This is a genomic window from Burkholderia sp. Bp8963 (genome assembly GCF_003854275.1).
In the GTDB taxonomy this organism is placed as follows: domain Bacteria; phylum Pseudomonadota; class Gammaproteobacteria; order Burkholderiales; family Burkholderiaceae; genus Burkholderia.
Genome location: NZ_QTQP01000002.1, coordinates 230,030 through 317,099 on the forward strand (window position 1 = coordinate 230,030; position 87,070 = coordinate 317,099).

86 protein-coding genes, 1 tRNA gene, 1 other RNA gene, 2 pseudogenes and 1 riboswitch (1 of these 91 only partly in view) are annotated in these 87,070 nt (G+C 66.8%); of the genes and pseudogenes, 41 read left to right on the plus strand and 49 right to left on the minus strand.

Annotation, left to right across the window (positions count from 1 at the left end):
- From DID96_RS02895 to DID96_RS02905, 4 genes are all read right to left on the minus strand, one after another.
- Positions 1-14, minus strand: partial view of a ParA family protein gene (locus DID96_RS02895; protein ID WP_124597753.1) — the beginning only. The gene continues 637 nt to the left of window position 1, outside the view; the window shows 14 of its 651 coding nt (coding positions 1-14); it begins with the start codon at positions 12-14; its stop codon lies beyond the left edge, outside the window.
- Positions 15-151: 137 nt separating this feature from the next.
- Positions 152-565: a DoxX family protein gene (locus DID96_RS02900; protein WP_124597754.1), complete on the minus strand. Its 414-nt coding sequence runs from the start codon at positions 563-565 to the stop codon at positions 152-154.
- Between the two features lie 159 nt (positions 566-724).
- On the minus strand, positions 725-859 hold the full coding sequence (locus DID96_RS38780; protein WP_260463786.1) for a hypothetical protein: 135 nt from the start codon (positions 857-859) through the stop codon (positions 725-727).
- Between the two features lie 149 nt (positions 860-1,008).
- Complete coding sequence (locus DID96_RS02905; protein WP_124597755.1) at positions 1,009-2,538, minus strand: cobyric acid synthase; 1,530 nt, start codon at positions 2,536-2,538, stop codon at positions 1,009-1,011.
- 60 nt (positions 2,539-2,598) lie between these two features.
- On the opposite strand from DID96_RS02905, the gene cobU reads away from it, so the two are divergent.
- The 4 genes from cobU to DID96_RS02925 are packed head-to-tail and all read left to right on the plus strand — an operon-like array spanning position 2,599 to position 6,029.
- A complete protein-coding gene (gene cobU / locus DID96_RS02910; protein WP_124597756.1) occupies positions 2,599-3,153 on the plus strand; it encodes a bifunctional adenosylcobinamide kinase/adenosylcobinamide-phosphate guanylyltransferase in 555 nt (184 codons plus the stop codon).
- Positions 3,147-4,091 (plus strand): adenosylcobinamide-phosphate synthase CbiB, encoded by a 945-nt coding sequence (gene cbiB, locus DID96_RS02915; protein ID WP_124597757.1) that lies wholly within the window; start codon positions 3,147-3,149, stop codon positions 4,089-4,091. Before cobU ends, cbiB begins: the two co-directional genes overlap by 7 nt.
- Positions 4,084-5,118, plus strand: a complete 1,035-nt coding sequence (cobD, locus tag DID96_RS02920) for a threonine-phosphate decarboxylase CobD (RefSeq protein ID WP_124597758.1) — start codon at positions 4,084-4,086, stop codon at positions 5,116-5,118. Before cbiB ends, cobD begins: the two co-directional genes overlap by 8 nt.
- Positions 5,085-6,029 carry a cobalamin-binding protein gene (locus tag DID96_RS02925; protein WP_124597759.1) on the plus strand — a complete coding sequence of 315 codons (945 nt, stop codon included), beginning with the start codon at positions 5,085-5,087 and terminating at the stop codon, positions 6,027-6,029. Before cobD ends, DID96_RS02925 begins: the two co-directional genes overlap by 34 nt.
- Positions 6,030-6,062: 33 nt before the next feature.
- Here DID96_RS02925 and cobC read toward each other — a convergent pair whose 3' ends face one another.
- Genes cobC through DID96_RS02955 form a run of 6 tightly spaced genes read right to left on the minus strand, consistent with a single transcriptional unit; the run spans position 6,063 to position 12,290 of the window.
- Positions 6,063-6,647, minus strand: a complete 585-nt coding sequence (cobC, locus tag DID96_RS02930; RefSeq protein WP_124597760.1) for an alpha-ribazole phosphatase — start codon at positions 6,645-6,647, stop codon at positions 6,063-6,065.
- Entirely contained in the window at positions 6,632-7,408 is a 777-nt protein-coding gene (locus DID96_RS02935) for an adenosylcobinamide-GDP ribazoletransferase (protein ID WP_124597761.1), read from the minus strand. The genes cobC and DID96_RS02935 overlap by 16 nt, the downstream gene beginning before the upstream one ends.
- Positions 7,398-8,450 (minus strand): nicotinate-nucleotide--dimethylbenzimidazole phosphoribosyltransferase, encoded by a 1,053-nt coding sequence (cobT, locus tag DID96_RS02940; protein WP_124597762.1) that lies wholly within the window; start codon positions 8,448-8,450, stop codon positions 7,398-7,400. Before cobT ends, DID96_RS02935 begins: the two co-directional genes overlap by 11 nt.
- 52 nt (positions 8,451-8,502) lie before the next feature.
- The gene (locus tag DID96_RS02945; RefSeq protein WP_124597763.1) at positions 8,503-9,315 is read right to left on the minus strand and encodes an ABC transporter ATP-binding protein; all 813 of its coding nucleotides are present in this window, start codon (positions 9,313-9,315) and stop codon (positions 8,503-8,505) included.
- Positions 9,312-10,328 carry an iron ABC transporter permease gene (locus tag DID96_RS02950; protein ID WP_124597764.1) on the minus strand — a complete coding sequence of 339 codons (1,017 nt, stop codon included), beginning with the start codon at positions 10,326-10,328 and terminating at the stop codon, positions 9,312-9,314. Before DID96_RS02950 ends, DID96_RS02945 begins: the two co-directional genes overlap by 4 nt.
- Before the next feature lie 30 nt (positions 10,329-10,358).
- Positions 10,359-12,290: a TonB-dependent receptor domain-containing protein gene (locus tag DID96_RS02955; RefSeq protein WP_124597765.1), complete on the minus strand. Its 1,932-nt coding sequence runs from the start codon at positions 12,288-12,290 to the stop codon at positions 10,359-10,361.
- A gap of 64 nt (positions 12,291-12,354) precedes the next feature.
- Positions 12,355-12,609: riboswitch (cobalamin riboswitch) on the minus strand.
- Between the two features lie 165 nt (positions 12,610-12,774).
- Between DID96_RS02955 and DID96_RS02960 the strand changes: the two genes are divergently transcribed.
- The 5 genes from DID96_RS02960 to DID96_RS02980 all read left to right on the plus strand — a co-directional run bounded on the left by DID96_RS02960 (position 12,775) and on the right by DID96_RS02980 (position 15,158).
- Positions 12,775-13,125, plus strand: coding sequence for an ATPase (locus DID96_RS02960; protein WP_124597766.1), 351 nt, complete (start codon positions 12,775-12,777; stop codon positions 13,123-13,125).
- On the plus strand, positions 13,122-13,436 hold the full coding sequence (locus DID96_RS02965) for a cell division protein ZapA (protein WP_124597767.1): 315 nt from the start codon (positions 13,122-13,124) through the stop codon (positions 13,434-13,436). The genes DID96_RS02960 and DID96_RS02965 overlap by 4 nt, the downstream gene beginning before the upstream one ends.
- An 81-nt stretch (positions 13,437-13,517) precedes the next feature.
- A non-coding RNA gene (ssrS, locus tag DID96_RS02970) (6S RNA) lies at positions 13,518-13,699 on the plus strand.
- 78 nt (positions 13,700-13,777) lie between these two features.
- On the plus strand, positions 13,778-14,239 hold the full coding sequence (locus DID96_RS02975; protein ID WP_124597768.1) for an EVE domain-containing protein: 462 nt from the start codon (positions 13,778-13,780) through the stop codon (positions 14,237-14,239).
- 178 nt (positions 14,240-14,417) lie between these two features.
- Positions 14,418-15,158, plus strand: coding sequence for an SIMPL domain-containing protein (locus DID96_RS02980; protein ID WP_124597769.1), 741 nt, complete (start codon positions 14,418-14,420; stop codon positions 15,156-15,158).
- 95 nt (positions 15,159-15,253) lie between these two features.
- Here DID96_RS02980 and lgt read toward each other — a convergent pair whose 3' ends face one another.
- Both lgt and DID96_RS02990 read right to left on the minus strand, forming a co-directional pair.
- Positions 15,254-16,144 carry a prolipoprotein diacylglyceryl transferase gene (gene lgt / locus DID96_RS02985; protein ID WP_124597770.1) on the minus strand — a complete coding sequence of 297 codons (891 nt, stop codon included), beginning with the start codon at positions 16,142-16,144 and terminating at the stop codon, positions 15,254-15,256.
- Positions 16,145-16,229: 85 nt separating this feature from the next.
- Positions 16,230-17,147, minus strand: coding sequence for a LysR substrate-binding domain-containing protein (locus DID96_RS02990; RefSeq protein WP_124597771.1), 918 nt, complete (start codon positions 17,145-17,147; stop codon positions 16,230-16,232).
- A 142-nt stretch (positions 17,148-17,289) separates the two neighbouring features.
- On the opposite strand from DID96_RS02990, the gene ilvD reads away from it, so the two are divergent.
- Together ilvD and DID96_RS03000 are read left to right on the plus strand one after the other, a co-directional pair.
- A complete protein-coding gene (ilvD, locus tag DID96_RS02995; RefSeq protein ID WP_124597772.1) occupies positions 17,290-18,963 on the plus strand; it encodes a dihydroxy-acid dehydratase in 1,674 nt (557 codons plus the stop codon).
- 139 nt (positions 18,964-19,102) lie between these two features.
- Entirely contained in the window at positions 19,103-19,426 is a 324-nt protein-coding gene (locus tag DID96_RS03000) for a c-type cytochrome (protein ID WP_124597773.1), read from the plus strand.
- A gap of 25 nt (positions 19,427-19,451) precedes the next feature.
- Here DID96_RS03000 and DID96_RS03005 read toward each other — a convergent pair whose 3' ends face one another.
- The 3 genes from DID96_RS03005 to DID96_RS03015 are packed head-to-tail and all read right to left on the minus strand — an operon-like array spanning position 19,452 to position 22,033.
- On the minus strand, positions 19,452-20,045 hold the full coding sequence (locus DID96_RS03005; RefSeq protein WP_124597774.1) for a DUF2486 family protein: 594 nt from the start codon (positions 20,043-20,045) through the stop codon (positions 19,452-19,454).
- A 25-nt stretch (positions 20,046-20,070) separates the two neighbouring features.
- A complete protein-coding gene (locus tag DID96_RS03010) occupies positions 20,071-20,487 on the minus strand; it encodes a DNA polymerase III subunit chi (RefSeq protein WP_124597775.1) in 417 nt (138 codons plus the stop codon).
- 34 nt (positions 20,488-20,521) lie between these two features.
- The gene (locus DID96_RS03015; RefSeq protein WP_124597776.1) at positions 20,522-22,033 is read right to left on the minus strand and encodes a leucyl aminopeptidase; all 1,512 of its coding nucleotides are present in this window, start codon (positions 22,031-22,033) and stop codon (positions 20,522-20,524) included.
- Positions 22,034-22,155: 122 nt separating this feature from the next.
- On the opposite strand from DID96_RS03015, the gene lptF reads away from it, so the two are divergent.
- Genes lptF through DID96_RS03030 form a run of 3 tightly spaced genes read left to right on the plus strand, consistent with a single transcriptional unit; the run spans position 22,156 to position 24,832 of the window.
- The gene (gene lptF / locus DID96_RS03020) at positions 22,156-23,253 is read left to right on the plus strand and encodes an LPS export ABC transporter permease LptF (protein WP_124597777.1); all 1,098 of its coding nucleotides are present in this window, start codon (positions 22,156-22,158) and stop codon (positions 23,251-23,253) included.
- Between the two features lie 3 nt (positions 23,254-23,256).
- Positions 23,257-24,405, plus strand: coding sequence for an LPS export ABC transporter permease LptG (gene lptG / locus DID96_RS03025; protein WP_124597778.1), 1,149 nt, complete (start codon positions 23,257-23,259; stop codon positions 24,403-24,405).
- A gap of 25 nt (positions 24,406-24,430) precedes the next feature.
- Positions 24,431-24,832 carry a sirohydrochlorin chelatase gene (locus DID96_RS03030; RefSeq protein ID WP_124597779.1) on the plus strand — a complete coding sequence of 134 codons (402 nt, stop codon included), beginning with the start codon at positions 24,431-24,433 and terminating at the stop codon, positions 24,830-24,832.
- Positions 24,833-24,922: 90 nt separating this feature from the next.
- Here DID96_RS03030 and cobA read toward each other — a convergent pair whose 3' ends face one another.
- From cobA to DID96_RS03060, 6 genes are all read right to left on the minus strand, one after another.
- The gene (gene cobA / locus DID96_RS03035) at positions 24,923-25,672 is read right to left on the minus strand and encodes a uroporphyrinogen-III C-methyltransferase (RefSeq protein ID WP_124597780.1); all 750 of its coding nucleotides are present in this window, start codon (positions 25,670-25,672) and stop codon (positions 24,923-24,925) included.
- 93 nt (positions 25,673-25,765) lie between these two features.
- Entirely contained in the window at positions 25,766-27,091 is a 1,326-nt protein-coding gene (locus tag DID96_RS03040; RefSeq protein WP_124597781.1) for a sulfate adenylyltransferase subunit 1, read from the minus strand.
- A gap of 22 nt (positions 27,092-27,113) precedes the next feature.
- Positions 27,114-28,076, minus strand: a complete 963-nt coding sequence (cysD, locus tag DID96_RS03045) for a sulfate adenylyltransferase subunit CysD (RefSeq protein WP_124597782.1) — start codon at positions 28,074-28,076, stop codon at positions 27,114-27,116.
- A 75-nt stretch (positions 28,077-28,151) separates the two neighbouring features.
- Positions 28,152-28,901 carry a phosphoadenylyl-sulfate reductase gene (locus tag DID96_RS03050; RefSeq protein ID WP_124597783.1) on the minus strand — a complete coding sequence of 250 codons (750 nt, stop codon included), beginning with the start codon at positions 28,899-28,901 and terminating at the stop codon, positions 28,152-28,154.
- A complete protein-coding gene (locus DID96_RS03055) occupies positions 28,898-29,440 on the minus strand; it encodes a DUF934 domain-containing protein (protein ID WP_124597784.1) in 543 nt (180 codons plus the stop codon). Before DID96_RS03055 ends, DID96_RS03050 begins: the two co-directional genes overlap by 4 nt.
- A 25-nt stretch (positions 29,441-29,465) precedes the next feature.
- Positions 29,466-31,145 carry a nitrite/sulfite reductase gene (locus DID96_RS03060; RefSeq protein ID WP_124597785.1) on the minus strand — a complete coding sequence of 560 codons (1,680 nt, stop codon included), beginning with the start codon at positions 31,143-31,145 and terminating at the stop codon, positions 29,466-29,468.
- Positions 31,146-31,360: 215 nt separating this feature from the next.
- On the opposite strand from DID96_RS03060, the gene DID96_RS03065 reads away from it, so the two are divergent.
- The 4 genes and pseudogenes from DID96_RS03065 to DID96_RS03080 form a co-directional block, all read left to right on the plus strand.
- Entirely contained in the window at positions 31,361-32,302 is a 942-nt protein-coding gene (locus DID96_RS03065) for a CysB family HTH-type transcriptional regulator (protein WP_124597786.1), read from the plus strand.
- An 83-nt stretch (positions 32,303-32,385) separates the two neighbouring features.
- Positions 32,386-33,543 carry an ABC transporter substrate-binding protein gene (locus DID96_RS03070; RefSeq protein ID WP_124597787.1) on the plus strand — a complete coding sequence of 386 codons (1,158 nt, stop codon included), beginning with the start codon at positions 32,386-32,388 and terminating at the stop codon, positions 33,541-33,543.
- 88 nt (positions 33,544-33,631) lie between these two features.
- A tRNA-Leu gene (locus DID96_RS03075) sits at positions 33,632-33,716 on the plus strand.
- A 137-nt stretch (positions 33,717-33,853) separates the two neighbouring features.
- A pseudogene (locus DID96_RS03080) lies at positions 33,854-34,090 on the plus strand (helix-turn-helix domain-containing protein); the annotation flags it as partial.
- A gap of 31 nt (positions 34,091-34,121) precedes the next feature.
- Here the strand turns inward: DID96_RS03080 and DID96_RS03085 are convergent.
- From DID96_RS03085 to DID96_RS03095, 3 genes are read right to left on the minus strand one after another with little or no spacing between them, the layout of a single operon-like run.
- On the minus strand, positions 34,122-35,240 hold the full coding sequence (locus DID96_RS03085; protein ID WP_124597788.1) for a DUF3396 domain-containing protein: 1,119 nt from the start codon (positions 35,238-35,240) through the stop codon (positions 34,122-34,124).
- A 5-nt stretch (positions 35,241-35,245) separates the two neighbouring features.
- A complete protein-coding gene (locus DID96_RS03090) occupies positions 35,246-36,001 on the minus strand; it encodes a VRR-NUC domain-containing protein (RefSeq protein WP_124597789.1) in 756 nt (251 codons plus the stop codon).
- Positions 35,998-36,438, minus strand: a complete 441-nt coding sequence (locus DID96_RS03095; protein WP_260463787.1) for a PAAR domain-containing protein — start codon at positions 36,436-36,438, stop codon at positions 35,998-36,000. Before DID96_RS03095 ends, DID96_RS03090 begins: the two co-directional genes overlap by 4 nt.
- A gap of 277 nt (positions 36,439-36,715) precedes the next feature.
- Between DID96_RS03095 and DID96_RS38190 the strand changes: the two genes are divergently transcribed.
- Entirely contained in the window at positions 36,716-36,883 is a 168-nt protein-coding gene (locus DID96_RS38190) for a hypothetical protein (protein WP_185732160.1), read from the plus strand.
- A 9-nt stretch (positions 36,884-36,892) separates the two neighbouring features.
- Here DID96_RS38190 and DID96_RS03100 read toward each other — a convergent pair whose 3' ends face one another.
- The 4 genes from DID96_RS03100 to DID96_RS03115 all read right to left on the minus strand — a co-directional run bounded on the left by DID96_RS03100 (position 36,893) and on the right by DID96_RS03115 (position 39,984).
- Positions 36,893-37,813: a LysR family transcriptional regulator gene (locus tag DID96_RS03100; RefSeq protein WP_124597791.1), complete on the minus strand. Its 921-nt coding sequence runs from the start codon at positions 37,811-37,813 to the stop codon at positions 36,893-36,895.
- 208 nt (positions 37,814-38,021) lie between these two features.
- Complete coding sequence (locus DID96_RS03105; RefSeq protein ID WP_124597792.1) at positions 38,022-38,795, minus strand: SDR family oxidoreductase; 774 nt, start codon at positions 38,793-38,795, stop codon at positions 38,022-38,024.
- A 223-nt stretch (positions 38,796-39,018) separates the two neighbouring features.
- On the minus strand, positions 39,019-39,519 hold the full coding sequence (locus DID96_RS03110; RefSeq protein ID WP_124597793.1) for a DinB family protein: 501 nt from the start codon (positions 39,517-39,519) through the stop codon (positions 39,019-39,021).
- A 90-nt stretch (positions 39,520-39,609) separates the two neighbouring features.
- Positions 39,610-39,984, minus strand: a complete 375-nt coding sequence (locus DID96_RS03115) for a copper resistance protein CopC (RefSeq protein WP_124597794.1) — start codon at positions 39,982-39,984, stop codon at positions 39,610-39,612.
- A 125-nt stretch (positions 39,985-40,109) separates the two neighbouring features.
- Between DID96_RS03115 and DID96_RS03120 the strand changes: the two genes are divergently transcribed.
- Both DID96_RS03120 and DID96_RS03125 read left to right on the plus strand, forming a co-directional pair.
- Positions 40,110-40,826 carry a pseudouridine synthase gene (locus DID96_RS03120; protein ID WP_124597795.1) on the plus strand — a complete coding sequence of 239 codons (717 nt, stop codon included), beginning with the start codon at positions 40,110-40,112 and terminating at the stop codon, positions 40,824-40,826.
- Between the two features lie 106 nt (positions 40,827-40,932).
- Positions 40,933-41,121: a hypothetical protein gene (locus DID96_RS03125; RefSeq protein ID WP_124597796.1), complete on the plus strand. Its 189-nt coding sequence runs from the start codon at positions 40,933-40,935 to the stop codon at positions 41,119-41,121.
- On the opposite strand, the gene DID96_RS03130 is transcribed toward DID96_RS03125, so the two are convergent.
- Positions 41,104-42,141, minus strand: a complete 1,038-nt coding sequence (locus tag DID96_RS03130; RefSeq protein ID WP_124597797.1) for an NAD-dependent epimerase/dehydratase family protein — start codon at positions 42,139-42,141, stop codon at positions 41,104-41,106. The two genes, DID96_RS03125 and DID96_RS03130, sit on opposite strands and share 18 nt — an antisense overlap.
- A 104-nt stretch (positions 42,142-42,245) precedes the next feature.
- Here DID96_RS03130 and DID96_RS03135 point away from each other — a divergent pair, with 104 nt between their 5' ends.
- The 3 genes from DID96_RS03135 (at position 42,246) to DID96_RS03145 (ending at position 45,224) form a co-directional block, all read left to right on the plus strand.
- Positions 42,246-43,277 carry a CDP-6-deoxy-delta-3,4-glucoseen reductase gene (locus DID96_RS03135; RefSeq protein WP_124597798.1) on the plus strand — a complete coding sequence of 344 codons (1,032 nt, stop codon included), beginning with the start codon at positions 42,246-42,248 and terminating at the stop codon, positions 43,275-43,277.
- Between the two features lie 293 nt (positions 43,278-43,570).
- Complete coding sequence (locus DID96_RS03140) at positions 43,571-44,755, plus strand: acetylornithine transaminase (RefSeq protein ID WP_124597799.1); 1,185 nt, start codon at positions 43,571-43,573, stop codon at positions 44,753-44,755.
- A 13-nt stretch (positions 44,756-44,768) separates the two neighbouring features.
- Positions 44,769-45,224 (plus strand): GNAT family acetyltransferase, encoded by a 456-nt coding sequence (locus tag DID96_RS03145; RefSeq protein ID WP_124597800.1) that lies wholly within the window; start codon positions 44,769-44,771, stop codon positions 45,222-45,224.
- A 189-nt stretch (positions 45,225-45,413) separates the two neighbouring features.
- Here DID96_RS03145 and DID96_RS03150 read toward each other — a convergent pair whose 3' ends face one another.
- The 7 genes from DID96_RS03150 to DID96_RS03180 all read right to left on the minus strand — a co-directional run bounded on the left by DID96_RS03150 (position 45,414) and on the right by DID96_RS03180 (position 51,973).
- Positions 45,414-46,130 carry an ABC transporter ATP-binding protein gene (locus DID96_RS03150; RefSeq protein ID WP_124597801.1) on the minus strand — a complete coding sequence of 239 codons (717 nt, stop codon included), beginning with the start codon at positions 46,128-46,130 and terminating at the stop codon, positions 45,414-45,416.
- The gene (locus tag DID96_RS03155) at positions 46,130-46,906 is read right to left on the minus strand and encodes an ABC transporter ATP-binding protein (protein ID WP_124597802.1); all 777 of its coding nucleotides are present in this window, start codon (positions 46,904-46,906) and stop codon (positions 46,130-46,132) included. Before DID96_RS03155 ends, DID96_RS03150 begins: the two co-directional genes overlap by 1 nt.
- A 28-nt stretch (positions 46,907-46,934) precedes the next feature.
- Positions 46,935-48,101 carry an ABC transporter permease subunit gene (locus DID96_RS03160; RefSeq protein ID WP_124597803.1) on the minus strand — a complete coding sequence of 389 codons (1,167 nt, stop codon included), beginning with the start codon at positions 48,099-48,101 and terminating at the stop codon, positions 46,935-46,937.
- An 18-nt stretch (positions 48,102-48,119) separates the two neighbouring features.
- Positions 48,120-49,070: a branched-chain amino acid ABC transporter permease gene (locus DID96_RS03165; RefSeq protein ID WP_124597804.1), complete on the minus strand. Its 951-nt coding sequence runs from the start codon at positions 49,068-49,070 to the stop codon at positions 48,120-48,122.
- A 211-nt stretch (positions 49,071-49,281) separates the two neighbouring features.
- Positions 49,282-50,265, minus strand: a complete 984-nt coding sequence (locus DID96_RS03170; RefSeq protein ID WP_124597805.1) for a branched-chain amino acid ABC transporter substrate-binding protein — start codon at positions 50,263-50,265, stop codon at positions 49,282-49,284.
- A 269-nt stretch (positions 50,266-50,534) separates the two neighbouring features.
- Positions 50,535-51,515 carry a 4-hydroxy-3-methylbut-2-enyl diphosphate reductase gene (gene ispH / locus DID96_RS03175; protein WP_124597806.1) on the minus strand — a complete coding sequence of 327 codons (981 nt, stop codon included), beginning with the start codon at positions 51,513-51,515 and terminating at the stop codon, positions 50,535-50,537.
- A 2-nt stretch (positions 51,516-51,517) separates the two neighbouring features.
- Entirely contained in the window at positions 51,518-51,973 is a 456-nt protein-coding gene (locus tag DID96_RS03180) for a peptidylprolyl isomerase (RefSeq protein WP_124597807.1), read from the minus strand.
- 136 nt (positions 51,974-52,109) lie between these two features.
- On the opposite strand from DID96_RS03180, the gene radC reads away from it, so the two are divergent.
- From radC to nadB, 4 genes are all read left to right on the plus strand, one after another.
- Entirely contained in the window at positions 52,110-52,883 is a 774-nt protein-coding gene (gene radC, locus DID96_RS03185; protein ID WP_124597808.1) for a RadC family protein, read from the plus strand.
- Positions 52,884-53,126: 243 nt separating this feature from the next.
- Complete coding sequence (gene rpmB / locus DID96_RS03190) at positions 53,127-53,360, plus strand: 50S ribosomal protein L28 (RefSeq protein WP_004186391.1); 234 nt, start codon at positions 53,127-53,129, stop codon at positions 53,358-53,360.
- Positions 53,361-53,377: 17 nt separating this feature from the next.
- Complete coding sequence (gene rpmG / locus DID96_RS03195) at positions 53,378-53,545, plus strand: 50S ribosomal protein L33 (protein WP_007586229.1); 168 nt, start codon at positions 53,378-53,380, stop codon at positions 53,543-53,545.
- 160 nt (positions 53,546-53,705) lie between these two features.
- Positions 53,706-55,292 carry an L-aspartate oxidase gene (gene nadB / locus DID96_RS03200; RefSeq protein ID WP_124597809.1) on the plus strand — a complete coding sequence of 529 codons (1,587 nt, stop codon included), beginning with the start codon at positions 53,706-53,708 and terminating at the stop codon, positions 55,290-55,292.
- 95 nt (positions 55,293-55,387) lie between these two features.
- On the opposite strand, the gene nadC is transcribed toward nadB, so the two are convergent.
- The 6 genes from nadC to purN all read right to left on the minus strand — a co-directional run bounded on the left by nadC (position 55,388) and on the right by purN (position 62,278).
- Complete coding sequence (gene nadC / locus DID96_RS03205; protein ID WP_124597810.1) at positions 55,388-56,284, minus strand: carboxylating nicotinate-nucleotide diphosphorylase; 897 nt, start codon at positions 56,282-56,284, stop codon at positions 55,388-55,390.
- Positions 56,281-57,417, minus strand: a complete 1,137-nt coding sequence (gene nadA / locus DID96_RS03210) for a quinolinate synthase NadA (protein WP_124597811.1) — start codon at positions 57,415-57,417, stop codon at positions 56,281-56,283. The genes nadC and nadA overlap by 4 nt, the downstream gene beginning before the upstream one ends.
- A gap of 179 nt (positions 57,418-57,596) precedes the next feature.
- Positions 57,597-58,793, minus strand: coding sequence for an acyl-CoA desaturase (locus tag DID96_RS03215; RefSeq protein ID WP_124597812.1), 1,197 nt, complete (start codon positions 58,791-58,793; stop codon positions 57,597-57,599).
- A 192-nt stretch (positions 58,794-58,985) separates the two neighbouring features.
- The gene (locus DID96_RS03220; RefSeq protein WP_124597813.1) at positions 58,986-60,338 is read right to left on the minus strand and encodes a mechanosensitive ion channel family protein; all 1,353 of its coding nucleotides are present in this window, start codon (positions 60,336-60,338) and stop codon (positions 58,986-58,988) included.
- 15 nt (positions 60,339-60,353) lie between these two features.
- Complete coding sequence (locus DID96_RS03225; protein WP_124597814.1) at positions 60,354-61,619, minus strand: RsmB/NOP family class I SAM-dependent RNA methyltransferase; 1,266 nt, start codon at positions 61,617-61,619, stop codon at positions 60,354-60,356.
- A complete protein-coding gene (purN, locus tag DID96_RS03230) occupies positions 61,616-62,278 on the minus strand; it encodes a phosphoribosylglycinamide formyltransferase (RefSeq protein WP_124597815.1) in 663 nt (220 codons plus the stop codon). Before purN ends, DID96_RS03225 begins: the two co-directional genes overlap by 4 nt.
- Positions 62,279-62,401: 123 nt before the next feature.
- Here purN and DID96_RS03235 point away from each other — a divergent pair, with 123 nt between their 5' ends.
- From DID96_RS03235 to dut, 5 genes are all read left to right on the plus strand, one after another.
- Positions 62,402-63,394, plus strand: a complete 993-nt coding sequence (locus DID96_RS03235; protein WP_124597816.1) for a bifunctional riboflavin kinase/FAD synthetase — start codon at positions 62,402-62,404, stop codon at positions 63,392-63,394.
- Positions 63,395-63,506: 112 nt separating this feature from the next.
- A complete protein-coding gene (ileS, locus tag DID96_RS03240) occupies positions 63,507-66,344 on the plus strand; it encodes an isoleucine--tRNA ligase (RefSeq protein WP_124597817.1) in 2,838 nt (945 codons plus the stop codon).
- A gap of 2 nt (positions 66,345-66,346) precedes the next feature.
- Complete coding sequence (gene lspA / locus DID96_RS03245; RefSeq protein WP_124597818.1) at positions 66,347-66,847, plus strand: signal peptidase II; 501 nt, start codon at positions 66,347-66,349, stop codon at positions 66,845-66,847.
- Between the two features lie 69 nt (positions 66,848-66,916).
- Positions 66,917-68,128: a bifunctional phosphopantothenoylcysteine decarboxylase/phosphopantothenate--cysteine ligase CoaBC gene (gene coaBC, locus DID96_RS03250; RefSeq protein WP_124597819.1), complete on the plus strand. Its 1,212-nt coding sequence runs from the start codon at positions 66,917-66,919 to the stop codon at positions 68,126-68,128.
- 61 nt (positions 68,129-68,189) lie between these two features.
- Positions 68,190-68,636 (plus strand): dUTP diphosphatase, encoded by a 447-nt coding sequence (gene dut, locus DID96_RS03255; protein WP_124597820.1) that lies wholly within the window; start codon positions 68,190-68,192, stop codon positions 68,634-68,636.
- 102 nt (positions 68,637-68,738) lie between these two features.
- Here the strand turns inward: dut and DID96_RS03260 are convergent, their stop codons facing one another.
- From DID96_RS03260 to clpS, 4 genes are all read right to left on the minus strand, one after another.
- The gene (locus DID96_RS03260; RefSeq protein WP_124597821.1) at positions 68,739-69,509 is read right to left on the minus strand and encodes a hypothetical protein; all 771 of its coding nucleotides are present in this window, start codon (positions 69,507-69,509) and stop codon (positions 68,739-68,741) included.
- A 177-nt stretch (positions 69,510-69,686) separates the two neighbouring features.
- A complete protein-coding gene (locus DID96_RS03265; RefSeq protein ID WP_124597822.1) occupies positions 69,687-71,066 on the minus strand; it encodes an amino acid permease in 1,380 nt (459 codons plus the stop codon).
- 122 nt (positions 71,067-71,188) lie between these two features.
- Positions 71,189-73,489, minus strand: coding sequence for an ATP-dependent Clp protease ATP-binding subunit ClpA (gene clpA, locus DID96_RS03270; protein ID WP_124597823.1), 2,301 nt, complete (start codon positions 73,487-73,489; stop codon positions 71,189-71,191).
- Complete coding sequence (clpS, locus tag DID96_RS03275) at positions 73,486-73,800, minus strand: ATP-dependent Clp protease adapter ClpS (RefSeq protein WP_124597824.1); 315 nt, start codon at positions 73,798-73,800, stop codon at positions 73,486-73,488. Before clpS ends, clpA begins: the two co-directional genes overlap by 4 nt.
- 541 nt (positions 73,801-74,341) lie before the next feature.
- On the opposite strand from clpS, the gene DID96_RS03280 reads away from it, so the two are divergent.
- Positions 74,342-74,545: a cold-shock protein gene (locus DID96_RS03280; RefSeq protein ID WP_004196460.1), complete on the plus strand. Its 204-nt coding sequence runs from the start codon at positions 74,342-74,344 to the stop codon at positions 74,543-74,545.
- A 183-nt stretch (positions 74,546-74,728) separates the two neighbouring features.
- On the opposite strand, the gene DID96_RS03285 is transcribed toward DID96_RS03280, so the two are convergent.
- Complete coding sequence (locus tag DID96_RS03285) at positions 74,729-76,327, minus strand: multicopper oxidase family protein (RefSeq protein ID WP_124597825.1); 1,599 nt, start codon at positions 76,325-76,327, stop codon at positions 74,729-74,731.
- Positions 76,328-76,885: 558 nt separating this feature from the next.
- On the opposite strand from DID96_RS03285, the gene DID96_RS03290 reads away from it, so the two are divergent.
- Positions 76,886-77,110: a hypothetical protein gene (locus DID96_RS03290; RefSeq protein ID WP_060104211.1), complete on the plus strand. Its 225-nt coding sequence runs from the start codon at positions 76,886-76,888 to the stop codon at positions 77,108-77,110.
- A gap of 126 nt (positions 77,111-77,236) precedes the next feature.
- Here DID96_RS03290 and DID96_RS03295 read toward each other — a convergent pair whose 3' ends face one another.
- Complete coding sequence (locus tag DID96_RS03295) at positions 77,237-79,465, minus strand: NADP-dependent isocitrate dehydrogenase (protein ID WP_124597826.1); 2,229 nt, start codon at positions 79,463-79,465, stop codon at positions 77,237-77,239.
- Positions 79,466-79,612: 147 nt separating this feature from the next.
- Entirely contained in the window at positions 79,613-80,869 is a 1,257-nt protein-coding gene (icd, locus tag DID96_RS03300) for an NADP-dependent isocitrate dehydrogenase (RefSeq protein ID WP_124597827.1), read from the minus strand.
- Between the two features lie 272 nt (positions 80,870-81,141).
- On the opposite strand from icd, the gene DID96_RS03305 reads away from it, so the two are divergent.
- The 6 genes and pseudogenes from DID96_RS03305 to DID96_RS38785 form a co-directional block, all read left to right on the plus strand.
- Positions 81,142-81,720 (plus strand): pseudouridine synthase, encoded by a 579-nt coding sequence (locus tag DID96_RS03305; RefSeq protein ID WP_185732161.1) that lies wholly within the window; start codon positions 81,142-81,144, stop codon positions 81,718-81,720.
- 268 nt (positions 81,721-81,988) lie between these two features.
- A complete protein-coding gene (locus DID96_RS03310) occupies positions 81,989-82,204 on the plus strand; it encodes a hypothetical protein (RefSeq protein ID WP_124597829.1) in 216 nt (71 codons plus the stop codon).
- 169 nt (positions 82,205-82,373) lie between these two features.
- A complete protein-coding gene (locus DID96_RS03315) occupies positions 82,374-82,874 on the plus strand; it encodes a DUF192 domain-containing protein (protein ID WP_124597830.1) in 501 nt (166 codons plus the stop codon).
- 208 nt (positions 82,875-83,082) lie between these two features.
- The gene (gene fusA, locus DID96_RS03320; protein WP_124597831.1) at positions 83,083-85,197 is read left to right on the plus strand and encodes an elongation factor G; all 2,115 of its coding nucleotides are present in this window, start codon (positions 83,083-83,085) and stop codon (positions 85,195-85,197) included.
- A 112-nt stretch (positions 85,198-85,309) separates the two neighbouring features.
- Positions 85,310-85,853: pseudogene (locus DID96_RS03325) on the plus strand (HoxN/HupN/NixA family nickel/cobalt transporter); the annotation flags it as partial.
- A 289-nt stretch (positions 85,854-86,142) separates the two neighbouring features.
- On the plus strand, positions 86,143-87,070 hold a 928-nt coding region (locus DID96_RS38785; protein WP_260463788.1), incomplete at its 3' end, for a hypothetical protein.

Here is an 87,070-nt window from a genome sequence, read left to right on the forward strand (position 1 = left end):
ACGATGACCGTCATGAATTCCCCCGAAAAAGCCGCGCGGCGCCGGCCGACAGGCGGGCGCCGCAGAATTGCGGATACAGGGAGCGATGATATCGGCAAATGGGGCGTCACCGGAACCGGTCGCGCCCACGTCGCCTCGCCGGCGGCCCCGGTCAGGTGCGCTGTGCGGCCGCGCGTTGCGTGCCGAGCGCAAACGCGCCGCCGCCCAGCAGCGCCTGGACGGCGAGCGTCACGGCCCAGAACGCCGGATATTCCCAGCCGCCGTGCGGCGACGCGAAGCTCCAGCCGTTCGGCAGATGCGCGGCGGTCGCGCCGAGCATGAACGGCAACAGCAGCAGCGCGGCGACGCGCACCCGGAAACCGGCGACGAGCGCGAGGCCGCCGGCCAGCTCGACGACGGTCGTCACGTAAGCGAGCCACGCGGGCAGGCCGATTGATGCGAAAAACTGCGCGGTGCCGGGCAGCGTGAAGACGAATACCTTCTGCGCGACGTGTGCGAGGTACAGCACGCCGAGCGCCACCCGCAGCAGCGTCGCGGCGAAGTCGTTCAAGCGGTTCGGGTTCATGTCGGGTTCCTTCGGGAGTGAATGGGAATGGAATGCACTCTATTCAAATCCGTTTCGCCAACAAACAGTCGATTGCGCTTAAATTACTTCCTGATACGAACGAATATGGCGCAAAAAAAGGGGCATGACGATCATGCCCCCGCGATTCGCCTTTCAGCTTCAGTAGCCGCCCTTGCCTTGCGAGGATCCGCTGGACTGGCCGCCGTTCGGTGCATACGAATCGCATGCGTGCACCCACGTCGTTGCCGTCAGCAACCCCAACAGCACTGCGCACCACCACCGTCGAGCCTTCATCGTCGCGCTCCTCCGGACGGGTATCCGCCCTCCTTTGGTTGTACGTCACGCAACGAAAAATGCGAGCACGAATCGTCGGCCGAAATGGTCGAATCGGCCGAATCGCTCCCATCGGCCGACATGGTCAAACAGGCAGGCGCGGGCAGCCGTCAGCGGAATTCGGCATACAGCGCGCCCAGGTCGAGATGCGCGGCGAACGTGTCCGCGAGCCGTTCCAGCGACGCTTCGCGCAGCGCCGGATAGTCGATCCGCTCGGCCGCGTCGAGGCCCGCCCAGCCGAGCAGCGCCGCGCATGCGTCCGGCGCGTCGAAGAGGCCGTGCACGTAGGTCGCGAAGATCTGCCCGTCGGCCGACAGCGCGCCGTCCGTGCGCGTGCCGCCCGCAGCATCCGTGCCGCCGACGACGTCGTCCGCCAGCGCGAGCGCAGGCGCCGCGAGCGCGGGGCCGCGCGTCTCGCCCATGTGGATCTCGTAGCCGCACACCGCCGCGCCGCCCGGCAGCGCAAGCTGCCCTGTCACGTTTTTCAGCGTCTTGTCCGGCTGCAGCGTCGTCGCGTAATCGAGCAGCCCGAGCCCCGGCACGCTGCCCGGCGCACCCTCGAGGCCGAGCGGATCGTCGAGCGTGCTGCCGAGCATCTGCATTCCGCCGCAGATGCCGATCAGCTTGCCGCCGTAGCGCAGGTGCCGCCGGATCACCGCGTCCCAGCCCGCGTCGCGCAGCCACGCGAGGTCGCGCTGCACGCTCTTCGAGCCAGGCAGGATCAGCAGGTCGGCGGCCGGCACCGGGCCGCTCTTCCAGTATGTGAACTCGACCTGCGGATGCGCGCGCAGCGGATCGAAATCGGTGTGGTTGCTGATGCGCGGCAGCGCGGGCACGACGACCCGCAGCACACCCGCGTCGTCGCCCCCGTTGTCACGCGCGGCGCCGCTGCGGGCCTGCACGGGCAGCATGTCCTCCGCGTCGAGCGTGAGGCCGTGCAGGTACGGCAGCACGCCGAACACCGGCTTGCCGGTTTGCGCGCGCAGCCAGTCGAGGCCCGGTTCGAGCAGCCTGAAATCGCCGCGGAAGCGGTTGATCACGAAGCCGCGCACCCGCGCGCGCTCGCTGTCCGACAGGCACGCGAGCGTGCCGACCAGATGCGCGAACACGCCGCCGCGGTCGATGTCGGCAACGAGCACGACCGGGCAGTCGACGCGCTCCGCGAAGCCCATGTTCGCGATATCGCCGTCGCGCAGGTTGATTTCGGCCGGACTGCCCGCCCCCTCGACGATCACCGTGTCGTAGCCGGCGCGCAGCCGCGCGTACGATTCGAGCACCGCGTCGAACGCGACCGGCTTGTAGTCGTGGTACGCCCGCGCGTTCAGGTTCACGCGCGCCTTGCCGTGGATGATCACCTGCGCACCGCGGTCGCTCGTCGGCTTCAGCAGCACGGGGTTGAAATCGGTATGCGGCGCGACGCCCGCGGCCAGCGCCTGCAGCGCCTGTGCGCGGCCGATCTCGCCGCCGTCGGCCGTCACAGCACTGTTGAGCGCCATGTTCTGCGGCTTGAACGGCGCGACGCGCGCGCCGGCGCGGCGCGCAAGGCGGCACAGGCCCGCGACGAGCGTGCTCTTGCCCGCGTCGGACGTCGTGCCCTGGATCATCAGCGTGCCGCATGGCCGCAGCTTGGGTGCATTCATCGGGTCAAAGGCGTGGCGAAACGAAGGCCGCATTATCGCCTGCGCCGTTACAATCACGCGATGAATCCGCACGACCTCACCTTCGTCCTCGGCGGCGCGCGCTCGGGCAAGAGCGCGTACGCCGAGCGGCTCGCGGCCGACAGCGGCCGTGCCGTCACCTATGTCGCGACCGCGTATGCGGCCGATGCCGAATTCGCGCAGCGGATCGCGCATCATCGCGCGCGCCGGCCCGCGAGCTGGGGCTTCGCCGACGCGCCCGTCGCGCTCGCCGAAACGCTCGCGCAACTCGACGATCCCGATGCGTGCCTGCTCGTCGACTGCCTGACGCTGTGGCTCACGAACCTGCTGTGCCCGGCCGACGGCGAGCCGCATGACGACGCGCAATACGAAGCGCGCGTCGCGGCGCTCGAAGCGGCACTGCGCAACGCGCGCGCGAAGGTGATCGTCGTCAGTAACGAGATCGGGCTCGGCGTCGTGCCGCTCGGCGCGGTGACGCGCCGCTTCGTCGACGAGCTCGGCCGCCTCAACCAGCGCGTCGCCGCGCTCGCGACGCGCGTCACGCTGCTCGTCGCGGGACTGCCGGTTGCGATCAAGACGGAGCCCGCGTCATGCTGATGCTGTCGTTGCCTGCGGTCGCGATCCTCGCGATCGTCGCCGTGATCGTCGACCGCGTGCTCGGCGAACCGTCGGCCGCGCATCCGCTGGTCGCGTTCGGGCGCCTTGCCGCACGCCTCGAAGCCGCGCTGAACACGGGCCGGCGCGGCCGCCTGACGGGCCTCGCCGCATGGCTCGCGGCCGTCGCGCCGCCGGTCGTGCTCGCCGCGTGGCTGACGGCCGTGCTGCCCGGCCCGCTCGCGGCCGCGCTGCACGTCGCGCTGCTGTGGTTCGCGCTCGGCGCGAAAAGTCTCGCCGACCATCTCGCACCGATCGCCGCCGCGCTGCTGCGGCACGACCTGCCCGGTGCGCGCGCGCTGACCGCGCGGATCGTGTCGCGCGACACGAGCACGGCCGACGAAGGCGCGCTGTCGCGCGCGGCGGTCGAATCGGCGCTCGAGAACGGCAACGACGCAATTTTCGGCGCCCTCTTCTGGTTCGTCGTCGCGGGCGGCCCCGGCGCACTGATGTTCCGGCTCGCGAACACGCTCGACGCGATGTGGGGCTACCGCACGCCGCGTTTCCTGACCTTCGGCTGGGCCGCCGCACGAATCGACGACGCGCTGAACTGGATTCCCGCGCGCCTCACGGCCGCGAGCTATGCGCTGCTCGGCGACACCGCGAACGCATGGCGCTGCTGGCGCACGCAGGCGCGCCACTGGGACAGCCCGAACGCGGGCCCGGTGATGGCCGCGGGCGCGGGCAGCCTGAACGTGCAGCTCGGCGGCCCGGCCGTCTATCACGGCGAGCTCGAGCAGCGCCCGCAGCTCGGCAGCGGCTCGCCCGCAACCGCCGCGCACATCGTCGCCGCGCTGTCGCTCGTCACGCGCACGCTCGCGCTGTGGCTCGCGCTGCTCGTCGCAAGCGCCGCACTCGTCATGGGCACCCAACATGTCTGACATCCCCATCACTCACGGCGGCATCAAGCACGGCGGCAATCTGCATGAAGCCGCTCGCCGCCACGGCATCCCGCACGACGCCTGGCTCGACCTGTCGACCGGCATCAATCCGGTCGGCTATCCGGTGCCGCCCGTGCCCGCCGACGCGTGGCGCCGGCTGCCCGACGACGGCGACGCGCTCGCCGCGTGCGCGGCCCGCTACTACGGCGCGCCGGATGCCGCGCACGTGCTGCCGGTCGCCGGCAGCCAGGCCGCGATCCGCGCGCTGCCCGCGCTGCTGCCGCACGGCAGCGCAGGCGTCGCCGCGCTCGCGTACGGCGAGTACGGGCCCGCGCTCGCGCGCCACGGTCATCGCGTCGAAACGCTCGATATCGCGACGGGCACGCTGCCGGCCACGCTGCGCCACGTGATCGTCGGGAATCCGAACAACCCGACCGCCGAACGCGTCGCGGCCGAGCGCCTGCTCGGCTGGCATGCGCAATTGTCGGCGCGCGGCGGCACGCTGATCGTCGACGAGGCGTTCGCCGACACCGGCGCGACCGGCTCGCTCGCAGCCTGCGTCGATCGCCCCGGTCTCGTCGTGCTGCGCTCAGTCGGCAAGTTCTTCGGGCTGGCGGGCATCCGCGCTGGTTTCGTGCTCGCGTGTCCCGAACTCGTCGGCGCGTTGCGCGACACGCTCGGCGCGTGGACCGTCAGCGGCCCCGCGCGGCACGCGGTCATGGCCGCGTTCGCCGATCGCGCGTGGCAGGCGGCGGCCCGCGAGCGGCTCGCCGCCGACGGTGAACGGCTCGCCGCGCTGTTGCGCGGACATGGCTTTGCCGTGCATGCGACGCCGCTGTTCAGCTGGACCGCCGATCCGCGCGCCGCGGCGCTGCACGCAGCGCTCGCGCGGCACGGTATCTGGACACGCCATTTCGCGCAGCCATCGAGCGTGCGCGTCGGCCTGCCGGGCAGCGACGACGAATGGCGGCGCCTCGCCGATGCGCTCGCACAATGCGCACCCGAGCTGCACGGAGCACCACGTTGACGTTGCGCCCGCTCGCCTGCCTGCTGCCGGCCGCAGCGCTCGCGCTCGGCGGCGCCTCGGCGGCGCGCGCGGACGCCAGCGCCCGCGACGACGCGGGCAACACGGTCACGCTCCCCGCGCCCGCGCAACGCGTCGTCAGTCTCGCGCCGCACGCAACCGAATTGATCTACGCGGCCGGCGGCGGCGCGAAGCTCGTCGGCACGGTCACGTACAGCGACTATCCGCCCGCCGCGAAATCGGTGCCGCGCGTCGGCGACAACAAGGCGCTCGATCTCGAACGGATCGCCGCGCTGAAGCCCGACCTGATCGTCGTCTGGCGGCATGGCAACGCCGAACGGCAGACCGACGCGCTGCGCGCGCTGCACATCCCGCTCTACGTCAGCGAGCCGAAGCATCTCGACGACATTGCGTCGTCGCTGCGCCAGCTCGGCGCGCTGTTCGGCACGCAGCCTGCGGCCGATGCGGCCGCGGCATCGTTCACGCGCGACGTCGACGCGCTGCGCGCGCGCTACGCGGCGCGTGCGAGCGTCACGGTGTTCTTTCAGGTATGGGACCGGCCGCTGATGACGCTCAATGGCACGCATCTGATCAGCGACGTGATCGCGCTGTGCGGCGGCCGCAACGTGTTCGCGTCGCTGAAGCCGCTCGTGCCGACCGTGACGGACGAGGCCGTGCTCGCGGCGAATCCTGAAGCGATCGTGACGACGAGCACCGGCGCGACGCCGTCGCACGAGCCGCTGCCGAGCCTCGCGCGCTGGCGCGCGTGGCCGGCGCTGACCGCCGTCGCGCGCGACAACCTGTTCGCGATCGACGGCGATCTGCTGACGCGCCCGTCGCCGCGCATCGCGCAAGGCGCGGCGGCGCTGTGCGAGGATCTCGACGCCGCACGCAGGCGACGGCCGGCACGCTGACCGGCACACGCGCCTGTACGTGCCTATATGTGCCTACTCGTCCCAGTGCACGACCTCCCATGCGTGCGCCGCATCGCGCGCACGCAGCCACACGATGCCGCCCGGCGGCACCGGCCGCGACAGCAGCGTGTCGAGCGGCACGCGTAGCACCTGCGACGCAAGCACGCGAATCACGCCCGCATGCGTGACTGCCCATTGCGGCGCGTCGACCTGCGCGATCGCATCGACGAGCTGCGCAACCCGTGCGGCGAAACGCGCGACGCTCTCGCCGCCATGGACGCACGCGTGCATCAGGTCGGCCGCCCACGCGTCGAGCGCCGCACGGTCGATGTCGTCCCAGCGCTGCATTTCCCACGCGCCGAAGTCCATCTCCTGCCAGCACACGTCGCGCTGCAGCGGCGCGCCGAGCGCATCCGCGAGCCGCTCGGCGACCGATGCACAGCGCGTCAGCGGGCTGCACCAGATGCGCGCCGGTGGCGGCGTATGCAGCGCCGCGAGACGCTCGCGCACGGCCTGCGCACCGGCGTCCGCCGACGCGGCGAGCGGCACGTCGCTGCGCCCGTAGCACACGCCGGCATCGACATCGACCGCCGGATGCCGGATCAGGACGATATCCATCCGAGCACCACGAGATAGATCGTCAGTTCCCCCAACTGCTGCGCGAAGCCGAGGCAATCGCCGGTGTAGCCGCCGATCCGCCGCACGAGGTAGCGCGCAAGCCATGCGCGCAGCAGCACCAGCGCGACGAGCGCGGCCATGCCCGCGCGCCAGTCCGGCCAGAACAGCCACGGCAGCCCGATTGCGGTCGCGACGAGCGCCGCGCGCGGCCCCATCCGCTGCGCGACCGGCTTCGCCTTGCCTTCGGCGCGCACGTAATCGAGCGACATCAGCAGGCTCACCGCCATCGCACGGCTCGCAGCGTGCGCGGCGATCATCGTCCAGGCGGCGCGCAGCGGCGGCAGCGCGGCAAGCGCCTGCCATTTCAGGCCGAGCGCGATCACGAGCGCGACCGCACCGAAGGTGCCGATCCGCGAGTCGTGCATGATCCGCAGCACGTCGTCGCGTGTGTAGCCGCCGCCGAACGCGTCGCAGCTGTCGGCGAGCCCGTCCTCGTGGAACGCGCCGGTTGCAAGCAGCGTCGCGGCGATCGACAGGCCCGCCGCGATCGACGCCGGCAGCGCGTGCAGCGCGGCGAGGTAGACGAGCGCGCCCCACGCGCCGACGCACGCGCCAACGAGCGGGAAATAGCGCGCGGCCTGGTCGAGATCGCCGGACGCATAGCCGATCGCGCGCGGCACGGGCACGCGCGTGAAATAGCCGAGCGCGACGAAGAAGTAGCGCAATTCGGCGCGCAGGCCGGTCGCGCGCTCAGGCGTCACGATCGTCGATGCCCGCGGATTCGAAGCTCGCCATCTCGGTCATGAACGCGGCCGCCGCGCGCACGAGCGGCAGCGCGAGCGCCGCGCCCGTGCCTTCGCCGAGCCGCAGGTCGAGCGCGAGCAGCGGCTTCGCGCCGAAATGCTCGAGCATGCGGCGATGTCCGGCCTCGTTCGACGTGTGCGAGAACACGCAGTAGTCGCGCACGGCCGGCACGAGCCGCTCGGCGACGAGCAGCGCGGACGTCGCGATGAAGCCGTCGATGAGGATCGCCATCCGCTCGCTCGCGGCCGCGAGATACGCGCCCGTCATCATCGCGATCTCGAAACCGCCGAACGTCGCGAGCACGTCGAGCGGCTCGATCGCGTGCGAATGCCGCGCGAGCGCGCGTCCGAGCACCGCGCGCTTGTGCGCGAGCCCCTGGTCGTCGAGGCCCGTGCCGCGCCCGACGCACGCGTCGATCGGCACGTCGAGCAGGCGGCTCATCAGGCACGCGGCCGACGACGTGTTCGCGATCCCCATCTCGCCGAAGCCGATCACGTTGCTGCCGAGCGCGGCATGATGGCGCACGCGCGCGGCGCCGGCCGCAAGCGCGGCAAGTGCCTCGTCGCGCGTCATCGCAGGCTCGAGCGCGAAATTGCGCGTGCCGCGCGCGACCGGCAGCGCGATCAGCCGGTCCGAAGTGGGCAGCGGCGACGCGACGCCCGCGTCGACGATCTCGAGCGTGCTCTGTGCGACCCCCGAGAACGCATTGATCGCCGCACCGCCATCGAGGAAATTTGCGACCATCTGCGCGGTCACGGCCTGCGGGTACGGGCTCACGCCTTCGGCCGCGATCCCGTGATCGCCGGCGAACACGATCGTCACCGGACGCTGCACGAGCGGGCGCTCGGTGCGCTGGATCAGGCCCAGCTGCAGCGCCAGCGCCTCGAGCTGGCCGAGGCTGCCGGGCGGCTTGGTCTTGTGGTCGATCACGTGCTGCAGGCGCGCGCGCTGCGACATGTCGTGCGGTGCGATGTCGGGCAGGAAGTCGGTCGGTTTCATCGGAAGTTCGCCTCATTGGCGCGGCAGCAGCCGCACGTCGAAAGAAAGGGGGTCATCGCCGCTCCGGCCACGCGGGCAGCAATGCGTCGCGGCCGTCCTGGCGGATCAGCACGAGCGGATAGCCGAACGCGTCGCTCGCGCGCTCGGGCGTCAGCACGTCGTGCACGGGGCCCGCCCACACGCGTCCGCGGCCGTCGAGCAGCAGCGCGTGCGTCGCGAAACGGCGCGCGAGATTCAGGTCATGACACGAGAACAGCACGGTGCGCGCGCCGGCGTCGAGCCACGCGGCCAGCGCGGTCAGGCAATCGACCTGGTGATGCAGGTCGAGATGCGCGAGCGGCTCGTCGAGCAGCAGCAGCGGCGCATCCTGGCACAGCGTCGCGGCCAGCGCGACGCGCTGCCGCTCGCCGCCCGACAGCGACAGCACGTCGCGCTCGGCAAGCGCCGTCAGGCCGAACGTCGCGAGCGCCGCGCGCGCGGCCGCGCGGTCGCCGTCGCGCTCCCAGCCCCAGCCGCCGAGATACGGAAACCGGTTGAGCAGCACCGTATCGAACACCGTCGCGCTGAACGCATCGTGCAGTTGCTGCGGCATCAGCGCGCGCCGCAACGCGAGCTGCGCATGCGGCCACGCGGCGAGCGGCCGGCCGTCGACTTCGACATGGCCGCCCGACGGTACAAGCAGTCCCGCGAGCGTCGCGAGCAGCGTCGTCTTGCCCGCGCCGTTCGGCCCTGCGACGCACCAGATCTCGCCGGGCCGGAAAGCCTGCGTGAAGCCGCTCAGCAATGTGCGCGAGCCGGCCTGCAGCGTCAGGTTGACGGCCGCGCAGGCGGTGCCGTCGGAACGGCTGGAACGCATCGTGTTCATCGCATCGGCCTCCTCAGCAACATCCACAGGAACACGGGCACGCCGATCAGCGCGGTCATCACGCCGACCGGCAATTGCGCGGGCGCGATCACGGTGCGTGCGAGCAGGTCGGCCGCCATCACGCCGCCACCGCCCGCGAGCATCGCGGCCGGCAGCAGCATGCGCTGGTCGTTGCCGAACGCAAGACGCAGCGCATGCGGGACGACGAGGCCGACGAAGCCGATCGTGCCCGCAGTCGTCACCGCGGCGGCGGCGGCCAGCGACGCGATCAGGTAGATCCGCATGCGCAGCCGCGCGACCGGCACGCCGAGCGCGAGCGCAGTCGCGTCGCCACGCAGCAGCACGTTCAGCTGCGGCGCGGCCGGCAATGCGATGCATGCGGCCAGCAGCAGCGCGCCCCACGCGAACCACGGCGCGGCCACACCGTTCAGGTCGCCGGTCAGCCAGAAGATGATGCCGCGCAGGCGCGCATCGGGCGCGAGCGACAGCAGCAGCGTGACGAGCGCGCCCCACCCCGCCGCGATCACGACGCCGGTGAGCAGAAGCCGCGGCGACGCGTCGCGTAACTCGCCGCGCCACAGCTCGCGGCGCGCGAGGCCGAGCACGAGCGCGACCGACACGAGCGCGCCCGCGAACGCCGACGCATCGACGAGCCACCACGCGCCGCCCGCGATCATCGCGACGAGCGCGAAGCCTGCCGCGCCGCCCGATACCCCGAGCACGTACGGCTCCGCGAGCGGATTGCGCAGCAGCACCTGCAGCAGCGCACCTGCGAGCGCAAGCAGCGCGCCGCAGGCGAAGCCCGCGAGCGCGCGCGGCAGGCGCAGCGTGCGGACGATGTCGGCGAACAGCTGAGCGCCGCCCGACGCATCGCCACCACCGTGCGGAACGAGCGACGCGAGCGCCTGCAACGGCGACATCGGCACGCTGCCGATCGTCAGCGACGCGACGAACAGCACGGCGACCACGGCCGCGAGCGCGGCCCAGATCGCGGCGGCGCGCGACGCGCTCATGCGGCGCACCCTCCTGCGCGTGCCGGCCGCTTACTGCTGCTGCCAGCCGAGCGTGACATAGGCGCCGCGCCGCGGCGTGTTGTATGCGTAGGCAAGCTCGTAGTCCTTGTCGAAGAGGTTGTCGATGCGCGCGCTGACATACCACGCCTTCGTGATGTTGTAGCGGGCGGACAGATTGACGAGCCCGTAGCCGCCGAGCCGTCCGCCGCCCGAATCGTTGCGCGCGCCACTGACGAGCCACTCGCCGCCGACGCGCAACAGGCCGAACGCACGGCTCGCCGTCGCCGACGCGAACCGCCGCGCGCGCCGGTCCAGGTCCTGATTCTGCGTTTCGTCGATCGGGTTCTGCAAGGTGGCGGCAACCCGCACGTCGGTCTTGCCGACATGCCCCTGCCACGACGCCTCGAGCCCCTGCACCTTCGCGCGGCCGACGTTCTGCGCGACATAGAAGAAGCTGTCCGCGCCGGGGCGATAGTCGATCAGGTTCGCGTAACGTGTCTGGAACGCGGTGACGCGCGCGACGCCGAGCGCATCGGACGCGTAATGCACCGCGGCCTCGACCGAATGGCTGCGCTCGGGCTGGATCGACGGATTGCCGGCGATCGGGTAATAGAGATCGTTGAAGCTCGGCGCGCGGAAGGCGCTCGAATAGCTCGCGGTGACTTTCCACCGATCGGTGACGTCGAGGCCGTAACCGAGATAGTACGAGTTCGCGCCGCCGAAATCCGAATACTGGTCGCGCCGCAGGTTCGCCTGGAACTGCTGGCGGCCGACGCGCGCCGTGTAGCCGAGCCAGCCGGAATTCACATGACGCTGCGGCGCCGAATACACATTCGACGTGAACTGCTGGTCGAGCCGCTCGTAGCCGGCCTGGATCATCTGGTCGGGTGCGATCCGGAAATCGTTCTGCCACGTGTACTGCCGGTTGTCGCTATTGAAGTGGTCGGTGTAGACACCGTTGAGCTCCGACTGGCTGCGATCGTTGCCGGTGGCAACGCTGACGTGCGTCGTCCACCAGTCGAGCAGCTTGCCGTTCGCGTACACGCGCGCCTGCTGCACGCGCGAATACAGGTTGTTCAGGTCGGTCGGCGTGCCGAACGCGTTGTCGTAGCTGTTGTTGCCGTTCGACTGGAAGTAGCTGACGCCCGCATCCCAACGCGCATTGAAGCGATGCCGCAGCGATGCCGTGACGCTCTCGTTCAGGTAGCCGTTCGCGTTCGGGTTCGCATTCGGCTGCTTCGCGGGATCGAGCGCGGAAAAACCGTTGTCCTTCTCGCGCGCGACCGACAGGCTGAAGGTCGTCCTGCCTTCGCTGTCGAGCCGGCCCGACACGCCCGCCTGCTGCGTCTGCGTGCCATAGCTGCCGAGGCCGACCGCGAAATTGAAACGCGGCGGATGATTGCCGCCGTCCTTCGTGAACACCTGCACGACGCCTCCGATCGCGCCCGAACCGTACAGCGACGACACGTTGCCGTTCACGATCTCGACGCGCTCGATCTGGTCGAGCGGCAGCTGGCTCAGCTGCGCGGCGCCGAGGCTCGCGGAATCGACCCGCACGCCGTCGATCAGCACGAGCGACTGCGTCGATTGCGCGCCGCGCAAGAACAGCGTCGCGGTCGCGCCAGGGCCGCCGTTGCGCACGATCTGCGCACCCGGCGCGAACGCGAGCAGCGTCGGCAGATCGGCGCCCGGATGCGCAGCGATGTCGTGCGCGTCAAACACGGTCGTTTGCGGAATCGCGTCAGCGAGGGCTTGCGGCGCGCGCTGCGCGGTGACGACGACCGGCGCGAGCAGCGAGCCTTCGGCGTTCTGTTCGGCACGCGCGGCAGCAGGCGCGGAAGCAGGCGCAACAGTGGACGCAACAGCGGGCGCGGCGGGATCGGCAGCGGCCGTCTGCGCCGCAGCGGCGAGCGGCAACCCGCATAGCGCGCGGAGCGCGGTGCGGGCGATTGGGGTCAGCATCGAAGATATCCTGTGAACGGCTGCGCGCCCCGCTTCCCCGCAGGCCGCGCGTCATGAAGCCCGCGTACGGGCTCCCCGCCTCGGCCGGTATCCGGGCTGGCGGCACACCGGCTCGCCTTCCCGCGCGTTTCACGCGCAGTGGCCCGCGCCCGCGTGCGAACCGCACACGCCGAGCGCGCCTGAGCCGGCCTGCATCGTCCGATGCGGCCGCTTACCGTTGCGGGGGCAGCGCAGGTTGGCCGCTCCTGGCGAAGCCGGCGCCCTGCTTCCCGTTTAACCGCGCGTCGTACGCGCGAGCACCGAAGCGGCGCCAGTTTAGGAGCGGGCCGCGGGAGCGTCAAGAAAGCGGCCGGCACGCATGCGAAATCGTGTCCGTCTCGCAAATTCGGTGCAAGAAGCCGGGGTGTTACGACTGGAAACGTTACAGATGTCGGAATGCGCGCTATTCCGCGCTAAAATACTGGGTCTTTAGAGGACGCAGCAGATGCTCAACGAACTCGAAACCCTATCTCAAAATATTGGCCGGCTGATTGCGCTGAACCAGCGCTATCACTCGGAACGGCTCGCGCTCGAAGAGCAGGTCGCACAACTGCGCGCCGAAGCGGACACGGTGCGCACCGAGCTCGCGCAGCTGCGCGAGGAACGCAATGCGCTCGCAGAGGAACGCGACACGCTGTCGGCGAAGATCGACGACGCGCAGGTGAAACTGAACGCGATTCTCGAAAAACTGCCGCGCACGAAGAGCGCGGCAGAAGCCGACAACCAGCTCGACCTGTTGGATGCGCAGGCGCGCACCGATAGCGACGACGCGGCCAGCCACGGAGAACACGCATGAGCACCAAGCAGATCGAAGTCTCGATTCTCGGTCAGGCCTATCGGCTCGCCTGTTCGGCCGAGACCGAAGCGGCGCTGCTCGAGGCTGTCGCGCGCGTCGACGCGGAAATGTCGAAGATCCGCTCGAACAGCTCGGTGCGCGGCACCGATCGCATCGCTGTGATGGCGGCACTGTCGCTCGCGTCGGAGTTGCTGCGGCTGCAGACGAGCGTGCGTCACGGTGAAGCATTTCCCGCGGAAGAAATCCGGCGTACAATGCGCCAGATGAACGAAAAGCTCGGTGCGGTGCTCGCACAGCACGAGACGCAGTAACCTCGAATCGATGCGTCGATTCCGCTTGATCTCAGCGGTCAACGGTGGTCAAATTGGACGCGTAGATTCACAGTTCAGTCAGCTTCCCTGCCTGGTTCGCCAAGGTCATATATTCCTTGAACCAATGCCATGTGCACGGTTGCGGAAATTTGTAGCACGGGCGCGCGCGTCACTCTGTCTGATGTACCCGAAGTGCTGCTAACTGCGACCAATTCTGAACCCCAGGTTCAGGATGCCGGCCTAGCGGCTAAGGCGGGGGCCTATCCAACGGCATCGGGCGTGTCCCGATGCCGTTTCCTTTTCCAGGGCCTGTTTGCCTCTTTCTGCATCGATCACGATCCATGCAATACTGGCTGATGAAGTCCGAACCGGACGAAGCGAGCATCGACGATCTCGCGAGCGCGCCGCAGCGCACGCTGCCCTGGACCGGCGTGCGCAACTATCAGGCGCGCAATTTCATGCGCGACACGATGAAGATCGGCGACGGCGTGCTGTTCTATCACTCGAGCTGCCCCGAGCCGGGCATCGCGGGTCTCGCCGAAGTGTCGTCGACGCCCTACCCCGATCCCACGCAGTTCGATCCGAAGAGCCCCTATTACGATCCGAAGTCGACGCAGGAAACGCCGCGCTGGCTGCTCGTCGACGTTCGCTTCGTGAAGAAATCGCCGCTCGTTTCACTCGCGGCGCTGCGCGAACACGACGAACTCTCGGACATGCGCGTGCTTGCGAAAGGCAACCGGCTGTCGATCACGCCCGTCACGCGCGCCGAATGGCGCTTCATCACCGAACGGCTGATGGCGTAAGCGCGGGCGCGCAAAAGTCAAATTCGGTCAGCACGCACGCCCCGTCCGGAACTCGCCGGTCCATCGCCCGGACTAAGCAACCGCGACCGGCCGATCCGGCCGGCTGTCGTTCTTCCCTCGCGCGGTCCACCCGCGTCGCGCACGCGTGATCCGCGTGCGTCCCATAAGGAGTCCAACAATGACGAAGAAATCCGCACTCGCGCTGTCGCTGATGCTTGCCGCCGCCGTGCCCGCTGCGCTGGCCCTCGCGCCGGCCGCCGCACAGGCCCAGTCCGTCAACCCGCACTTCCCGCAGCCGTCGGGCGTGCTGTCGCTGTCGTCGCAGGCCAGCAGCGAAGTGCCGCAGGACGTGATCCACATCACGCTGTTCTATGAAGAGCAGGCGAAGGACCCGGGCAGCCTGACGTCCAAGCTGAACCAGCGCGCCGACGCCGCACTCGCGCAGGCGAAGAGCGTGGCGGGCGTGACCGCGCATACGGGCGCATTCTCCGTCTATCCGAGCACGGACCGCGACGGCAAGATCTCCGCATGGCGCGGCCGTACCGAAGTCGTGCTCGAGTCGCGCGACTTCGCTGCGGCATCGAAGCTCGCGGGCCAGTTGTCGAACCTGATGCAGGTGGCGAACGTCGAGTTCACGCTGTCGCCGGAAGCGCAGCGTGCGGCCGAGGAGAAGCTCACGACCGAAGCGATCAAGTCGTTCCGCACTCGCGCAGACGAAGCCGCGAAGGCATTCGGCTACAACGGCTATACGATTCGCGACGTGAACGTCGGCAGCGGCCGCAACGTGCAACCGTATCCGCGCATGATGGCGATGGCTGCGCCCGCGATGGACAGCGCAAAGATGAGCGCGCCGATCGCAGTCGAAGGCGGCAAGGCGACCGTGTCGGTGTCAGTCAACGGCTCGGTGCAGATGAAGTAACGCGCGAGAAGTAACGCGCGACGTCTGCACGCCAGATGCGAAAACGCCGGCCCGGGGCCGGCGTTTTTCGTTGCTGCATCATTCAGGTGAACGCATCATGCGGTGGCCGCGGTCGCGCGGCGCCGATACGCCCAGATCATCATCGCGATACCCGCGATGATCATCGGCAGCGACAGCCACTGCCCCATCGACAGGCCGAGCGCGAGCAGCCCGAGGAAATCGTCCGGCTCACGCGCGAACTCGACGGTGAAGCGTGCGAGGCCATAGCCGATCAGGAACAGCGCGGACACCGCGCCCATCGGACGCGACTTGCGCGCGAACAAGAACAGCGCGAAGAACAGCACGACGCCTTCGAGCGCAATCTCGTAGAGCTGCGACGGATGGCGCGGCAGCATCTGGTATTGCAGGAACACGTCGTTCAGGTGCCACTTCGCGGCGAGTTCCGGATGCGCGCCGAGCCACGCCGCATCGTCGCGCGACGCGCCCGGGAACAGCATCGCCCACGGCTCGTTCGGAGCGGTCACGCGCCCCCACAGTTCGCCGTTGATGAAGTTGCCGAGCCGGCCCGCCGCGAGACCCGTCGGCACCATCGGCGCAACGAAATCGGTGACCTGCAGCCAGTGACGCTTGCGCTGCCACGCGAACAGCATCATCGCGAGCGTCACGCCGAGGAAGCCGCCGTGAAACGACATCCCGCCTTCCCACACCTTGAAGATGTCGAGCGGATGCGAGAAGTAGAAGCTCGCCTTGTAAAACAGCACATAGCCGAGCCGGCCGCCGAGCACGGTGCCAAGGACACCGTAGAACATCATGTCGTCGATGTCCTTCGCGGTCCAGCCCTGTGCGGCGACATGCGGCAGCTTCAGGCGGACCCGTCCGACGACGATCGCGGCGATGAAGCCGACGAGATACATGAGCCCGTACCAGCGCACGGCGAGCGGCCCGAGATGGATCGCGACAGGGTCGAAATTCGGGTGAATGATCATGGGTTAGCGGTGAAGGTTTCGAATTCGCTGCGACGGCGTACAAACGTGCCGCGCATTGGACGATGCCGGCGCGCGATCGTTCGCATCACGCGCGAACGAACGCCTGCGCGCGCACGATGTCGATGAAGCCGGCCAGCACGGGGCTGACGTCGCCCGTGCGCCACACGAGGCCCGTCTCGACGACAGGCGCGCCGTCCGCGAGCGGCCGGTAGACCACGCCGGTGCGCCGCAGGTTACGCAGCGACTGCGGCACCAGTGCGACACCCATGCCGGCCGACACGAGGCTCACGATCGTCTGCATCTGGATCGCTTCCTGGCCGATGCGCGGGGTCACCCCCGCCGCGCCGTAGCAGCCCGTAATGATGTCATAAAAGCCGGGCGCCAAACGGCGCGGGAAGATCACGAGCGGCAGCGCGGCGACGTCCGCGAGCCGCACCGGCGCATCTTCATGCGCGTCAGGCACGGCGGCCGGCATCGCGAGCACGAGCGGCTCGCGCACGACCGGCAGGTACGACAGCTCGGCCGCATGACGCGGCGGCACGGGTGGAATGACCAGCCCGGCGTCGATGCGGCCGGCGGCAAGCTCCTCGATCTGCACGTCGCTCGTCGCCTCCGCGAGCTGCAGCCGCACCTGCGGGTAGCGCGCGCCAAACGCGCGCAACAGCGACGGCAGCAAGCCGTAATCGGCGGTCGACACGAACGCGAGCGCGAGCGAGCCGGTCTCGCCGCGCGCGAGGCTCTGCGCACGGGGCGGCAGCGCATCGGCCGCTTCGAGCAGCTTGCGCACGTCCGGCAGCAGCGCCGCGCCGACCGCCGTCAACGCAACCGAGCGCTTGGTACGGACGAACAGCGCGACGCCGAGCTGCTCCTCGAGCGCGCGAATCGCCTGCGACAGCGGCGGCTGCGTGATCAGCAGGCGCGTCGCCGCGCGGCCGAAATGGCGCTCCTCGGCGACGGTCAGGAAATAGCGCCACTGGCGCAGATCGGGGGTCAGCTCAGGCATCAGTCATATGAGAAACGACCTAATAGGCCATGAATAATATATTGGACACGCTCAAACGGACATTGCATTCTTGCGTTACCCGAGCCGATGCGCCGCCTTCGGACGCACCCGCCGCCATCACCCCAACGAAGATGGAGTCCCCATGTCATACAACCGCCGCTCGAAGAACGTCACGCAAGGCGTGGCCCGTTCGCCGAACCGCTCGATGTATTACGCGCTCGGCTACCGGAAGGACGATTTCGACAAGCCGATGATCGGCATCGCCAACGGCCATTCGACGATCACGCCGTGCAACGCGGGCCTGCAGCGCCTGTCGGATGCGGCGGTCGCGGCCGTGAAGGCCGCCGACGCGAACCCGCAGATCTTCGGCACGCCGACCATTTCGGACGGCATGTCGATGGGCACCGAGGGGATGAAATACTCGCTCGTGTCGCGCGAAGTGATTGCCGACTGCATCGAGACCTGCGTGCAGGGCCAGTGGATGGACGGCGTGGTCGTCGTCGGCGGCTGCGACAAGAACATGCCGGGCGGGATGATCGCGCTCGCGCGCCTGAACGTGCCGGGCATCTACGTGTACGGCGGCACGATCCGCCCCGGCCACTGGAAGGGCCGCGACCTGACGATCGTATCGTCGTTCGAGGCGGTCGGCGAGTTCACCGCGGGCCGGATGTCGCAGGAAGATTTCGAAGGGGTCGAGCAGAACGCGTGCCCGACGACCGGCTCGTGCGGCGGCATGTACACCGCGAACACGATGAGCTCGTCGTTCGAGGCGCTCGGCATGTCGCTGCTGTATTCGTCGACGATGGCGAACCCGGACGAGGAAAAGGTCGACTCCGCGGCCGAATCGGCGCGCGTGCTGGTCGAGGCGGTGAAGCAGGACCTGAAGCCGCGCGACATCATCACGAAGCAATCGATCGAGAACGCGGTGTCGCTGATCATGGCAACGGGCGGCTCGACCAACGCGGTGCTGCATTACCTCGCGATCGCGCACGCGGCCGAAGTCGACTGGACGATCGACGACTTCGAGCGGATCCGCCAGCGCGTGCCGGTGATCTGCGACCTGAAGCCGTCGGGCCAGTATGTTGCGACCGACCTGCACCAGGCGGGCGGCATTCCGCAGGTGCTGAAGATCCTGCTCGACGCAGGCCTGCTGCACGGCGACTGCATCACGATCACGGGCCGCACGCTCGCCGAAGAGCTGAAGGACGTGCAGGGCACGCCGCGCGCGGACCAGAAGGTGATCTTCCCGATCGACCAGGCGCTGTACAAGCAAGGCCACCTCGCGATCCTGAAGGGCAACCTCGCGGAAGACGGCGCGGTCGCGAAGATCACGGGGCTGAAGAACCCGGTGGTCACGGGCCCCGCGCGCGTGTTCGACGACGAGCAGAGCGCGATGGAAGCGATCCTCGGCGACCGGATCCACGCGGGCGACATCCTCGTGTTGCGCTATCTCGGCCCGCAGGGCGGCCCGGGGATGCCGGAAATGCTCGCGCCGACGTCGGCGATCATCGGCAAGGGGCTCGGCGAGTCGGTCGGCTTCATCACCGACGGCCGCTTCTCGGGCGGCACTTGGGGCATGGTGGTCGGCCACGTCGCGCCGGAGGCATTCGTCGGCGGCACGATCGCGCTCGTGCAGGAAGGCGACTCGATCACGATCGACGCGCACCGGCTGCTGCTGCAGCTGAACGTCGACGACGCCGAACTGGCGCGCCGTCGCGCCGCGTGGCAGCAGCCGGCGCCGCGCTACACGCGCGGCGTGCTCGCGAAGTTCGCGGCGCTCGCGCGGCCGGCGAACCAGGGCGCCGTCACCGGCTGAAGCCAGGCGCGGCCGCGATGCGGCCCCTAATATGATCTGAAGCGGCCGGTGTGATGCAAAGGGAGCGCAAAAACGTGCGCTCCCTTTGCTTTTATAATGCGCAGACGTCAAGCCGGCGGTGCCGCCGGCGGAGAATTGCATGAAACAGACGATATTGCGCGCAACGATCCTGACCCTGATGATCGGCAGCGCGGCCGCGCACGCCGAGCAGACGGATGGCCTGACGCTCGCGCAACGCAAGAACTGCATGGCCTGCCACGCGGTGAGCAAGCCGTTGATGGGCCCGTCTTTCCACGACATCGCCGACAAGTACGCAACCCGCGGCGACGCCGGCGACTACCTCGCACAGACGATCGTGAAAGGCAGCGTTGGCGTATGGGGCAACGTGCCGATGCCCGCGAACACGCAGCTGACGGGCGCCGAGGCGCACGCGCTCGCGCACTGGGTGCTGTCGCTGAAGTAAGTCCGGCCGGAGCGGCGCGTCCGGTTCAGCCCGGATGCTGCGCGCTGCGGCGTGCGATCTCTGCGTCGACTGCGTCGCGCACCCACTCCATCACTTCGGTTTCGAGCGCGAGCGCCACTTCACGCGTGATCTGGCTGACGAGCCACGCGGTGTGGTCGTGCAGCGCGTCGCGGCAGCGCGTCTCGATTGCTTCGCGCCCTTCCCCGGTCAAGTAATTCGTCAACCGGTCGCGCAGCCGCTCGGCGATGTGCTGCGCGTCTTCTGCCGTCAGTGTGGCCGATGTGGCCGGTGCCGCCGGTGCAGCCGGCGCCTGCGCGTCGGCAACAGCCGCGACAGGCGGCCACTCGACCGCCGGCACATGCGGCGTCGGCACCGGCTCGACGGACACCGTATCGGGGTCGGCTTCGGTTTCATCAGGCGCCGCGGCCGTAACCGGAGACACGTCGGGTTCCGCTACCTCTGCGGGCGCCGGCTTGCCCGGCGCGATCACATCGGTCAGCAGCGGAATCGCCGCGTCGTCATGCGGCGCGTCGGCCGCCGACTGTTGCGCCGGCGCCGGTTTGCCCGGCACCAGCACGTCGGTCAGCGTCGGGATCGAGGATGATTCGGCTTGCCCCACGTGGATACTCCGTCGACGGGTTCGGCTAGTTGCCCTGCTTGTAGTTGTTCAGCGCGTAGCCGCGATCGCGATAGAAGCGGTAGCGCTCGCGCCCCGCGCTCAGTTCGGCCGGCTCGTTGCCGACCACCTCGAGCAGCCGCTCGAAGCGTGCGAATTGCGCCGGCACCGCCGCACCGAGATTCAACAGTATCTGGTGATGCGGCGTCTTGTCGAGGTCGGCCGCGAGCAGGATCGGCGTATCGGCCGCATGCGCGCTGTCGACCCCGCAATGCGGAATGAAATCGAGCGGCGAGAACGTCCAGAGCCGCTCGTCGAGCGCGCGCAGGCGCGCGGGCTCCGCGAGCACGACGACCGGCTGCCCGGCCTGGTAGGCCTTGCGCAGCAGCCGGCACGCGTAGGCGAGCGAGTCGCCGACGTTCGTGTGGAAATCGATCCGCGTCATCGCCCGCTCGCCCGCAACGTGTCGCACCCCGCCATCACTGGCCGGCGCGGTCGATCAGGAACTGCGCGAGCAGCGGCACAGGACGGCCGGTCGCGCCCTTCGCCGCGCCGCTCTTCCATGCGGTGCCCGCGATGTCGAGGTGCGCCCACGGGTAGCTGTCGGTGAAGCGCGACAGGAAGCATGCGGCCGTCACGCTGCCGGCCGGACGCCCGCCGATGTTCGCGATGTCCGCGAAGTTCGACTTCAGCTGGTCCTGGTACTCGTCGTCGAGCGGCAGGCGCCATGCCGGGTCGTTCGCCTCGCGCGACGCGTCGAGCAGCTCGCCCGCGAGCGCGTCGTCCTTCGAGAACAGGCCGCTGTTGTGGTTGCCGAGCGCGATAATGCAGGCGCCCGTCAGCGTCGCGACGTCGATCACCGCAGCCGGCTTGAAGCGCTCCGCGTAGGTCAGCGCGTCGCACAGGATCAGGCGGCCCTCGGCGTCCGTGTTCAGCACCTCGATCGTCAGGCCCTTCATGCTGGTGACGATGTCGCCCGGCTTCGTCGCGTTGCCGCCCGGCATGTTCTCGCAGGTCGGGACGATCGCGACGACGTTGATCTTCAGGCCCATTTCGGCGACCGCGCGGATCGTGCCGAGCACCGAGCCCGCGCCGCACATGTCGTACTTCATCTCGTCCATGCCCTCGCCCGGCTTCAGCGAAATGCCGCCGGTGTCGAACGTGATGCCCTTGCCGACCAGCACGACCGGCGCGGCCTTCGCGGCGGCGCCCTGGTAATGCAGCACGATGAACTGCGGCGGCTCGACCGACGCGCGCGCGACCGACAGGAACGAGCCCATCTTCAGCGCCTGGATCTGCTTCAGGCCGAGCACCTCGGCCTTCAGGCCCCAGTCCTTCGCGATCTGCTTCGCGGTGTTCGCGAGATAGGTCGGCGTGCAGACGTTGCCCGGCAGGTTGCCGAGATCGCGGGTCAGATCCATGCCGTTCGCGAGCGCGACGGCCTGCTTGGCCGCGACCTTCGCGGTCTTCTCGTCGGCCGGGTCGACGCTGAACACGATGCGCTTCAGCGCATGCGGCACCGGTTCCGGCTTGCTCTTGAGCTGCACGAAGCGGTAGGTTTCGTTGCGCAGCGCAAGAATCGCCGTGCGCACGCCCCAGTCGGAGCTGCGCTCGTCGACCGGCAGTTGGGCCAGCGTGAAGGTGACCTGGACGACCCGGGTCGCGAGCAGCGCGCGCCAGGCAGCCGTGACTGCATCGGTGTAGGCTTTCTGGTTGAAAGCATCCTGCTTGCCGAGGCCGACGAGCAGCACGCGCGATGCGCCGATGCCCTGCACCTCGTGCAGGAACAGCGTCTTGCCGCGCTTGCCGTCCATGTCGCCGGCCTTCACGATGCGCGAGATCAGGCCCTTGGTCGCTGTGTCGATGTCGAGCGCGGCGCCCGACAGCGTTTGCGCCTCGAAGATGCCGAGCACGATGCAGTCGGACTTTCCGGTCAGGAACCCCTTCGACTCGCCTTTGCTCCAATCACAGCCTTTTATGCTAAAGTCCATCGCGCTTGTCCTCGGATAAAATCTGGGCTAAGGATGAAAGCCGCAATTATCCGCTATTTTTCCCGTGGCGGCGCGAGCGCCCCCCCACGCGTGCGCAGCGCCCCGCCCTCTTCTCATCAAGAATGATCTTCGAACGCTCCCTCCAGCGCGAGCTTGCGTATACGGCTGGCGCCGTGTTCATGGTGCTGCTCACGATCATGCTCACGACGATGATGATCCGCATCGTCGGCTACGCCGCGTCCGGTGAAATCGATCCGCGGGACGTGCTCGTGCTGATCGGCCTGACCGTGATCGGCTACCTCGCGGTGATGCTCGTCGTCACGCTGTTCGTGTCGATCCTGTTCGTGCTGACCCGGTGGTACCGGGACTCCGAAATGGTTGTCTGGCTCGCGTCCGGCGTGAGCCTCACGCGCCTCATCAAGCCGATCGGCGTGTTCGCGACGCCGATCGTGCTGCTGATCGCGTTCTTCGCGTTCGTCGGCTGGCCGTGGTCGAACCAGCAGAGCAAGTTGATCAAGGCGCGCTTCCAGCAGCGCGACGAGATCTCGCTGCTCGCGCCCGGCCAGTTCCGCGAGTCGGCCACGAACCATCGCGTGTTCTTCATCGAGAAGATGACGCCGGACCAGTCGAAGGTGCAGAACGTGTTCGTCACGTCGACCGAGAACGGCAAGGTCAACGTCGTCGTGTCGCAGACGGGCCACACGGAAACCTCGAAGGACGGCGACCGCTTCGTCGTGCTCGAGGACGGCCGCCGCTACGACGGCACGCCCGGCCAGCCGAACTTCAAGATCATGGAGTTCGAGCGCTACGGCGTGAAGATCACGAACAAGCCGGTCGTCAACGTGCCGACCACCAACAGCACGCCGACCCCCGATCTGCTGCGCAACCCGACGCGCGACAACCTCGCCGAGTTCGCGTGGCGCGCGGGCCTGCCGCTGATTGCGCTCAACCTGATGGTGCTCGGCATCCCGCTCGCGTACCAGAACCCGCGCCGCAGCCGCACGATCAACCTCGTGATGGCCGTGCTGATCTACCTGACCTACTCGAACCTGCTCAACGTGGTACAGGCGCAGATCGAGCAGGGCAAGCTGTCGTTCGGCGTCGGCCTCGTCGGGCTGCACCTCGTCGTCGCGGCAATCGTCGCGCTCATCTTCTGGCTGCGCGTGCGCAACCGCCCGCTGTTCACACGCGCGCTGTTCAGCCGCTCGACGGGAGCATGATCGATGCGGATCTATGAAAGGTACTTCGCGCGGCAGATCTACGTCACGTTCGTCTTCATCCTGTTCGCGTTCTCGGGCCTGTTCTTCTTCTTCGACCTGATCAGCGAGTTGAACTCGGTCGGGCACGGCAACTACAAGTTCGGCTACGCGGTGCTGCGCGTCGCGCTGCAGACGCCGTCGCGCTTCTACGAGATCATCCCGGTGGCCGCGCTGATCAGCGCGATCTACGTGTTCGCGCAGATGGCCGCGCAGTCGGAATTCACGATCTTCCGCGTGTCGGGCCTCGCGACCAACCAGGCGCTGCGCTCGCTGCTGAAGATCGGCATTCCGCTCGTGATCGTCACCTACCTGATCGGCGAGTTCGTCGGCCCGTATGCCGACCAGCTGTCCGAGCGCGTGCGGCTGCAGGCGCTCGGCGCGTCGGTGTCGTCGAACTTCCAGTCGGGCGTGTGGGTGAAGGACACGCTCGCGGCCCGCGACAACGGCGAGCAGGTCACGCGCTTCGTGAACGTCGGCAGCCTCGCGCCGGATTCGACGATCAGCAACGTGCGGATCTATGAATTCGATTCGAAGTTCGAGCTGCAGAACGTGCGGATCGCGCAGACGGGGCGCTACGAGCCGCCCGGCCATTGGCTCCTCACTGGCGTGACCGAGACCGAGCTCACGCCGATCAAGCCGAGCGGCGGCCAGCCGGCCGACGCGCTGAACCCCGTCTACCGGTCGCAGCAGGTCATGCTGCCGGAATACCGGCTGCGCTCGGACCTGACGCCGCAGATCCTGTCGGTGCTGCTCGTGTCGCCGGACCGGATGTCGATCATCAACCTGTTCCGCTACATCCAGCACCTGAAGGAGAACCAGCAGGACACGCAGCGCTACGACATCGCGCTGTGGCGCAAGCTGCTGTATCCGTTCGCGGTGTTCGTGATGCTGGTGCTGTCGCTGCCGTTCGCGTACCTGCACACGCGCGCGGGCGTGGTTGGCGTGAAGGTGTTCGGCGGCATCATGCTCGGCATGAGCTTCCAGCTCCTCAATACGCTGTTCTCGCATATCGGCACGCTGAACACGTGGCCCGCGCCGCTGACGGCGGCGACCCCCGGCCTGATCTACCTGGGGCTCGGCCTGTTCGCGCTCAAATGGGTCGACCGGCACTGAGCGCCGGCACGCGATGGAGGGCCGCATGAGTTCGCACGGTATCGTCCTGTTCGCCCACGGCGCCCGCGATCCGCGCTGGGCGGAGCCGTTCGAGCGGCTCGCCGCGCGGCTGCGCGCCGCACGCGGCGTCGATGCGGCTGCTTCGCCCGCCTCGTTCGTTTCGCTCGCGTTCCTCGAGCTGATGACGCCGTCGCTCGACACCGCGATCGCCGCGCAGGTGGCGGCCGGATGCACGCGCATCACCGTGGTGCCGGTGTTCTTCGGCCAGGGTGGCCATATTCGGCGCGACCTGCCGCAGCTCGTCGACGCGTGCCGCGCCGCGCATCCAGGCGTCGAGATCCGCTGCGCGACCGCGGTGGGCGAGGACGACGGCGTGCTCGACGCGATTGCGCGCTACTGCCTCGATCAGTTGCACGACGGCGCATAAACGGCACGCGAGCGACAAGAAAACCGCACAAGAAAAAAGAGCGCTGGCCGCAAGCCAGCGCTCTTTTTCGTTTCGGACGCCCTGCTCCGCTCAGGCCGCGTCGCGCATCCCGTCGGCCCGCTTCGCGGCCGCCCCGCGCTCGGCGAACGCGTCGCCGATCATCAGCAGGCTCGGTTCCGCCGGATCGAGCCACGCCTGCGCGTCGCCTGCCGCCATCGCGGCGAGCGTCAGCGTCAGCGTGCGTTCGCGCGCGGTACTGCACGCCTCGACGATCGCGACCGGCGTCGACGGCGCGCGGCCCGCGTCGATCAACTGCTGCGCAATGCCGGGCGCGCTGTCGCGGCCCATGTAGTAGACGATCGAATCGGCGCGCGCGGCCTCACGGATCTCGTCGCTGCCCGGCGCGCGGCTGTGCGTCGCGAACGCGACGCTGCGCGCGACGCCACGCAGCGTCAGCGAGCGCTTCAGCGTCGCCGCGCCGGCCAGCGCCGCGGTGATGCCCGGCACGACCTCGAAGTCGATGCCGGCCGCCTCGAGCGCGCGCATTTCCTCGTCCGCGCGGCCGAACAGCATCGGATCGCCGCCCTTCAGCCGCACGACGCGCGCATGTTCGTGCGCCGCATCGACGATCTGCTTGTTGATGAACTGCTGCGCGGTCGAGCGCTGCCCGCAGCGCTTGCCGACCGCGATCCTGCGCGCGTTCGGCGCGTAGTCGAGCATCGCCGGCTCGACGAGCGCATCGTGCAGCACGACGTCGGCCTCGGCAAGCAGCCGCGCGCCGCGCACCGTGATGAGGTCCGCCGCGCCCGGCCCCGCTCCGATCAGATACACCTTGCCCATGTTGGTCACTTCCCTGCAAGCGCCGGCATCGGTCCGCGCCGCCGGAAGCGGCGCGGGGTTCGCCGGTTACGCCGGTTACGCCGGTTACGCCGGTTACGCCGAGAACGCCGAGAACGCCCGGATCATGCCCGCGGCGACCGTATGATGCGTCGCCTCGTCGATCAGCACGAACGCGCCGGTGCCCGGATGCGCATCGTACGTGTCGCAGACGATCGGCTTTTGCAGCGTCAGCGCGACGCGGCCGATGTCGTTCATCTTCAGCTCGTGACGGTCGGTCGCGTGCGACAGCGTGTGCACGTCGAGCACCTGCTTGACCGCGCCGATCTTCGCGAACACCGTGCTCGTGGTCTGCTTCAGCAGGTACTTGCGCTGCGGCGACAGCGGCGTCTCGTCGAACCAGCACAGGTCGGCCTCGAGCTTCTTCGCCGGCGCGACCGTTTCATCCGTCGCGACGAACATGTCGCCGCGCGACACGTCGACGTCTTCCGTGAGGCGGATCGTCACCGTCTGGCCCGCGAACGCATGCTCGACGGCCGCGGTGCCGCCCGGCACCGGCGCGATGATCTCGGCAACCGTCGCGGTGCGGTTCGACGGCAGCACGACGATCTGGTCGCCGACCTTCACCTCGCCCGCCTCGATGCGGCCCATGTAACCGCGGAAATCGTCGGCCGAGCTGCCGTCCTGGCGCGCGACCCACTGCACCGGGAAGCGCAGCGCGTCATGCGCCTGCGTCTCGACGGGCAGCGTCTCGAGCACGTCGAGCAGCGGCTCGCCCGCATACCACGGCATGCGCTCGCTCGCGCCGACGATGTTGTCGCCCTTGAGCGCCGACACCGGCACGAAGCGCACGTCGGTGATGCCGAGCTGCTTCGCGAGCACGACGTACGCGTCGCGGATCTCGTTGAAGCGCGCTTCGCTATAGTCGACGAGGTCCATCTTGTTGATCGCGACGATCACGTGCTGCAGTGCGAGCAGCTTGACGATTGCGCTGTGGCGCTTGGTCTGCGGCAGCAGTTCCGCGACGCCGTTCTCGACCGTCACGCGCGTCGCGTCGACCAGGATGATCGCCGCGTGCGCGGTCGACGCGCCCGTCACCATGTTGCGCGTGTACTGCTCGTGGCCCGGCGTGTCCGCGATGATGAACTTGCGCTTCGCGGTCGCGAAGTAACGGTACGCGACGTCGATCGTGATGCCCTGCTCGCGCTCGGCCTCGAGGCCGTCGGTCAGGAGCGCGAGGTCGAGCTCGTCGCCGACCGTGCGCTTGTTCTTCGCGCGCGACAGCGCGGACAGCTGGTCGGACAGCACGGCCTTGCTGTCGTACAGCAGGCGGCCGATCAGCGTGCTCTTGCCGTCGTCGACGCTGCCTGCGGTGATGAAGCGCAGCACGCCGAGGTCTTCGTTGTTCTCGATGATGCTCATGATGTGAATGTCCTCGTGTGCTTCAGAAATAACCTTGCTTCTTGCGCTGTTCCATCGCGGCTTCGGACGCCTGATCGTCCATCCGGGTCGCGCCGCGTTCGGTGATCTCGGTCACCGCCGTCTCGGCGATGATCTTCTCGACGTCGTCCGCGTCGCTCTCGACCGGGCACGTGCAGCTGATGTCGCCGACCGTGCGGAAGCGCACCTGCGCGAGTTCGCTCGTCTCGCCTTCACGCATCGGCGTGAGCGGCGTGACCGGCACGAGCAGCCCGTTGCGGCGCACGATCTCGCGCTGGTGCGCGTAGTAGATCGACGGCAGTTCGAGGTTCTCGCGGGCGATGTATTGCCACACGTCGAGCTCGGTCCAGTTCGAGATCGGGAACACGCGCAGGTGCTCGCCGTTGTGCAGGCGCGCGTTGAACAGGCTCCACAGTTCCGGGCGCTGTGCCTTCGGATCCCACTGGCCGAATTCGTCGCGGAACGAGAAGATGCGCTCCTTCGCGCGCGCCTTCTCCTCGTCGCGGCGCGCACCGCCGATCATCGCGGTGAAGCCGTGCTGCTCGATCGTCTCGAGCAGCGTGACGGCCTGCGCGGCGTTGCGCGAATCGGTCTCGCGGCGCAGCACGACGGTGCCGCGCTTGATCGAGTCCTCGACGTGGCCGACGATCAGCTCGGCGCCGATCTCCTTCGCACGGCGATCGCGGAAGTCGATCACCTCTTCATAGTTGTGGCCCGTGTCGATGTGCACGAGCGGGAACGGCAGCGACGTCTTGCGGTTCGCGCCGAGGCCGAACGCCTTCAGCGCGAGATGCAGCACGACGACCGAATCCTTGCCGCCCGAGAACAGCAGCGCCGGCTTGCTGCACTCGGCCACGAGTTCGCGCAGGATGTGGATCGACTCGGCCTCGAGCCAGTCGAGGTGGCCCATGCGGCTGTCGTCGCCGGTGGGCGGGGCAAAGGCGGATTGCTCGAGCGTCGTGCTCATGATTTCAGTCCTTCTCTTCTGGGTTCGTGCCGCCCGCTTTCGCAGGCGGCGCATGTTCGGTCTTGTGTCGGTCGTTCAGTGCGCGGTGCCGGCCTCGGCCGCCGCGGGAATCGGCGTGATCGAGATGTGCAGCCCGCACTCCTTCGAATCGCGCGATTCCCACCACCAGCGGCCCGCCCGGCTGTCCTCGCCGGGACGGATCGCGCGCGTACACGGCTCGCAGCCGATGCTCGGATAGCCGCGCGCATGCAGCGGGTTGACCGGCACGTCGAATGCGTTCAGGTAGGCCCACACGTCGCTTTCCGTCCAGTCGGCGAGCGGGTTGTACTTCGCGATGCCGCGCGCGTCGTCGTGCTCGTCCTCGTGCAGTTCCGCACGCGTGACCGACTGCTCGCGGCGCTGGCCCGTGACCCACGCGTCGACGTCGGCGAGCGCACGGTTGAGCGGCTCGACCTTGCGGATGTGGCAGCAGGCCTTGCGCAGCTCGACGCTCTCGTAGAACGCGTTCAGGCCGTGGTCGGCGACATACTTGTCCACCGCATCCTGCTGCGGGTGGAACTGCTCGATCTCGTAGCCGTAACGCTCGCGCACACGGTCGATCATGCCGACCGTCTCCGCGTGCAGGCGGCCCGTGTTCAGCGAGAAGATGCCGATCGACACGCCCTTCGACAGGATCGCGTGCGTGACCAGCATGTCCTCGGCCGCGAGGCTGCTCGCGAACTTCACGTTCGGATGGCGCGCGGCAATCTGCGCGAGCAGCGCGTCGAGCCGTTCGACCTTCGCGGCGAGTTCCGGCGTCAGTGCGGTGGCGCGGGCGTCGCTCATGCGTTCACCTTTGCTTCTGCCGAGGCCGCACGGCGGCGGAACAGCGGCACCGGCTCGTCGAACGCGCCCTGGTAGCGCTGCGAGAATTCGTTGAACGCGTTCAGCGCGTCGTGGATGTCCTTGTCCGCGCGCACCGCGAACGCGTCGAAGCCGCAGCGCGACATGTACAGCAGCTGGTCGCGCAACACGTCGCCGATCGCGCGCAGCTCGCCCGTCCAGCCATGGCGCTCGCGCAGCAGGCGCGCGATGCTGTAGCCGCGGCCGTCCGCGAAGCGCGGGAACTCGACGCCGATCACCGTGATCGCGTCGAAGTCGGCGGCGAGATCCGCCGGATCGCTGTCCGGCGCGAGCCACACGCCGAGTTCGTCCTTCGTCTTCGCGGCGACGAGCGCCGCGCGCTCGGCCTGCCACAATGCGAACGGCACCAGCACCTTGCCGGCCGGCAACGCGTCGACTGCGGGCAGCGCGCCGTCTTCTGCCGCGCGCACGACCTGCCATGCGTCGTCGATCACTGCGCGGTTCTTGATAATCGAAGCCATCTGCTAATTCCTTCTACCCGGTTGGTTACGCGTTCACCGCCTGGCGCGACGCATACACGCGCTCCTTGAACGGCGCGATGCCGATGCGATCGTACGTGTCGATGAAGCGCTCGCCGTCGGTGCGCGACTCGACGAACGTGTCGATCAGCTTCGTGATCACGTCCGGCACTTCCTCCGCCGAGAACGACGGGCCGATCACGCGGCCGAGGCGCGCGCCGCCGTTGCCCGTGCCCTGCTCGCCGCCGAGCGACACCTGGTACCACTCGGCGCCGTCCTTGTCGACGCCGAGGATGCCGATGTTGCCGACGTGGTGGTGGCCGCACGAGTTCATGCAACCGGAAATGTTCAGCGACAGGTCGCCGAGGTCGTACACGTAGTCGAGATCGTCGAAGCGCTGCTGGATCCCCAGCGCGATCGGGATCGACTTCGCGTTCGCGAGCGAGCAGAAATCGCCGCCCGGGCACGCGATGATGTCGGTCAGCAGGCCGACGTTCGGCGTCGCGAAGCCGGCCGCCTTCGCCTTTTCCCACACCGCGAACAGGTCGCGCTTCTTCACGTTCGCGAGAATCAGGTTCTGCTCGTGCGACACGCGCAGCTCGCCGAACGAGTAGGCGTCCGCCCAGTCGGCGACCTGCTCCATCTGCTGGTCGGTCGCGTCGCCCGGCGCCACGCGGTGGTTCTTCAGCGACAGCGTGACGGACGCATAGCCCGGCACCTTGTGCGGTGCGACGTTGCGCTCGACCCAGCGGGCGAACGCCTTGTTGTCGAGCAGATGCTGCTCGAACGACGCGTCGGTGTCAGCGAGCTTCTCGTAGACAGGCGGCTTGAAATACTGCGACACACGGTCGACTTCAGCCTGCGTGAGCGTCGACGGGCCGTCCTTCAGATGCTGCCACTCTTCCTCGACCTGCTGCGCGAACTTCGCCGGCGACAGCGCCTTCACGAGGATCTTGATGCGGGCCTTGTACAGGTTGTCGCGGCGGCCGTAGCGGTTGTACACGCGCAGCACGGCTTCGCAGTAGGTCAGCAGGTGCTGCCACGGCAGGTCTTCCTTGATCACCGCGCCGATGATCGGCGTGCGGCCAAGGCCGCCGCCCGCGAGGATGCTCGCGACCACTTCGCCCTGCGCGTTCTTCTTCAGGTAGACGCCGAGGTCGTGGATCTGCACGGCCGCACGGTCATCCTTCGAGCCCGATACGGCGATCTTGAACTTGCGCGGCAGCCATGCGAATTCGGGATGGAACGTCGACCACTGGCGCAGGATTTCCGACCACGGACGCGGATCGATCTCCTCGTCCTGCGCGACGCCGGCGAACTGGTCGGCCGTGATGTTGCGGATGCAGTTGCCCGAGGTCTGGATCGCGTGCATCTGCACCGACGCGAGCTTCGCGAGGATCTCGGGCGTTTCTTCCAGCTGGATCCAGTTGAACTGGATGTTCGAGCGGGTCGAGAAGTGGCCGTAGCCGCGGTCGTGCTCGCGTGCGATGCGGGCCAGCATCCGCAGCTGGTCGCTGCGCAGGTTGCCGTACGGAATCGCGACGCGGTGCATGTACGCGTGACGCTGCATGTACAGGCCGTTCTGCAGGCGCAGCGGGCGGAATTCGTCTTCGCTCAACTCGCCCGACAAGCGACGGCGCACCTGGTCGCGGTACTGCGCGACGCGCTCGTCGACGATTGTCTGGTCGTATTGGTCGTACTGATACATTCGGGGACCCCAGGGTTTTCGTGGTGACCGCGCGACGTCCTAGCCACGTCGCGCCCGAATCTCCGTTCCGTCTCCGCGCCCGGCCATCCGTGGCCCGGTGGATTGCTAATGACGAAAACAGATATCCATATTTGAAAAACTCCGGTGAATCGTAATAAACTCGCCTTATATTTCAAACGACTAAAAAATTCTGTTGATATGCGGAAGGGTTATAAATGAACCTGCACCAATTTCGCTTCGTGCGCGAGGCCGTCCGGCAGAATTTCAACCTCACCGAGGCGGCCAAGGCGCTGTACACGTCGCAGCCGGGCGTATCCAAGGCGATCATCGAGCTTGAAGATGAACTGGGCGTGGAAATCTTCACGCGGCACGGCAAGCGCGTGCGCTCGCTGACCGAGCCCGGCCGGATCATCCTCGCGTCGGTCGAGCGGATCCTCCAGGAGGTCGAAAGCCTGAAAAGGGTCGGAAAGGATTACGCCGCGCAGGACCAGGGCAACCTGACGATCGCGGCGACCCACACGCAGGCCCGCTACTCGCTGCCGGCCGCGATCGCCGAATTCAAGAAGCGCTACCCGAAGGTGCACCTGTCGATCCTGCAAGGCAGCCCGACGCAGGTCGCCGAGATGGTGATCCACGACCAGGCCGACGTCGCGATCGCGACCGAGGCGATTGCCGACTACAAGGATCTCGTGTCGCTGCCCTGCTTCCAGTGGCACCACGCGGCCGTCGTGCCCGTCGATCACCCGCTGCTCGAGCGCAAGACGCCGACCCTCGACGATCTCGCGCAATACCCGCTGATCACCTACGACGACGCGTTCGCGGGCCGCAAGAAGATCAACCATGCGTTCGCGCTGCGCGGGCTGTCGCCGGACATCGTGCTCGAGGCGATCGACGCCGACGTGATCAAGACCTATGTCGAGCTCGGCCTCGGGGTCGGAATCATGGCCGACATCGCGTTCAACCCGGAGCGCGACCGCAACCTGCGGCTGATTCCGGTCGGCCACCTGTTCGGCAGCAACGTCACGCGCGTCGCGCTCAAGCAGGGCGCCTATCTGCGCAGCTATGTGTATACGCTCGTCGAGCTGCTGTCGCCGACGCTGAACCGCAAGCTGATCGAGCAGGCCCTCAAGGGCGAATCCGAATCGTATGAGCTTTGACGGGCGTGTATAAAGGCTGGGGCGCGAATTTGAACTGCGCCCCATTTTTTTACCCGTTGTTTCTGCCCGCCAGAGGACTTCGCATGACGCTTTCCGCCCTGCTGCGCGCCGCCGCTGGCGCCGCCGTCGTATTCGCCTGCGCCGCCGCGCACGCGGACCTGAAGGTCGGCATCGACCTGTCGACGACCGGCCCGGCCGCCGCGATCGGCATCACGAGCAAGAATGCGATCCTGATGTGGCCGAAAACCGTCGCCGGACAGAACCTGCAGGTGACGCTGCTAGACGACGCGTCCGACCCGGGCACCGCGGTGCGCAACATCCGCAAGCTGGTGTCGGAGGATCATGTCGACGTCGTGATCGGGCCGAACATCACGCCGGCCGCGCTCGCGGCGCTCGACGCGGTCGCCGCCGCACAAACGCCGATGATTACGCTGGTCGGCTCCGGCGCGATCGTCGAGCCGCAGGAAGGCGCACGCACGTGGGCGTTCAAGATGGCGCAGAGCGATCGCGCGATGGCCGACGTGATGACCCGCTACATGGCGAACCACGGCGTGAAGACGGTCGGCTTCATCGGCTTCGCGGACAGCTACGGCGACAGCTGGCTCAACGAGTTCACACGTTTCGCGGACCTGCGCAAGATCCATGTCGTCGCGACCGAGCGCTTCAACCGCACCGACGCGAGCGTTACCGGCCAGGCGCTGAAGCTGATCGCCGCGAAGCCGGACGCGATCCTGATCGCCGGCTCGGGCACGCCGGCTGTGCTGCCGCAGCGCACGCTGATCGAGCGCGGCTACAAGGGCCCGATCTACCAGACACACGGGATCGCGACGCCGGAATTCATCAAGCTCGGCGGCCACGACGTGGACGGGACGCTGTTCCCGACGCAGCCGGTCGTCGTCGCCCGCACGCTGCCGGCCGACCATCCGGCCCGCAAGGCCGCGCTCGCGTTCGTCGACGCGTACGAAGCGAAGTACGGCCCCGGCACCGTCACGCAGTTTGCGGGCGACGCGGCGGGCGTCTATCCGCGCCTCGCCGACGCGGTCGGCCGCGCGCTGAAGACCGCGCGGCCGGGCACGCCCGAGTTCCGCACGGCGTTGCGGCGCGAGCTCGAGCAGGCGCACGAGCTGGTCGTGCCGAACGGCGTCGTCAATACGAGCGACAAGGATCACGTCGGGCTCGACCAGCGTGCGAGCGTGATGGGGATCGTGAAGCACGGGGCGTTCGTCTACCTCAGTCAGTGAACGACCGACGGGCCGCTTGCCCGGAGCCGCGTTTTCGGAGATAATTTGCGTTTTCGCCGCGCGCAATCGCATGTGCGGCCATGAATTAGCCCAGGTGGTGAAATTGGTAGACGCAGGGGACTCAAAATCCCCCGCCGCAAGGCGTGCCGGTTCGATTCCGGCCCTGGGCACCATTACATAGTTTCAGGCAGTCCCGAGAATTCCCAAAACCCGCGTCAGCTCCAGGCTTTCGCGGGTTTTTTGTTTTCCGGGAAGTCCTGAGCGGAACCAAGCGCGACGACTCCAGGCGGGAGCTCGCGGCCGGCCTCGATTCGAACGCGACCTGTTGATCGAGCGAACGCAATCCGGCCTCAAGCGTGAACAAGCGGCCGGGAAGCATTGCGGCCGACCGCCGGCACTGAGCGAAGCTGAACGCGCCGCAGTGATCGCCCGCCTCGCCGCCGGCGCGAGCGTCGCGTCCCTCGCCAAGGAATTCAACACGAGTCGGCCGACAATCATGCGCATTCGCGACTCGCGCACCGGAAGCCGAAGGGCTCGATTGTATTAAGGCAGGTCAAAGGCCCGCTCGCGACGCAATATCACGATGCCGGCGACAGTTTCGCCGTCTTGTGGAGCTCGACCCAGTAGCCGTTGAGCTCATCGTCAGGCACGTTGAACCGCTGCAACCACGCCTCTGTTGCCACGCGGGTATTGAGCAACGGCGCGGTGCTATCTACCGTTCCGCCTTGCAGGATATCGGACGATTCCGCCACGATCGGGCGCAGCGCATGATTCAGCAGGACATACGCGGCAGGCGGCCGAGGCGGTATTCCCTTACCCACTGGAACGCCCGCAACCGGCTCCGTGCCCGCCTGAATGATGAGGCCGCCGTCGCCTAGCGGTGTCTTGCGGAACCAGTCAGGGGGAAGCATCAAGCCGTCGGCACCGCCGATGCTCCGAACGAGATCGGCATCGAGCGCAGTCAACCAGTCAACTGTCTTGATCTTGCCCGTTAGGTCGCGAACGGACGTGCTAGCGGGTTCTCCGACGTCGATACCTGGGCCATACCGCCGACACCAAAAATATTCGCTCGCCTCATTCGCCTCAATTTCGAGGGGGGGGAGATTCACACCGAACCCGCCGTGTCCCCAAATGGTTGGAACTATTGCGGCGAACTCCGCAAACATCGCCTCAAATACACCAGGGCAGATTTGCAGGAAGCGTCGCGGAACGGTGAAGGTCATCACGTCGAGGCCGCGGGTTCCCATTGCAGCTTGCCAGTCTTCCAGACAGAAGACGGAGAACTCGAAAAAACCCGTTGCGAGCTTGTGGTCCGCACTCGTCGTCGCAGACACGAGGATTTGGCTACTCGGCAATTCCGTTGCCAGTCGCGGGAAGCCACGAGCCTTGTCGAATGCCACCGGGCTCTCGCCCTCTTCGTAGAACCAACGCATCGGCCCGACTTTGGGCGGTTCAAGCCCCGCAGCCTTCGCGAACGCCAATTCGTAGTCTGTGATCGTCGTCAGGTAACGATCGTAGCAACGCACAAGCGCTTGCCGGACGGCCTTGGTGTGGCCATCCTTGAAGTAGAGCGCGCCACGCACGACTAGCGCCGCACCTACGATCGCCTTTTGATACGCAGGCTCGTATAGCCCGAATGGGAGGGTATCTTGTCGTCGTGGATCATTGGCCCACGCCACCAGCTCATCACGCGTCATGATCTTTAGGGAAATACGGAAACGCCAGGGTTTTGCGGAGGAAGTGGCAGGCCTGAGGGCCCCATACTGCTATGGCTTCCTGCGTCGTTCCCGAACACGTCGTCCGTTGCAGTATGGCTCTGTGTTGAGCGGGCCGATTGTGCCTCGGACTGCTTGTCTGAACACCCGCAGTTGGCTCGAGTCAGCGCAGCATACTTGCTTCTGCTGCCGGCAATGCGAATGTACGAATCTCTTTGTCCCTTCCCAAAGCCGTCATCGAATTTCATCTCTACTACCTTCTTGATATTCGATTGTACGGGCGGCTGAGACGGATCATTCACGATAACAACGTCGGGCCGCCGAACGCCGGGGCCGCCTGCTGCTTTGTCCCTGCGATAGCCGCCAATCCTGCCCGGCCACTTATCGCGAATCCAGTCCAACAGCGAATCGTGCGGTTCCAGGGGATCGTCATCCGACATGATCGGGGCGGGCGGTTCCTGCCTCAGGTCATATGAGACTTCTGGCAAATATGCCGTCGGCTTGCCACTCATCATGCGTGAAGTTTCGTTCGCCAAATCCAACCGTTGCGCGACGCACGCCTGCCTGAGTATGCGGCCGCCGCCCCGAGTCGCAATGCCAGCGGCGCTGCACTTGCACAATGCATCGCAGAGTACCTTCTTGTCGTCTGGCGAAAGGCCCTCTGTTGCGCCCACGACAGTCGTTTTCCCGTCGCCGCCGGCCGATCCACCAACAGCCGAACCGCCCGAATACCCGCCGCTCATGCTTCGCTCGTGCTCGCCGGCCCGGACGTTCCCTGATGGCTGAACGAAAGCGATGCCGCCTGATGGCTGTTGAGCCAGTCTGTGTGGCCGCTCGCGTCGGTCGCGCCTTGGATCGTCTTTCCATCCGCTGACGTGATGGTGTAGAGGTGGTTCGCAAGCGGGGCGCGCGTATTGTCGTCTACGAGCTTAAAGCGTCCGCGATATGCGCCGTCGTCTTGCGCGAGATTCTGAGCGACTACGCTTTTGCCCGCACCGACCGACCCGCCTACTCCGGACGTTGGCTCTACCGTCGCCATGCCTTGCGATGCGATCAGCGTCGCGCCGCAGGCCGTCTTGTCGCTTTCGGTCGCTACGGCTCGGCCGCCGAACGTCATGCTGCGAACCCGGACGCCAACGATCGGATAAACGCCGCCACATTTCGGGCACGACACCGTCACCGGGCGAACAAGGCTCCGCGTGCGCGTTGGCGCGAGGCGCGGGCGATCTTTCGCGCCGCCCGTACCAGTCCGGGGGCGTCCGATACCCGCGCAAGGTCAAGCGCGGTGCTGGCGTAGCGGCCCCGGCACCCAATTTCTCGGCGCAATACGCCAGGAACCCTCGAAACCCGCTCCAGCCCATAGCGGTGCGGGTCTTTTGTTTTCCGCCACACGCGCCGCAACACGCGGCCCCGCCCGGCTGTCCAAGCATTAGAAGGACGCAGCAAGGAGGCGGCCTATGTCCATGCGCGCAATTTCACGGCCAATCTGCGGCGCCGTGCTTGCCGCGGTTCTGTTGCTCATGCTCGGCGGATGCGACGCGCTGAGCGAGCCGCCCGTGCCCGACTGGCCGGGACCGCATGCGCCCTATCCGTTCCCGGACAACATCCCGCATCGCACCGAATGAGCGCGCCGCTCAGCCGTCGCCCCCGCTCTCCCGCAACGCCCCGCCCATCAGCTCTTCGAACCACTCAATGAACGCATTGAGCCGCCGCGAACGGTGCCGGCGGTGCGGATACACGGCCGACACGTCCATCGGCGCGGCCCGGTAGCCGGGCATCACCTCGACGAGCGCACCGCTGTCGAGCAGGTGTTCGACATCGAAGCGGGGAATCTGGATCAGCCCCATCCCAGCGAGACAGCTCGCGATATAGGTTTCGGCATTGTTGACGATCACTCGGCTCGGCAGCGCCAGCGCTTGCCGCGCGCCATCGGTGCAGATCTCCCACGGCAGCTCGCGGCCGCTCGCCGGCGATACGTAGCCGACCGCCCAATGTCCATGTGCAAGCGCATCCGGATGCGTCGGCACACCGTGTTCGCGCAGGTAGTCGGGGCTCGCGCAATTGACCAGCACGAACCGGCCGAGCGGCCGCGCGACGAGGCTGCTGTCCGCGAGCCAGCCGACGCGGATCGCGCAGTCGACGCCCTCCTGCACGAGATCGATCGAGCGGTCGGTCGAGCCGAGCGACAGCTGCAGCTTCGGGTAGCGGCGAAACAGCGACGGCAGCGCGGGAGCGATCACGCGCCGCGCGATGCGGCTCGGCACGTCGACGTTGAGCCGCCCGATCACGTCCCGGTCGCGGCCGCGGAACAGTCGGTCGAGCTCGTCCGCCTCCGCGAGCAGGCGCCGGCCTCGTTCGAGCAGCAGCGCGCCGTCGGCCGTCAGCTGCACCTGCCGCGTCGTGCGATGCAACAGGCGCGTGCCGACGCCCGTCTCGAGCTGCTGGACGGCCGCCGACACGGTCGCGCGCGGCACGTCGAGCGCATGCGCGGCCTTGATGAAGCTGCCCATCTCGGCAACCTGCAGGAAGATTCTGACCTGGTCCAGCTTGTCCATCGGCAAGGAGGTGGGTTCGTTCGGGCAATCGGGCGCCGCAACACGCGACGCAATCGCCCGGCAGCGGACATGAAAAAGGCGCGCGGCCTTCACGCCCGCGCGCCCGTCCATTGTCCACGCAAACCGGCCATTGCAGTGCGCGGTACGCGGTACGCGGTACGCGGTACGCGGCCCGCGCCGCGCCCGGACCGGTCGCTTACTTGGCCGCTTACTTGGTCGTATAACCGCCGTTGATCAGGATCGTCTGGCCCGTGATCCACCAGCCGTCGGTCACGAGGTGGCGGATGAACGGCACGACGTCCTCGATGTCGGTCAGGCCCGTCTTGCTGAACGGCGACAGCGCGGCCGCGGTCTTGTGGTACGCGACCGCGTCGGCGCCTTCGGCCGAATAGAAGAAGGGCGTATCCATCGGGCCCGGCCCGACGGCCGTCACCGAGATCCCGCGCGCGCCGTACTCCTTCGCGGCCGCGCGCGTGAAGTGCTCGACCGGCGCCTTCGACCCTTCGTAGGCCGCATAGAACGGCGTGAATGCGCCGAGCAGCGACGTCACGAGCGTGACGAGCTTGCCGTGATCCTCGAGATGCCGCCCCGCCTCCTTGATGAAGAAAAACGCCGACTTGCTGTTGACCGCGAACATGTCGTCGTACTCGGCCTCGCTGATCTCGGTGATCGGCTTCTTCAGCACCTTGCCGACCGTGTTGATCGCGATGTCGATCTTGCCGAAGCGCTGCTTCGCCGCATCGAACAGCTGCTCGACCGCACCGGCCGTCGTCAGGTCGGCCTGGAACGTCGCGGCGTCCGCGCCCGCCGCACGCACCGCGGCGGCCGTCTCCTCGGCCTGCGGCTGCGACGCCGCGCTGTTGTAGTGAATCGCCACCGCCTTCGCGCCGTGGCTCGCCAGGTCCTTCGCGATCAATCCGCCGAGGTTCTTTGCGCCGCCTGCGATCAGGACGACCTTGTCTGCGAGCGTGTGAGTGGCCACGGTTGACTCCTATCTCGTTGAACGAAATCCCGAGTGTAGGCACGTGTGCGGCGCCAGTCAGCCGGTCGCGGCTGGATGGATTATCCAGAAAATCGAGCCAATCCGGCGGGCGGGTCGCCCAACATCACGCCCGACACAACGCCAGTACGCCATCACGAACTGCTCCCGGATCGCGGGCCCGGTCGAGCTGCCGCGCCGGGCGACGTACCACGGCGCAGCCGGCTCAGCCTGCGTGCCGTTGCGCGTCGATCTTGCCGAGCAGCCACTGCATCCCGGCCAGATGCTGCTGGTCGTGGCTGCACAGGTAGTGGACGAGCCCGCGCACGGTCAGCGCACCGTAGCCGTCGAATTCGCCGGTGCGCGCGAGCTGGTCGGGCGTGAGGCGCGACACGAGGTCGAGCGTCTGGCGCCGCGCGTCGCGAAATGCGGCGAGCACGTCGTGCGCAGACGCGTGCTCGTAGCGCCGCTCGATCGCGAGCGCATCGCCGTCGATCGATACGAGCAGCGGATGCGCCTCATCGAGCATCCGGCGCAGCCGCACGTGATACCCGTCGATCTCGATATCGCGCACGTGGCAGAGCTGCCCGATCGGCGAATACCGTTCGCTCGGGATCCCCTCCCAGTCGTCGGGCGTCCAGCGCGCATACCCGTCGGGCACCGCCGCGAAATGCGCTTCGAGCAGGCGGGGAAAATCGGCAAGCGCGTCGAGGGTCGTCGGGTTCATGCGGGGGCCTCCCTGTCGGATCGGTGGGAAACGGATGGGTGAGACACGGGGATGAGCGAAACGCGTGGCAGCGGCGCGCGGCCGCCGCGATCACTTCACGCTGAACCGGTACGCGCCCTGGGTGCGGTGGCCATCGGTCGCGACGGCCACCCATTTCACCGTATAGGTGCTCGTGCCGACTGCGGACAGCGGCACCGTCATCCGCTTGCGGTTCGCGGCGTCGACGCTCGCCTTGCCGTCCGACACACTCTTGCCCGCGCCGTCGACGACGACGATCGAGCTGAACGCGGGCTCGAGCATCTCGGTGAAGTCGATCGTGACGGCAGACGGTGCGGCGCTCAGCGCCGCGTTCGCGGCCGGGTCGGTTTTCTCGGGCCGCGCATGCGCGAATGCGGCCGATGAAACGGTCGCGGCGAGCACGACGGCGGCAGCCTTGCGGCTGAGCGAGAGCAGATCGAAAGTCATGGCGGATCCGTGAAGAAAATGACCGGGCGGCGCACGAAGCATGCCGCCCGAAACGTTCCGGCAGCTTACCAGCCGCGCGCGCGTCGTGCCGCCGACCGCGTGCCGCTTGATAGAATGCACGCGCTATGGATCTCGAACGCATTCTCTTCACCCAGGGCTTCGGCTCGCGCCGCCAGTGCCGCGCGCTGATCGAGGCCGCGCGCGTCGCGGTCGCCGGCGCATGCTGCACCGACCCCGATGCCGACTTCGACACCGACGGGCTCGTGTTCTCGGTCGACGACACCGCGTGGCCGTTCCATGCGCACGCGTATCTCGCGCTCAACAAGCCGGCCGGCTACGAGTGCTCGCGCGATCCGCAGCATCACGCGAGCGTGTTCAGCCTGCTGCCGGCGCCGCTCGCCGCCCGCGGCGTGCAGTGCGTCGGCCGCCTCGACCAGGACACGACGGGCCTGCTGCTGCTGTCCGACGATGGCCAGTTCGTCCACGCTTACACGTCGCCGAAGCGCAAGGTGCCGAAGACCTACGTCGCGACCGTGCGCCACCCGCTCGACGACGCACAGCTGCACGCCCTGCGCGCGGGCGTACAGCTTCACGGCGAGCCGAAACCGATCGCCGCGGTGGCCGCCGATGCGCGCGACACGCACCTGCTCGCGCTGACCGTGCTCGAAGGCAAATATCACCAAGTGAAACGAATGGTCGCGGCCGCGAGCAATCGCGTCGAGGCGCTGCACCGCGAAAGCATCGGCGGCTTCACGCTGCCGGCTGACCTCGAACCGGGCGCATGGCGCTGGCTGAGCGAGGCCGACCTCGCGTCGCTGCGCGACCCCGCCCGAACCCGCTAAGGGAAAATCCGCACGACCGTTCGGCAACCGACGGCGGCTCGGCGGCCCGATCCCCCGCTATACTCGAATTACAAGCTGTTACGAGCAGCGATGCTGGGGAGACATCATGCATACGACCAATTCGATCGACATGTCATACGTGATGCTCGCGTTCGCGGTGGTCGGCACGCTCGCGATCGGCGGGCTGCTGGCCTTCATGCGCGCGAAGCACAAATACCATCCGAACCTGATTGGCGCGCTGATCGGCGCGCTGCTGTGCTTCCTGCTGATCGAGGCGTTACCGGCGCTGACCTGATGCATGGCCGGCCCCGAGCGTTTGAAGGAATTCGTCTACGGTCGGATAGCGCAACGTCACGCACAATTCGCGCTTCAGGCGTGCATTGGACAGCCGCCGCGACTCGCGCATGAACGACAGCAGCGTCGGTTCGAGCAGGCGCTCGGCGTCGGCACGGCTCACGCGCGGCGGCGGCGGCAGGCCGAACGCGTGCGCGACCCGGTCGAAATACTCCCCCATCCGCAGTTCGCTGTCGTCCGACGCGTGCACCGCGCGCGACGGCCTGCCGCGCACTGCCGCGCGCCGCAGGATCGCCGCGAGATCGTCCGCGTGGATGTGGTTCGTATAGACGTCGTCGGCCGGTTCGAGCGCCGGCGTGCCGCGTTCGAGGCGCGCGAGCGGCAGCCGGTTCGCCGCATAGATGCCGGGGATCCGGACGATCCGCGCGGACAGCACGCTGCGCACGGTCGCGGCGCGCAGCTGGCGCTCCGCCGATACGCGGCGCACCGCGCGCGGGTTCGCGGGTCGCAGCGGGTGCGTCTCGTCGATGCGCGCGCCACCGCAGTCGCCGTAAACGCCTGTCGTACTGGCGTAGACGAGCCGCGGCGCGCGAAGGCCGTCGGGTACAATACGCGCTGCCCGGACGGGCGCGCCGGCCGGCCTGGCCGCCGCGCGCGCACTGCGCAGCCTGCCGTACGCCGGCGCCGGCTGAAACGACGTCCGCCGTGCGGGCGCGGTCAGCGCCGCGACGAGCGCACGCGTGCGCCGATCCTCGCTGCCGTCGGACTGCGGCGGCGCGAGATGCAGGATCGTGCGGGCAAGGCCCGCAATGCGCGCGAGCGTGTGCGGGCGGTCGAGGTCGCCGACGATCGGCGTCGCGCCCGCGGCGCGCAGTTCGTCACGCCGGGCCGGATGGCTCGTCAGCGCGACGATCCGCAGGTCGCCGCGCCGCGCGCGCCATTGCGCGATGCAGCGCAGGCCGACGTCGCCGCAGCCGACGATCAGCACGCGCGGCCGGCGCAGGATTCGTGTCGCGATCATGATGTTTGCGAGATCAGTAGCCACCGTTGCGCAACGCGCAACGGGTTGCATTGTAGCTGCCGTGTGCAACCTGCACGGTCCCACATTTTGTTCTAGTTGGTTCTATGGCATTCAACGTCACTCTCAAGCAAAGCGGCCGGCAGTTCCAGGTCGAGTCGGACGAAACCGTGCTGGCAGCCGCGCTGCGCCAGAACGTCCACCTGCCGTACGGCTGCAAGAACGGCGCATGCGGCTCCTGCAAGGGCCAGATCGTGTCGGGCCAGATCGAACAAGGCCCGCATGCCGCGTCGGCACTGTCCAACGACGAACGCACCCGCGGCCTCGCGCTGCTGTGCTGCTCGAAGGCGCAATGCGATCTCGAGATCGACGTGCGCGAGATCGCCGGCGTCGACGGCGTGCAGGTCAAGAAGCTGCCGTGCCGCATCGCCGCGCTCGAACGCAAGGTCGACGACGTGATGGTGCTGAAACTGCAGTTGCCCGCGAATGAGCGCCTGCAGTACCTCGCCGGCCAGTACCTCGAATTCATCCTGAAGGACGGCTCGCGCCGCAGCTATTCGATGGCGAATGCGCCGCACGAGGAAGGCCCCGTCGAACTGCACATCCGCCACATGCCGGGCGGCAAGTTCACCGACCACGTGTTCGGCGCGATGAAGGAGCGCGACATCCTGCGCTTCGAAGGCCCGCTCGGCACGTTCTTCCTGCGCGAGGACTCCGACAAGCCGATCGTGCTGCTCGCGTCGGGCACCGGCTTCGCGCCGATCAAGGCGATCATCGAGCACGTGAAGCATTCCGGCATCACGCGGCCGATGACGCTCTATTGGGGCGCGCGCCGCAAGAAGGACATCTACCTCGGCGAACTCGCGGAGCAATGGGCGAGCGAGATCCCGAACTTCAGGTTCGTGCCGGTGCTGTCGGAGCCGGACGATGCCGACGCGTGGACGGGCCGCACCGGCTTCGTCCATCGCGCAGTGATCGAGGACCTGCCCGACTTGTCCGCCTACCAGGTCTATGCGTGCGGCGCGCCGGTGATGGTCGAGTCCGCGCAACGCGACTTCACGCAGCATCACGGCCTGCCCGCGGACGAGTTCTACGCGGACTCGTTCACGAGCGCCGCCGATCTCGCGCATCCGGTCTGAGCCCGGCCGGCTCCCGCGCCCCGCGGGGCCGCCGCGACACATTTGTTGCATCGCGGCGGTTTACAGTGGGACGCGGGATGCCGTATGCTTGCGCACATGAACCGCTTCCTGTCCGCTCTCCGACGTCGCCGCTCGCCGCTCCTCCCGGATGCCGCCGGCTCGTCACGGACTCGCGCGTAACCCCCGCCCCGCTTCACCGGTTACGCACAAGCTGTTCGAACCACCCAGCCACGGCATCCACCGTGGCTTTTTTATTGTCTTTTTCCTTTGACCGTCCGCTGGAGTCTGCCGTCATGCCCCTGAACGATTATCCGATCGACTCGCTGATGTACATCACGAACCGCCCCGACATCGTGTTCACGCACGGCAAGGGTTCGTGGCTCTACGATCACACCGGCAAGCGCTATCTGGATTTCATCCAGGGCTGGGCGGTCAACAGCCTCGGACACTGTAACGACGGCGTCGTCGAGGCGCTCAAGTCGCAGGCGGAAAAGCTGCTGAACCCGTCGCCGGCGTTCTACAACGAACCGATGGCGAAGCTCGCGAGCCTGCTCACGCAGCACGGCGCGTTCGACAAGGTGTTCTTCACGAACAGCGGCGCCGAAGCAAACGAAGGCGCGATCAAGCTCGCGCGCAAGTGGGGCCGCAAGTTCAAGGACGGCGCGTACGAGATCATCACGTTCGATCACAGCTTCCACGGCCGCACGCTCGCGACGATGTCGGCGAGCGGCAAGCCGGGCTGGGACACGATCTACGCGCCGCAGGTGCCGGGCTTCCCGAAGGCCGAGCTGAACAACATCGAGTCGGTCGAGAAGCTGATCAACGGCAAGACCGTCGCGGTGATGCTCGAGCCGATCCAGGGCGAAGGCGGCGTGGTCCCGGCGACGCGCGAATTCATGCGCGCGCTGCGCGCGCTGACGAAGCAGCACAACCTGCTGTTGATCGTCGACGAAGTGCAGAGCGGCTGTGGCCGTGCGGGCACGCTGTTCGCGTACGAGCTCGCCGACATCGAGCCGGACATCATGACGCTCGCCAAGGGCATCGGCGGCGGCGTGCCGCTCGGGGCGCTGCTGTCGAAGGCCGACGTCGCGGTGTTCGAGGCCGGCGACCAGGGCGGCACCTACAACGGCAACCCGCTGATGACGGCGGCCGGCTACGCGGTGATCTCGCAGCTCGTCGCGCCTGGCTTCCTCGAAGGCGTGCGCGCACGCGGCGAATACCTGAAGCGCAAGCTGCTCGAGCTGTCGGAAGAACGCGGCTTCGAGGGCGAGCGCGGCGAGGGCCTGCTGCGCGCGCTGCTGCTCGGCAAGGACATCGGTCCGCAGATCGTCGAGAAGGCGCGCGAGATGCAGCCGGACGGCCTGCTGCTGAACGCGGCGCGCCCGAACCTGCTGCGCTTCATGCCGGCGCTGAACGTGACCACCGAAGAGATCGACCAGATGATGGCGATGCTGCGATCGGTGCTCGACACGCTCTGACGAGATCCGACCGATGGATATCGCCGCCGATGACGTCGCGATCCGTCCGTTCGATCGCGCCGATACCGACGCCGTGCTCGCGGTCTGGCGCGACGCGTTCCCTCAGTACACCGAGACGGACACGCCGCCGCACCGCGATCCGGTGCGATCGATCGAGCTGAAGCTCGCGACGCAACCCGAGCTGTTCTTCGTCGCGGTCTGCGGCGCGCGCGTCGTCGGCACGCTGATGGCCGGCTTCGACGGCCATCGCGGCTGGCTGTATTCGTTCGGCGTCGCGCACGACGCGCGCCGGCTCGGCGTCGGCCGCGCGCTGATCGCGCATGCGGAAGCCGCGCTCGTCGCGCGCGGCTGCCTGAAGGTGAACCTGCAGGTGCTGCCCGGCAACGACGACGCGTGCCATTTTTATGCGGCGCTCGGCTATCAGGTCGAGGAGCGCATTTCGTTCGGCAAGCTGCTGCCGGCCGCATGAAGCAAATGCCTCATGCGTGCTCTCCGTGTGCCGATGGGCTGCCCATGCTACGCGGCCCGCATGTCGGTTTGCGGACGCGCGGCGCATAAAAAAAAGCCGTCACGGCGAACCGTGACAGCCTTTCGAAAGCCCTGCGCGTCGCGTGCGGCCGCAGCCGCACCGGCGCGCCGGGCCCGCTCATTCACACACTCATTCGCCCAAGTATGCGGCCCGCACCTTCGGATCGTCGAGCATCTGCTTCGCTTCGCCTTCCATCGTGACCGTGCCCGAGTCCATCACATAGCCGCGGTCCGCCGCCTGCAGCGCGAGGCGCGCATTCTGCTCGACCAGCAGCACCGTGATGCCCTCCTTCGAGATCGTCCGCACCACTTCGAAGATCTTCTCGACCATGATCGGCGACAGGCCCATCGACGGCTCGTCGAGCAGCAGCAGCTTCGGCTTGGAGAGAATCGCGCGCGACATCGCCAGCATCTGCTGCTCGCCGCCCGACAGCGTGCCCGCGAGCTGCGTCGCACGCTCCTTCAGCCGCGGGAAGAAGCCGAACATCCGGTCGACGTCCTGCTTGATCCCGTCCGCGTCGTTGCGCAGGTACGCACCCATCTGCATGTTCTCGAGGATCGACATCCGCGCGAAGATCCCGCGGCCTTCCGGCACCATCGCGAGGCCGTGCTTCAGCAACTCGTGCGTCGGCACGCCCTTGATCGACTTGCCGTCGTACTCGATGTCGCCCGCCGAATACGCCTTCAGACCCGTGATCGCCTTCATCGTCGTGGTCTTGCCGGCGCCGTTCGCGCCGATCAGCGTCACGAGTTCGCCCTGGCGGACTTCCATGTCAACGCCCTTGACGGCCTGAATGCCGCCGTAGTTGACCTGCAAGCCCTTGATTTTCAACATTGCCGCTGCCATCAGTGCACCCCTGCGCCGAGATATGCCTCAATCACCTTCGGATTCTTCTGCACGTCCTGCGGCAGACCCTCGGCGATCACCTTGCCGTAATCGAGCACCGTCATCCGGTTGCACAAGTGCATCACGAGCTTCACGTCGTGCTCGATCAGCAGAATCGTGCGGCCGTCCGAACGGATCTTGTCGAGCAGGCGCGTCAGTTCCACTTTCTCCGTTGCGTTCATCCCCGCCGCCGGCTCGTCGAGTGCGAGCAGCTTCGGGTCGGTCGCCAGCGCGCGCGCGATTTCGAGGCGACGCTGGTGGCCGTACGACAGGTTGCGCGACGTGTAGTCCGCGTACTGCAGCACGCCGACGTATTCGAGCAGCTCGATCGCGCGCTCCTTGATTTCACGCTCTTCCTGGCGCTCGGCCGGCGTCTGGAACACCGCACCGAGCAGCCCGTGCTTGGTGCGCACGTGGCGCCCCACCATCACGTTCTCGAGTGCCGTCATCCCGCCGAACAGGCGGATGTTCTGGAACGTGCGCGCAATGCCCGTCTTCGCGACCTGATGCACTGCGGTCGGCTTGTATTCCGCGCCGTCCAGCTTGAACTCGCCGGAGTCCGGCGTGTACAGGCCCGTGATCACGTTGAAGAACGTCGTCTTGCCGGCGCCGTTCGGGCCGATCAGGCCGTAGATCTCGCCTTCCTTGATCTCGAGGCCGACGTCGGACAGTGCCTGCAGGCCGCCGAACCGCTTGTTCACGCCTTTCACGGACAGTCGGATTTGCTTGTCGCTCATGTGTGTTTCTCCTTCCGCTGTCAGTCCGTTACGCGCGCGCCGACTTGGCGCTGCGCTTCGCCAGTTTCGCGATCTTGTCCTCATGCTTCGGCGCGGGCCACAGGCCTTCCGAGCGATACAGCATGATGATCACCATTGCGAGGCCATACAGCGCCTGGCGGATCACTTCGGTATCGACAACTTCATGGCCGAAGACCGCGTTCTGCAGCGGGCCCATCGTCGAACGCAGGAATTCCGGGAAGATCGCGAGCAGCACCGCGCCGAGGATCACGCCCGGGATGTGGCCCATGCCACCCAGCACCACGCAGGCCAGCACCACGATCGATTCCCAGAACGTGAACGATTCCGGCGACACGAAGCCCTGGAACGAACCGAACATCGCGCCCGACAGGCCGCCGAACGACGCGCCCATCGCGAACGCGAGCAGCTTCACGTTGCGGGTGTTGATGCCCATCGCCTTCGCCGCGATTTCGTCCTCGCGGATCGCCGCCCATGCGCGGCCGATACGCGAATGCTGCAGGCGCGTACAGGTCCAGATCACCAGCAGCGCGCACAGCACGAACAGGTAGTAGTACATGTAGACCGACGGCAGCTGGATGCCGAACAGCGAGTGCGTCTGCGCGAGGCTGAAATCGCCGACGTGCACCGGATCGATCCCCGTGATCCCCTTCGGGCCGTTCGTGATGTTCACCGGACGGTCGAGGTTGTTCATGAAGATCCGCACGATTTCACCGAAGCCGAGCGTGACGATCGCGAGATAGTCGCCGCGCAGCCGCAACGTCGGCGCGCCGAGCAGGATCCCGAAGATCGCGGCGATTGCCATCGCGATCGGCACGATGATCAGGAACGGCACGTGCAACCCGGCGGGCGCGAGGTTCGCGATCCACTCGAACTGCGAGGTGAGGTGCGGCGAGCTCAACAACGCCGCCGTGTACGCGCCCACCGCGTAGAACGCGATGTAGCCGAGGTCGAGCAGGCCGGCAAAGCCGACCACCACGTTCAGGCCCAGCGCGAGCATCACGTACAGCATCGCGAAGTCGAGCACGCGGACCCAGTAGTTGCCGCCCGCCGCGCCGATGATGATCGGTGCGGCAATCACGAACGCCGCCGTGAGGATGCCGATGGTGACGGTCTTCGCGGTGTTGCGTTCTTCGACGAGCGTCGTCGAGGTTTCGATCGGTTGAATGGATGTCATGTTCTTGCTCCCCTTCCGTTACGCGCGGTCCGCGACCCGTTCGCCGAGCAGGCCCGACGGACGGAACACGAGAACGATGATCAGCACGATGAATGCGAACACGTCCTGGTAGTTACTGCCGAACACGCCGCCCGTCAGATTGCCGATATAGCCGGCACCCAGCTGCTCGATCAGACCGAGCACCACCCCGCCGACCATCGCGCCCGCGAGGTTGCCGATGCCGCCCAGCACCGCCGCGGTGAATGCCTTCATGCCGGGAATGAAGCCCATGTAGAAGTGCACGTTGCCGTATTCGGACGCGATCATCACGCCGGCCAGCGCCGCGAGCGCCGAGCCGATCATGAAGGTCGCCGAGATCACGAAGTTCGGGTTCACGCCCATCAGGCTCGCGGTGTTCGGGCTTTCCGCGATCGCGCGCATCGCGCGGCCGAGCTTGGTCTTGTGCACGAGCAGCAGCAGGCCGCCCATCACGAGGAACGCGACGGCGATGATCACGACTTCCGTCATCGAGATCACGGCGCCAGGCGTCGTGTCGGTCGCCTTGATCACGTTGATCGGGTCGGTCGGCAACAGCTGCGGAAACGGCATCGGGTTGCGCGACCAGATGATCATCGCGGCGGTCTGCAGCAGGATCGACACGCCGATCGCGGTGATCAGCGGGGCGAGGCGCGGCGCGCGGCGCAGCGGCCGGTACGCGACCCGCTCGATCGTGTAGCCCACGCACGCGCAGACGATCGCGGCAATGCCGAGGCCGATCGTCAGCGTCGCGACGTTGCCCAGCTGCGGGAAGTGGTTCTGCAGCACGGTGATCGCGGACAACGCGACCATCGCGCCGATCATCAGCACATCGCCGTGCGCGAAGTTGATGATGCCGAGAATGCCGTACACCATCGTGTAACCCAACGCGATGATGGCGTACACACTGCCGAGCACCAGCCCGTTGAGGATCTGCTGGACGAAGATATCCATTTAAAGCTCCTTGGCCCATGCTGCCGGAAGAGGCTTCGCCCCGCGGGTAAGCGAGGAATCACGTCGTCTCGGCGGCACTGCGAGTACTAGAAAAGACCGGTAAGGGTGGATCGTCCCGGCGTGCGCGGCCCAGCCTGTACGGCCGGACCTGCCGCCGGAGCGGATACAGAAACGGCACCGCACTGTTCCGGTGCCGTCACGAGTCCCGTCGCTACATCGTCACGACATCGAGGACGGTTTTCTTTGCCTCCTTGAAGTCGTAGAGCGTCATCGCCCCCTCTTTCAGATCGCCGTTCGGCGCGAATGCGATGTGACCGATCACCCCGCGGTAGTCGGTCGACGGCATCGCACCCGGCACCCTGGACGCGTCGGTCGAGTTGGCGCGCTTCATTGCATCGACGATCACGTAGAACGCGTCATACGTGAACGGCGCGTAAATCTGCACCGGCGTGTGGAAACGGTCTTCGACCTTCTTCTCGAAGTCCGCCTCTTTCTCCATCCGCGACAGGGCGAGCCCCGCCTCCGAACAGATCAGGTCCTGCACCGCGTTGCCCGCGAGCTCGACCACCTTGTCGGTACACACGCCGTCGCCGCCAAGGATTCTTGCCTCGATGCCGAGCGCCAGCGCCTGCTTCGCAAGCGGGCCGCCCGTCGCGTCCATGCCGCCGTACATGATCACGTCGGGATGGTCGCTCTTGATCTTCGTCAGGATTGCGTTGAAATTCGTCGCGCGGCCGTCGGTCGCTTCGCGCGCGACGATCTGTCCGCCCGCGGCCTCGACGGTGTTCGCGAATTCGTCGGCCAGACCCTGGCCGTAGGCGGTCGCATCGTCGACGACCGCAAAGCGCTTCGCGTGGAGCGCGTGCAATGCGTGGTCCGCGAGCGCAGGGCCTTGCTGCGCATCGGTTGCGGCGACCCGTTCCAGCCACACCGGACGACCACCGATCGTCAGGCCATGCGTGTTGATTTCCTCGATCGCCAAACCTGCCCCGTTCTCATTGTCCTTGCCAAGATGCGCAATGCTGCCCGTCAGCGGGGCGGCATGACTGATTCTGACGGCGCGCACGTCGCTGGCCTGCGGTGCCGCGGACGCCGCAGCCTCCCTGCCCGCCCCGTCGTCGCTCTTTTTGCTGCAGGCGGCAAGCATTGCAACCGCTGCGGCGACGGACTCGGCGTAAGCCAACTTCACATGCATCAAATAGGTCTCCCGCGCCTTGCCAAAACCCGATTTCACGACCGCTCAGGCATGAAAACGGGCGCATTGTAACTCCATTTATAGGACGCCAATATTCCTGATTTGATGGGGTTTTCCTGCATTGCAACCAATTTTGAGACGCAGGCCGGGCCGCGGATAGCAACCTGGTTGCACTATCATTGGGAAAGTTGGTTGCAACTGCAATCGCGAAGCGCAAAAAAAAGCGCGCCCTGGGGCGCGCTTCGGTGTACCTCTGGGGTCGTTCAGGATCAGGCGGCAGGCGGCAGATTCAGGCCGCGCGGCAGCGGGAACGACACGTTCTCCTCGATCCCGTCGAGCGCGCGCACATTGCGCACGCCGAGTTCGCGCAGACGCGCGATGACCGCCTGCGCGAGCACCTCGGGTGCCGACGCGCCGGCCGTCACGCCGATGCGGCGCTTGCCCGCGACCCATGCGGGATCGATCTGCTCGGGTGCATCGACCATGTATGCGGCGACGCCACGCTTCTCGGCCACCTCGCGCAGGCGGCTCGAATTCGAGCTGTTCGGACTCCCGACGACGATCACGACATCACACTGCGGCGCCATGAACTTCACCGCATCCTGGCGGTTCTGCGTCGCGTAGCAGATGTCCTGCTTCTTCGGCTCGCGGATCATCGGATACTTCGCCTTCAGCGCTGCGATGATCTCGGCCGCGTCGTCGACGGACAGCGTCGTCTGCGTGACGAGCGCGATCCGCTCCGGATCGGCGAGCTGGAGCTTCTGCACGTCCTCGACGCTCTCGACGAGATGCATGCCGCGCTCGACCTGCCCCATCGTCCCCTCGACTTCCGGGTGCCCCTTGTGCCCGATCATCACGATGTCGACACCATCCTGGCGCATCTTCGCGACCTCGACGTGCACCTTCGTGACGAGCGGGCATGTCGCGTCATAGATACGCAGGCCGCGCACGTCGGCCTCGTCGCGCACCGCCTTCGACACGCCGTGCGCGCTGAAGATCACGGTGTTGCCGGACGGCACTTCCTCGAGCTCCTCGACGAAAATCGCGCCCTTCTTCTTCAGATCCTCGACCACGTACTTGTTGTGGACGATCTCATGGCGCACGTAGATCGGCGCGCCGTGCATCGCGATCGCGCGCTCGACGATCTCGATCGCGCGATCGACGCCCGCGCAGAAGCCGCGCGGCTGCGCCAGCAGGATTTCCGCGTCGGCGGCGACCGTCGGCCCGGACAGCGTATCGGTGGTGCTCATGATTACAGAATCCCGATGATTTTCACTTCGAACGTGAGCGCTTGGCCCGCGAGCGGATGATTGAAATCGAACAGCGCGGAGGTCTCGCCGATCTCCTTCAGCACGCCTGCATATCGGCCGCCGTCCGGCGCGTTGAACTCGATCAGGTCGCCCGGCGTGAAATCGTCGCCGACCATGCCGTTCTCGCGCAGCGTCGCGAGCGTCACGCGCTGGAGCATGTCGGGATTTCGGGGACCGAACGCCTGTTCGGGCGCTAGCTGAAAAGTCGAATGGTCACCGACCCTGAGCCCGACGAGAATCTGTTCCAGCGAGGGTGCCAGCTGTCCCGCGCCGAGCAGCAGCGTCGCGGGTTTGTCGGAGAAGGTGTTGACGATGTCGGCGCCGTCGGCGAGGGCCAACCGGTAATGCAGCGTGACGTGCGAACCGGGCTTCACTTCGGATAGATCGATAAGGCTCATGAATGACTCGTTCAGTCGGCGCCCGAAACGGCCGAGAGGCCCAGCGCAAAACTCTTATTGTAAGTCACCTGAGCGCGCAAGGCGGAAAGTGCGACGACGGCGCGCAGGCCCCACGGCCGTCAATGGAGAATCAACGATGCCGCAACAATTATTGTCATTGTTCGAATGCCGCGACGACGCGAGGCCTGCGCCCGCCCCGTCCGCCCCGCCCTCCCCGTCCGTGCCGCGCAAGCGCCGCACCGCGCGCGCGAAGGAAACGGGGCTGCCGCGCGAGCGTCTGCTCACGCGCGGGCCCGCCGCGCTGTCCGACGACGAGCTGATCGCGCTGCTGCTCTGCACCGGCGTGCCCGGCCACAATGTGTTCGACAACGCCCGCGCGCTGCTCGCGCAGTTCGGGGACTCGCTGCGCGGGCTGCTCGATGCGACGCCGGACGATTTCCGCGGCCGCCCGGGCATCGGCGACGCCCGCATCGCGCTGCTCTCGGCCGTCGCCGAGATCGGGCGGCGCGCGCTCGCCGAAAAGGCGCGCGAGCGGCTGTTGATCGAGTCGCCCGGCGCGGTCGAGGATTATCTGCGGCTCACGATCGGCACGCGCCCGTATGAAGTATTCGTCACGCTGTTTCTCGATGCTCGCCATTGCCTGATCGACACCGAGGAAAGCGCGCGCGGCTCGCTGACGCGGATGGCCGTCTACCCGCGCGAAATCGTGCGCCGCGCGCTGTCGGTGAATGCCGCTGCACTGATCGTCGCGCACAACCACCCGTCCGGCGCCGTGCAGCCGAGCGCGGAAGACCGGCGCCTGACCCGCGTGCTGCGCGACGCGCTCGCACTCGTCGACGTGCGGCTGCTCGACCACATCGTCGTCGGCGTGGGCGACACTTTCTCGTTCGCCGGCGCCGGTTGGCTGTAGACTGTGCGGTTGGCGAGCCGCCCCCGAGCGCGGTCAACAGCGAAGCGAAATTAGGTTTGATTTTTCTGAACTTTTTCTGCTAGAATCGCCGTCTGTCTTTTTTCCAACCAGTTCTAGCCATCGAAGGGCCTTGTCTGTTAAGGGCTTGGGCGTTTTCGGAGTGCAGCTATGGATCACGTGGCTGCTCGATGAGAACCTTCATCGGCGATCGAACCCCGAATTTAGCGTATTAGGAGTGCTCTCATGGCACGCGTATGCCAAGTAACTGGGAAAGCGCCGATGAGCGGCAACAACGTTTCCCACGCGAACAACAAGACCAAGCGTCGCTTCCTGCCGAACCTGCAAAACCGCCGGTTCTGGGTTGAAAGCGAAAACCGTTGGGTGCGCCTGCGCGTTTCGAACGCCGGCCTGCGCCTGATCGACAAGAACGGCATCGATTCCGTGCTCGCTGACCTGCGCGCACGCGGCGAAGCCTAAGCCTCAGGAGCACAATCATGGCAAAAGGCGCACGCGACAAGATCAAGCTTGAGTCGACCGCTGGCACGGGTCACTTCTACACGACCACGAAGAACAAGCGCAACATGCCGGAAAAGATGGAGATCATGAAGTTCGATCCCGTCGTCCGCAAGCATGTGGCGTACAAGGAAACCAAGATCAAGTAATCTCCTGGTTCCTGCCAGCCTGACGATGACCGAAAAGCCCCGCAATTGCGGGGCTTTTCGTTTTGCGCGCACGCTCGGGCCTGACGCGGTATGCTCTCCCCTTTCCGCGGTTTTACCGCCGGACACACAAGACCAAGAGTGCAATGACGGAGATGCAGCAATGAAATTCGACGTGGCGATCGTCGGCAGCGGCCTGGCAGGGCTGTCGGTCGCGCTCAATCTGGCCAGCACGCGACGCGTCGCGCTAATCGCGAAGCGTTCGATGATGGAGGGTGCGAGCGACAACGCGCAAGGCGGCATCGCCGCGGTGCTCGATTCCGCGGACAGCATCGAGAACCATGTCGACGACACGCTGGTCGCCGGCGGCGGCCTGTGCGACGAGGGCGCGACGCGCTACATCGTCGAGCACGGCCGCGAAGCGATCGAGTGGCTGATCTCGCAAGGCGTGCCGTTCACGAAGGACGACGCGGCCGAGCTCGGCTTTCACCTGACCCGCGAAGGCGGCCACAGCCATCGGCGCATCATCCACGCGGCCGACGCGACTGGCCATGCGGTGCTCGCGACGCTGTCCGAACGCGCGCGCCAGCACCCGAACATCACATTTTTCGAGAATCATCACGCGATCGACCTGATCACGTCGGAGCGCCTCGGCCTGCCCGGCCGTCGCTGCCACGGCCTGTATGCGCTCGACGTCGAGAACGGCCGCACGATCACGATCGAGGCGCCGCACACGGTGCTCGCCACCGGCGGCGCAGGCAAGGTCTACCTGTACACGACGAACCCGGACACCGCGACCGGCGACGGCATCGCGATGGCGTGGCGCGCAGGCTGCCGGGTCGCGAACATGGAGTTCATCCAGTTCCACCCGACCTGCCTGTTCCATCCGTACGCGAAATCGTTCCTGATTTCCGAGGCCGTGCGCGGCGAAGGCGGCCTGCTGAAGCTGCCGGACGGCACCCGCTTCATGCCCGCGCACGACCCGCGCGCGGAGTTGGCGCCTCGCGACATCGTCGCGCGCGCGATCGACTTCGAGATCAAGAAGCGCGGGATCGACTGCGTCTATCTGGACATCAGCCATCAGCCGGAAGCGTTCCTGCGCGAGCATTTTCCGACGATCCACGCGCGCTGCCTCGAGTTCGGGATCGACATCGCGAAACAGCCGATTCCGGTCGTGCCGGCCGCGCACTACACGTGCGGCGGCGTCGTCACCGATCTCGCGGGCCGCACCGACCTCGCGGGCCTGTACGCGGTCGGCGAAACGTCATATACGGGGCTGCATGGCGCGAACCGCCTCGCGAGCAACTCGCTGCTCGAATGCCTCGTGATCGGCCGCGCAGCCGCCGAAGCGATCGAGACCGCCGGCTATGACGCCGAATCGGCCGGCAAACTGCCCGCATGGGACGAAAGCCGCGTGTCCGACGCGGACGAGGAAGTCGTCGTTGCGCACAACTGGGACGAATTGCGGCGCCTGATGTGGAACTACGTCGGCATCGTGCGCACCGACAAGCGTCTCGAGCGCGCCCGACACCGGCTGTCGCTTCTGCGCGACGAAATCCAGGAGTATTACGCGAACTTCCGCGTGACCCGCGACCTGCTCGAGTTGCGCAACCTCGTCGACGTCGCGACGCTGATCGTCAAGAGCGCGCAGTCGCGCCGCGAAAGCCGCGGCCTGCATTACAGCCGCGACTGGCCGCACGCGCTGCCGAAGGCATTGCCGAGCGTGCTGATGCCGAAATCGCGCCGCTGACGTCGCGTCGGGCCAGGGAAGCTGTCAAGCACAGGAAAAAAGCCGTTGGCGGTCGAGCGCCAACGGCTTTTTCATCTGCGGATTGCGCCGCGCGATCAGTCGACGATCCGCATCGAATAGTCGGTCGCGCGCACGTCCTTCGTCAGCGCGCCGATCGAGATGCGGTCGACGCCGGTTTCGGCGATCGCGCGCACCGTATCGAAATTGACGCCACCCGACACTTCGAGCACCGCGTTGCCGTTCGCCACGCGCACCGCGTCGCGCATCATGTCGAGCGAGAAGTTGTCGAGCAGCACCGACTTCGCGCCGTGCGCGAGCGCCGTATCGAGCTGCGCGAGCGTCTCGACCTCGACCTGCACCGGCACGCCCGCGTTCAGTGCGAACGCCGCGTCGAGCGCCTCGCCGACGCCGCCCGCCGCCGCGATGTGGTTTTCCTTGATCAGGATGCCGTCGTACAGCGCGAGCCGCTGGTTCGCGCCGCCGCCGACCCGAACCGCGTACTTCTGCGCGAGCCGCAGGCCCGGCAGCGTCTTGCGCGTATCGAGGATCTTCGCGCGCGTGCCTTCGATCCGGTCGACGTAGCGTCGCGTTGCGGTCGCGACGCCCGACAACAGTTGCAGGAAATTGAGTCCATTGCGCTCCGCGGTCAGCAGCGCGCGGGCCGGCCCTTCGAGTTCGCAGACGGTCGAATCGGCCGTCATCAGGTCGCCTTCGCGGTAGTGCCAGCGCACGTCGATCGCCGGATCGATCCGGCGCATCACTGCGTCGAACCACGGCACACCGCACAGCACGGCCTCTTCGCGCACGATGATGCGGGCACGGCGGCGCTCGTCGGCCGGCACGAGTCGCCCGGTCTGGTCGCCGGGGCCGACGTCCTCGGCCAGCGCATCGGCGACGTTGCGCGCGAGCGCGTCGTCGAACGCAACGCCGTACTGCTCGCGGATCGTCGCGTAGAGCGGGGATACTGCGGGCAGGGAAACTGCGCTGGTCATGCGGCCCCCACGTTCGCGAACAGTTGCTGGTCACGCTGCAGATCGCCGCTCGCCTGAACGCGCTTCTTGTGGGCGGCCGCGAAATCGAGCATCCGGTCGATCGGCAGGCGCGCGCGCTCGCCGATCGCCGGATCGACGAAGATCTCGTTGTGGCCGCGCTCGAGCACGTCCGCGAGGTTCGCGAGGCCGTTCATCGCCATCCACGGGCAGTGCGCGCAGCTCTTGCAGGTCGCGCTGTTGCCGGCCGTCGGCGCGGCGATGAAGGTCTTGCCGGGCGCCGCGAGCTGCATCTTGTGCAGGATGCCGAGATCGGTCGCGACGATGAAGCGCGTCGCGTCGAGCTTGACCGCGGCATCGATCAGCTGCGTCGTCGAGCCGACGACGTCGGCCTGCGCGACGACGTTCTCCGGCGACTCCGGATGGACCAGCACCTTCGCGTCCGGATATTCGGCGCGCAACAGGTCGAGCTCGATGCCCTTGAATTCGTCGTGCACGAGGCACGAACCCTGCCACAGCAGCATGTCCGCGCCGGTTTTCTTCTGGATATAGCTGCCGAGATGACGGTCCGGCGCCCAGATGATCTTCTCGCCGCGCGCGTGCAGGTCGGCGATGATCTCGAGGCCGATCGACGACGTGACCATCCAGTCCGCGCGCGCCTTCACGGCGGCGCTGGTGTTCGCGTAGACGACGACGGTGCGGTCCGGGTGCGCATCGCAAAAAGCAGAGAACTCGTCGACCGGGCAGCCGAGGTCGAGCGAACAGGTCGCATCGAGATCCGGCATCAGGATCCGCTTGGTCGGGCTCAGGATCTTCGCGGTCTCGCCCATGAACCGGACGCCGGCGACGACGAGCGTCTGCGCGTCGTGGTCACGGCCGAAGCGGGCCATTTCGAGCGAATCGGCGACGCAGCCGCCCGTTTCGTCGGCAAGCTCCTGCAATTCGGCGTCCACGTAATAGTGCGCGACCAGCACGGCCTTCTCGCGCACGAGCAACGCCTTGATGCGCGCCTTCAGCGCCGCACGCTCCTCGGGGGACGGCGTTTCGGGCACTTTCGCCCATGCCTGCCCGATGCCGCAGACAGCGCCTGCCGCAACCGGACGGTCGTACTCGACGGGTTTGATCGTCGACTGCATCTCCATATCTCCTGTCGATCGGAGTTAGCGCTTTAGCGGTTACTCCGATCCCATGCTTCGCGGTCGGTGAGAGTTAGTGCTTCAGCACTTACTCTCGCCCCATGCCTTACGGTCGCCCAAAAGAAAAAACCCCGCCAGCGCGGGGTTTGTGACGTCCTGAGATTCTAATCGATTTCGAATCAGGCGTAGCGGCGCAGGCGCGTCGCAAATTCCTGCAACGACTTGATGCCGCTTTGTTCGGCGCGATGGCACCAATCCTGCAATTGGGCCAGCAGCTGTTCGCGCGATGCGGTCGAACGATCCCAGATCGCGGCCAGATCCTTGCGCAGCTGGAAGTACGTGTGCAGCTTCTGGCTGTTCGCGAAGATCTCCGGCAGCAGCTTCTTCTGCGGCTCGTCGAGGCCGTCCTCGTCCTTGTGGAACCACTTGCGCGCGCCGCGCATCAGCTGGTACTTGTCGCTCGAACCGAGTTCCTTCAGGCGCACGAGTTCCTGGCGATACGCACGCTTGACGGCCTTGCCGTAACGCGCCATCACCTCGTAGCGGTTCGACAGCACGGCCTGCAGCGTTTCCTGGTCGAGCACCGTCTTCGGCTTGTTCAGGCGCGGCGTCGGCGCGACCTTCTTCACCTTCGCGAGACCGAACGCGGACATGATGCGGATGTACATCCAGCCGATGTCGAACTCGTACCACTTGTTCGACAGCTTCGCGGACGTCGCGAACGTGTGGTGGTTGTTGTGCAGTTCCTCGCCGCCGATCACGATGCCCCACGGGAACAGGTTCGTGCTCGCGTCGGCCGAGTTGAAGTTGCGATAGCCCCAGAAGTGGCCGAACCCGTTGACGACGCCCGCCGCCCAGAACGGGATCCAGACCATCTGCACGGCCCACACGGTCAGGCCGACCACGCCGAACAGCGCGACGTCGATCACCAGCATCAGGCTGATGCCGAGGATCGGGTATTTCGAGTACACGTTGCGCTCGACCCAGTCGTTCGGCGTGCCATGGCCGAACTTGCGCATCGTTTCTTCGTTCTTCGCTTCCGCGCGGTACAGCTCGGCGCCTTCGAGGAACACCTTCCAGATGCCGCGCGTCTGCGGGCTGTGCGGATCTTCCTCGGTTTCGCACTTCGCGTGGTGCTTGCGGTGGATCGCCGCCCACTGGCCGGTCAGCATGCCGGTCGTCATCCACAGCCACACGCGGAAGAAATGGCTGGCGATCGGGTGCAGCTCCAGCGCGCGGTGCGCCTGGCAGCGGTGCAGGTAGACCGTCACGCCGATGATCGTGACGTGCGTGACGGCGAGCGCGAACAGCACGATCTGCCACCACGAGAAATGCAGGAGCCCGTGGGAAAGAAAGTCGAGCAGGGAATTCAACAAGGCAGTTACCTGTGAGGTGAGCGACGCCGGTCACGCGCCGGCGTCAGAAAAATGAAAGCATACCGCGTAATCGACAGAAATTTTACTGCAACTGCTCCAAGTCTTTGTAAAAAATGAATATTTCTTGCCTTGAAGCAACGCAGGAAGTCCACCGGCGGACTCCCCTGGCCCGGCGCTCCGCGTCTGGCCGGCTTACATGACAGGATGGCCGGCCGCGGCGTTGCCATCTGCCGGTTGCGCGGCGGCAAAGCCGTCCGGCAGGCCGACGACGCGCACTTCGCGCTGCGGGAACGGGATCGAGATCCCGTGCTCCGAAAAGAGCCGCCAGATGTTGCGGTTCACCGCCGAGCGCACGCCCGACGTGCCCTTCGCGGAATCCTCGATCCAGAAGCCGAGCTCGAGATCGATGCCGTCCGCGCCGAAATTCACCAGATACGGCGCCGGCGCGGGTTCCGCGAGCACGCGTGGCACGCCTTTCGCCGCGTCGGCCAGCACCGCGAGCGCATGCTCGACGTCGCTCGTGTACGCGACCTGCACCGCGACCTTTGCGTAGCCGCGCGTCAGGTATGACGACTGGTTCTGCACGACGTCGGTGATCAGCTTCTCGTTCGGGATCAGCGTCTCGTTGCCGTCGAGGCCGCGCACGACCGTATAGCGCGTGCGGATCTGCGTGACGACGCCCTGCAGCCCGCCGACGCTGATCGCGTCGCCGAGCCGCAGCGACCGGTCGAGCAGGATGATGAAGCCCGACACGTAGTTGCTCGCGATCTTCTGCAGGCCGAAGCCGAGCCCGACGCCGAGCGCGCCGCCAAACACGCCGAGCACCGTCACGTCGATGCCGACGAGCGACAGGCCGATCAGCACCGCCGCGAACACGAGCAGCGCGCGGCCGATCCGCGACAGCACGACCTTCAGGTTCGCGTCGAGCGTGCTGGCACGCGCGAGGCGCTCCTCGAGCACCGAGCCGAGCCACATCGCAACCATCAGCGTCACGCAGACCCACAGCGCGCCGGAGATCACCGACAGCAGCGTCAGGTGCGCGTTCGCAACGCGGAACTGCACGCTGTCGAGCCACTGCAGCACGTCGCGCTGGATGCCGAGCACGGTGAGCACCATCGCGGCCCACACGATGAACGACACGAGCCGTTCGACGATGGACAGCCACGCGTGCGTGTGGCCGTCGCGCGCAAACACGCGGCGCGCGAAGAAGAACAGCACGTAGATCAGCGCGATGCCGATCAGCGGCACGAGCGCGAGCGACAGCAGCGACGTCGACATGAACGGGTCGAACGCGAGCTGCGCGATCCCGACGAACACGCTGCCGAACAGCGGAAACAGCGCGCGCTTCAGGCTCTGCGCGCCGGCGCCGGGCGCGCGCCCGGCGGCCTGCCGGCGCGCGTCGATGCGGGCATGCACGAAGCGCGCGGCCAGCCACGCGAAACACAGCATGCCGACCAGGATCGCCGCCTGCCAGATCATCACCGGCTGGTTGAAATCCTGGATCACCGACGCCAGCCGGCGCGACAGCAGGCGGTTCTGCATCATCGATCGAACCCGCCGTTACTGCTGCGCGCGCCGCTCGAGCACTGCGGCGAAGAAGCCGTCGGTCGCGTGACGATGCGGCCACAGCGACAGGTAGTCGCCGGTGTCGAGCTCGATGCGCTGGTCGGCCAGCACCTTCTGCGCGGGCACCAGCACGAACTCCGGATGATCGGCGAGGAACTGCTCGACGATCGCCTCGTTTTCCGCGTGGAGCACGCTGCAGGTCGCGTAGACGAGCCGCCCGCCCTTCTTCACGAGACGCGCCGCGCTCGCGAGGATCGACGCCTGCTTCGGCGTGAGCTCGTCGATCGATGCGCGCGACTGGCGCCACTTCAGGTCCGGATTGCGGCGCAGCGTGCCGAGGCCGCTGCACGGCGCGTCGACCAGCACGCGGTCGATCTTGCCGGCGAGCCGCTTGATCTTCGCGTCGTGCTCGCTGTCGATCAGCACCGGGTTCACGTTCGACAGGCCGCTTCTCGCGAGGCGCGGCTTCAGCTTCGCGAGCCGCTTCTCGGACACGTCGAACGCGTACAGCCGCCCGGTCGAGCGCATCATCGCGCCGAGCGCGAGCGTCTTGCCGCCCGCGCCCGCGCAGAAATCGACGACCATCTCGCCGCGGCGCGGCGCGACGAGCGAGCACAGCAACTGGCTGCCCTCGTCCTGCACCTCGATCTGGCCGTCCTCGAACAGCTTGAGCTTCGTGAGCGCCGGCTTGCCGACGACCCGCACGCCGAACGGCGCGAACGGCATTGCGCCGGCGTCGATGCCATTCGCACGCAGCGCGTCGATCACCTGGTCGGGCGTCGCCTTCAGCGCGTTCGCGCGCAGGTCGAGCGGCGCCGGGTAGTTCAGCGCGGCCGCGAGCTGCGCGAGCTCGTCGGCGTCGAACCGCGCCGACAGCGCCTGCTGGATCCAGTCGGGCAGGTTCGTGCGGATGCGCACCGGCAGGCTCGCCGGGTCGATCTTCGACACGTGCTCGAGCCATGCGGCCTCGGCAGGCGACACGAACGGCTTCAGCGCGTTGCGGCCCATCGTCTGCATCAGGCCGAGCAGCGTCAGGCGCCGCGCGGGGCTGCCCGTGCCGCTCTCGGCGAGGTGCGCGAACTCCATCTTCCGGCGCAGCACCGCGAACACAGCTTCGGCAATCACGCCGCGCTCGGCATGCCCGAGCTTCGGGTGGGCGCGGAAGAACCGGCTCGTCGTCGCGTCGGCGGGGCCGGCGAATTTCAGCACTTCGGCCAGCAAAGTCTCGGTCTGGCCAATCAGGAATCCGTGCAGCTTCATACGCCCTCGCTCGTCTTGGTTTGCGGATCGTCCGCGAAAATCCAGCGCGCCTCGCCCGGCGCGACCACCGCGCGGCCGTCCTCCAGGCGCACGCGCCCTTCGACGAACCAGCGCACCGCACGCGGATACAGCACGTGCTCGACCGTCAGCACCCGCTGCGCGAGCGCGGCCGCGTCGTCGCCCGCGCGCACCGGCACCGCGCCCTGCGCGACGATCGCGCCGCTGTCCAGCTCGGGGATCACGAAATGCACGGTCGCGCCGTGCAGCGCGACGCCCGCGTCGAGCGCCGCCTGGTGCGTATGGATGCCCTTGAAGCTCGGCAGCAGCGACGGGTGGATGTTCAGCATCCGTCCCTCATATCGCTTGACGAATGCCGGCGTGAGGATCCGCATGAAGCCGGCGAGGATCACGAGATCGGGCGCGAAGCGGTCGATCTCGTCGGCCAGCGCCGCGTCGAAGCTGTCGCGGCCGTCGAACGACCGATGGTCGACCACCGCGGTCGCAACCCCGTGCGACGCCGCGAAGGCGAGGCCGGCCGCGTCCGGCCGGTTGGCGATCACGGCGGCAACCTCGGCCGGCCACCGCTCCTGCGCGCACGCGCGGACGATGGCTTCCATGTTGCTGCCGCGACCGGAAATCAAGATGACGATTTTTTTCATCCGCGAATTTTACCATTCGGCCTCCCGTTTCCCGCCTCCTGAGCCGCCTGCCCGCCCGAACGTTTATAATCTTCTGCTTTGCGGCATCCATCCGCCCATTCCCCCGACGCTGCTTCCGCTATCGTGAAAGTCTTCCGCGGCCTGCCCAACGCCGAAAGCCGCGCCCCGTGCGCGCTGACGATCGGCAACTTCGACGGTGTCCACCGCGGCCACCAGGCGCTGCTCGCGCGCGTGCGCGCCGCAGCGGACGCGCGCGGCCTGCCCGTCTGCGTGATGACCTTCGAGCCGCATCCGCGGGAATTCTTCAATCCCGCCGGCGCGCCGCCGCGCATCGCGATGCTGCGCGACAAGCTCGAGGCGCTGCGCGAGAACGGCGTCGACCGGGTGGTCGTCGAGCACTTCAACCATACGTTCGCGAGCCAGTCGCCGGAGGCGTTCGTCGAACGCACCCTCGTCAATGGGCTGCACACGCGCTGGATGATGGTCGGCGACGATTTCTGCTATGGCGCGAAGCGCGCGGGCACGTTCGCGTCGCTGAAGGCGGCCGGCGAGCAGTACGGCTTCGAGGTCGAGCAGATGGGCACGGTCGCCGGCAGCGACGGCACGCGCATCTCCAGCTCCGGCGTGCGTGCCGCGCTCGCGGCCGGCGATCTCGCCGCCGCCGCGCAGGCGCTCGGCCACGGCTACGCGATCAGCGGCCACGTCACGCACGGGTTGAAACTCGGCCGCGACCTCGGCTTCCCGACGCTGAACCTGCCGATCGCGCACAAGCGGCCGGCGCTGATGGGCATCTTCGTCGTCCAGGTCCATGGCCTCGCCGGCACCCCGCTGCCCGGTGTCGCGAGCCTCGGGCTGCGCCCGACCGTCGTCGATTCGGGCCGCGTGCTGCTCGAAGTCCACCTGCTCGACTGGCACGGCGACGCCTACGGCAAGCTCGTGCGCGTCGAATTCCTGCAGAAGCTGCGCGACGAGGCGAAGTTCGACGATCTCGAGGCGCTGTCGCGCGCGATCGCGCAGGACGTCGCGAACGCGCGCGCGTACTTCGCGGCGCACGGCCACGCGCCCGGCAGCCGCACGACCGGCTTCTCGACGTCGGCCACCGACCGAATTAGCTGACCCCGGCTCGCGGCGCCATGCGCCGCATCCCGGCGCCGCCGATGTGCGCACTCACCCGCGCTCACCCGATTCACGACGCACGAGCGTCCCCCGATTTGATAGCGATCTCATCATGAGCAACAAGAAAGCCGATTCGAAACCGCAGGCCAAGTATCCGGTCAACCTGCTCGACACGCCGTTCCCGATGCGCGGCGACCTGCCGAAGCGCGAGCCGCAGTGGGTCAAGGAATGGGAAGAGCGCGGCCTCTACGAGAAGATCCGCGCGGCCAGCAAGGGCCGGCCGAAGTTCATCCTGCATGACGGCCCGCCGTATGCCAACGGCGACATCCACCTCGGCCACGCGGTGAACAAGATCCTGAAGGACATCGTCGTCAAGTCGCGCAACATGGCGGGCTTCGACGCGCCCTACGTGCCCGGCTGGGATTGCCACGGGATGCCGATCGAGATCCAGATCGAGAAGCAGTTCGGCAAGTCGCTGCCGGCGGCCGAAGTGATGACCAAGGCGCGCGCGTACGCGACCGAGCAGATCGAGAAGCAGAAGCTCGGCTTCAAACGGCTCGGCGTGCTGGGCGACTGGGCGAACCCGTACAAGACGATGAACTTCGCGAACGAGGCCGGCGAGATCCGCGCGCTCGGCAAGATCATCGAGAAGGGCTACGTGTATCGCGGCCTGAAGCCGGTGAACTGGTGCTTCGACTGCGGCTCGGCACTCGCCGAGGCGGAAGTCGAGTACAAGGATCGCACCGACCCGACGATCGACGTGATGTTCCCGTTCGCGGAGCCGGAAAAGACCGCGCAGGCGTTCGGCCTGCCGGCGCTGCCGCGCGCCGACGGCGGCATCGTGATCTGGACCACCACGCCGTGGACGATCCCGGCGAACCAGGCGCTGAACCTGCATCCGGAGATCGTCTATGCGCTCGTCGATACCGAGCGCGGCCTGCTGATCATCGCGGAAGAGCGCGTCGCCGCGTGCATGGAAGATTTCAATCTGACCGGCAGCGTCGTCGCGACGACGCGCGGCGAGAACCTCGTCAACCTGCGCTTCCACCACCCGCTCGCGGCGGCCCACCCCGGCTACAAGCGCACGTCGCCCGTCTATCTCGGCGACTACGTGACGACCGACACCGGCACCGGCGTCGTACACTCGTCGCCCGCGTACGGCGTCGAGGACTTCGTGTCCTGCAAGGCGCACGGGATGACCGACTCGGACATCATCAACCCGGTGATGGGCGACGGCCGCTACATCGAATCGCTGCCGCTGTTCGGCGGCCTGTCGATCTGGGACGCGAACCCGAAGATCGTCGACGCGCTGAACGCGGCCGGCACGCTGCTGCGCAACGAGAAGTACACGCACAGCTACATGCACTGCTGGCGTCACAAGACGCCGATCATCTACCGCGCGACGTCGCAGTGGTTCGCCGGCATGGACGTGACGCCGCGCGACGGCGGCGCGACGCTGCGCGAAACCGCGCTCGCGGGTGTCGACGCGACCGCGTTCTACCCGTCGTGGGGCAAGCAGCGCCTGCACAGCATGATCGAGAACCGCCCGGACTGGACGCTGTCGCGCCAGCGCCAGTGGGGCGTGCCGATGGCGTTCTTCGTGCACAAGGAAACCGGCGAGCTGCATCCGCGCACGCTGGAGCTGCTGGAGGAAGTCGCGAAGCGCGTCGAGCAGTCGGGCATCGAGGCGTGGCAGTCGCTCGATCCGCGCGAGCTGATCGGCGACGACGCGAACATGTACGAGAAGAACCGCGACACGCTCGACGTGTGGTTCGACTCGGGCACGACGCACTGGCACGTGCTGCGCGGCTCGCACAACGACGACCTGCAGTTCCCGGCCGACCTGTATCTCGAAGGCTCGGACCAGCACCGCGGCTGGTTCCACTCGTCGCTGCTGACCGCGTCGATGCTCGACGGCCGCGCGCCGTACAAGGGCCTGCTCACGCACGGCTTCACGGTCGACGGCGAAGGCCGCAAGATGAGCAAGTCGCTCGGCAACGGCATCGATCCGCATGAAGTCGCGAACCGCCTCGGCGCGGAAATCATCCGCCTGTGGATCGCATCGACCGACTACTCGGGCGAGCTCGCGATCTCCGAAGAGATCCTGAAGCGCGTGACGGAAGGCTATCGCCGCATCCGCAACACGCTGCGCTTCCTGCTCGCGAACCTGTCCGACTTCGACGTCGCGCAGCACGCATTGCCGGTCGGCGAGTGGCTCGAGATCGACCGCTACGCGGTCGCGTTCTCCGCGCAGCTGCAGACGGAACTGCTCGGCCACTACGAGAAGTACGAGTTCCACCCGGTCGTCGCGAAGCTGCAGACGTACTGCTCGGAAGATCTCGGCGGCTTCTACCTCGACGTGCTGAAGGACCGCCTGTACACGAGCGCGCCGGATTCGAAGGCCCGCCGCTCCGCGCAGACGGCGCTCTATCATCTGACCCAGGGCCTGCTGCGCGTGCTCGCGCCGTTCCTGTCGTTCACGGCCGAGGAAGCGTGGAAGGTGTTCCAGCCGGCCAGCGACACGATCTTCACGGAAACGTACTACGCGTATCCGGACGTCGCCGGCGCCGATGCGCTGATCGCGAAGTGGACGCTGCTGCGCGACGTGCGCGGCAATGTCACGAAGGCGCTCGAGGAAGCGCGCACCGCGAACCGCATCGGCTCGTCGCTGCAGGCGGAAGTCACGGTGCAAGCGAGCGGCGCGCGCTACGACGCGCTGACGAGCCTCGCGGACGATCTGAAGTTCGTACTGATCACGTCGGCCGCGACGGTCGTCAAGGTTGACGACGAAGCGCAGGAAGGCGTCGACGTGGCCGCGTCGAAATACCAGAAGTGCGAGCGCTGCTGGCACTACCGCGACGATGTCGGCGCGCACGCCGATCACCCGACGCTGTGCGGCCGCTGCTTCTCGAACCTGTTTGAAAATGGCGAAACCCGGAGCGCTGCGTAAATATGGCGAAAACCCTGTCGAAATCGGCAAGTGGCGCGCTCGCGCCGTGGCTCGGCATTTCGCTGATCGTCATCCTGTTCGACCAGCTGACGAAGATCGCGATCCTGAAGACCTTCGCGTACGGTGCGCAGCACGCGCTGACGTCGTTCTTCAATCTCGTGCTCGTCTATAACCGCGGCGCCGCGTTCGGCTTTCTCGCGGCGGCGGGCGGCTGGCAGCGCTGGGCGTTCACCGCGCTCGGCATCGGCGCGACGCTCGTGATCTGCTACCTGCTGAAGCGCCACGGCCAGCAGCGCCTGTTCAGCCTGTCGCTCGCGCTGATCCTCGGCGGCGCGCTCGGCAACGTGATCGACCGGCTCGTCTACGGCCACGTGATCGACTTTCTCGATTTCCACGTCGGCGCGTGGCACTTCCCGGCGTTCAACCTCGCCGACTCCGCGATCACGGTGGGCGCCGTGCTGCTGATCTACGACGAACTGCGTCGCGTGCGCGGCACGCGCTAAGCGCGCATACTCTGCGTCGACGGTCGGCCTAGCGCCGGCCGTCTTGATCGACCCCTTCGGAGGCCCGAGTTGGCACACGCAGAACTCGCAGGAAAACACCTTGTCCTCGGCCTGACGGGCGGCATCGCCTGCTACAAGATCGCCGAGCTCACCCGTCTGCTCACCAAGGCGGGCGCGACCGTTCAAGTCGCGATGACCGAAGCCGCGACCCAGTTCATCACGCCCGTCACGATGCAGGCGCTGTCCGGGCGGCCCGTCTACACGAGCCAGTGGGACCCGCGCGTCGACAACAACATGGCGCACATCGACCTGTCGCGCGAAGCCGACGCGATCGTGATCGCGCCCGCGTCGACCGACTTCCTCGCGAAGCTCGCGCACGGTTTCGCGGACGACCTGCTGTCGACGCTGTGCGTCGCGCGCGACTGTCCGCTGCTCGTCGTGCCCGCGATGAACCGCCAGATGTGGCAGAACCCGGCCACCCAGCGCAACGTCGCGCAACTGCGCACCGACGGCGTGTCGGTGCTCGGCCCCGATTCGGGTGCGCAGGCCTGCGGCGAAGTCGGCGACGGGCGCATGCTCGAGCCGGAGGCGATCTTTGAGGCGATCGTCTCGCACTTCCAGCCGAAGCTGCTCGCGCACCGCCGCGTGCTGATCACGGCCGGCCCGACGTTCGAGCCGCTCGACCCCGTGCGCGGCCTGACCAACCGCTCGAGCGGCAAGATGGGCTTCGCGCTCGCGCGCGCCGCACAGCAGGCCGGCGCGGACGTGCATCTGGTCGCGGGCCCCGTCGCGCTGGATACGCCGTGGGGCGTCTATCGCCAGGACGTGCAGACCGCGCAACAAATGTACGATGCAGTGATGCACGCGGTGGCCGACGCGGACATCTTCATTGCGGTCGCTGCCGTCGCCGACTGGCGCGTCGCGCAACCGGCCGAGCACAAGATGAAGAAGACCGCCGACCGCAAGATGCCCACGCTCGCGTTCGTCGAGAACCCGGACATCCTCGCGTCGGTCGCGGCCCTGCCCGATCCGCCGTTCTGCGTCGGCTTCGCCGCGGAAAGCGGCGATCTCGACGTGCACGGCGACGAGAAGCGCAAGCGCAAGAACGTGCCGCTGCTCGTCGGCAACCTCGGCCCGCAGACGTTCGGCCGCGACGACAACGAAGTCGTGCTGTTCGAAGCGTCCGGCATCACGCGCCTGCCGCGCGCGCCGAAGGACGAACTCGCGCACGTGCTCGTCGACGAAATCGCGAAGCGCCTGCCCGACAACCGCCTGATCTGACCTTGCGTGCGGCGGCGGCCCGCACTGCCGCCGCGCGCACTTTCACCCCATCGACACCCGAATGAAACTCGACCTGAAGATTCTCGACGCGCGCATGCGCGACTACCTGCCCGCCTATGCGACGACCGGCAGCGCCGGCCTCGACCTGCGCGCATGCCTCGACGCACCGCTGACGCTGAAGCCGGGCGAGACCACGCTCGTGCCGACCGGCCTCGCGATCCACCTCGCCGATCCCGGCTATGCGGCGCTGATCCTGCCGCGCTCGGGCCTCGGCCACAAACACGGCATCGTGCTCGGCAACCTGGTCGGCCTGATCGACTCCGACTACCAGGGCCAGCTGATGATCTCGACGTGGAACCGCGGCCAGACGGAATTCGTGCTGAACCCGTTCGAGCGCCTCGCGCAACTCGTGATCGTGCCGGTCGTGCAGGCGCAGTTCAACATCGTCGACGACTTCGCCGAAAGCGATCGCGGCGCGGGTGGTTTCGGCAGCACCGGCCGTCATTGAACGAAGCAAGAGACAAAACCCCTCGTTCCGAAAAACGAGGGGTTCGTCAGCAATCAAGGGCGACGCACACGCGTCGCCCTTTCGCTATTCAGCCCTTCACCATCACTCTTCGACCGGCTGCGCGATCCGCACGACCGCCGGCGCAGGCTGCCGCCGCTGCGCGATCGTCGCGTAGACGATCAGCGCCACCAGCACGCTCAACAGCACCGCCGACGAACCGATCGTACCGAGTGCGAGGCCGCCCTTCGCGACCGGCTTCGTCAGCAGGTCGCCGACGGTCGCGCCAAACGGACGCGTGAGCACGAACGCGGCCCAGAACAGCAACACGCCCGAGATTCGCGTGAAGTAATGCGCGAGCACGATCACCGCGAGCAGCCCGCCGATCAGCAGTGCGCCGCCGGCGAAGCCGAGGCCCGAGCTGTCCGCGAGGAAATCGCCGAGCGCCGTGCCGAGCGTGTTCGAGAACAGGATCGCGATCCAGTACAGCATCTCGACCTTGCGCGTGCGGATCTCGTCGACGGACAGCGACTCGCCGCTCAGGCGCCACGCCGCGAAAATCCCCAGCAGGATCGCGACGAGGATCGACGAACCGGCCGCATAGCCGAGGCCGAGCGTGCGATCCATGAAATCGGACATCGTCGTGCCGGCCGTGCTGGTCGCGACGATCACCGCCCAGTAGATCGCCGGGCGGTAGCGCGTCGTCTTCAGCTGCGTGCCGAGCGTGACGAGGAAGAAACCGAACAGCAGGACCGAGCTCACCGCGTAACCGATATTCAGCGTCATCGACAGCAGGTCGCCGCCGGTTTCGCCGAGCGTGGTCGCGCAGATCTTCATGATCCAGAATGCCAGCGTGATTTCGGGCAACTTTTTCATTCGAACCTCATACGGGAATATGTGGCAACGCGATGCACACTGCAGCGCGTTGCAGACGGATCGAATGGTAATCGACGCTGACTTAACGTTGGCTTAACGCCGCCTTAGCATCCGGCATCGCGTGCGGGGTCGGAACGCGAACGCGCAGCACGAGTGCCGCGCCGCTCGGCCGTGTGGTCAGCGCGCGTGCTGGTGCCGGTAATGCAGCGCGTACGCAAGCGTGAGCAGCACGACGAACACGACGCCGACCGCCATCGTCATCCGGAATTCACGCGTGAACGCGGTCGTCACGAGGATCGCGGCAAGCAGGCCGGCGCCGAGCAGGCTGCCGAACGGATGCAACCACATCCGGAATGCGAGCGCCGGGCCGCGATAATCGCGCCGAAAGCGCAGATGCGTGACGAAGATCATCAGCCACGTGAACAGCGCGCCGAACATCGCGATCGCCATCATCACGGTGAACGCGGTGTCGGGCGACAGCGCGACCAGCACGGCCGCGACCGCGACGCCGCTCGTCGACACCCACAGCGCCGCGCGCGGCACGCCGTTCACGCCGAGCCGGCCGAACACTGCCGGCGCGAGGCGCGCGCGCGACAGGCTGAACATCATCCGCGTCGTCACGTAGAGCTGGCTGTTCATCGCGGACAGCGCAGCAACCAGCACGACGAAATTGATCACGCCGGCCGCATACGGCACGCGCGTCGCGGCCATCACCTTCACGAACGGGCTTTCGTCAGTGCCGGCCTGGGTCCACGGCACGATCGCGAGCATCAGCGCGAGCGTCAGCAGATAGAACAGCACGAGCCGGAACACGGTCGAGCGGAATGCGCGCGTGACCGCATGTTCCGGGTCGCGCGCCTCGCCCGCCGCGATCGCGACGGCTTCGATGCTCATGTAGCTGAAGATCGCGACGATCACCGCAACCCATGTGCCCCACGGCCCTTTCGGCAGGAAGCCGCCGTGTGCGGTGTAGTTCGCGAAGCCGATGCCGGACGCCGCCGGCGCCGACCAGACGAAATACGCGCCGAGCACGACGAACACGATGATCGCCGCGATCTTCAGCAGCGAGAACGCATACTCGACCGAGCCGTACAGCGTGACGCTCGCCATGTTGACGGCGATCAGCAGCGCCGAGAAGCCGATCACCCAGTACCAGCCCGGCACCGTCGGGGACCAGTACTTCATGAACACCGCGATCGCGCTGATCTCGGTGCCGATCGCGAATACCACCGCGAACCAGTACGCGTAGCGCACGAGAAAGCCGGCGAGCGGCCCGACGTAGTGCTCCGCATACGCGCCGAACGACCCGGCAGTCGGATGCGCGACGGTCATCTCCGCGAGCGCGCCCATCAGCAGCAGCGCGATCAGCGCGCCGATCGCATACGAGATCAGCACGCTCGGGCCGGCGAGACCGATCGCGAATCCGCTGCCGAGAAACAGCCCCGTGCCGATCGCGCCGCCGATCGCAATCATCGCCATCTGCCCCGACGACAATGCGTGGCGCAATCCTTGTTCGCGTTCGACGATGCTGTCGAACGTCCGTTGTAGTTGTGACACTCCCTTTACTCCCCTTTGCTTCCGTCTACTGCCCTGCACCCACGCTCGCGCCACCGGCGCCAGATAAAACGAAACGGCGCGGAAGACTTCCCGCGCCGTTGGCATGAAACTACGATTATCGCTTATTCGACTTCGACCGCTTCCTCGTTCGGCTTGTGCGGCGGATTCGCGAGCTTGTCGAACGACAGCTGCACCTTGTCGTTTTCGTCGACATCGACCGTCACGTGACCGCCGTTCACGAGCTTGCCGAACAGCAGCTCGTCGGCGAGCGCACGACGGATCGTGTCCTGGATCAGCCGCTGCATCGGCCGCGCGCCCATCAGCGGGTCGAAGCCGTGCTTCGCGAGATGCTTGCGCAACGCGTCGGTGAACAGCGCGTCGACCTTCTTCTCGTGCAGCTGTTCCTCGAGCTGGATCAGGAACTTGTCGACCACGCGCATGATGATTTCCTCATCGAGCGAGCGGAAGCTGATGATCGAGTCGAGACGGTTGCGGAACTCCGGCGTGAACAGACGCTTGATGTCGGCCATCTCGTCGCCGGTTTCGCGGCGCGTCGTGAAACCGATCGTCGCCTTCTGCATCGACTCGGCGCCCGCGTTCGTCGTCATGATGATGATGACGTTGCGGAAATCCGCCTTGCGGCCGTTGTTGTCCGTCAGCGTGCCGTGGTCCATCACCTGCAGCAGCACGTTGAAGATGTCCGGATGCGCCTTCTCGATCTCGTCGAGCAGCAGCACGCAGTGCGGCTTCTTCGTGACGGCTTCGGTCAGCAGGCCGCCCTGGTCGAACCCGACGTAGCCCGGCGGCGCGCCGATCAGCCGGCTCACCGCGTGGCGCTCCATGTATTCCGACATGTCGAAGCGGATCAGCTCGATGCCGAGCGTGAACGCGAGCTGGCGCGCCACTTCGGTCTTGCCGACGCCGGTCGGGCCGGAGAACAGGAACGCGCCGATCGGCTTGTCCATCTTGCCGAGGCCCGCGCGCGCCATCTTGATCGACGCGGCCAGCGCATCGATCGCCGGATCCTGGCCGAACACGACGCTCTTCAGGTCGCGGTCGAGCGTCTGCAGCTTGCTGCGGTCGTCCTGCGACACGCTTTGCGCCGGCACGCGCGCGATCTTCGCGATGATTTCCTCGATCTCGCTCTTGCCGATCGTCTTCTTCTGCTTCGACTTCGGCAGGATCCGCTGCGCGGCGCCCGCCTCGTCGATCACGTCGATCGCCTTGTCCGGCAGGTGACGGTCGGTGATGAAGCGCGCCGACAGTTCGGCCGCGGCCGACAGCGCGCCCGACGAATACTTGACGCCGTGGTGCTCCTCGAACCTCGACTTCAGGCCGCGCAGGATCGCGACCGTCTGCTCGACGGTCGGCTCGGTCACGTCGATCTTCTGGAAACGCCGCGACAGCGCCGCGTCCTTCTCGAAGATGCCGCGATACTCGGTGAATGTCGTCGCGCCAATGCACTTCAGCGTGCCCGACGACAGCGCCGGCTTCAGCAGGTTCGACGCATCGAGCGTGCCGCCCGACGCGGCGCCCGCGCCGATCAGCGTGTGGATCTCGTCGATGAACAGGATCGCGTGCGGGCGCTCCTTCAGTTCCTTCAGCACCGTCTTCAGACGCTGCTCGAAATCGCCGCGGTACTTGGTGCCCGCGAGCAGCGCGCCCATGTCGAGCGAATAGACCTGCGCGTTCGCGAGGATGTCCGGCACTTCGCCGCGCGTGATGCGGTACGCGAGGCCTTCGGCGATCGCGGTCTTGCCGACGCCGGCCTCGCCGACGAGCAGCGGATTGTTCTTGCGGCGGCGGCACAGCACCTGCACGACGCGCTCGACTTCGGACTCGCGCCCGATCAGCGGATCGATGCGGCCGTCTTTCGCCATCTGGTTCAGGTTCTGCGTGAACTGTGCGAGCGGGGTTTCCTTCTGCGCGTTCGCGTCTTCGCTCTCGCTGTTCGCGTCGCTCGCCTTCGCGGCCTCGCCGCTGTTCGTCTTCGCGATGCCGTGCGAGATGAAGTTCACGACGTCGAGACGCGTGACGCCCTGCTGCTGCAGGTAGTACACCGCGTGCGAATCCTTCTCGCCGAAGATCGCGACGAGCACGTTCGCGCCCGTGACTTCCTTCTTGCCGTTCGACGTCGACTGGACGTGCATGATCGCGCGCTGGATCACGCGCTGGAACCCAAGCGTCGGTTGCGTATCGACGTCGTCGGTGCCCGGGACGGTGGGCGTATTGTCGTGGATGAAATTGCGCAGGTTCTGACGCAGGTCCTCGATGTTCGCCGCGCACGCGCGCAACACCTCGGCCGCCGTCGGATTATCCAGCAGGGCCAGCAGCAGATGCTCGACCGTTATGAACTCATGGCGCGCCTGGCGTGCTTCCATGAACGCCATGTGCAGGCTGACTTCCAATTCCTGGGCAATCATGCTTCCTCCATCACGCACTGCAGCGGATGCCCGGCCTGCCGCGCATGGGTAACGACTTGCTCAACCTTGGTCGACGCGATGTCCCGCGTATAGACCCCACAAACCCCTCGCCCTTCGCGATGGACCTTCAGCATGATCTGCGTGGCCGTCTCGCGATCCTTCCTGAAATACTCCTGCACGACCATCACGACGAATTCCATCGGCGTGAAGTCGTCATTGAGCAGCACCACCTTGTACATCGAAGGCGGCTTCAGCTTCTGCTCCTTGCGTTCCAGGACGGTACTGTCCTGCTTGTCCGGGATAATCGCCATACACCCATTCTAAACAACTCGGACAGGCCCGCAATCCTGCCATAACCCGACCGACTGGCCGGTGCCCTCCCCGGATTCCCGGAAACACGCGATCGCTCGCGTGCCATACGAAAGCCGGCTGCGGTGCCGGCTTTCACGCGTGGCGCGCGACACGAATCGTTACGGAGAATTGCACCGGAACGTCGCGTCCGCATCCAGTATCCCACAAGCCGGGACGGCTCGAACGCGTGTCACTCGAGCCTGGTATATGAGCCGATTATGCGACTTTTCAAGTTCGCGCGCTTGGCCGCATGCTGCAAAGCAAAGCCGGAAAAACCCTGAAAATGGGTTCTTTACAACGTCCCCCTATACGTCTAAAAATTTTCTTGACACTCCAATAAAGAGCGCCAACAATCAAGCTGGCACTTTTTTCAATTTGTCTGAACGGCAAATCGGGAAAGGCCGAGGTGAGCTGTGAGGGGGGAACGGCTGTATTTTCCGGTCGTTTAGCTTTTCGAGCGTGCTCGTGGTAGGTAGCGACTGTGTGACAGGGGAAGTAGGTATGGCAACTGGTATTGTCAAATGGTTCAACGACGCGAAGGGCTTCGGTTTCATCACTCCCGACGAGGGCGGTGAGGATCTGTTTGCACACTTCTCGGCCATCAACATGCAGGGCTTCAAGACCCTGAAGGAAGGCCAGAAGGTCAGCTTCGAGGTCGTGCAAGGACCGAAAGGCAAGCAAGCTTCGAACATCCAGGCTGCCTAAGGGCATCGGATTTCGGACGAAGGGACCCGGCTAGACGCCGGGTTTCTTTTTTTGTGGCCGGCTTTCGATTGACCGGCCCGCTCGCCTAATCATGTCGCCCGGCCGGCGATTGTCGTGCAGGACTTGCAGATCGCGTTCGCGCATCCGGCACGACGCCAGCACCGGCGGCACATTCGCGATACGTCACACGACCTTCAGCGTACCCATCATGCCGAGATCCTCGTGCTCGAGGATATGGCAGTGAAACATGCGCTCGCCGCTCATGTCTTGCCGGGTGGCGATCGTCACGGTCTCGCCGGTCTGCACGTTCACTGTATCGCGCCATGCGCGGAACGGTTCCGGTGTGCGAGTGCCGTTCGCCGCGCGCTCGATCACCTGGAACTGCGAGCCATGCAGATGGAACGGGTGATCCATGTCGGTATCGTTGCGGATCGCCCAGTGCTCGATGTCGCCCACGCGGCTCGTCAAGGTCGCGCGGTGCGGTGCGTACGAATCGCCGTTGATCGTGAAGCGCATGCCGGCCGGACGCCCGTGCGCGGACGATCCCATCATCGCATCCATGTCCATTTCCTCGCCGAACGCGATTTCCTTGCGCGCGACCGGCTCGCCGAGCGCCGGCACCGCGCGCAGCGTCGCCGGCAGCGCGCGTGCGGCGGACGGCGTGAACGCGACGTCGGCGAGCGGCAATGCCGGATCCGGTGGCAGGCTGCCGTGGCCGTCGTCGGACATCGCCATCTTGTGCCGGTCGTATTCGGCGGCCTGCAACACCGCGCGTGACGCACGGTCGCCGGCGCGCACCAGCAGTTCCGCGCGCTCGCCTGGCGCGAGCAGCAGCGACGTGACGTGGCGCGGCGCGTCGAGCAGCCCGCCGTCGGTGCCGACCTGCCCGAACGCGCGCCCGTCGTCGAACGCGAGCCGCAGATAGCGCGCGCTGCAAGCGTTCCACACGCGCCAGCGCTCGTCGCCGGCAACGTCGATGCGCGGCCTGCGCGCGCCGTTGACCAGCACGAACTGCCCCTCCCGACCGTTCATCCAGTCCATCATGTCGTTCGGCACAATCGTGCCGTCGCGCGCAAGCTTCAAATCCGACACGAACAGGTTCCGCTCCGGCCAGGCGGCGAGCGGATCGTCGGCCGCGCGCACGACGAACGGCCCCGCCAGCCCGCGAAATACCTGCTCGGCCGTCATCATGTGCGGATGCGGGTGATACCAGTACGTGCCCGCGCTTCCCTTCGGCAACGTAAAGCGATAGACGCGCGACGCGCCCGGCGCGATCGGATCGGACGGGTTGCCGTCCTGTTCGGGCGGCACCGGCAGCCCGTGCCAGTGAATCGTCGACGGCTGCGGCAGCCGGTTCACGAACCGGATCTCGACCGTGTCGCCTTCGCGGACGTCGATCAGCGGTCCGACGACCGGGCCCTGCGTGCCCGCACCGAACTGCCAGAACGTCGTCGGGCGCGCGCCGTGCAGCAGCGGGCGCGCAACCGGCTGCGCAACGAGCGTCGCGCGAAACGTTCCGGGCTCGCGGCTCTCGTTCGCGAGCGTGCGCAGCGACGTCAGCGGCGCGCCGGCCGGCAGCGCGTCGGCGGCCGCGAGCGGCGCCGGCCGCGCCGCCTTCGCATGCTGCCCGTGCGACGCCATGCCGGGCATGTCGTCCATCGAATCCATGTCCGCCATGTCCGCCATGCCCGCATGGCCCGCGTGCTGCGCCCACGCGCCGCGCGCGAACAGCGAAGCGACCGCGACGCCGACGGCGCGCGACAGGAATGCTCTGCGTATCATCAATCGTTCCTCGTTCTTTGCGTTCGTTCTTTACGTTCGTTCTTTACGTTCGATTCTTGCGTTCATAACAGGTGTGACGCGACCGCCATGCGGTTCCGCTACCAGCGTCATCATAACTGCACGTCCATAGCGAGAATCGGCAGCGCCAGTCGAGCGGCGAAACGCCGCAGCCCTGCAGTCGCCGTCGGCGGGATCCGACTGCATTGTCGACAGAACCCGAAAAATTTCACGATGCGGAACATGTCTCTGCGTTGTAAAAATTCGTGGTGCACGGCACAAATTTTCTGTTTCGCGATGCCAAAAAACGTTCCACAATGCGCAACCATATACGCAATGCATTGTTTATAAACATAAATTTTTGTTTCGAGTCGCGCTTCTACACGCACCATCGGAAAGGGGCACGGACGTAGACTTTGTCACATGCACTGGCGCTACGTAGCGACGTTCGACACGCACCACCGACGAACCCGACGCAACCGCCAGTCGAGCCAGAGTCTGCCGAATCGGCAGCAGGCGCCACGGAATTGAAACGCGTGTGATCAGAAAGGGAGAACGGAAATGAAGGGATTTCGCTTTGGTTCAGCGCTCGGGTCGTTCTACATCCTGCCGGGCAACGGCGGCTGGGAAGCGACATTCGGCAACGCCCTGCTCGGCGCGTTCTCGTGCCCCGAGGTCGCGGCAGACCACATCTCCCGCGGCGATTGCGAGCAACTGTCCGACCTCGACACGGCGACTCTCGAAGTTCCGCACGAAATCGCGGAATGGGAAATCGTCCACGTCTGAGCAGCCCCGCAACGAAAAACGCCCCGGGCGTCCGGGGCGTTTTTCTTTCAACCGACAGCCGGGCCGAGAGGCCGTCCTGTCGTTAACTTTGCGATCGCACCGTTTCGCGCGATCGTGCCGCTCGCGTTACGCGACGGCGTCGACGATGCCGTTCAGCGTCGCGCTCGGGCGCATCGCCTGGCTCGTCAGGTCGACGTTCGGGCGATAGTAGCCGCCGATGCTCTGCGCGTTGCCCTGTGCGGCGGACAGCTCCTCGAGGATGCGCGCCTCGTTGTCGCCCAACGCCTTCGCGACGCCACCGAACTGCGCCTGCAGCGCGGCGTCTTCGGTCTGCTCGGCGAGCGCCTGCGCCCAGTACAGGCACAGGTAGAAGTGGCTGCCGCGGTTGTCGAGGCCGCCGACCTTGCGCGCCGGCGACTTGTTCTCGTCGAGGAACTTGCCGGTCGCCTGGTCGAGCGTCTTCGCGAGCACGAGCGCCTTCGGGTTGTCGTAAGCCTGGCCGAGGTGCTCGAGCGACGCCGCGAGCGCGAGGAATTCGCCGAGCGAATCCCAGCGCAGGAAGCCCTCTTCGACGAACTGCTGCACGTGCTTCGGCGCGGAGCCGCCTGCGCCCGTTTCGAACATGCCGCCACCCGCCATCAGCGGCACGATCGACAGCATCTTCGCGCTGGTGCCGAGTTCCATGATCGGGAACAGGTCGGTCAGGTAGTCGCGCAGCACGTTGCCCGTCACCGAGATCGTGTCCTGGCCCGCGCGGATGCGCTCGAGCGAGAAGCGGGTCGCGTCGACCGGCGTCATGATGCGGATGTCGAGGCCGTTCGTGTCGTGATCCTTCAGGTAGCGCTCGACCTTCGCGATGACCTGCGCGTCGTGCGCGCGTGCCGGATCGAGCCAGAACACGGCCGGGGCGCCGGTCGCGCGTGCGCGGTTTACCGCGAGCTTCACCCAGTCCTGGATCGGTGCATCCTTGGCCTGGCACATGCGCCACACGTCGCCCGCTTCAACCGCGTGCTCGAGCAGCACGTTGCCCGCTTCGTCGGTCACGCGCACGACGCCGTCCGCCGGAATCTGGAACGTCTTGTCGTGCGAACCGTACTCTTCGGCCGCCTGCGCCATCAGGCCGACGTTCGGCACGCTGCCCATCGTGACCGGGTCGAACGCGCCGTGCTGCTTGCAATCTTCGATGACGGCCTGGTAGACGCCCGCGTAGCAGCGGTCCGGAATCACCGCCTTCGCGTCGTACAGTTCGCCGTCCGGGCCCCACATGCGGCCCGATTCGCGGATCATCGCCGGCATCGACGCATCGACGATCACGTCGCTCGGCACGTGCAGGTTCGTGATGCCCTTGTCGGAGTTGACCATCGCGACGCGCGGGCGCACCGCGTACACGGCCTTGATGTCGGCTTCGATCGCTTCGCGCGTGTCGGCCGGCAGGTCCTTCAGGCGCGCGTACAGGTCGCCGATGCCGTTGTTCGGATTGAAGCCGGCCTGCGCGAGCACGTCGGCGTGCTTCGCGAGCGCGTCCTGGTAGTACACCGACACGGCGTGGCCGAACAGGATCGGGTCCGAGACCTTCATCATGGTCGCCTTCAGGTGCACCGAGAACAGCACGCCCTGCGCCTTCGCATCGGCGATCTGCGCTTCGAGGAAGCTGCGCAGCGCCTTCTTGCTCATCACCGACGAGTCGATGATCTCGCCAGCCTTGACGGCCGTCTTTTCCTTCAGCACCTGCGTCGTGCCGTCGGCCTTCGTCAGCTCGATCTTCACGCTGCCGGCGTCGGCGATCAGCGCCGACTTCTCGCTGCCGTAGAAGTCGCCTTCGCTCATGTGCGCGACGTGCGCCTTCGAATCGGCCTGCCACGCGCCCATCTTGTGCGGATGCTTGCGCGCGTAGTTCTTCACCGACAGCGGCGCGCGGCGGTCCGAATTGCCTTCGCGCAGCACCGGGTTCACCGCGCTGCCCTTGATCTTGTCGTAACGGGCCTTGATGGCCTTCTCTTCGTCGGTCGACGGCTCTTCCGGATAGGCCGGCAGCTTGTAGCCCTGTGCCTGCAGTTCGGCGATCGCGGCCTTCAGCTGCGGCACCGATGCGCTGATGTTCGGCAGCTTGATGATGTTCGCTTCCGGCTTCAGCGTAAGCTGGCCCAGTTCGGCCAGATCGTCCGAACCCTTCTGCTCGGGCGGCAGGACGTCCGCGAACGCGGCGATGATGCGGCCGGCGAGCGAGATGTCGCGCGTTTCGACGGCGACGCCGGACGAACGCGTGAAGGCCTTGACGATCGGCAGCAGCGAGTAGGTCGCGAGCGCTGGCGCTTCGTCGGTGAGGGTGTAGATGATCTTGGGCGAAGTGGACATGGTAGTTAAAGCATTGCTACGTGATTGTGGGACTGAAGATCGCCGGCGGTAACCGGCGCAAGGTCGACCGGGTCGGTCGCGAATGGGGAAGGCGCCGGCAGCGGGCGCCGGGGCGGCCGGCCACGCGCCGGCACACCCCGGAGGGACTTACATGTTCTCGATCAGCACTTCACCGAAGCCCGAGCACGACACCTGCGTCGCGCCTTCCATCAGGCGCGCGAAGTCGTACGTGACGCGCTTCTGCTGGATCGACTTTTCCATCGCGGCGATGATCACGTCTGCCGCTTCGGTCCAGCCGAGGTGGCGCAGCATCATTTCGGCCGACAGGATCTCGGAACCCGGGTTCACGTAATCCTTGCCCGCGTACTTCGGCGCGGTGCCGTGCGTCGCCTCGAACATCGCGACCGAATCCGACAGGTTCGCGCCCGGTGCGATGCCGATCCCACCGACCTGCGCGGCGAGCGCGTCGGAGATGTAGTCGCCGTTCAGGTTCAGCGTCGCGATCACGTCGTATTCGGCCGGGCGCAGCAGGATCTGCTGCAGGAACGCGTCGGCGATCGAATCCTTGATCACGATCTCGGCGCCCGTCTTCGGGTTCTTCACGCGCATCCACGGGCCGCCGTCGATCAGCTCGCCGCCGAACTCCTTCTGCGCGAGCGCGTAGCCGGCGTCACGGAACAGGCCTTCCGTGAACTTCATGATGTTGCCCTTGTGCACCAGCGTGACCGACTTGCGGTCGTTGTCGATCGCGTACTGGATCGCCTTGCGCACGAGGCGCTCGGTGCCTTCCGTCGACACGGGCTTGACGCCGATCCCCGAGGTTTCCGGGAAGCGGATCTTCTTCACGCCCATCTCTTCCTGCAGGAACTTGATGACCTTCTTCGCCTGCTCCGACTCGGCCGCCCACTCGATGCCCGCGTAGATGTCTTCCGAGTTCTCGCGGAAGATCACCATGTCGATCTTGTGCGGCTCGCGCACCGGCGACGGCACGCCCTTGAAATACTGGACCGGGCGCAGGCATACGTACAGGTCGAGCTCCTGGCGCAGCGCGACGTTCAGCGAGCGGATGCCGCCGCCGACCGGGGTCGTCAGCGGCCCCTTGATCGACACGACGTATTCCTTCAGCACCTGCAGTGTCTCGTCCGGCAGCCACACGTCCGGGCCATAGACCTTCGTCGCCTTCTCGCCCGCGTAGATCTCCATCCAGTGGATCTTGCGCTTGCCCTTGTACGCCCGTTCGACCGCCGCATCGACAACCTTGATCATGACCGGGGTGATATCGAAGCCCGTACCGTCGCCTTCGATGTAGGGAATGATCGGCTGCTCGGAAACGTTGAGCGTGAAATCCTTGTTGACGGTGATCTTGTCACCGCCCTCCGGAACCTTGATGTGCTGATACGGCATGATCGACTCCAGTGACGTGGCTGAGCAGGTAAGGCTGGTCGAAAGCTGCGCGTGACGGGTGTGCGGCATGGCCGCTCCCGTGACTGCCGCAGTGAGCCGCTATTCTAGCGCCCCTATCGGGCACGGCGGCGCGAAGCGCGGCGCTGCGTATCAAATCCCGCCTTATGTCTTATATAAGACAGAGGACTTGGCGTTCCGTATTATGCATTAAGATTCCGCCATTTGCCATAGACTGCCCGCGCCGCCCTCCGGTGTGCCGGGCGCGTTCCGCCATGACCCTGATCGCCCTCAACAAGCCGTTCGGCACGATTTGCCAGTTTTCCGCGCACGAGACGCGGCCATCGCTCGGCGACTGGGTAAAAACGCCCGGCGTCTACGCCGCCGGCCGGCTCGACGCGGACAGCGAGGGGCTGCTGCTGCTCACCGACGATGGCGCGCTGCAGGCCCGCATCGCCGAGCCGCGCCACAAGCTCGTCAAGCGCTACTGGGCGCAGGTCGACGGGGCGCCGGGCCCGGCCGACCTGAAGGCGCTCGCGCGCGGCGTCGATCTCGGCGACTATGTCACGCGCCCGTGCCGCGCCGAATTCATCGAGCCGCCCGCCGCGCTGTGGCCGCGCAACCCGCCGATCCGCTACCGTGCGGCGATTCCGACCACGTGGATCGAGCTCGCGATCACCGAAGGCAAGAACCGCCAGGTGCGCCGGATGACGGCTGCGGTCGGCTTTCCGACCTTGCGTCTCGTGCGTGTCGGCATCGGCTCGCTGGATATATTCGCGCTCGGCATTGCTCCGGGAGAAACAATCGAACTGCCGCCGCGTGCACCCTGGGACGGTTTTGCGCGCATCGAATGACATTTCCGTGATGCGTGAATTTTTTCGTCAACCGCCTGCGAAGATCGCGCGTTAAACGACGCAGATGCCACCCTGAGCTATCCGGCATTGGCAGCCGAACCGCGTTTGCGTCACGAAAGCGACGTTTTTTTCGAATACGATTCGGCGCCCGCAGCGCAAAGAGAAATTTCTCAAAGCGTCTGTCAACCGAAAGGTGGATGGCACCGTTAGACGTCATGACTCCTATGCCGGGTCATTTGGTTAATTAACTAAAGCTGAGGAACACAACATGAACAAACTGATCGCCGCTCTGGTCGCTGGTCTCTTCGCAACGGCCGCTTTCGCACAAGCTTCGGCACCGGCAGCTGCTTCGGCTGCTCCGGCAGAAGCTGCTTCGGCACCGGCTAAGAAGGCAACGCACAAGAAGCACCACGCTGCCAAGAAGCACCACGCAGCGAAGAAGGCAGCTAGCGAAGCCGAAGCACCGGCAGCTGCTTCGAACTAAGTAAGCAAGCTGTAAAAATAACGCAGTCAAGAACACGTTGTTGCCGTTCTTACGGCGTTGAAAGGCAGGTCACCGCAAGGCGATCTGCCTTTTTCTTTTTTGTGCCCGCCAATACGCCTGTACGCATCGCGTAACATGCGGGTCTCGATTTTCCGAAAGGAGCCCTGCTGTGCGATTCTCCCTGCGCTCGTCGCTCGGCCGCCTTGCGCGCGCCGCCGTGTTCCCTGCCGCGCTCGCCGTTGCCGCGCTCGGCATGCAATCCGCCGTCGCGCAGATGCCGCCCGGCGCCAAGCAGCCGAGCGAGTTCCCGCGCGCGAAGCTGCGCGCCGGCATGTACGTGATCGATGCGGCCGTCGCGGCCAACGACGCCGATCGCGAACAGGGGCTGATGTACCGCTCGCAGCTCGCGCCGAACGAAGGGATGCTGTTCGTGTTCAACGAGAACGCCGTGCATTGCTTCTGGATGAAGAACACGCTGATCCCGCTGTCGATCGCGTTCATCCGCGCGGACGGCACGATCACCGACATCGACGAGATGAAGGCCGAGACGACCGACAACCACTGCCCGCGCAACAACGGCGTGTATGCCCTCGAAATGAGCAAGGGCTGGTTCGCCGCGAAGGGCATCAAGCCCGGCATGAAGCTCGACGGGCTGCCGCAACCGCAGTGACGGCACCTGCCGCGGCGCGGCGCCGCGCGTGCCCACCGGCCGGCCGCCTCGCGCGTGCCGGCTTTTTTTCGCCCGCCGCCCATCTTGATTCCGGCCGCGCGGCCCGCATCTGCAAAAGCCACACGCAAGCGCTATCCTTTAAATCTCAATTGATTTCCCCGGTCCGGCGCCGCCGGCCGGCTTACGACCCGAACCACTGGAGGTTCACGTGCCCCGCAAAACCCCCATCGAGCGCTATCGCAATATCGGGATCAGCGCTCACATCGATGCCGGCAAAACCACGACTACCGAACGCATCCTGTTCTATACCGGCGTGAGCCACAAGATCGGCGAAGTGCACGACGGCGCGGCCACGATGGACTGGATGGAGCAGGAGCAGGAACGCGGCATCACGATCACGTCGGCCGCGACCACGGCCTTCTGGAAGGGCATGGCCGGCAATTATCCGGAACACCGGATCAACATCATCGACACCCCCGGACACGTCGACTTCACGATCGAGGTCGAGCGTTCGATGCGCGTGCTCGACGGCGCGTGCATGGTCTACGACTCGGTCGGCGGTGTGCAGCCGCAGTCGGAAACCGTGTGGCGCCAGGCGAACAAGTACAAGGTGCCGCGCATCGCGTTCGTCAACAAGATGGACCGCGTCGGCGCCGATTTCTTCCGCGTGCAGCGGCAGATCGGCGAGCGCCTGAAGGGTGTCGCCGTGCCGATCCAGATTCCGATCGGCGCGGAAGACCATTTCCAGGGTGTCGTCGATCTCGTGAAGATGAAGGCGATCGTGTGGGACGACGAGAGCCAGGGTGTGAAGTTCGCATACGAGGACATCCCGGCGAACCTCGTCGAGCTCGCGCACGAATGGCGCGAGAAGATGGTCGAGGCAGCCGCCGAGGCCAGCGAGGAACTGCTCGAGAAGTACCTGACCGACCACAACTCGCTGACCGAGGACGAGATCAAGGCCGCACTGCGCAAGCGCACGATCGCTAACGAGATCGTGCCGATGCTGTGCGGCAGCGCGTTCAAGAACAAGGGCGTGCAGGCGATGCTCGACGCGGTGATCGACTATCTGCCGTCGCCCGTCGACGTGCCCGCCATCCTCGGCCACGATCTCGACGACAAGGAAGCGGAGCGTCATCCGAGCGACGACGAGCCGTTCTCGGCGCTCGCGTTCAAGATCATGACCGACCCGTTCGTCGGCCAGCTGATCTTCTTCCGCGTGTATTCGGGCGTCGTCAACTCGGGCGACACGGTGCTGAATCCGACCAAGGACAAGAAGGAACGGCTCGGCCGGATCCTGCAGATGCATGCGAACGAGCGCAAGGAAATCAAGGAGGTGCGCGCGGGCGACATCGCGGCCGCGGTCGGCCTGAAGGAAGCGACGACGGGCGACACGCTGTGCGATCCGGGCAAGCCGATCATCCTCGAGAAGATGGAATTCCCGGAGCCGGTGATCTCGCAGGCAGTCGAGCCGAAAACCAAGGCCGACCAGGAAAAGATGGGCCTCGCGCTGAACCGTCTCGCGCAGGAAGACCCGTCGTTCCGCGTGCAAACCGACGAGGAATCGGGCCAGACGATCATCTCCGGGATGGGCGAGCTGCACCTCGAGATCATCGTCGACCGGATGAAGCGCGAGTTCGGCGTCGAAGCGACGGTCGGCAAGCCGCAGGTTGCGTATCGCGAGACGGTGCGCACGGTGGCCGAAGACGTCGAGGGCAAGTTCGTCAAGCAGTCGGGCGGGCGCGGCCAGTACGGCCACGCGGTGATCAAGCTCGAGCCGAACCCCGGCAAGGGCTATGAGTTCCTCGACGAGATCAAGGGCGGCGTGATTCCGCGCGAATTCATCCCGGCGGTCAACAAGGGCATCGAGGAGACGCTGAAGAGCGGCGTGCTCGCGGGCTACCCGGTCGTCGACGTGAAGGTGCACCTGACGTTCGGTTCGTACCACGACGTCGACTCGAACGAAAACGCGTTCCGCATGGCCGGCTCGATGGCGTTCAAGGAAGCGATGCGCCGCGCGAAGCCGGTGCTGCTCGAGCCGATGATGGCGGTCGAGGTCGAGACGCCCGAGGACTTCATGGGCAACGTGATGGGCGACCTGTCGAGCCGGCGCGGCATCGTGCAGGGGATGGAGGACATCGCGGGCGGCGGCGGCAAGCTCGTGCGCGCCGAGGTGCCGCTCGCCGAGATGTTCGGCTACTCGACGTCGCTGCGTTCGGCGACCCAGGGCCGCGCCACGTACTCGATGGAGTTCAAGCACTACGCGGAGACGCCGACGAACGTGTCGGAGGCGGTGATCAACGCGAAGCGCACCGACACGCGGTAACGTCGGCCAACGCCGCACCCGAAGCCCGTCCGTTTGCGGACGGGCTTTTTTTGTGCCTCACGCCAATCCGTGAAGGACCTTTTTTGGGGCGCGCACCGGACCGGCCGACGCCGTGCACGCGCACCGGCCGGCCGGCTTCGTCGCGCGCCTGCTGCGTCCGCTGTTCCGGTTCGTGTCGAAAAAGCTGGCACATGTATCCGGTCGGCGTGCTGTTCGGGCTCGGTTTCGATACCGCAACCGAAATCGGCCTGCTCGCGATCGCCGCTGCCCAGGCGAGCCAGGGCCTGCCGCTCTACGCGATCCTGCTGTTCCCCGCGCTGTTCATGGCCGGCATGACGTTGATCGACTCGACGGACAACGTGCTGATGATCCACGCATACGGCTGGACGATGGACGATCCGCAGCGCAAGCTTCTTTACAACGCGAGCATCACGTTCGTGTCCGCGGCCGTCGCGCTTGCGATCGGCGGCATCGAAGCAGCCGGGCTGCTCGCCGACAAGCTTGCGCTGACCGGCCCCGTGCGCAATGCGCTCGATGCCGTCGGCGACCGGTTCGGCGCGATCGGATACGGGATCGTCGCACTGTTCCTGACCTGCTGGATCGCATCGATCCTGTTCCACCGCTGGCAGCGTGCGGCCGGCGCACCGGCGCGCTGATCTTCCTCCTGATGTTTCAGTTCAGAAACAAAAAGCCTGCATCAACGTTTCGGCATCGCTCGCGCGCCACGCTCACGCCTTGCGCGGTGGGCGTCAGCGGCCGATGGCACGGATATCGCAGAGAAGGGTTCGCACGGCGGGCCCGCGTGCCGATCGACGTTTGCGGCTGGTCATGCGCCAGCCCTGAAGGAATCGGCCGCCGAAACGACAACGCATCTTCTGGCCCCTGGGCATCACACGCGTACAGCCGCGCGGCAACGGGGACCGCGCGCGCTTTGGGAGGCCAAAGATGCACAAGACGAAAAAGCCGTTCCGCGCGGCGGGACGATGCTATCGCGCGACCTTGCTGGCAGCAGCCGCGTTCGCATGCTGCTGCGGGACATATGCGCTCGCGCAAGAGACCACGCCCACAGCACTCGCCGGCGGGCAGTCGCTCAACATGGCGCCGATCGCCGCGCCGTTGCAGGTCGCGCAGAATGCGATGCCCGACGCGATGGCCGATGCGTCCGCCAATACGGACGTCACGCAGTTGCTCGCCGAACTGGCGTCGCCGTGTCCTGCCGATTCGATGGCGTGCGGACCCGGATCTCATCTTGCAGGCGGCGTGGGAGGCAACGGCGGGAGCGGAATCGGAAGTGGCGGCAACCCGGGCAGCGGCAGCGGAAGCAGCAGCAGCGGGAACAACGGGAATGGCACCGTTGGGCCCGCCGGTACCGCGGTCGGCGGGACGACAGGTTCGACTTCCGGCGGCACGACCGGCAATGGCCGGGGCGGCAACTCTGCCGGTAACGCGTCGGGCAACGGTGGCTCCGGCGGCGGAACGTCGGGTGGCGGCACTTCCGGTGGCGGCACTTCCGGTGGTGGCACTTCGGGCGGCGGCACTTCGGGCGGCGGCACTTCGGGTGGCGGCACTTCGGGCGGCGGCACTTCGGGTGGCGGCACTTCGGGTGGCGGCACTTCGGGCGGCGGCACTTCGGGCGGCGGCACTTCGGGCGGCGGCACTTCGGGTGGCGGCACTTCGGGCGGCGGCACTTCGGGTGGCGGCACTTCGGGCGGCGGCACTTCGGGCGGCGGCACTTCGGGCGGCGGCACTTCGGGCGGCGGCACTTGGGGCGGCGGCGGGGGGGGCGGCGGGGGCTGGGGCGGCGGGGGGGGCGGCGGCGCGGGCGGGGGTGGCGGGGGCGGCGGCGCGGGCGGTGGGGGCGGCTGTGGTGATG

Bases quoted from the DNA above. Each gene is read 5' to 3' on its own strand.
- DID96_RS02900 (WP_124597754.1), bottom strand. From the start codon at position 565: ATGAACCCGAACCGCTTGAACGACTTCGCCGCGACGCTGCTGCGGGTG.
- DID96_RS38780 (WP_260463786.1), bottom strand. From the start codon at position 859: ATGAAGGCTCGACGGTGGTGGTGCGCAGTGCTGTTGGGGTTGCTGACG.
- DID96_RS02905 (WP_124597755.1), bottom strand. From the start codon at position 2,538: ATGAATGCACCCAAGCTGCGGCCATGCGGCACGCTGATGATCCAGGGC.
- cobU (WP_124597756.1), top strand. From the start codon at position 2,599: ATGAATCCGCACGACCTCACCTTCGTCCTCGGCGGCGCGCGCTCGGGC.
- cbiB (WP_124597757.1), top strand. From the start codon at position 3,147: ATGCTGATGCTGTCGTTGCCTGCGGTCGCGATCCTCGCGATCGTCGCC.
- cobD (WP_124597758.1), top strand. From the start codon at position 4,084: ATGTCTGACATCCCCATCACTCACGGCGGCATCAAGCACGGCGGCAAT.
- DID96_RS02925 (WP_124597759.1), top strand. From the start codon at position 5,085: ATGCGCACCCGAGCTGCACGGAGCACCACGTTGACGTTGCGCCCGCTC.
- cobC (WP_124597760.1), bottom strand. From the start codon at position 6,647: ATGGATATCGTCCTGATCCGGCATCCGGCGGTCGATGTCGATGCCGGC.
- cobT (WP_124597762.1), bottom strand. From the start codon at position 8,450: ATGAAACCGACCGACTTCCTGCCCGACATCGCACCGCACGACATGTCG.
- DID96_RS02945 (WP_124597763.1), bottom strand. From the start codon at position 9,315: ATGAACACGATGCGTTCCAGCCGTTCCGACGGCACCGCCTGCGCGGCC.
- DID96_RS02950 (WP_124597764.1), bottom strand. From the start codon at position 10,328: ATGAGCGCGTCGCGCGCCGCCGCGATCTGGGCCGCGCTCGCGGCCGTG.
- DID96_RS02955 (WP_124597765.1), bottom strand. From the start codon at position 12,290: ATGCTGACCCCAATCGCCCGCACCGCGCTCCGCGCGCTATGCGGGTTG.
- DID96_RS02960 (WP_124597766.1), top strand. From the start codon at position 12,775: ATGCTCAACGAACTCGAAACCCTATCTCAAAATATTGGCCGGCTGATT.
- DID96_RS02965 (WP_124597767.1), top strand. From the start codon at position 13,122: ATGAGCACCAAGCAGATCGAAGTCTCGATTCTCGGTCAGGCCTATCGG.
- DID96_RS02975 (WP_124597768.1), top strand. From the start codon at position 13,778: ATGCAATACTGGCTGATGAAGTCCGAACCGGACGAAGCGAGCATCGAC.
- DID96_RS02980 (WP_124597769.1), top strand. From the start codon at position 14,418: ATGACGAAGAAATCCGCACTCGCGCTGTCGCTGATGCTTGCCGCCGCC.
- lgt (WP_124597770.1), bottom strand. From the start codon at position 16,144: ATGATCATTCACCCGAATTTCGACCCTGTCGCGATCCATCTCGGGCCG.
- DID96_RS02990 (WP_124597771.1), bottom strand. From the start codon at position 17,147: ATGCCTGAGCTGACCCCCGATCTGCGCCAGTGGCGCTATTTCCTGACC.
- ilvD (WP_124597772.1), top strand. From the start codon at position 17,290: ATGTCATACAACCGCCGCTCGAAGAACGTCACGCAAGGCGTGGCCCGT.
- DID96_RS03000 (WP_124597773.1), top strand. From the start codon at position 19,103: ATGAAACAGACGATATTGCGCGCAACGATCCTGACCCTGATGATCGGC.
- DID96_RS03010 (WP_124597775.1), bottom strand. From the start codon at position 20,487: ATGACGCGGATCGATTTCCACACGAACGTCGGCGACTCGCTCGCCTAC.
- DID96_RS03015 (WP_124597776.1), bottom strand. From the start codon at position 22,033: ATGGACTTTAGCATAAAAGGCTGTGATTGGAGCAAAGGCGAGTCGAAG.
- lptF (WP_124597777.1), top strand. From the start codon at position 22,156: ATGATCTTCGAACGCTCCCTCCAGCGCGAGCTTGCGTATACGGCTGGC.
- lptG (WP_124597778.1), top strand. From the start codon at position 23,257: ATGCGGATCTATGAAAGGTACTTCGCGCGGCAGATCTACGTCACGTTC.
- DID96_RS03030 (WP_124597779.1), top strand. From the start codon at position 24,431: ATGAGTTCGCACGGTATCGTCCTGTTCGCCCACGGCGCCCGCGATCCG.
- cobA (WP_124597780.1), bottom strand. From the start codon at position 25,672: ATGGGCAAGGTGTATCTGATCGGAGCGGGGCCGGGCGCGGCGGACCTC.
- DID96_RS03040 (WP_124597781.1), bottom strand. From the start codon at position 27,091: ATGAGCATCATCGAGAACAACGAAGACCTCGGCGTGCTGCGCTTCATC.
- cysD (WP_124597782.1), bottom strand. From the start codon at position 28,076: ATGAGCACGACGCTCGAGCAATCCGCCTTTGCCCCGCCCACCGGCGAC.
- DID96_RS03050 (WP_124597783.1), bottom strand. From the start codon at position 28,901: ATGAGCGACGCCCGCGCCACCGCACTGACGCCGGAACTCGCCGCGAAG.
- DID96_RS03055 (WP_124597784.1), bottom strand. From the start codon at position 29,440: ATGGCTTCGATTATCAAGAACCGCGCAGTGATCGACGACGCATGGCAG.
- DID96_RS03060 (WP_124597785.1), bottom strand. From the start codon at position 31,145: ATGTATCAGTACGACCAATACGACCAGACAATCGTCGACGAGCGCGTC.
- DID96_RS03065 (WP_124597786.1), top strand. From the start codon at position 31,361: ATGAACCTGCACCAATTTCGCTTCGTGCGCGAGGCCGTCCGGCAGAAT.
- DID96_RS03070 (WP_124597787.1), top strand. From the start codon at position 32,386: ATGACGCTTTCCGCCCTGCTGCGCGCCGCCGCTGGCGCCGCCGTCGTA.
- DID96_RS03085 (WP_124597788.1), bottom strand. From the start codon at position 35,240: ATGACGCGTGATGAGCTGGTGGCGTGGGCCAATGATCCACGACGACAA.
- DID96_RS03090 (WP_124597789.1), bottom strand. From the start codon at position 36,001: ATGAGCGGCGGGTATTCGGGCGGTTCGGCTGTTGGTGGATCGGCCGGC.
- DID96_RS38190 (WP_185732160.1), top strand. From the start codon at position 36,716: ATGTCCATGCGCGCAATTTCACGGCCAATCTGCGGCGCCGTGCTTGCC.
- DID96_RS03100 (WP_124597791.1), bottom strand. From the start codon at position 37,813: ATGGACAAGCTGGACCAGGTCAGAATCTTCCTGCAGGTTGCCGAGATG.
- DID96_RS03110 (WP_124597793.1), bottom strand. From the start codon at position 39,519: ATGAACCCGACGACCCTCGACGCGCTTGCCGATTTTCCCCGCCTGCTC.
- DID96_RS03115 (WP_124597794.1), bottom strand. From the start codon at position 39,984: ATGACTTTCGATCTGCTCTCGCTCAGCCGCAAGGCTGCCGCCGTCGTG.
- DID96_RS03120 (WP_124597795.1), top strand. From the start codon at position 40,110: ATGGATCTCGAACGCATTCTCTTCACCCAGGGCTTCGGCTCGCGCCGC.
- DID96_RS03125 (WP_124597796.1), top strand. From the start codon at position 40,933: ATGCATACGACCAATTCGATCGACATGTCATACGTGATGCTCGCGTTC.
- DID96_RS03130 (WP_124597797.1), bottom strand. From the start codon at position 42,141: ATGATCGCGACACGAATCCTGCGCCGGCCGCGCGTGCTGATCGTCGGC.
- DID96_RS03135 (WP_124597798.1), top strand. From the start codon at position 42,246: ATGGCATTCAACGTCACTCTCAAGCAAAGCGGCCGGCAGTTCCAGGTC.
- DID96_RS03140 (WP_124597799.1), top strand. From the start codon at position 43,571: ATGCCCCTGAACGATTATCCGATCGACTCGCTGATGTACATCACGAAC.
- DID96_RS03145 (WP_124597800.1), top strand. From the start codon at position 44,769: ATGGATATCGCCGCCGATGACGTCGCGATCCGTCCGTTCGATCGCGCC.
- DID96_RS03150 (WP_124597801.1), bottom strand. From the start codon at position 46,130: ATGGCAGCGGCAATGTTGAAAATCAAGGGCTTGCAGGTCAACTACGGC.
- DID96_RS03155 (WP_124597802.1), bottom strand. From the start codon at position 46,906: ATGAGCGACAAGCAAATCCGACTGTCCGTGAAAGGCGTGAACAAGCGG.
- DID96_RS03160 (WP_124597803.1), bottom strand. From the start codon at position 48,101: ATGACATCCATTCAACCGATCGAAACCTCGACGACGCTCGTCGAAGAA.
- DID96_RS03165 (WP_124597804.1), bottom strand. From the start codon at position 49,070: ATGGATATCTTCGTCCAGCAGATCCTCAACGGGCTGGTGCTCGGCAGT.
- DID96_RS03170 (WP_124597805.1), bottom strand. From the start codon at position 50,265: ATGCATGTGAAGTTGGCTTACGCCGAGTCCGTCGCCGCAGCGGTTGCA.
- ispH (WP_124597806.1), bottom strand. From the start codon at position 51,515: ATGAGCACCACCGATACGCTGTCCGGGCCGACGGTCGCCGCCGACGCG.
- DID96_RS03180 (WP_124597807.1), bottom strand. From the start codon at position 51,973: ATGAGCCTTATCGATCTATCCGAAGTGAAGCCCGGTTCGCACGTCACG.
- radC (WP_124597808.1), top strand. From the start codon at position 52,110: ATGCCGCAACAATTATTGTCATTGTTCGAATGCCGCGACGACGCGAGG.
- rpmB (WP_004186391.1), top strand. From the start codon at position 53,127: ATGGCACGCGTATGCCAAGTAACTGGGAAAGCGCCGATGAGCGGCAAC.
- rpmG (WP_007586229.1), top strand. From the start codon at position 53,378: ATGGCAAAAGGCGCACGCGACAAGATCAAGCTTGAGTCGACCGCTGGC.
- nadB (WP_124597809.1), top strand. From the start codon at position 53,706: ATGAAATTCGACGTGGCGATCGTCGGCAGCGGCCTGGCAGGGCTGTCG.
- nadC (WP_124597810.1), bottom strand. From the start codon at position 56,284: ATGACCAGCGCAGTTTCCCTGCCCGCAGTATCCCCGCTCTACGCGACG.
- nadA (WP_124597811.1), bottom strand. From the start codon at position 57,417: ATGCAGTCGACGATCAAACCCGTCGAGTACGACCGTCCGGTTGCGGCA.
- DID96_RS03220 (WP_124597813.1), bottom strand. From the start codon at position 60,338: ATGATGCAGAACCGCCTGCTGTCGCGCCGGCTGGCGTCGGTGATCCAG.
- DID96_RS03225 (WP_124597814.1), bottom strand. From the start codon at position 61,619: ATGAAGCTGCACGGATTCCTGATTGGCCAGACCGAGACTTTGCTGGCC.
- purN (WP_124597815.1), bottom strand. From the start codon at position 62,278: ATGAAAAAAATCGTCATCTTGATTTCCGGTCGCGGCAGCAACATGGAA.
- ileS (WP_124597817.1), top strand. From the start codon at position 63,507: ATGAGCAACAAGAAAGCCGATTCGAAACCGCAGGCCAAGTATCCGGTC.
- lspA (WP_124597818.1), top strand. From the start codon at position 66,347: ATGGCGAAAACCCTGTCGAAATCGGCAAGTGGCGCGCTCGCGCCGTGG.
- dut (WP_124597820.1), top strand. From the start codon at position 68,190: ATGAAACTCGACCTGAAGATTCTCGACGCGCGCATGCGCGACTACCTG.
- DID96_RS03260 (WP_124597821.1), bottom strand. From the start codon at position 69,509: ATGAAAAAGTTGCCCGAAATCACGCTGGCATTCTGGATCATGAAGATC.
- clpA (WP_124597823.1), bottom strand. From the start codon at position 73,489: ATGATTGCCCAGGAATTGGAAGTCAGCCTGCACATGGCGTTCATGGAA.
- clpS (WP_124597824.1), bottom strand. From the start codon at position 73,800: ATGGCGATTATCCCGGACAAGCAGGACAGTACCGTCCTGGAACGCAAG.
- DID96_RS03280 (WP_004196460.1), top strand. From the start codon at position 74,342: ATGGCAACTGGTATTGTCAAATGGTTCAACGACGCGAAGGGCTTCGGT.
- DID96_RS03285 (WP_124597825.1), bottom strand. From the start codon at position 76,327: ATGATACGCAGAGCATTCCTGTCGCGCGCCGTCGGCGTCGCGGTCGCT.
- DID96_RS03290 (WP_060104211.1), top strand. From the start codon at position 76,886: ATGAAGGGATTTCGCTTTGGTTCAGCGCTCGGGTCGTTCTACATCCTG.
- DID96_RS03295 (WP_124597826.1), bottom strand. From the start codon at position 79,465: ATGTCCACTTCGCCCAAGATCATCTACACCCTCACCGACGAAGCGCCA.
- icd (WP_124597827.1), bottom strand. From the start codon at position 80,869: ATGCCGTATCAGCACATCAAGGTTCCGGAGGGCGGTGACAAGATCACC.
- DID96_RS03305 (WP_185732161.1), top strand. From the start codon at position 81,142: ATGACCCTGATCGCCCTCAACAAGCCGTTCGGCACGATTTGCCAGTTT.
- DID96_RS03310 (WP_124597829.1), top strand. From the start codon at position 81,989: ATGAACAAACTGATCGCCGCTCTGGTCGCTGGTCTCTTCGCAACGGCC.